Source organism: Actinomadura litoris (assembly GCF_009733595.1).
Taxonomy (GTDB): Bacteria; Actinomycetota; Actinomycetes; order Streptosporangiales; family Streptosporangiaceae; genus Spirillospora; species Spirillospora litoris.
The window spans coordinates 167695-278344 of record NZ_WOFH01000013.1 but is presented as its reverse complement, the minus strand read 5'-3'; the positions used below and the strand labels follow the sequence as shown (position 1 = coordinate 278344).

Below are 110650 nucleotides of genomic sequence, written 5' to 3'. Positions count from 1 at the left end.
TAGGTCCCGTCCTTGATCCGGGCGCGGAGCGTCTCCATGATCCGGACGTACTTGGGGGCGTACATGGAGTCATCCACCATCACAGCCTGCCAACCACTCGACAACACGAGAGCACCAGCAAACCATGTGGCCCCCTACGCTGTCACACCTCCACTAGGGCCCGAGCTGGCGGTATCCCGCACGAGGCCACGGCCAGGTCTCCGCCTGCCAAAGCGCTTCCTGAAGCTGCCCGGCGCTGACGGCCTCCAGCAGACGAGGCCCCCGCCGCAGCCACACCAGCGCCCACCACGAACCAGTGTGCTTCCCGTACCAGACCACGTGTGTTCCGTAGTCCCCTTCGGGACTTCGCACCGCCTGCCGCGCCTGGACAGGCTTGGGGCCGGCTGGAACCCAGACCCCATCTTCCGAGACGTTGAACTCCCAGGAGTAGCCCATCATGAGGCCCCGGGTGACGCCTCAGCAAACGGCACCGCCAGGACTTTCGCCAGTCGATCGGCCGCCGTCACAACGTCCTCGGCCGGACACAGCGGTTCCAGCTCCGGCGGCTCCCCATACGCCCCGGGCCAGACCCAGAACCACCACAGACCACCGTCTGCCCGGCGCCCCGTCCGCACCTCCTGCCACAGCGCAGGACCCCGCAGCTCACCGGGGCCATCCGGCGTCTCGGGGTAGTAGTCGGGTTCTGCAGCCGAGTTCCAGACGACCACGGCGCCATGCCCCATGATCACGCTCTGAAAGCCGCGTTCTTCCATCAGGTCGACCAGGGCGCGAGCCGCCCCACGCCAGGCCCCATCGCACTCGCGACACATCGAACCACCCACGCCCGTTCACCTCCTGGACGCGGGACCGGTAGCGGGGGGCATGCCGTTTCCCCAGCCAGGCCGACACGGGGGAAAGATCGGCTCAACCACGGCCGCCCACACTCCGCCACCGATCCCGCAGCTCTTTGGGTTACGCCACCTCGGCCTGATCGCCCTTGCGGCACACGGTGCAGGTCTCCCGCCAGCGGTCCGGCCCACGCCTGGAGCTACGCCGCACGGTCAGCACGTCAGCCATGGGCGATACCCAGACCCACCCGCGCCCCTCACATTTCACGCACTTGGTCGGTTCATTTTCTTCACTCGCTACCTCCAACCCGATCGGCGAGCTACCGCGATCCAACGTCGGAGGTCCAGCCACGGCCGCCGCACGAGCGGCACGAGGCCCGTCGGTTCCCTGCTGCTGTGTCATGTAGACCAAGGTCGGCCAAGTCGCGCACGACACCCATTCCCAGGCGGTATCCCGCGACGGGATATACGCTCAGCGATGACAGCTCACGGGGAGGGAGACCCGATGTCGGGACGGGCGTCAGACCCGATCGTCATCCCGGACTCACTGTGGCGACGCCCGCAGATGACCGACGCCCTGACCTCTCGCGACATCAGAACCGTCTTCCACTTGGTGCGCCAGTACACCGGCGCCAGCCAGACCCAAATCGCCATCGCATGCGGCATGTCCCAGGGCAAGGTCAGCGAGACCATGAAGCCAGGCGGCCGACAAGTCCTCACGCTGGAGGTCTTCGAGCGCATCGCCGACGGCCTCCAGATGCCCGACGCCGCCCGCATGACCCTTGGCCTGGCCCCGCGCACCTTCGCCGTATCGTCAGCGACGGTCATCACACCACGGGATACGCCCGCGGACTTGGCCCCGCTCCCGTTCCCGGATTCCCTGGACGTAGATCCTGACGTCCAGGGAGGGAACCCCTTGCACCGCAGAACCTTCGGCAAGGTCGCCGGAGCCAGCTTGTTCAGCACGATCCTCGGCGATCTGCCATCGGACGGCGCGCCCCTAGAAGGCGTCGAGGCGTTCGCCGCCGCCCTGGCGGGTTATCCCGGGATCGGTGACAGCGCTTCCCCAGCGACTCTCAGCATGGCCCGCCTGGACGCTGCCGTTGCCGCCGCCAAACGCAACTACCAGGCCACCAAGTACTCAGCCGTCACCAGATCTCTGCCCGCCCTCCTGGCAGATCTACGGCTCGCTTGCGCCACCTACGAGGGAGACGCCCGCCTCCAGGCCGAAGCGCTCTCGGCCGAAGCCCACCATGTCGCCGCGAGCATCCTGCTCAAACTCGATCACCAGGGACTCGCTTGGGTCGCCGCCGACCGCAGCATGCAGGCCGCGCGCAACAGCCAAGACCTCACGATCATCGGTTCCAGCGCCCGCATCATCACCCACGCCCTGATGAACGACGGCCACCACGGCGCCGCCACCAAGACCGCGAGCAGCTACGCCGAACGCATCGACCACGACACCGAACACCGCACCCCCGACTTCCTGTCCGTCTACGGCGCGCTACTCCTACGCGGAGCCGTCGCCGCAGGCCAACGCTCCGACCGCCACACCGCCGCCACCCTCCTGGACGAGGCCCAAGCCGCAGGCCACGAACTCGGCGGCGACCACAACCACCGCTGGACCGCGTTCGGCCCCACCAACGTCCAGCTTCACCGCGTCAACATCGCCCTCCAACTCGGCGACGCCGGAGCCGCGATCCAGGAAGCCCGCACCATCGACCTGAACCATGTCCCTTTGACCGAGCGCAAAGCAACGCTTCTCATCGACACCTCCCGCGCGCTCACCCAGTGGGGCAAGCACGAGAAGGCATACGACGTCCTCCGCTTCGCCCACCAGCTCGCCCCCGAGGAGATCTCGGCCCGCCCCGCCGTCCACCGCACACTGCGCGACCTCATGGCCACAGCCCCGCCGAGCATCAAGCGACAACTCCAGGAGTTCACGACAGAAATCGGGGTGCGCCTATGACCGAGCCCGCCGAAGGACACCGCCGCGTCCTCTACATCATCGTGTGCGCAGCAGGCCCCGCCGCCGACGTCGGCAAGCTTGTCACGCTCGCCCACCAACGAGACTGGGACGTCCAGATCATCGCCACCCCCAGCGCCCTGGACTTCATCGACGCCCTAGCCCTCGAAACCCAGACCGGCCGCCCCGTCCGCAGCCAGTACCGCAAACCCGACGAACCCCGCTCCCCCAGAGCCGACGCCATGATCGTCGCCCCCGCCACCTACAACACTCTCAACAAATGGGCCAACGGCATAGCCGACACCTACGCTCTAGGACTCCTCGCCGAAGCCCCCGGCCTAGGCATCCCCGTCGTAGCCCTTCCGTTCGTTAACACCGCCCTAGCAGCCCGAACCCCGCTGCAACGCAGCATCGGCGCACTCCAAGCGGAAGGCGTCCGCGTCCTCTTCGGCCCCGGCGAATTCGAGCCCCACGACCCCGGCACCGGCGGCAGCCGCTTCGACACCTACCCCTGGCCGCTCGCCCTCGAAGAGATCAACCTACTTACAGGGCAAGCCCACCATCCTCAGTGAGGACCTTTTCTACACTTGATCGTTTCAGCGACACGCCGGGGGTCGTGCACGACCGGAGGCTTGCTGAAAACGCGCTTCATGTACGGCCGCACAAGTGGTATCCAGCCAGCGGCTTTACCATGGGGTCCTCATCGCCCCTACGAGGGTTCGCAACGAACTGAACCGCAGGCTGTTGGCGGCCTCCATCGGTCCTCATCGCCCCTACGAGGGTTCGCAACGGCAGGTCCGCGCGAGTGGTGGCGGTGTGCGGGTCCTCATCGCCCCTACGAAAGTTCGCAACACTCGACAACCGGCAGGGCGCGATCTGACTGCTGCGGTCTCTTGCCGAATTGGGCTGTTTGGCATCAAGGGGCGGCGGCGCTCGCGCCGTTGGCGCGGCCCGCCGCCCGCGCGGCCGGGGCGTGCGGCGTTGGCGCCGGTCCCCGACCGCGCGCGCCGGGCCGCGCATCGGCGCGTGGCCGGGCCTGCTCGTCGGCTGACCGCCGGTCACGGGGGCGCGCCGCCGCTTGCAGTTGACGGGCGCGTGCCGCCGGCCAACTCGCGTTGCTCGCCCTACGGGTGCCTACGGCATTGGACGGCACCCCGCTCACGTAGGCGACGGTTGCTGTCTCCACATTGAGCGTGCGCGACTGGGGAACCCCGTGGTTCCCCAGACCCCTCCTGGAGCCGGAGCACTCATTCGCGCGCCAAGCTCTGTCACGGCTTCTCGCCGTTCGCGCGAATGAGCACTCCGGAGCGCCGTTCGCTCGTGCAGTCAGGCGCGTGGTTCGGAAGGTGGGGGTAGGACGAGCGGCTACGCCGCACTCCTAAGCGCTTAGGGGGCGTGCTTGCGTGACCCCTGTTCGGAGGTACCCCTACAGCACGTGGCCACCTTAAAAATAATACCTGCAGTAATAGCCAAGGTTATGAATGTCCGGGATCGTCGGCGTGTTGTCCGCGATTCTGGGCCCAGCTACTGAACACTGATGCCTGCCAGAGCATGAGAGAGCCCGTCACCCCCGTTTGGGGCCCAACCGATCCGGGGGGACGGGCTAATCGACACTCCTGAAGGGAGTACCAGTTGACAGTGAACTGTGTTCCATCCGGCAGGTCAACCACGCCACGCTCCTAGTGACCTGGCCATCCCTCTGATCCTGGTTCGGCGGGGCTATCCCCGGCGGGCATCCACCAACTACTGATCGATGTGACGGTTTGATCAGTAGGGCGGGCGCCGTGCCTCATGGAGAGCAGAAGGGATCAGGAGCTGGGAGCGTCGCTTGCGCCGGTGCCGAAGGTGGTAAGCCTCCTCGGCACCGGCCCTCCACTCTCGTAGGACTGTGCCCGTTGCGTGCCCGATTGGACGGCGATCAGCGGGGAGCGTCGGTCGCTCACGGGGAGATGGACGCGCCGCCGCAGGTCAGCGAAGCGGCAGGTCAGCGATCATGCTCATGATCGGCTTTGCAAGCCGGGTGTCAGGGGTTCGAATCCCCTAGGCTCCACCCACCAAGAAGCCCAGGTCAGAACAACAACTCCGACCCGGACTCCCACCCCTCCGCTCCCCGGTCGCTTCCGGGCTTTCTTCATTCTGGGTCGTCACCAATTCTCCGCCCTCCAAGCGAGACGGCCGCCTCCAGCCCGAAGCACTCTCGTCCGAGGCCCACCACGTCGCCGCGAGCATCCTGCGCCCACGACCACCAGGGACTCGCCTGGGCGCCGCATGCAGGCCGCGACAGCCAAGACGTCACGACCGTCGGATCCATCGCCCGCGTTATCAACATCTCGGCGACGCCGGAGCCGCGATCCACGACAGAGAACGGGGTGCACCAATGACCGAGTCCACCGAGGGTCGCCGCCGCGTCCTCTACATCATCGTGTGCGCGGCAGGCCCCGCCGCCGACGTCGGAAAACTCGTCACGCTCGCCCAACAAGGAGACTGGGACGTCCAGATCATCGCCACCCCCAGCGCGCTGGACTTCATCGACGCCCACGCCCTCGAAGGCCAGACCGGCCGCCCCGTCCAAAGCCGGTACCGCAAACCACACGAGCCCCGCTCCCCCAGAGCCGACGCCATGATCGTGGCCCCCGCCACCTACAACACCCTCAACAAATGGGCCAACGGCATAGCCGACACCTACGCCCTAGGACTCCTCGCCGAAGCCCCAGGACTGGGCATCCCCGTGGTGGCCCTCCCCTTCATCAACACCGCCCTAGCAGCCCGAACCCCGCTGCAACGCAGCATCGACACCCTCCAAGCGGAAGGCATCCGCATCCTCTTCGGCCCCGACGAAGTCGACCCCCACGACCCCGGCACCGGCGGCACCCGCTTCGACACCTACCCCTGGCCGCTCGCCCTCGAAGAGATCAACCGACTCACCGGACAAGCCCATCATCCTCGGTGAGAAATCTTCCCTGCACTTGCTCGTTTCAGCGACACGCCGAGAGCTCGTGCACGACCGGAGGCTTGCTGCAAACGCGCTCCATGTACGGCCGCACAGGCGGCATCCAGCCAGCGGCTTTACTATGGGGCCTCATCGCCTCTACAAGGGTTCGCAACTGTACGTCATGACAGCTCCAACCAATCAAGGGCCGCCTGGTCCTCATCGCCCCTGCGAGGGCTCGCAACAAGGTGAGGTCTACGAACTGTCCGATCCCCAGGTTGCACTCATAGCTCTTGCGAGAGTTCGCAGCGTGTAGCTCCGCTTGTTGGTGAGACATGTGATGAAGCGGCCTCTTGCCGAATTCAGCCGTTTCGGATCGAGAGGCGGCCGTGCATCGCTGCGTGGCCGAGCTCGCTCGCCGGCTAGCCGTCAGCTCGGGGTCGCGCCGCTGCCTTGGTCGTCATGTTCGGCCAGCTCGGCCCCCACGTACCGGTACACCCATCCAGAAGAGACATCGGCGTCAGGAGCACGTTCGTAGAGATGCCAAGGGCCGTCGCCTTGACGAGCTCGGAAGCACTCCGGTGGATGACCCTCCTCGTCCAGGCGAATTATCGGAGTCCTGCTATCGAAAGGGCCACCGTGAAGCCTGACGCCTGTCTCCCCGTTGATGACCTCCCCCTTCACCAAACGTGAGATCCATCGAAGGTGCGCGTCTTCCACAGCGGGCATACCGCCACACAACCAAGTCAGAGGGAAGGCCGCAAGCAGGAGTCCTGGGAGGGGGGTTGTTGATCAGAATCGCTCAGGGTGAGTGTGGTCGGTGGGCCGGGGGATGTGGGTTGCCAACCTTCGTCCAGTGCGGTGCGGATTGCTATCGAGACCGTCCGGGGAAGGACCACGCCGGACGGCTTCCCCAGCCAGTTGCTCGGATGCGCGCAGGGCAGCGAGACGACTAGCAGCGCGCCGGGTGACTCCGCGGCTTCTACGACAAAGGACAGCGGAGATCATCCCATCCCCTGGCAGTATGTGGGGCGGCCACGGACCTTCCAGCGAAACTCGGTCCCTTCGACGGCGATTCGTCGGGATCCCTTGCGAGCAAGGGTCACAGGGCCTCCGTCATGCCGAGCAGCCTACGCATGGCAGACATGCGTCCTTATGGTCGGGGCTCTTGAGGGAGCAGGTGCCTGGTTAGGGTTGCGCGGGTGCGACTTGATCTGATCACGATTGTCGTGGACGACTACGACCAGGCGATCGGGTTCTTCGTTGGGGCGCTAGGGTTCGACCTGGTCGAGGACTCGGCGGCGCTGACCGACGACGGGCGGCCGAAGCGGTGGGTCGTGGTGCGGCCGCCGGGCGGTGAGACCGGCGTCCTGCTGGCCCGTGCGGACGGCGAGCGGCAAGCGTGCGCCGTTGGTAACCAGGTCGCCGGGCGTGTTGGGTTCTTTCTCCGGGTGGATGAGTTCGACGCCGTCTACGAACGCATGGTGGCGGCCGGGGTTGAGTTCGTGACCCCGCCGCGTACGGAGCCCTATGGACGAGTCGCCGTTTTCCTCGATATCGCCGGTAACCGGTGGGATCTGCTTGGTTCGGCCACCCGGTGATGGGTTTCGTGGGCTCCCCCGGTGGTTGGGGGAACCGCGTTACTTGTTGTAGTTCTTTTGGTCAGGGTGAGCATCCGGGTCTCCTCGTCGCTGTAGAGCGCGGAGGCCCTGGCGAACCGTTCGTCGGAGACGCGTTCACCGACGGCCTCCACCAGCTCCAGTGCGACCCGTTCGGCGTCGGTGAAGTAGGGGCGTCCTGCCAGGTCGCGACGGCGGTGATGTGCTGCTCGGTCTCCCCCTCCTTGCGGAGGGCCTGGGTCAGCATGATCGCGTGGTAGGTGCTTCCGACGATGTGCGCGCCGCGCAGCATCATCAGGGTGAGGGTGCGCTGCGGGACCGGGCCCTTGCGGACGGTGTCGCGCAGCGTCGTCGGGCAGGCGTGATCTGGTGTCGTCCTCGATCGCCGGCATGCGGGGTCTTCTTTCCTGTGTCTCGACAGTCCGACAACACAGGCGTCCCGGATGTGAGGCGGTCACGTTTCGGGGTGCCGCCTTGTCGGAGTGGTGAGGACGCGACCGAGGGGGCACCATGACCGACCCGGGCCTGAACGTGATCATGAGTGAGCGGCGGCAGCTGCTCAACCTCGCCTACCGGCTGCTCGGCTCGCTCGCCGAGGCCGAGGACGCCGTGCAGGAGACCTATGCGCGCTGGTACACGCTGTCGCCCGAGCAACGGGAGGCCATCGAGGTGCCCGGCGCGTGGCTGACCAAGGTGGCCGGACGGATCTGCCTGAACCTGCTCGGGTCGGCGCGGGCGCGGCGGGAGAGGTACGTCGGCGACTGGATTCCCGAGCCGCTGCCCGAGGTCGCCGAGGGCGACCCGGCCGACCGCGTCACGCTGGACGAGTCGGTCAACATGGCGTTCCTGGTCGTGCTGGAGTCGATGACCCCGGCCGAACGCGTCGCCTTCATCCTGCACGACGTCTTCCGGTACCCGTTCGCGGAGGTCGCCGACATCGTCGGCCGCACCCCGGCGGCCTGCCGGAAACTTGCATCGTCGGCCCGGCGGCGCGTCCGGGAGGCGCGGACGCCGCCGCCCACGGCCGCCAGGCAGTCCGCCGTCGTCAGGGACTTCAAGCGGGCGTGGGAGGCCAAGGACATCGACGCCCTGATCGGTCTCCTCGACCCGGACGCCACGGCGACCGGCGACAGCGGCGGGCTCGCCACGCTGGTCGCCGGTCCGCACGAAGGCGCCGAGCGGCTCGCGGGCGGCATCATCGACCTCGCCGACAGGCTCGCGGACCTGAGGCTGCTGGAGCGGACCGTCAACGGCCAGCCCGGCCTGGTCGCGGAGAAGGACGGCGTCGTCGTGACCGTGTTCGCGTTCGAGATCGCGGACGACCGGATCAGGCGGATCTGGGCCGTGCGCAACCCCGAGAAGCTCCGGCGGTGGACGGAGGGTGACGTGCTACGTGCGGGGGAGGACGGACACGGCTCCTGAAGGTGATCCGGGTCCGGGCCGGGGGCCGGGACGATCAAAGGGGCGGTTCCTGGCGCCTCCTGCTGCCGTACGGCATGGTCTCAACGGGGGCCCGTGCCGTTCGGACCCCGTCAGCGGAGGACGTCAGGGCACCGCGGCCCTGAAGGCGCGCCGGTAGGCCGACGGCGAGGTCTTCATCGCGCGGCCGAAATGGTGCCGGAAGGTCATCGGGCTGTCGAAGCCCACCGCCGCGCCGATCTCCTCGATGGGCAGGACGCCGTCCTCCAGCAGCGGCAGCGCGGCCATGATCCGCTGGGTGACGACCCAGCGGAGCGGGCTCGTGCCGGTCTGCCGGCTGAAGTGGCGGATGAAGGTGCGGGGGGCCAGGCACGCCTCGCGCGCGAGCGCGGCCACGGTGATCGGCTCGGCGAGGTGCGCGAGCGCCCAGGCCATGGCGCGGCCGACGGCGTCGTCCGCCGCCGGGGCGGTCACGGCGGCCTCGACGAACTGGGCCTGCCCGCCCTCGCGGTGCGGCGGGACGACCAGCCGCCGCGCCACCGTGTTGGCGACGCGCGCGCCGTGGTCCTTGCGGACGAGGTGCAGGCAGATGTCGAGCCCCGCGGCACTGCCCGCCCCGGTGAGGACGTCGTCGCCGTCCACATAGAGGACGTCCGGTGTCACGCGGACCTTCGGGTAGCGGCGCTGGAGGAGGTCCGCGTACCGCCAGTGGGTGGTGGCCTCGCGTCCGTCCAGCAGGCCCGCGGCGGCGAGCGCGAACGCGCCCGAGCAGATCGACACGACGCGGGCGCCGCGCCGGTGCGCCTCCCGGAGCGCCTCGACGACCTCGGGCGCGGGGTCGGCGCGGACATCGGGCACCGCGACGACCATCACGGTGTCGGCGGAGGCGAACGCGCCGAGGTCGTGCTCGGTGGTCATCGTGAACCCGCCGAGCGCCCGCATCGGACCGCGCTCCAGCGAGCAGACCCGCAGGTCGTACCAGGGCATGTCCAGGTCGGGACGCGGCCGCTCGAAGACCTCGACGACCGAGCCGAGCTCGAACGGCGCCATGCCGTCGAACATCAGCACGGAGACGGTGTGGCGCTCTGCCAAGAGCCCGCGTCCTTTCGATGGGGTGGCGGGATATTGATGCTAATCGGCGATCGTGCCACTTCTGGCCGGACGCGGCGTCCCGCAGGATCGGAGCCGACACCGACGGAGAGGAAGAGATGAGCACGACTTCACCGGTCACCGCCGTTCCGGCCGCCGACGCCCCCGAGGCGGTCCGGCACTTCGCCGCCCGGCTGGCCGTCGAGACGGACGTCTCCGACGTCGCCGCGCACCTCGCGTCCGGCGCGAGCGGCGTCGTGGTCGTCGACACGCGGAGCGTCGAGAGCTGGGAGCAGGGGCACGTCGCCGGTGCCGTCCACCTGCCGGCGGCCGAGATCGCCGAGCGCGCCGGGGAGCTGCCGCCGGGGGCGACCGTCGTCGTCTACTGCTGGGGGCCCGCGTGCAACGGCGCCGTGAAGGCCGCGCTGGCCCTCGCCCGGCTCGGCCGCCGGGTCAAGGAGATGGCCGGCGGATTCGAGTACTGGGCGCGCGAGGGCCTCCCGGTCGAGGACGGCGGCGGAACGGTCACGCGCCGTTGCCCGGACCCGCTGACCGCGCCGCTGGACGGTGTCGCCTGCGACTGCTGAGCCGCCGCGGCCGGTCCCCGCCGCGCCCGCCCGCGGCGGGAGAACGGGACGGCAGCGGTCGAAGAGGGGCCTGAACTGAAGAGAGTCGTCCGGGACGGGGCATAAGGAGGTACCCGGACGACGTTAGACTTAATGAATCACTCTTCGACGCTCCCTGGCGTCAGGCTCGTCCTTGCAGCCCACCGATCACTCATCGTGGTGCCTCCCGAGACGTGCCCCCCTCTCGGAAGGTATTGCGTGACCACAGCTGCCGCTGCTCAGAACCCGTCTGCCGACCTGCCGACGCCCGCGACCACGGGCGACGGCGAGGCCGAGCGGGTTCCCTCCTTCGCCGAACTCGGCCTCCCGCCGGCGTTGGTGTCCGCCCTGACCCGTCAGGGCATCGAGGCCCCGTTCCCCATCCAGGCCGCCGCGATCCCCGACGTCATGGCCGGACGCGACGTCCTCGGCCGCGGCAAGACCGGCTCCGGCAAGACCCTCGCCTTCGGACTGCCGCTGCTCGCCCGCCTCGCCGGCCGCAAGGCCGCGCCCAAGCGCCCGCTGGCGCTGATCCTCGTCCCGACCCGCGAGCTGGCCCAGCAGGTGCAGACCAACCTGGAGCCGCTCGGCCGCGGCGTCGGGCTGCGCTTCAAGACCGTCATCGGCCAGACCTCGATGTTCAAGCAGATCGACGCGCTGCGCCGGGGCGTCGAGGTCCTGGTCGCCACGCCCGGCCGGCTGAAGGACCTGATGCGGCAGGGCGCGTGCGACCTGTCCGACATCGAGATCGCCGTGCTGGACGAGGCCGACCACATGGCCGACATGGGCTTCCTGCCCGACGTCACCGACATCCTCGACCAGGCGCGGCCCGGCGGGCAGCGGCTGCTGTTCTCCGCGACCCTCGACAAGGACGTCGACGTCCTCGTCCGGCGCTACCTCCAGGACCCGGTCACCCACGCCATCGGCCCGGTGGACGAGTCGGTCGACACCATGGAGCACCACCTCCTGCTGGTGGCGCCCAAGGAGAAGAGCGCCATCACCGCCGAGATCGCCAACCGCGAGGGCCGGACGATCCTGTTCGCCCGCACCAAGCACGGCGTCGACCGGCTCGCCAAGCAGCTCGTCCAGGTGGGCGTGCGCGCGGCGGGCCTGCACGGCGGCAAGAGCCAGGGGCTGCGCACCCGCACGCTCGCCGAGTTCCGCGAGGGCACGATCAGCGTGCTCGTCGCCACCGACGTGGCCGCCCGCGGCATCCACGTGGACGACGTGACGCTCGTCATGCACGTCGACCCGCCCGCCGACCACAAGGACTACATGCACCGCGCCGGACGCACCGCGCGGGCCGGGGAGCGCGGCACCGTCGTCACGCTCGTCCTGCCGCACCAGGTGCGCTCCACGTCCGCCATGACGCGCCGGGCCGGGATCAACGCGCCCCGCGTCAAGGTGAGCACCGGCGACGCCGAGCTCGTGAAGCTGACCGGTGCGCGCGAGCCGTCCGGCATCCCGATCGAGGGCCCGCTCATCCCCGACCGCCCGCGCCGCGAGGGCGGCCGCGGCCGGCAGGGCGGCGGCGGACGCCGCCGGGGCTACAACGGGCGCGCCCCGCGCTCGTTCGACCGCCAGGACTCCTCGTCCTCCGAGGGCGGCGGTCACGGCGAGCACCGGGGGTCCTTCGGCGGCGGCGAGCGCCGCGGCGGCGGGCCCCGCACGGGCGGTTCGTCGCACGGGAACCGGCGCGGAGGCTCCTACGGCGGAAACCGCCGCGACGGCGGAAACCGCCGCGAAGGTGGCGATCGGCGCACCGCGCGCTCCAACTGAGTCTGTATTCTTTTACTGGCCTTTGAGGCTTGCACAGAGGGTGTGCAGTGCGATCTCGGTCGGGGGCCTCGCCCCTGACCGAGATCGCGCATTTCCCGGCCCCGGGGCGCGAGTCTTTGCCCTCCGGCGACTTTGCGGCGGCCCGCCGCCGGACATGTGCCGGGTATGGGGGATCTCGCCTTCGCTGACCGGACGGACTTCGAGAACGCCGAGCGGGGCTTCGTCGCGTCCCTGACGCCCGGGGTGGTGCGGGACGCCGACGGCCGCGTCGTGTGGGACGACGAGGTGTACGCCTTCCTGGACGGCCCGTGCCCGAGCACTGCGAACCCGTCGCTGTGGCGGCAGTCGCAGCTGTGCGCCAAGCAGGGCCTCTACGAGGTGACCGGCGGCGTCTACCAGGTGCGCGGCCTGGACCTGTCGAACATGACGCTGGTCGAGGGCGACCGCGGGGTGATCGTCATCGACCCGCTGGTGTCGGTCGAGACCGCCGCGGCCGCGCTGGCGCTGTACCGCGAGCACCGCGGCGACCGGCCGGTCACCGGCCTGGTCTACACCCACTCCCACGTCGACCACTTCGGCGGCGCCGAGGGCGTCGTCGAGCCCGGCAACCCCGGCGGGGTGCCGATCCTCGCGCCGCGGGGCTTCCTGGAGCAGGCCGTCTCGGAGAACGTGTACGCGGGGACGGCGATGGCCAGGCGCGGCGTCTACCACACCGGCGTCCTGCTGGAGCGGAGCCCGGCCGGGATGATCGGCACCGGGCTCGGGCAGACCGCCTCCTCCGGACGGGTCTCGCTGATCCCGCCGAACAGGGAGATCGCCAGCACCGGGCAGGAGGAGGTGCTGGACGGCGTCCGAATCGTGTTCCAGTTGACGCCCGGCACCGAGGCGCCCGCCGAGATGAACTTCCACTTCCCGAAGCAGCGGGCGCTGTGCATGGCGGAGAACGCCACGCACAACCTGCACAACCTGCTGACGCTGCGCGGCGCGCTCGTCCGCGACGCCCGGGTGTGGTCGCGGTACCTGGACGAGGCGATCACGCTGTTCGCGGGCGACACAGACGTGGCGTTCGCGTCGCACCACTGGCCGACCTGGGGGCACGACGACATCGTCGCGTTCCTGTCGCAGCAGCGGGACCTGTACGCCTACCTGCACGACCAGACGCTGCGCCTGCTCAACCAGGGGTACACCGGCGTCGAGATCGCCGAGATGATGGACCTGCCGCCCGCGCTGGCGAACGCCTGGCACGCCCGCGGCTACTACGGCTCCGTCAGCCACAACGTCAAAGCGATCTACCAGCGGTACATGGGGTGGTTCGACGGCAACCCCGCGCACCTCTGGGAGCATCCGCCGGTCGAGAACTCCAAGCGGTACGTGGAGTGCATGGGCGGCGCGTCCAAGGTGATGGCGATGGCCCGGGAGTACGCGGGCCAGGGCGATCTGCGGTTCGCCGCGACGCTGTTCGACCACGTGGTCTTCGCCGACCCCGGCAACACCGACGCCAGGACCGGCCTCGCGGAGGTCTACCGGCGGCTCGGCGAGGGCGCCGAGTGCGGCACCTGGCGCAACTTCTTCCTGACCGGCGCGCTGGAGCTGCGCGAGGGGGTGCGATCGGTTCCGTTCGGCATCGCGGCGGGCATGGCCGCCGGGCTGAGCGTCGAGCAGGTCTTCGACTCGATGGCGATCAGGGTGAACGGGCCCAAGGCATGGGACGAGCGCCTGACCATCGACTGGGACTTCACCGACACCCGCGAGCGCCACCGGATGACGCTGGAGAACGGCGTCCTCATCCACCGGCGCGCGACCGGCGGGGCCGGCGCCGCCGACCTGACGCTCGGGCTCACCCGCCCGCAGCTGTTCGGGCTGATCACGGGGAGGAGCGCCGAGGGCATCACCAGCACCGGGGACGCGGGGGCGCTGCGGCGGCTGCTCGCCGTCCTGGACGGCGCCGAACCCGACTTCCCGATCGTCACCCCGTGACGCGGTGGGCTAGCCGGCCTCCTCGCGGAGCCTGTCCTGGAGGATCTGGAGGCCGCCGATCCCGTCCACCGACAGCGCGGCGAGCTCGTCCAGCGACATGACGGGGCCGGCGGTGCGCAGCGGCGGCTGCCAGCCGCCCTCCCCGTGGCTGCGCAGGATCTTCGCGGGCACCCCGCCGATGACCGCGTGGTCGGGGAACTCGCCCCGGACGACGGCGCCGCCCGCGACCGCGACGTTCCGGCCGAGCCGGGTGCCGGGCAGGATGATCGCGCCGGTGCCGATCCAGCAGCCGTCCCCGATCACGACCGGGTTGTTCTCGGGCCACTGCCGTCCGATCGGGGTTTCCAGGTCCCCGTAGGTGTGGTTCTGGTCGGTGATGTACACGTTGGGGCCGGTGAAGACGTCGTCGCCGATCTCGATCGACTGGTGCCCGACGATGTGGGTGCCGCGTCCGATCGAGCAGCTCCCGCCGATCCGCACGATCACGTCGGGGCCGAGGTCGAGGCCGGGGACGAACCCGGCGGAGATCGTCACATGCGTCCCGACCAGCGTGTGGTCGCCGATCGAGATCCACGGCTCGCCGTACACCGCCCCGACCGGGAAGCCGATGCACGCGCCCTCGCCCAGGTAGGCGAACCTGCGGCGCCCCGGCGTCTGCGGCGTGATCTCGCCGTGCCGCTGCACCCACCCCCACGCGTTGTGGACGGCCGTGTGCACGCCCTGGCGCGCCCGCCGCCGCACGCGGTCCGCCAGCGTCCGCCGCGGCGCGCGGGGATTCGGTGCCATGGCGCTCACCGTACCGGTTAGTAGAAACCGAGTCGCCGGGAACCGCACCGGATCAGCACCGGGACGCGCCGAGACCCGCGTCCCGGGCCCGGACGATCGCGCCCGCGCGATCGTTCACCTGGAGCTTGGTGAAGATCGCTCCGACATGGTTGCGGACGGTCTTGTCCGACACCACCAGCCGCGCGGCGATCTGCCGGTAGGTCGCCCCGCGCGCCAGCAGGTCGAGCACCTCCAGTTCGCGGGGCGTCAGCGACGGGAACGCCCGCCGGGCCGGCGCGGTCGCCGGCCCCTGGACCAGGGCGGCGAGCCGCGCGGCCATACCCGGGCTGAACACCGCGCCTCCGCGCGCCGCGACGCGCAGCGCGTGCAGCACCTCGTCGCGGCGCGCGCCCTTGAGGACGTAACCGAGGGCGCCGGCGCGGATCGCGGCCAGCAGGCTGTCGTCGTCCTCCGACATCGTGATCACCAGCACGTGCGTCCCGGGGTGGTCGGCGGTGATGCGCCGGGTCGCCTCGATCCCCGACGTGCCGGGCAGGCCGAGGTCCATCAGCACCAGGTCGGGCGCGAGCGCGGCCACCGCCGTGATCGCCTCCTCGCCCGTGGACGCCTGGCCGACCAGCGCGAACTCCGGTGCCAGGGTCACGGCGGCGGTCAACCCCTCGCGGAACAGCGGGTGGTCGTCGACCACCAGCACCCTGACCCGACCGGATCGTCCGTCCATCGGCTCACACCCCGCTCGTCATGCGTATCGTGCCTATCTAATCACCGTGTGTAGTGATCGGGGAGGGGAATGTTCGGGATCCGGCGGGAGAGGACCGAGATCGCCTGGGCGGCGGGCGTCCTCACCCTGTGCTTCCTGCTCCTGTGCGCGTGGGTGGTCGAGACGACCTGGATCGACGGGTGCATGCTCCGGGGACGGCTCGCCTCGGTCGGCCCGGACGGCCATCCCGCGGCGGCGCTCGTCGACTCGATCGCCCAGGTCATGGTGGGCCTGCTCGCCGCGCTCTGCGGGTTCCTGATCCTCGCCCGCCGCGTCGCCGGGAGCCTCGGCTGGGCGCTGCTGCTCGGCGGGGGCTCGGCGCCGGTCCTGGCCCTGCTGGACGACGGGTTCGTGAGCGTCAGGGACGGCATCGACGGCGTGGGCGCCGGGGCCGTCGTCCTGGTGTTCAGCGGGCTGTCGGCGACCTACCAGATCGTGCTGATCATGGTGCCGCTGTGGTTGCCGCTCGGACGGATCGGCTCCTGGCGGTGGCGGACGCTGTTCGCGGCCAACCTGCTCGCGCGGGCCTGCGCGATCGCGCTCGCGTGGTGGCCGCCCGGGGTCTCGGTCCTGCTGCCCGCCACCTGGTGCCTCGAAGTGCCCACGGTGGCGGCGTGCGTCGCGGTGCTGTCCGCCCGCGCCCGCGCGGCGCCCGAGCCCGCACGCCGCCGCATGGCGATCCTCGCGGCGATCTACCCGCCGACGGCGGTGACGATGATCTCGGCGGAGCTCCTGCGCGAGCTGAGCTTCGCCGTCGATCTCACGCTGCTGCCCTACACCGCCGGGCTGTCGGCCGTCTCCGGCATGATCTGGCTGGTCGCGCTGGGGGGCACGGTCATCCGCGACCGCATGTGGCACATCGACCGCACCGCCCGGCACATCGCCGTCATGTTCGTGCTGTCGGCGGGCCTGGTGCTGGCGGCGGCCGCCGGCGTCGCCGCGCTCGCGCGGACGGTCCCGCGCGCCGACCGCCCCGGCGCGGTGGCCATCGCCGTGCTCGCGCTGCTGGCCGGGGTGGTGCTGCCCCTGGCGATCCGGCGGATGGCGCGCGGCGTCGACCGCTTCTTCTACGGCCCCCGGGCGCTGCCCCACGAGGCGGTCCAGGCGCTGGCCGCCAGGCTGAGCCAGGCGCCCGATCCGCAGCGGGTGCCCTGGCACCTGTGCCGCAGCGCCGTCGAGGACCTCGGTCTGCCGGCCGCCGCGCTCACCGTCGTCACCGGCTCGGGTCCGCGCGAGCTCGCCCGGGTCGGCGAGCCCGGGATCGCCGCGCACTCCTTCGGCATGCGCCACCAGGGCGAGATCGTCGGCCACCTCACCGTCGCCCCGCGCGCCGGCGACCGGGGCCTGGACGAGCGGGACGCGACCCTGCTGCGGCTGCTCGCCGACCAGGGCGCCCCGGCCGTCGCCGGGCTCGGCCTCCAGGAGGACCTGGAGGCCGCCCGGCAGCGCCTGGTGCGGGCCCAGGCGGAGGAGCGCGACCGGCTGCGGCGGGACCTGCACGACGGCCTCGGACCGCTGCTGGCCGCCGCCTGCCTCCGGCTGGACAACGCGGGCGCCGCCCCGTCCGCGACGCTCGCCGAGGAGATCGAGGAGGCGGCGGCCATCATCAGCCAGGCCGTCGAGGAGGTCCGGCGGGTCGCGCGCGGGTTGAGCCCGATCGTGCTGGCCGAGCACGGGCTGACCGAGGCGCTCGCCCAACTCGTGGACCGGCTGTCGGCGCCGGGCCTGCGCATCGAGTTCGAGCGCGTCCCCGATCCGCTGCCGCCGCAGCCGCCGGGGGTCGAGAGCGCCGTCTACCGCATCGCCGCCGAGGCCCTGGCCAACATCGCCCGGCACGCCCGCGCCGTCCACGCGGCCGTCAGGCTCAGCGCCACCGACCGCGCGCTCGTCCTCACGATCACCGACGACGGCGTCGGGATCCCCGACTTCACCGGGTCCGGCGGCGTCGGCCTGGGGTCGATGCGGGAGCGCGCCCGGGAACTCGGCGGGACCCTCGACATCGTCACCCACCCCGCCACCGGGTCGCGCCTGCGCGTCGTCCTGCCTCTTGAGGACCGTGTGGGGCAGCCGACCCAGGGCTGACGCCCCGGTGGGCCACGCGGCCGGACGAGGCGTCCGGCCCATGTGCCCGGGACGGCGGGCGGCCGACGGTGCTCCCACGACCACGAGAAGGGGGCACGGTCATGGCCGACGGCCAAGGGGAGATCCTCGTGCGCGAGGTCGAGGACGGCGAGTGGAGGCGCGCGCTGGTGTGGCTGGCCGAGCAGTTCGTCCAGCAGGCGATCGGCTACGTGATCGCCCGGCTGGTGGAGTCCGGCCTGTCGTGACGCAGCGGAGGGCCCGGCCGGGTCGGCCGGGCCCTCCACGGGTCGCGTCAGCGCCGCGAGGACGCGCGCTCGTCGACGTCCGCGCCGGAGACGGTCATGGAGTCGGCCGAGGTGGCCTCCTCCGACGCGTCGTCCGATCCGCCGGTGACGCTGCGGCGGGTCACCACCGCGCCCGCCACGCCGACGGCGGCGACGGCTCCCACCAGCGCCACGACGGCGCCGCGCCGGGGCCGGTCACGGCCCGGCGGCTCGACACGGTGGGCCACGCCGCTCAGGAACGAGCTCACCCGCGGGGCGAGGCCCGTCTCCACGTACTGGGCCGCACGCCTGATCCGGGGCGCGCCCCAGCCGCGGGCGACGAGGACGCGTTCGGCGGCGACCGGTCTGATCCGGTCGGCCGTCACGGAGGCCCGCCGCAGGGCGATCTCCGCGCCGTGCCGGGCCGCCTCCTGCGTCCGGCCCAGCCGCGTGCGGACTTGCTCCCGCGGCTTCCGGCGGGTACTGATCATTAGGGACACGCTAACCTCCCTTTCTGCGAGGTCCTGTTCAGCACCCTTCCCATCGTCGGGAAGGTAAACCACGCGAGAGTGATTGATTGATTACCTCGCGTGAGTAATTCATGCGTGTCCGGGATCGACAGACCATCCAACTCTCACGAGGAGGCGGCCAGCGTGGCCAACGAGATCTTCGCGACGCTCGACACGACGCTCGGCAAGATCGTGATCCAGCTCTACCCGGAGCAGGCACCCGAGACCGTGGCGAACTTCACCGAACTGGCGGAGGGCACCCGCGTCTGGACCGACCCGCGCACGGGTCGCAAGACCGAGGACCCGCTCTACAACGGGACGATCTTCCACCGGGTCATCGACGGGTTCATGATCCAGGGCGGGGACCCGCTCGGCACCGGGACCGGCGGCCCCGGCTACGAGTTCAAGGACGAGTTCCACCCCGACCTGAAGTTCAACAAGCCCTACCTGCTGGCGATGGCGAACGCCGGGCCCGGCACCAACGGCTCGCAGTTCTTCATCACCACCAACGTCGCCGCGACCCAGCACCTCACCGGACGGCACACGATCTTCGGCAAGGTGATCGAGGGCACCGACGTCGTCGACCGCATCGGGCAGGTCCCGACCGGCGGCGGCAACCGCCCGAAGGACGACGTCGCCATCAAGACGGTGACGATCGAGCGGCGTTAATCGTCCTACAGGGTAGGACCCTGTCCCGGCCCCACGGAGCCCCCACATGAGCACAGAACCCAAACCCGAGACCTCGGTGCCGACCTGCTACCGGCATCCGGGGCGGGAGACCTACGTCCGCTGCACGCGGTGCGACCGCTACATCTGCCCCGAGTGCATGCGGGACGCGGCGGTCGGGCACCAGTGCGTGGAGTGCGTGGCGGACGGGAACCGCGGGGTGCGGCGAGCCCGGCCGGTGACGCCGCTGGGCGTCCCGGGGGCGGCGTCGGCGGTGCCGGTGGTCACGTACTCGCTGATCGGCCTGTGCGTGCTCGCCTACCTGGTCGAGCTGTCGTCCTGGCGGTTCATCGCCGACTACATGATGATCGGCCAGGCGACGCTGATCAACGGCGACACCATCGGGGTGTCCGAGGGCGAGTGGTACCGGCTGGTCACCTCGATGTTCCTGCACCAGCGCGGCGGGTCGTTCGGCATCGCCCACATCGTGTTCAACATGTGGGCGCTGTGGGCGATCGGCCCGGCGCTGGAGCAGGTGCTCGGACGCTGGCGCTACCTGGCCCTGTACATGCTGTCGGGGCTCGGCGGGTCGGTGCTGCTGTACCTGGTCGACCCGGGGAACTCGGCGGTCGGCGCGTCCGGCGCGATCTTCGGCCTGTTCGGGGCCTACTTCGTGATCGGCCGCCGGCTCGGCGGGCAGGTCGGGCCCATCGTGTTCCTGCTGGTCATCAACCTGGTGATCACGTTCTCGGTGCCCGACATCTCCTGGGAGGGGCACATCGGCGGCCTGGTCACCGGCGGCGCGCTGGCCGCGGCGATGGCCTACGCGCCCGCCGCGCGGCGGAGCCTGGTGCACATCGGGGCGCCGCTGGTCGTGCTGGCGCTGCTCACGGCGCTCGTGCTGGTCAAGACCGCGGAACTGAGCTCGGCCCTGTAGCCTTCCGGGGATCGCCGCCCCGGCCGTTTCCGGCCGTGGCGGTCGATACCGGGCCTTTCGGGCCGAGCTCGGCTCCGCGCCTGTGGAAAACCTGGGGATAGCCGGGGTGGGAGATCCCCAGTCTGTGGATAACTCTCGTGGATTCGCTCGACGTCAATGTGGGTAACGCGGACCGGCGGCCATGGGAGCGGGGCGGCACCGGCGCGGTCACCCTGGCGGGACGGCGCGGGCGGTCAGCGCCAGCGGGTCGAGAGCACCACGCCGAGGATGATGGCGGTGAAGCCGATCCCCAGGTTCCAGTTGTGCAGATCGGTCATGAACGGGACGTCGGTGTTCGTGCTCGCCGTCACGTAGAAGACCGCGATCCAGGCGAGGCCGACCAGCCAGAGGCCGACCATCGTGGGGACCAGCCAGCGGGGGCTGACCTCGGGCGCCTTGGACTTCTGCGGGGGCGTGTAAACAGCCTTCTTGCGCACTTTGGACTTGGCCACGGTGGGATCGATCTCCTCGGGCGTCCGGCGGCCGGAGCGCCGGACCGCGCATGGGTGTTTTGTCGGTTAGCGTAGTCGCTGGTGAGCAGCGTACGGCGTTCGGCTTGGGGAAGCATCATCCCAGCTATCACGCTTGTCGCGGGAACCCTGTTCGCGGCGAGCGCGAGCACGGCCCGCGGCACGAGCCTGCGCGACGAGGGCCGCACCCGCATCACCGACCTCATCTCCGCAGATCAGCGCCGTGCCCGCCGGGAGCGCGAGGAGTACCGCCGGCTGCGCCGCGAGGTGGACGCGATCTCCCGCGAGGCCGGCCGGCACGACGCGCGCGTGAAGCAGGCGCAGGGCGAGGCCGACCGGCTCGCCGCCCGCTCGGGGTTCACGGCGGTCACCGGGCCCGCCGTCCGCGTGTCGCTGGACGACGCCCCGCTGCCCAGATCGGGTGATCTGCCCCATGGTGCCCGTCCCGACGACCTCGTCGTCCACCAGAGCGACGTCCAGGCCGTCGTGAACGCGCTCTGGGCGGGCGGGGCGCGGGCGATGCAGATCATGGACCAGCGGGTGATCTCGACGAGCGCGGTGCGGTGCGTGGGCAATACGCTGATCCTCCAGGGAGTCGTGTACTCGCCGCCGTTCCGGATCACCGCCGTCGGGGACCCGGACCGGCTGCGGGCCGCGCTCGACGCCTCCCCCGTGATCGGGACGTACCGCAAGTACGTCCAGGCGTACGGGCTCGGGTACGCGGTCCACACCCTGGACCGCGCCGCCCTGCCCGCCTACACCGCGAACGTCACCATGAACCACGCCGCGGTGCCCGAGGACGACGGCGGTCCCTAGCGCGGGGGAGCGGGCGGAATCGTCGACGGAGGGGGGGACGCGCGGTGCGGATGGTCATCCGCGGCCTGGGCGAGCTGTGCATCACCGCCGGGCTGATCCTGATGCTGTTCGTGACCTACGAGCTGTGGGGGACGGGCCAGTACACCCGGGCCCAGCAGGACCGCCTCGGCCGCGAGCTGCTGGACACCTGGAAGGCGCCGAAGGTCACCACCGAGAAGGTGCGGCTCGGCAGGGGCCTCGCCATGATCCGCATCCCGCGGTTCGGCGACGGCTACCACTACGTGATCATCGAGGGCGTCGACCCCGCCGACCTGCGCAAGGGCCCCGGCCACTACCCCGGCAGCGCGATGCCGGGCGAGATCGGCAACTTCGTCGTCTCCGGCCACCGGACGACCTACTCCGCCCCCTTCAACCGGCTCGGCGAACTCCGCGCCGGCGACAAGATCCTCATCGACACCCGCGACCGGCAGTTCACCTACCGGGTCACCGGCCGCGAGATCGTCAAGCCGTCGGCCGTCGAGGTGACCGCGCCCGTCCCGGGCCACCCGAAGAAGCGGCCGACCGAAAAGCGGATCACGCTGACCACCTGCCACCCGAAGTACTCCGCCGCCGAGCGGATGATCATCTTCGGCACGATGGTCTCCGAGCTGCCCCGCGCCGCCTCGACCGGAAAGTAGAGGGTGTCATGTACGCCTGGATCTGGCGCCACCTGCCGGGGACCTGGCAGGCCAAGAGCGGAATCGCGGCCGCGGTCGCGATCGTTGTCGCCCTCGTGCTCTGGTACGTCGTGTTCCCGTGGATGGAGCCGAAGGTCCACTTCGACCACGGCGTCGTGCACGGTGAGCCGACCGGGTCGTCCGGCCCGGCGGTGCCAGGGGGGTGACGCCGTGCGGGTCCTCGTCGTCGACAACCACGACAGCTTCGTCTACAACATCGTCCAGTACCTGCGGGAACTCGGCGCCGACTGCGTCGTCAAGGACCGCGCGGACGTCACCGTGCGGGACGCCGCGTCCGCCGGCGGCGTGCTGCTGAGCCCCGGCCCCGGGCATCCGGCCGACGCGGAGGTGTGCCTCGACCTCGTCGCCGACGCCGAGCGCCGCGCGGTGCCGCTGCTCGGCGTCTGCCTCGGCCACCAGGTGATCGCCCACGTGCACGGCGCCACCGTGGCGCGGGCGCCGCAGGTCGTCCACGGGTACACGAGCCCGATCGAGCACGACGGCGCCGGGGTGTTCCGCGACCTGCCGGTCCCCTTCCCCGCGACCCGCTACCACTCGCTCGCCGTCGAGCCCGGGACGGTGCCCCGCGACGTCCTGGAGGTCACCGCCGCCACCCCGGACGGCGTCGTCATGGGCCTGCGGCACCGCGACCTGCCGGTCGAGGGCGTCCAGTTCCATCCCGAGTCGGTGCTGTCGGAGCACGGGCACCATCTGCTGGCCAACTGGCTCGGCATGTGCGCGTCCCCCGTGTGACCTGCGTGTTCGCCGTCCCGGGGCGATTCTGCCCGGCGCTGCGCCGCCGCGCGCGGAAAATTTCCGTTAAAAGTCGTAACGTCCAGGCAAGTACGTCCGAAGACCATATTGAGGGCTTCCGCCATTGCCCCCGAGTGGCGGAAGCCCTCTCTCATGCCCGGCCCCGGCCGCTTAGCGGCTACCGCGTCGGCGTGGCGCCGACGACGGGACGTCCACGACAAGGGCCCCGACCCCCCGGCAGGGGGTCGGGGCCCTTTCGTCGTTCCCGGGGTCAGCCTCCGTCGCCGTCAGGGAAGGTGGGGAAGGTCGGCCCGGACGGCCCGATCGTCGGCGTCGGCGACGGCTTCTGCGCCACGTAGATCGTGACGGTGTCGCCCGGCGCGACCGTCGCGTCCGGCCCCGGCGACTGGTCGTAGACGAAGCCCGGCGCCACCGGCTTGTCGGGCGGCGCGAAGCCCTTCTCCACCTTGCACTGGAGGCCGAGGCTCTCCAGCTTGGCGCAGGCCGCCCGCTGGCTGCTGTTGGTCAGCGTCGGCACCTTCAGGTTGTTCGGCCCGTTCGACACGAACACCCGGACGGTCGAGTTCTTCGGCGCCTTGCCGCCGCCGGACGGGTCGGTGCGGATCACGCTGAGCCGCGGGACCGTGTCGCTGTTCTCCACCCGCTTCTCGACGTCGAAGCCGCGCTCCTCCAGCATGTTCTTCGCCACCGAGTACGGCTTGCCGGTCACGTCGGGCACGTCGACCTCGGCGGGCGGGCGCTTGCCCTTGGAGATCGTCAGCGTCACCGTCGAGCCCTCGGCCACGTTGCTGCCGGGCTTGGGGTCGGCGGTGACGACGTTGCCCCTGCGGATGTCGTTGTTGTAGTCGGTCGTCGGATCGCCCAGCTTCAGGCCGAGCTTGGTCAGCTCCGCCTCCGCCTGCTTGCGCGGGACGTCCACGATGCTCTGCGGCACCGCGACCTTCTTCTCGTCGTCGCCCTTGCCGCCCGACATCAGGAACCCGATCGCGGCGGCGCCGCCGATGAACACCACGGCGAGCGCGATCCAGATCGCGGCCTTCTTCCCGCCGCCGCCCCGCTCGGGGCCGTTCTCGTCGTAGCGGACGGGCGGCAGGTCGTAGCCGTCGCCGACCGGCCGCTGCACCTGCGTGTGCTGCGGCGGGCCGCCGTGGTAGCCGCCCATCACCTGCGTGCCGCCCGGCTGCGCGCCCATCAGCATCGTGGACGCGGCGGTCGAGGACACCGGCTGCCCCTGGAGCACGCGCTGGATCTCCTGCCGGAACTCCGTCGCGTTCTGGTAGCGGTGCGCCGCGTCCTTCGCCATCGCCTTCAGCACGATCGCGTCGGCCCACTGCGGGATCTCCGGGTCCACCTGGGACGGCGGAACCGGCTCCTCCCGGACGTGCTGGTAGGCGATCGCGACCGGGGAGTCGCCGGTGAACGGGGGCTTGCCGGTGAGCAGTTCGTACAGGACGCAGCCGGTGGAGTAGATGTCGCTGCGGGCGTCGACCCGCTCGCCGCGCGCCTGCTCGGGCGACAGGTACTGCGCGGTGCCGATCACCTGGGCGGTCTGCGTCATCGTGGCCGCCGAGTCGGCCATCGCGCGCGCGATGCCGAAGTCCATGACCTTGACCTCGTGGGCCCGGGTCATCATCACGTTGGCCGGCTTGATGTCGCGGTGCACGATCCCGCCGCGGTGGCTGTAGTCCAGCGCCCGCAGGATCCCGTCGGTGATCTCCAGAGCCTTGTCGGGCAGCAGCGCGCGGTTCTCCCGCAGCAGGTCGCGCAGCGTGCTGCCGTCCACGTACTCCATGACGATGTAGGGGATGGAGGTGTCGCCGATCATGTCCTCGCCGGTGTCGTACACGGCGATGACCGAGGGGTGGTTCAGCGACGCGGCCGACTGGGCCTCGCGGCGGAACCGGGCCTGGAACGTGGGGTCACGGGCCAGGTCTGAGCGCAGGGTCTTGACCGCGACCACGCGATCGAGACGCAGATCTCGGGCACGGTAGACCTCGGCCATGCCGCCACGCCCGATCACCGTGTCGAGCTCGTAGCGGCCGCCGAGCAGCCGAGGTTGACTCATATGTGCACTTTCCCTCGTACGTCTACACCTTGTCCTCCGAACCTAGCTCCCCGCCCGGCGTGGGCGAGGGATCCGGGCTCGGAGTTGACGGAGTCGTGGTGCTGCCCGTCGGTGTCGGTGTCGGGTCTGGGGCGCTGGGAGTCGCCCGGGGCGGTTTCCTCGTTCGCTTGTGTTCGGGGGACGCACTGCCTGCCCCCGGCGTTGACGGACGGATCCTACGCGTACCGTGCCGCCTCGTGACAGTCGGTGCCGGGCCACCATCCTGATGCGCGGACGGTGTGCTGGGTGTCGCGACCGGGTCCTCCTGGGCCTCTCCGCCCGCCGGGCCCGTGGCCGGGTTCTGGGGCGCGTCCCGCTCCTCGCCCGACCCGGCGAAGGCGAGACCCTTCCAGAGCGAGCCGATGACCAGGCAGCCGACGAGCAGCAGCCCGGCCGCGACCGAGGCGTAGGTCAGGCGCCGTCGCCCGCCCCCGGCCCTTGCCTTCTGGCCTGGGTTATCTATCCCCTTGGTGAGGTTATCCGCCCCTGCCCCTGCGTCAAATTCCGACAAAACGGACGTCTGGCCGGTGTCGTCCGATCGTGCCGCGGTGGTCACCCCCACCGTCGGCGCCACCGAGGTGACCCCGGGCTTCTCCCCTGGACGCGCCGACCGCCCGGTGCTGAGCGACGCCCGGACCTCCAGGGCCCAGTCGGCCACGGCGTTCGCGTCCGCCGGACGGTCCCGCGGCGCCTTCGCCAGCAGCGCCGCGACCAGCGCCCGCGCCTTCGCCGGGACGTGCGCGGGCAGCTCGGGCGGCTCGTCCTTGACGTGCTTCAGCGCGATCTCGACCGGCGTCCGGCCGTCGAAGGGCGGCATGCCGGTCAGGCACTCGTAGGCCACCACGCCCAGCGAGTACAGGTCGGCGGCCGGGCTGATCGGCTGCCCCGACGCCTGCTCCGGCGAGATGTAGTGCGCCGTCCCCATCACCATGCCGGTCGCCGTCTGCGACGCCGCCTCAAGCCGCCGCGCGATCCCGAAGTCGGTGATCTTCAGGGTGCCGTCCGGCGAGATCATCAGGTTCGCCGGCTTGACGTCGCGGTGCACGATGCCCGCCTCGTGCGCCACCGTCAGCGCCCGTCCCGCCTGCACCAGCAGGTCGAGGACGGCCTCCAGCGGGAGCCCGCCGTCGCGCACGAGGATCTCGTCCAGCGGCTCGCCCGGCACCAGCTCCATCACCAGGTACATCCGGCCGTCCTGCTCGCCGAAGTCGAACACCCGTGCGATGCCGCGATGCCGCAGCCCGGCGGCGAACTCCGCCTCCGACTCGAACCGGCGCAGCGCCGTCGCGTCCGACACCAGCTCCAGCCGCAGCAGCTTCACCGCCACCTGCCGCCCGAGCGAGGCGTCCGAGGCCCGCCAGACCTCGCCCATCCCGCCGACGGCCAGCCGCTCCAGCAGCCGGTACCGGTGGTTCAGGACGAGGTCCGCGCTCACTTCTTCAGCACCTGGGCCATGATCGCCGCGGCGACCGGCCCGGCGTTGGTGGCGCCGTCGCCGGGGCCCTCGGTGATCACCGCGAAGGCGTAGCGCGGGTTGTCGAACGGGCCGAACCCGACGAACCACCGCGAGTTCGGGATCCCCTGGCCCTGCTCGGCGGTACCGGTCTTACCGGCGATGTTGGCGCTCTGCAGGTTCTTCGCGGTGCCCTCGGAGACCACCGCGCGCATCATGTCCTCAAGCTGGGAGGCCTGGTCGCCGGTCATGGCCTGCCCGAACAGCTTCGGGGAGGCGTTGTACAGCTCGCTCTGGTCCTTCGCCCGCGCCTTCTGCACCACGTACGGGTTCATGATCTTGCCCTTGTTCGCGATCGCCGCCGCGACCATCGCCATCTGCAGCGGCGTCGCGCGCACGTTCTCCTGGCCGATGCCCGAGCGCGCCGTCCCGTCCTTGCCGGTCGGGATCGTCTTGCCGCTCGCGTCCTGCACCGACACCGGCACCTCGCTCTTGGCGGCGGGGAAGTCGGGCTCCAGGTTCACTCGCTTCCCGAAGCCGAACTTCTCGGCCCCGTCGTGCAGCTGCTGGATGCCGAGGTCGAGCGCCATCTTCGCGAACGAGGTGTTGCACGACTCGGCGAACGCGCCCTTCAGCGGCGCCGACCCCGCGCAGCTCCCGCTGTCGTGGGAGTTCGGCAGCGGACGGCCCGACTCCGGCAGGATGAGCTGCCCGGTGTTCACCGTCGTCGAGCTGTTGACGTTCAGGTCCTGCATGCCGACCGCCGACGTCACGGCCTTGAACGAGGAGCCCGGCGGGAACGTCTGGCTGAGGGCGTTGTCGACCAGCGGCTTGATGACCCCGGTCGCGCCGTCGAGCTCGTTCAGCCGCTTGACGCCCTTGTCGCCCGTCTGGGGCGCGATCTCGTTCGGGTCGAACGACGGCCACGACGCCGCGACCTGCACCGCGCCCGTCCTGACGTCGATCACCACGGCGCCGCCCCGGCGGCCCTCCTGCGTCTGCCCCTTGAGCTTCTCGTAGGCCACCCGCTGCGCCCGCGGGTTGATCGTCAGTTCGAGGTTCGCGCCCTCGGCCTTCTTCCCGATGAAGGTGTCGAACCAGCGCTGCTGCGTGATCCGCTTGTCCTTGCCGCCGAGCAGCGAGTTGTAGGCCCGCTCCACCTGCGTGGCGTTGCCGTTGAAGTACCCCGTGACCGGCGCGAACACCGGGCCGTCCTTGTAGCTCCGCCCGTACTTCGGGTTGTCCTTGTGCGTCTCCGTCGAGGACACCAGCACCTCGCCGCCCGCCGAGATCGTTCCGCGCGGCGAGTTGAACAGGTCGGAGTACTGGCGGCTGTTGCGCGCGTCGGTGCGCAGGTTGTCCGCCTGACTCCCCTGGACGTAGTTCACCTGCGCCATCAACCCGAAGAACAGCAGCAACCCGAAGATCGCCACCCGCCGGATCGGCTTGTCCATGTTCATCTGGGCGAGATCACCTCGTGCTCACGATCTGGGTCATGCCCTCGTCCTGGATCGCCTGGGGGGCGGGCTTGCGCGCGTCGTGGCTCATCCGGACCAGGATCGCGATCAGGATCCAGTTGGCCATCAGCGACGAACCGCCCTGGGACAGGAACGGCGTCGTCAGACCCGTGAGCGGGATCAGCCGGGTGACACCGCCGACGATCACGAACACCTGGAGGCCGAGGACGAACGAGACGCCCCCGGCGAACAGTTTCAGGAACGGATCTCGCGCGGCGACGGCGGTCTTCATCCCTCTCTGCACGATCAGCGCGTACACCAGCAGCAGCACCATCAACCCCGTCAGGCCGAGCTCCTCGCCCAGCGAGTCGAAGATGAAGTCGCTGAAGGACAGCGGCGTCCGCCACGGCTCGCCCTGGCCGAGGCCGGTGCCGAGCACCCCGCCCTGGCCGAGCGCGAACAGGCCCTTCATGAGCTGCGCGCTGTCGGAGTACTCGCCGCCGAGCTCCGCGCACGCGCTGAAGCCCGGCGACACGCTGCCCTTGGCCTTGTACTTCTTGAAGATGTCGGTGTCGGGGTTGACCGGGACGACCTTGCCGCTCTCCAGCAGGCAGCCGCCGTCGAAGTAGGGCTTCGGGTTCTGCCAGATGTCGATGCGCTGGTTGACGTGGCCCATGAACGGCAGCAGCGTCGCGACGAACACGCCCACCGCCAGCAGACCCATGCCGATCATGACCCACGACAGCCGCTGCGTGGCGATGTAGAGCATCGACACGAACAGGCCGAAGAACAGCAGCGCGGTGCCGAGGTCCTTCTGCATGAACAGCACGCCCAGGCAGAAGAACCAGATCACCAGGATCGGGCCCAGGTCGCGGGCGCGCGGCAGGCTGAACGGGCCGATCTTCTTCCCGATCAGCGACATCGCCTGCCGCTTGTTGACCAGGTAGCCCGCGAAGAACACGACCAGCAGCAGCTTGGCGAACTCGCCCGGCTGCACCGAGAACGGGCCGAGGGCGATCCACACCCGCGCGCCGTTGATCTCCGCGCCGATGCCGGGGACGATCGGCAGCAGCAGCAGGATGATCGCGCCGAGGCCGATCAGGTAGGTGTAGCGCTGCGCGGTCTTCGGCGTGAACGACAGCGGCGCGTCGGGCTTGTCGGTGTCGCGCATGATCACGATGGCGGTGACGAACAGCCCGATCCCGACGAAGGTCCACATGAGCTGGCCGGGCGCGTCCGCCGCGTCCTTGAGCAGCTTCTTGCCCGCGGCGGCCGCGACCCTGTGGTCCTCGCTGGTGTCGAGGTCGAGGCGGTAGATCATCGCCAGCCCGATGCCGTTCAGCGCGACCGACAGCGGCAGCAGCAGCGGGTCGGCGTACGGCGCGAACTTGGCCTGGACGAAGTAGGCGCCGAACGCCAGCACCACCAGGCCGCCGCCGTAGAGGAACAGGCCCTTCGGGATGTAGCCGTCCCGGGCGAGCCCGACCTCCGCGAACGCCGACAGCGTCAGCACCATCGCGAAGATCAGCAGCGCGAACGAGGCCGCGTTGCGTCGCTGGTACGGCAGATGCGCGCGGATCTGCGCCCCGATCGAACTCATCTAGGGCCCTTGCCGCTCGGACAGCCCTGCACTCGCGGGCTGGGCGCCTTGCACTCGTCCACGTGGGAGCGCAGCTCGTTCACCTTCGCGTCGGCGGCCGCCTGGCCGACGAAGGCGAGGGTGCCCTTGTTGACGGCGTCGCGGTCAGGGTCCGGCAGGTCGTCGATCGCGATGTCGGTGGCCTTCGGCTTGTCCTGCGGGCAGTCGCGCTGCCCCTTGCCCTTCGCGACGGCGACCTTGCCGCCGTCCGCGGTGAGAACGTACTTGCACACGCTGTTCTTCAACTCGTTCAGAGCCGCCGGCCCTTTCACCGAGTAGGTGCCCTTCACCTGCTGCTGGAGGTTCTGCGGCAGGTCGGCGACGGGGATCGGCGGGTTCGGCTGGTCCTTGGCGGCGGCCTTGCGGGACAGGTCGATCAGCGGGAACTCGTCCGTCGACCCCCGGAACAGGACGACCTTGCCGCCCTCTTCCCCTATGTAGTAGCCGTTCCGGACGGTCTGCACCAGATAGACGCCGCCCGCCGCCACCGCCACGACCACCACGCCCGCGACGACCACCAGCCACGTCCACTTGCGCGCGCCGCCGCGCCTGGCACGCCCCGGCGCGTGCTGCGTCGCCGGCTGCTGCGGGGGGCCCGCCATCGGCTCGCCCATCGGCATCGGCGCGGGCGGGGGCATCTCGTCCACGGCCACGGGCGGCTGCGGCATCGTGTCGCGCAGCTGCGCCGCGCGTCCGGCGGGGGTGTCGGCCGGGCCCGCGCCGGGACCGCCGCCGGGCGGTGGCCCCGCGTTCGCCGCCGCCCCCACGGCGTGCCCGGGGCCGCCCGTCGGCGGCTGCCGGCCGAGGTCGACGACGTCCGCGACCACGCAGGTGATGTTGTCGGGGCCGCCGCCCCGGTTCGCCAGGTCGATGAGCTGCCGGACGGCCTGCTCCGGGTCCGCGACGTCGGTCAGCACCTGGAAGATCGTCTCCGCCGTGACGACGCCCGACAGGCCGTCCGAGCACAGCAGGTACCGGTCGCCGACCTTCGCCTCGCGCAGCGACAGGTCGGGATCGACCTCGCCGCGCCCGTCCAGCGCCCGCAGGAGCAGGGAGCGCTGGGGGTGCGAGGCCGCCTCGTCGGGGCTGATGCGTCCCTCGTCCACCAGGGACTGCACCAGCGTGTGGTCGTGCGTGATCTGGAACAGGCTGCCGTCCCGCAGCAGGTACGCGCGGGAGTCCCCGATGTGCACCAGCGCGACCTGGTTGCCCGCCCACAGCATCGCGGTCAGCGTCGTCCCCATGCCCTGGAGCGCGGGGTCGGACTCGACGATGCGGTGCAGGTTGTCGTTGGCCGTCTTGACCGTGTGCTCCAGCGCGGCCAGCAGCTCGGTCGCGGGGAGGTCCTTGTCCAGCCCGCGCAGCGCCTCGATCGCCGCCGCGCTCGCGATCTCGCCGCCGACGTGCCCGCCCATGCCGTCGGCCACCGCGAGCAGATGGGCGCCCGCGTACGCGGAGTCCTCGTTGCCCTCGCGCAGCATGCCGACGTCAGAGCGCGCGGCGTAGCGGATTCCCAGGGTCATTTGCGCAGCTCGATCACGGTCTTGCCGATCCGGACCGGGACGCCGGGCGGCACCGGCATCGGCCGGCTCACCTTCGTGCGTCCGAGATATGTGCCATTGGTCGAGCCGAGATCTTCCACGATCCACTGACCGTCCTGCGCATAAAGTCGGGCATGCCGGCTCGAAGCGTAGTCGTCGGTCACAACGAGCGTGGCGTCATTCGCCCGACCGATGGTGATGGGCACTCCCGTGAGATCGATGACGGTGCCCGCCCGCTCGCCCTGGACGACCACCAGTTTCGTCGGGGAGCCGTGCTGGGCGCCACTGCGCTGCGGCGCGCGCTGCGCCTTGGACTGTTTGGCCGCGGCCTTGGCCGGACGGGGCGGCTGCGCCGCCCGCGAGGCCGCCTTCGCGGCCGCCTTCGAACCGAACAGGTCGGCCCTGATCACGCCGACGGCCGCGATGACGAAGAGCCAGAGCACCGCGAGGAACGCCAGCTTGATCAGCGTGAGGGTGAATGGGGTCATCGGAGTCGGGGTTACTCCCTGTCGCGGCGGAAAACAAGCGTGGTGCGACCCATCGTGACGCGGGAGCCGTCGACCAGCGTCACCCGCCGGATCGGCTGCCCGTTCACGAACGAGCCGTTGGTCGACCCTAGATCCACGAGCACGATTTCGGGACCTTCTACGCGGATCTCGGCATGGTGCCGGGACACGCCGGGATCAACGAGGCGCAGGTCGCAGTCGGTGCCGCGGCCCAGCAGGGTGACCGGAGTGTTGATCTCATAAGTGCGCTGAGTGGTGTCGGAACCCTCCACCGCCGTCGTCACCAGCAGCCGCGGATGCCCCCCGAAGGCACCCCCCCTGCCCCCCTGAGGCACGTCGCTCACCGGCTGGCGGATCTCCCCGCCCTCGACGGTCGAGCCCCTGATGACACCGGACCTGATGCGGAACATGCCCGTGGCGAGGTCGCCGGCGTTCTCGAACCGCACCCGCACCGGGCCCACGAAGGAGTACCCCTGCTCCTTCGCGTACTCGCGCGCGAGGTTGGCCAGCTCCTGGCTCAGGCTGTCGGCGTACACCTGCAGCCGCTGCCCGTCCTGCTGAGAGATCTCGACGACGAAGTCGTTCGGAACCAGCGTGCGGCCCTGCGCCACGATCGCCGCCCGATCGTCCATCTCGCGCTGCACAGCGCTGGCCACCTCGACCGGCTGGAGCTCCGACTTGAAGGCACGGGCGAAGGCCCCTTCGACCATGCCCTCAAGCCGTCGCTCGAAGCGCTGAATGACGCCCACGGGCACCTCCCTTCCCCACTGGTAGACGATCGTATCGGTGCGAAGGTTCGCTCGACGTATCTGGATACCTAACCACTGCTCAGCGCGTGCTAGCCTTTTCGAGCGCCCGGAGACGGGCCGACACCCACGGGCGGGTGGCGGAACGGCAGACGCGCACGGTTCAGGTCCGTGTGTCCGAAAGGATGTGAGGGTTCAAATCCCTCCTCGCCCACTCGGGGGCACAGACGAAAGTCGTAGCCCCACAGTGACGAAACGACCCCGAAGCTGGCAAGCCTCGGGGTCTTTGTCGTTACGGAGGCCGGTCCGCTGCGATCGCGGGGACCGATGGGTCAGCCAGGTACGAGGGCGCCCCAGTCCTTGGGTCTTCAGGCTGCGGGCGGGGTGATGTGCCCGGCGGCGGGGGTGTCCGTCGGGGCCGGGGAGCGTGGCGAGCCAGGCGTTGATCTTGCGCTCGTTGGCGTGGGCCGGTTGGAAGGCCGGCAGCAGGCTCTGCGCGGCGAGGCCGTGTTCGATGCCTTCGTGGGCGTCGGCCTTGGCGTAACCGTTCATGCCTTCGACGGTGTTGCGGAGCCGTCCGTAGATCTTTTGCCATTCCGGACTGCCGTAGGCCCGCGGTTGCCAGTGCTTGGCGCCGTCCTCGATGGCGACCCTGGTGCTGGTCTGCTGGCAGACCCCACGGGGTTGGGATGGGGTCGACCAGGGGCAGATGGGGGTCGGCACCGAGGCTCGTGGATTTGAGGGCGCATGCGCACCGCCTTGGCCTGCTCGACGGTCAGGCGCTTCTTCTTGGGTAGTGGAGAGGGATCCGGGGCGACGACGATCGAAGATCCGCTCCGCACTGATCGGCGTTTCACGCTGCCGGAGGTGCTTCTCGTGGTCGATAACCTACCGCTGACCATGATGGGCACGGTGGCGCTCGGGCGCTGAGTGGCACAGGGCAGGGAGGGGGAAGGGCGGCGGTGCAGGCGAAGTCGGTCGCGTTCGACGTCTTCGGCGACTACGCGCGGGAGCCCGAGGCGGAACGGGTCCTGGCGACCGAGCCGAGCGCACGATACGACCTGTTCCGCGCAGCGGGCGCCGAACGGGCGGCGCGGTGCTGGAAGCTCGACGAGATCGGCGACGACTACCGTATGTTCGTCCTCCGCGGCCCCGACCTGCTCCCGGCCGATCGGCCCGCTCAACACACCCACCAGTGCTTCCTGGAGACCCTCTCGGCTCTGCGGGCACCCGAGACCCGCTGGTACCGGCAACTTGCAGACCGGTCGTAGCGCTCCCGGCGCCGGACAGGTATCACAGGGTGTGATGGACGAGCGTGGGGTCGGGCTTGATCTGCACCTTGACGTGCCGCGCGGCGCCGGGGCGGGACGGGCCATCGAGATCGCGCTGCGCGAGGCGGTCCGCTCCGGGAGGCTTCCGGCCGGTGCCCGGCTGCCGGGGAGCCGGAGCCTGGCGGCCGATCTCGGCGTGTCCCGGGGGACGGTCGTCCAGGTCTACGGCCAGCTGATCGCGGAAGGATGGCTGACGGGGGAGCCGGGCTCGGGCACGTGGGTGGCCGATATCCCGGTGGCGGACGCCGGACCGCGAACCGAGCCGCGGGTGTCGCGGCCGGATCCCGAGTTCGACCTCCAGCCGGGACGACCGGATCTCAGTTCGTTCCCGCGGACGATGTGGGCCTCGGCGGTGCGGCGGGCGGCGGCGTCGGCCGAGCCGGCGGCATGGGACTACGGGGAGCCTGCCGGGCTGCCGGTGCTGAGATCGACGATCGCCCGCTACGTCGCACGCACCCGTGGCGTGGCGGCCGACGCCGAATCAGTGGTGGTGACGGCGGGGTTCGCGAACGGGCTGGCGCTGGTGGGGCGGGCGCTGCGGAGCCTGGGCGTACGCTGCGTGGCCACGGAGGATCCCGGACTTCCGCAGCATCGGTGGCTGCTGCGCGCGGCCGGGATGGACGTCGTGCCGCTGAGCGTCGGCGCGGACGGTGCGGATCCCGCCGGGTTGACGGAGCATGTGGGGGCGGCGCTGCTCACGCCCGCGCACCAGTACCCCCGCGGGGTGGTGCTGGCACCGGCCGTCCGGGCGGGGTTCGTCGCGTGGGCGCGGCGGCGGGACGGCTTCCTGGTCGAGGACGACTACGACGGTGAGTTCCGCTACGACCGGCAGCCGGTCGGGGCGGTGCAGGCGCTGGCCCCCGACCGGGTCGTCTACGCGGGAAGCGCCAGCAAGTCGCTGTCCCCGGGGATGCGCCTCGGCTGGCTGGTCGTGCCGCCGACGCTGCGCGAGGCCGTGCTGGCGGCCGTGGCGGAGACCGGTACCGCGGTGCCCGCGTTCCACCAGCTCGCGTTCGCCGACCTGGTGGAACGCGGCGACTACGACCGGCACATACGGCGGGCCCGGCTGGTCTACCGGCGGCGGCGCACCGAACTGGCGGAGCGGCTCGCGGCACCGCTGGACGGAGTGGCCGCGGGCCTGCACGCCCTCATGCCGGTCGGGTCGGCCGAAGAGGAGGGACGGCTGGTGGACACCGGCCGCTATGCCGGACTCCACCTGCACGGCCTGCACACCGAGGGCTACTGGCATGAGCCGGCCGGCGAACGGCCGGCCGGGCTCATCCTCGGCTTCGCCACACCTCCTCCGCACACCTGGAAGCGTGCTCTGGAGGCGCTGGCCGAGCTGGTCGACGCTGTGACGGGCTAAAAAGGCCATATCAGAATGCGCATACGACGCGATTTATGGTGAGGGCCGACAGCCCGTGGGAACGGGTCGAGCCGCTGCTGCTGAGGGGGAGCGCGTAAGCGCAAGCGGCTGGACGACCGCCAGGTGCCCTGCGGGATCTTGTTCGTGCCGCACACCGGGAGCCGCTGGAAGTTCCTGCCGCAGGAACCGGGGTTCGCGGTCGGGAACGACGTGCAGGCCGAGTGGCACCAGGCCGGGGCGTGGGACGCCTTGCACCGGCTGCTGCTGGAGGGATTGCACGCCGCCGAGGGGCCGGCCTGGACCAGGCGATGATCGACAGCTCGCACGTCCGGGCGCTCAAGGGCGGCCCGGAACCGGGCCTGGCCGGGCTCCAACGGCCCACGAGATGGCGCCGGCGGTGTCGCTGACGACGTCACCCAACTCGTCCCACTGCTGGACCGGGTGCCGCGCATCCGTGCCGGGTTGGAGGGCTCTGCCGGAGACCGGGCTGCCTGCCGGACGAACGCGGCTAGGACCACGGCGAACACCGCCGCCTCGTCCGCGCCGAGGGCATCCGGCCGCGCAGCGCTACGTCGTCGAGCGGCGATCGCCCTGCCGCACCGGTTCGGCCGGTTGCGCATCCGCTGGGTATCCGCGACGACATCCACAGAGCCCTCATGACCCTCGCCGCAGCCATCATCGGCCGGCTACTGGAAGGTGATCGCCCCGGGGAAGTGGCCGGACGCGCACACGAACCGCATCCGGCCTGGCCCCGGGGTGCCGAGGTCGATCCGGGTGTCTCCGTTCTCCGGGAGGATCACGTCCTTCCCGCGTCCGGGGATGGTGAACGCCCGTGTGTGCCCCCGCGTACCGTGCGTGCGCAGCACCAGGACGGTCGGGACGCCCGCGCGCGCCGTGGCGAGCGCGGGCCGGTAGCCCTGGTCGAGAGCCCAGACGGTGACGACCTGCGTGCCGGACGCGTCGGTCCGCACGAACCGCGCCGAGTCGGCCGCCGAGGCCGTCCCGCCGCCGGAGGGGAGCCGGCCGCCGAGCCGCAGCCCCGACAGCAGCGTCCATCCGGCGGCCACGACGAGCACGAGTGCGGGCAGCGCCGCGAGCCGCCCGCGCAGCACCGCGAGGACGCGCCCGGCGGCCAGGCCGGCGAGGCCGAACAGCGGCGCAGTGCCGAGCACGAACGCGCCCATCACCACCGCGCCGCCGAGCGCGGAGCGCGACGTGACCGCGAGCAGCTCCGCCGACAGGGTCAGCCCGCACGGCACCAGCACGGTCGCCGCCCCCAGCGCCCAGGGCCGCCGCCGGCGCCTCGTCTGCGGCCGCATGGACGGCGCGCAGTGGCCCGGGAGCCCCGCGCGACCTTCCGCGGGGACGGGCTCCGCGGCGCTCCGGCGGCGCGGTAGGCGCCGGGCCGGGCCGAAGCCCAGCAGGTCGAGCGCGAACAGGGCGAGGACCAGCGCCGCCGCCGTCAGCAGCGCGCCCCGGACCCGCGGCCCCGGCTGCACCGCGCCGCCGGCCAGCCCGAGCAGCGCCCCGAGCACCGTGTGGGAGGCCAGCTTGGCCGTCAGGAACGACGCGACCGGCCGCGGCCCGCCGCCGTCCCGGATGGCGCCGGTGAGCAGGCCGAACTGCACGGCGGCGCAGGTGGTGCCCCCGGCCGTCAGCCCCATCCCGGCGCCGGCGAGGAAGAGCGCGGTGATGTCCATCGGCCACCTCTTGTCGGGCATAGACAACGAAATGCTGCTGGATTACTCGGCGAAGAACCCGAGGCGCCACGACGGGTGCGCCGGAACCCAGCCGAGGTGCTTGCGCGCGTAATGGTTGTCGGCTCCGCGCGCCCAGGGGGCCCGGGGCGCCGACGGTCCGTCCGGCGGCGGCGGTGCCGCGACGGCCTCGCAGAAGACGGGCACCCAGTCCCGGGCGGCGGCGGGCTCGTCGTCGACGACGTTGACCGTCGCGCCGGACGGCCAGGCGAGCGCCTGGACGGCGGCGGTGGCGGCGTCCCCGATGTGGACGAAACTACTGACATCGTCCGAAGTCGCGAGCGTGCCCGCATGCGCCTTGTCGGCGATGAGCCCGCCCGGCGTGTACCAGGTGCCGGGCCCGTAGAGGAGCCCGTATCGCAGCACCACCCACTCGGGCAGCTCGCTCACCGCCCTCTCCAGTGCCGCGACGCCCTCGATGGTCGTCCTGCGTGGAACCGGCGCGGTCAGGTCGAGCGGGGCGTCCTCATCGGCAGGATCCGGGCCGCCCTCGTACGCCCACGCGATGCTCTGCGCGACGATCCGCCGGACCTTCGCGGCGCGGGCCGCGTCGACCAGGTTGCGGGTGCCGATCGTCCGTATCCGGGCGTTGGCGTCGCTGCTGCCGCCGCTCAGGTCGGTGAGCTGGTGCATCACGACGTCGGGTGCGGCCGCGCCGACGATGCGGGCGAGTTCCCCGCGGTCATGGACGTCTCCGATCACGGCGGAGGCGCCCCTGGACCTAATCGCCGCCGCGCCGTCGTCGCCGCGGGTCAGGGCGGTGACCTGATGGCCTTGGTCGAGAAGGAGCGGGAGGATGTGCCGTCCGAGGACCCCGGTGGCGCCGGCCAGGAAGATGTGCACGGTCCTCAGGCCCTCGGGCCGGCGGCGGGACGCGGCGCACGGCGGTCGCGGCGCGCTTCGAGTTCGTCCTGGTCGACGATGGTGAGCATCGGCTCGCCGGGAACGCCGAGCATGACGACGACGAAACGCGTCCACGCGTCGTTGAGATTGTTGGCCGCCTGGTAGTGGATGACGTCGCCGCCCGGCTCCCAGAACGCCTCACCGGCGCGGATCACGCGCTCGGGTTCGCCCTCCAACTCGAAGACCATCTCCCCTTCGAGCATGTACCCGAAGACCGGCCCCGAGTGCCGGTGCGGCGGCGTCCCCGAATCGCCCGGCGGCAGTTCGATCGTCACGGTCATCGCCTCGGCGCCCGCCGGGATGAAGGGCGGAAGCTCGCACATCAAAGTCGTGAGTTTGGACATGGCGCCGAAACTAGGGTCCCGGCGACGCGGAGAAGTAGACCACTTGACGACCGTTTCCTTGGACCGGATGACCACCGGGCTCACGAGCACAAAGCTCCGTGGACGTGGCACGGGCCCCAGGTCCGGCGGGGGCAAGGTACGGACCGACTCACCTACACCGCGCTGTCCCCCTCGTCCTCCAGGAGCGGATGAGCACTGAAGCGGACGCCGCCACGCCCCGGAACATCTGGCAACGCCCTTTCGGCCTAGGCGCGTCTGCGGTGGGAAGCTATGCGTAGGCGCATGGCCGTGTAGTCGAAGGTGACCGCGTACGGCTTGTAGAAGTCGTGCGTGAAATTGGCGATCGCGTCGAAGCCGAACGCGGCGGAAAGGCCCGGGCCGGGCAGGCCGGGGAACACCTTCTCGGCGGCGAAGCCGAGGATGTCGCGCCCGACCGCGCGGCCGAGGCTGATGCGGTCAGGCCGGATCGGGTAGATGTCGATCCCGTTGACCGACCCGACCGGGTGCGCGCGGTCGACGGGGATGCCGAGGGATTCGGCGATCTCCACCGTCGTGTCCAGGCCGTGGCCGATGCCGCCGGTGTCCACGGTCACCACCCGGGGGCCGTCGTCGCGCAGGCTGCCCAGCGAGCAGGGAAAGTGGTCCCCGGCGAGCCACAGCGGCAGGCCGTCCGACCTGCGGGCGGGGCGGGGCCGTCGCAGGACGAGGGCACGGCGCGCGTAATCCATCGTGGCCAGGAAGTGGTAGAGGACGGTCGTGCCGAATGCGCCGGCCGCGGTGGAACCGTCCGGCAGCGTCGGCCTCTGGCCGCCCTGCGACCACTGGACCGGCAGGTTCCGGACCTCGATGTCGCCGATCCGGAAGGAGTCCAGCACGCCGAGGTAGATGGTCACCGGCTTGTTACCCGCCACGCCTGAGGTGGTGGCCACCGCCCGCAGCCCCAGGTCCTTCGCGGTCTCCGGTGCGAGGTCGAGCGTCGCGTAGGTGTCGACCATGAACGTCAGGGGCCGGGAACCGTTCACCGACGCCTCCACCACGGGCACGGGGTCGAGGAACCGGAACGGCACGCGCGTGCCGGCCGGTCCGGAGATCCGGTAGGGCGAGGCGCCGAGGTGGCCGTACTGCGTCGCGGACGCCTTGGTCGACGGCGTGCCGATCTCGTTGAGCAGCGGGATCGCACGGGCGTGCCGGTCCTGGCGGACGAAGCAGTCGGCGAGCCTGCGCAGGGAGCCGGTGTCGGCCGGGTTCAGGTCGATGGCGCTGGACAGGTGGCATTCGGCCATCCGGAAGCGGTTGGACAGCAGCGCGATGTAGCCGAGCTGCGCGTTCGCGTGGGCGTTGCGCGGATCGCCGCGCAGCAGCAGCCGGTAGGCGCGCTCGGCCTCGGCGAACCGGCCGTGCTTGAAGAGCCGGTCCGGGTCCTTGGCGGAGGTCGCCGCCGCTCGGGTCGACGGAATGTCCAGGAAGGGAACGGACGCGGCGGCGGCCGCGGTGAGACCGGCGCGGCGCAGGACCGCGCGGCGGTCAAGGTCGTGGGACGGCGTGTGGGGCAGGGACATGGCAGGCTCCTCAAAACTCGCAGCGCCTGGGGCGGCCCCATTCCAGCCGCGGCATCGTTGCCTCACCGTTAACAGGGTTGGCATTCCTTGCCGCCCAGAGCGGTCGGCGGCTGCGGTGGTCCGGTTCGCCGAACCCCCGTCCACGGTTCAGGTGGTCGCTCGGGACCGTGCCTCGGCGGCCCAGTGGGGTGCGTTCCAGCGGTCGGCGATGGTGGCGGCTTGGGTGAGGTGGGCGGCGGCCTCGTCGGCGCGACCGAGGAAGACGGCCAGTTCACCGAGGGTGTGGGCGACCGGGCGCAGTGCCAACGCCAGGCTCGCGGCGCCGGCCGGGGGGCCGTCGCGATGCGGAAGCAGTGTCGCGTAGATCTCCGCGGCGGCATCGCGGTCGACCAAGGCGATGCTCGCCATCGCGCGCGGCGTGGTGAAGAAGAAGTCGGGGCGGATCGGGCGCTGACGCGCGGATCTCGCGGGCTTCGCCGTCCAGGCCGCCGGCGTGCAGAGCGAGCCTCCGTGCCGCAGGTCGAGTCCTGGGTGGGAGGGCGGCTCGGCGCCCTCCCGCCCCGGGCGTCGCCGGGGGGCCGTGGGGGCGCTCGGTGTTCTGGGTACCTGTCGTCTATGGAAGAGACACCCATGGCGCCGAGCGGCGGCGTCCCGTCCGCGGAAGTCTTCGACGCCGTCGTCATCGGTAGCGGTATCAACGCCCTCGTCGCCGCCGCGCGGCTCGCGGGCGGCGGGTGGCGGGTCGCGGTGTGCGAGCGCGAAGACCGGCCCGGCGGCGCCGTCCACACCAGCCGGGAGGTCTTCCCGGGCTACACCGTGGAACTGCTGTCCAGCTGGCATCCCCTGTTCGTCGGAGGTCCCGCCTACGCCGCCCTCGCCGGCGAACTGGCCCGCCGCGGCGTCGTCTACCGCAACACCTCCCGGCCCACCGGCGTCGCATGCCGCGATGGGGCGGCCGTCCTCGCGACCGACCCCGACGCGCTCGCCGCCGCCCTGGCCTCCGTCGGTGACGCGGAGAACTGGTCGGCGATGATGACCGAGTTCGGCGGCAAGATCGACCTGGCGTTCGGCCTGCTCGGCACCGATTTCTGGCGTCCGGGGGCGCTCCGGCTCGGCTGGCGGGCGCTGCGGCGGCTGGGCCGGCGGGGCCTGGTCGCGTCCGGCGCGGAGGTCCTGGAACCGGCGCGGCCGTGGCTGGAGCGGACGTTCTCCTCGCCCGTCACCCGCGCGATGCTGGCCCCCTGGGCCCTGCACGGCGGCCTCGGCCCCGACGACGCCGCCTCGGCCTTCATCATCAAGGTCATCGCCGCGGCCGTCACCACCGGCGGCATGCCCGTCCCCGAGGGCGGCGGCGTCCGCCTCGTCGAGGCGCTGGCCGGAATCGTCACCGACGCCGGCGGTGAGCTCCTCACCGGTGCCGATGTCACCCGGATTCTCGTGGAGCAAGGCCGCGCCGCCGGTGTGCGGCTCGCGGACGGACGCGCACTGCGCGCCCGCCGCGCCGTCCTCGCCTCCGTCACCCCGCGTGCCCTCTACGAAGACCTCCTGGACGGTCGCGCTCCTGCGGATCGTGTCCAGGCGGCCCGGGCCTTCCGGCACGGCCGTGCCGCCATGCAGATCCATCTGGCCCTCGACGAGCCGCCCCGATGGAAGGACCCGGCTCTGGAGGACGTCGCCCTCGTGCACGTCCTGGACGACCTGGACTCCCTGTCGGCATCGGTGAACGCCGCCTGGCGCGGCCTGCTGCCCGAACGGCCGACGATCGCCGTCGGCCAGCCCGCCACCGTCGACCCCGGACGCGTCCCCGAGGGCAAGGGCCTGCTGTGGCTCCAACTCCAGGAACTGCCCCGGCGGGTCCGCGGCGACGCGGCCGGGATCATCGACCCCGGCGACGGCACCTGGACCCCGCGGCTCCGCGACGCCTACGCCGACAGAATCCTCGGCCTCCTGCGTCCCCACATCACCAACCTGGACTCCGCCCTCGCCGACCGTCTGGTGCTGGGGCCCGCCGAACTGGAGGAGATGAACGTCAACCTGGTCGGCGGCGACCCCTACGGCGGCGATTGCCGGATCGACCAGTACGTCCTCTGGCGGCCCCTGTCGTCGGGCACCGGCCACGCGACCGGCGTACCGGGCCTGTGGCACATCGGCGCCTCCACGCACCCCGGCCCCGGTCTCGGCGGCGGCTCGGGTTTCCTCGTCGCCGAAAGGCTCCTGCGCACCCGACGCGGTCGCGTGAAGCTTGATGCGGCTGGTCGGTGACCTCCGGGGCTGGCAAGCTTCGGGGTCATTGTCGTTACGGACTGTGCAGGCGGGATGAACGGGTTCGACTGGGACGGCTGGGCGGCGCGCGACGGTTGGGACGTCCCGCCGGAGACGGTGGGCGGCGGGCAGGACGCGGTCGACTCCCTGTGCGGGTGGTGGCGGCGGGCCGGGGGCGAGGACCCCGGTGTGCTGCGCGCGTGCGGGCGGGTGCTGGCGGCGATGCTGCGTGCGGGGGACGGCCTGGACGTCGTTCTGCGCGGTGCGGTTGTGGTGGACGGGCGGTTCGCGGGCTGCGCGTTCGGTGCGGTGGACTTCTCCGACGTGCGGTTCGTGGGGGATGTGGACTTCGCGGCGGCGCGGTTCGGCGGGCAGGCGGTGTTCCAGCGCGTCCTGTGCGAGGGCGACGCGGAGTTCGGCGGCGCCGCCTTCGCGGAGGCGGCGGTGTTCGGGCGGGCCCGGTTCCGGGGCGCGGCCGGGTTCGCGGGGGCGCGGTTCGGTGATCTGGCGTGGTTCGGGCGCGGCGAGGACGGGCTGTCGGAGGAGGATCCCGCCTGGGACGAGATCGAGGACGCGGTCACGCCCGCCTGGCAGGAGCCCAACGAGGACGATCCGCACTGGCCGCTGGCCGTGCTGGACTTCGACTACCAGGAGTGGATCGAGGGCGGCGACGGCGCCCGCTTCGCCGGTCCGGTCACCTTCCGGGGCGCCGGGTTCGGCGCGGACGCCTGGTTCGGCAAGGCTCGCTTCGGCGACTCCGCGGACTTCACCGGCGCGGTCTTCGGCGGTCCCGTCCACCTGCCGGCCCCCACCGTTGACCTGACCGGTGCCCGCGCCGACGAGGACGCCGAGCACGAGTGGCCCTTCGGTTGGCACCTCCATGACGGCGAATTGGCCGCCGGCCGGCGCGACCTGGCCGACCCCGCCGCGCGCCTGGCGGGTGTCGAACGGCTCGCCTCGCTCGGCGATGCCGAGCCCGGGGCCCGTGCGGCGGTGGCCCGCGCGCTGTGCGAGTACCTGCGCGTGCCGCTGCCCTTCGCCGTCACCGGGCCCCTGACGCCGCCGCGGGCCGCCGAGCTGCGGGCGCGCCGGGCCGCGCAGGAGGCGCTCGCCGCCCGCGCCCGCCCCGGCGGCTGGCCTGACCTGTCCCTGCACCTGTCCGGCGCGACGCTCGTCGACCTGGACCTCAGCGGTGTGTCGGTCGCCTACGGCGACTTCTGCGGCGCCCAGTTCCACGGCAGGGCCGACTTCTCGGATGCCGTCTTCGAGCGCGCCGACTTCTGCCTGCCCGGCTCGGCCGACGGCCGCGCGACGTTCCACGGCCCGGCCGACTTCACGGGCGCCCGCCTGGGCCGTCACGGTTCACCGATCGACGGTTGCTGAAATGCTCCCGCGTCAGAACCGGTCGATGACGACGACCCCGCTCGGGCCGTAGGACTCCATGGACTCCAGCACCTCGCTCACCTGATCGAGGCCCACCGTGCGGGACACGATCCGCCCGGGGTTCAGGCGACCGGCCTCGATCATGTTCAGCATCGTGCCGAAGCGCTGGCCCTGCATGCCGAAGGCGCCCAGCACCTCCAGCTCCTTGACCATCATGATGTCGATCGGCAGCGCGACCTCGCCCTTCTCCGCGCGTGTGGTGTGCCCGAGCTGGAGATGGCGGCCGCGCGTGCGCAGGGACATGACGGAGTTGCGGCAGGCGGCGGCGATGCCGACGGCGTCGATCGACACGTGCGCGCCGCCGCCGGTCAGCGTCCTCACCGCGTCGGCGGGCTCGTCCTGCGCCGCGTTGACGGTGTGCGTCGCGCCCAGGGCGCGCGCCGCGTCCAGCTTCTCGTCCGAGATGTCCACCGCGATCACGTTGGCGCCCGTCGCGCCGGCGATCTCCACCGCCGACAGCCCCATGCCGCCTCCGGCGCCGTACACCGCGACCCACTCGCCGCCGCGGACCCGCGCCTGGTCGACGATGCCGTGGAAGGCGGTCATGTAGCGACAGGCCAGGCTGGCGACATCGACGAAGCCGACGGACTCCGGCACCGCGACGAGGTTGACGTCGGCGAAGCGCACCATGACCAGTTCCGCGAAGGCGCCCCAGTAGGACACCCCGGGCACGAGCGACGCGACGTGGTCGCACACGTGCTGGTTGCCGCTCCGGCACATCTCGCACGAGCCCTCGCCCGGGTTCATCGGGAAGAGGACGCGGTCGCCGCTCGTCCAGCCCCTCACCTCGCTCCCGACCTCCTCGATCGTGCCCGCGAACTCGTGGCCGAGGACGAACGGGGCTTGGACCTGCGGTCCTCCCGTCCAGAAATCGCCAGCCCACAGGGCCCAGTCGGTCCGGCAGATCCCGTTCGCGGCGACGCGCACGATCGCGCCGTCCGGGGGGCAGTCGGGATCCGGTACCTCGCGGACGACGAGCGGCTTGTTGAGCTCTTCGATGACTGCGGCGCGCATGAACGCGACCTCCTGCCGATAGTGTCCACCTGTTGGAGCGGTGGACCGGACGCTATGTCCCTCGTTTTGGCGATGTCAACCGCATAAGGTGGTGGACATGGGCGATGAAGGCGGGCGGCGGCGGACCAAGGCCGACTTCCGGTTCGACGACGCGCGGTTGTGCTTCGGCTTCGCGGGCACCCTCGCCGATCGCGGCAAGGCGGCGCCTTTCGAGCGGTTGGCGCGGCCGGACGATCTGGGCCGGTGGTGCGTGGAGAGCGGCTGCACCGGCGCGCCGCCCGCCTGTACCGAGGCCGACCTGGTCCGGGCGAAGGAACTGCGGGAGGCGATCCAGCGGGTGGGCGAGGCCATGGCGGCCGGGGTCGCGCCCGGTTCCGGGGACGTCGCCGCCATCAACCGCGCGGCCGCCGAGCCGTCGTCGGTGCCGGAGCTCTCAGCCGACGCGGCCTCGGTCCGCTGGAGCGGCGACGGGGTGGGAGCGGTGCTCTCGACCGTGGCGCGGGATCTGATCGCGCTGTGCGGTTCGGAGTACCGCACACGTGTCCGGATATGCGGGAATCCGGATTGCGGTGTGCCGTTCGTCGACACCTCCCGTGCGGGTGCCCGTCGCTGGTGCTCGATGAAGACCTGCGGGGCGCTCGCGAAGAAGCGGGCCTACCGCGCCAGGCTGCGGGCGGACGGCACCGGCTGAGCCGGACGGTGGACGGCGGTCACCAGGGTCACCGGGCCGACGAGCCGCGCCTGCGCGGAGGCTGAAGCGGGACCACCGCGCGCAGATGGGTGCGGGCGGTGTCCATCATGTCGGCGAGCTGGGTGATCTGCTCGTCGGTCAGCAGGTCGATCAGGCCGCCGCGGACCATCTCCAGATGCCCGGGCGCGGTGCGCTCCAGGAGCCGCCGACCCTCCTCGGTGATGACGACCATGGCCCTGCGCTCGTCGTCGGCGCTGGTCTCGCGGCGGATCAGGCCGGCCTTCTCCAACTGGGCGACCTGGTAGCTCAGGCCGCTCCGCGAGGTGATCATCAGTTCGGCGAGCTCGGTGATGCACCGCTGCTCGGGGGCGCTCTCGTTGGTCCAGTGCAGGATCTCGTACTGGACCAGGGTGAGCCCGCCGTCCTCCCTGACCTGCCGTTCGACCAGGCGGTGGACCAGGGCGGAGGTCTCCAGGAAGCCGCTCCAGGCGCGCATCTCCCGCTCGTTCAGCCAGCGCGGTTCGCTCATGGGTCGAGTCTACCGAGGTTGCGTCGAATTCGATGCATCCGTACGATCGGTCAGGTGCGTCGAATTCGACGCAAGTCGACCGGAAGGTTCCGCTCATGAAGATCAGCATCATCGGCAAGGGCAACGTCGGTTCCGCGCTGGCCCGCCGCCTGACCGCGGTGGGGCACACGGTCACCACGGCCGGCTCGTCCACCGACACGGGTCAGGTCGCGGCGCAGGTCACCGAGGCGGAGGTCGCCGTCCTGGCGGTGCCCTTCCCCGCGGTCGCCCGGCTCGACGGCAAGGTCAAGGCGGCCCTGGACGGCAAGATCGTGATCGACGCCACCAACCCGCTGGCGGCCGACTTCATGTCGCTGACCGTCGGGCACACCACCTCCGCGGGGGAGCAGGTCGCCGCCGCGCTGCCCGGCGCCCGGGTGGTCAAGGCGTTCAACACCGTGTTCGCCGGCACGCTGGAGACCCCCGAACTCGGCGGCGGCACGCTCTTCCTGCCGGTCGCCGCGGACGACGAGGCCGCCAAGAAGACCGTGCTGGACCTCGGCGCGCAGCTCGGTTTCGACGCCGTGGACGCCGGTCCGCTGGCGAACGCCCGCTACCTGGAGCCGGCCGTGGAGGTGCTGATCCAGCTCGCCTACGGCGTCGGGCTGGGCGGCGACATCGGCTTCACGCTGGCGCGGGCGTGAGGGCGGCGGGTTCCGCTCGGCGGCCGTCGGCCCGTTCGAGCGGACCCCGCTCCGCCTCCACGGCGGTCACCCCCGCCGACCCGTCCTCCCCTTCGAAGGAGCGAGCCATGCCTCTCGCCCTGCTCGCGCTCGCGGTCAGTGCCTTCGGCATCGGAACCACCGAGTTCATCATCAACGGCCTGCTCCCCGAGTTGGCCGCCGACTTCGACGTCAGCGTCCCGGCCGCCGGGCTGCTGGTCTCCGGATACGCGGTCGGCGTGGTCATCGGCGCGCCCCTGCTCACGATGGCGGGGGCGCGCCTGCCCCGCAAGACCATGCTGCTCGCCCTGATGGTCCTCTTCCTGGCGGGCAACCTGCTGTCGGCGCTGGCCCCGGCCTACGGCGTGCTGATGGCCGGGCGGATCATCGCGGCCTTCGCCCACGGCGCCTTCTTCGGCGTCGGCGCCGTCGTCGCGGCCGACCTGGTGGAACCGGACAGGCGCGCCCGAGCGCTGTCCCTGATGTTCTCCGGGCTGAGCCTGTCGAACGTCCTCGGTGTGCCCGCCGGTACCGCGATCGGGCAGGCGTTCGGCTGGCGCGCCACCTTCTGGGCCGTCGTCGCGGTCGGCGTCGTCGCCCTGGCGGGGATCGCCGCGCTCGTCCCCTCCGGCCCGCGCCCTCAGGGGCACAACCTCGGGCGGGAGTTGGGCGTCTTCCGGCAGGGCGGCGTATGGCTGGCGCTGGCCATGACCGTGTTCGGGTTCGCGCCGGTGTTCACCGTGATCACCTTCATCGCGCCGATGATGACCGACGTGGGCGGCTTCTCCCCGGGCGCGGTGCCCGTGGTCATGGGCCTGCTCGGGATCGGCCTGGTCGTGGGCAACCTCCTCGGCGGCCGGCTGGCCGACCGGGCCGTGCTGCCCGCGCTCTACGCCTCCATCGGCGCGCTCACCGTGCTGTCGGCCCTGGTCGCCGCCACCGCGGGCGACCGGGCGGCGTTCGTCGCCGCGATCGTGCTGTTCGGGATCGCCGCCTTCGCGACGATCCCGCCGTTGCAGACCTGGGTGCTGGACAGCGCGTCGCAGGCCCCCGCCCTGGCCTCGGCGGCCAACATCGGCGCCTTCAACCTGGCCAACGCCCTCGGCTCCGTGATCGCGGGCCTCACCGTCGACGCGGGGCTCGGATACGCAGCGCCCGCCTGGGCGGGCGCTGCGCTGGGCGTGGCCGGTCTGGCCGTGACCGGGGTCGTGGGCCTGCGCGTCCGCCGGCAGGCCCTCGCGACCTAGCGACCGGACCGCCGCCGGGAGCGACGTGGTCGGGCGCGGGTCAGCCCAGGCCCAGCGCGGCGGGCGACGGGGTGTAGTCCTCGACGGTCATGGCGTCGTAGAGGCGCGCGCTCTTGGTGGTGAGGCGGATGAGGGCGCGGGCGGGCGCGGCGGGCAGGGCGGAGATCAGGCGGGAGCCGTGGGCCAACGCCCGCACGCCGAGTCGGGAGGTGGGGATCAGGGTCTTCGCCGTGCTCAGCGCGACCGCCCGGCTGTCGCGCACGTGGTCGATCATCGCGCGTTCGTAGGCGGGGAAGGCGCGATCGTGGTCGCCGCCCGCCCGGGCGAGCTCGCCGGCCAGGACGTACGCGCCCACGACGGCCAGGGTGGTGCCGCCGCCCACGACCGGGCCGGGGGAGTAGCCCGCGTCGCCGACGAGGGTCACCCTCCCCCGCGACCAGCTCTCCATGCGGAGCTGGGTGATCGAGTCGAAGTAGAACGCGGAGGTGCGGTCGAGCTCGTCCAGCCAGCCGTCCACGTCGGGGTGCATGCCGCCGAAGGCGCCGCGCAGCAGCTCCTTCTGCCGGGGCACGTCGCGGTGGTGGTCGAGCTCGCGGTCGCCGCGGAACATGAACAGGGCCCGCGCGCCGTCGAGGTGCCGCGCCCCGTACATGCCCGCGGTGCGGCCGACGCCGATGTGCATGAGGAGTTCGCCGTCGAGGCGCGGGGTGTTGGGCAGGGCCAGCACCCCGAAATGGGCCCCGACGAAGGTGCTGAGGCCCGCGTCGTCGCCGAAGACGAGGCGGCGCACGTTGGAGCGCAGCCCGTCCGCCCCGACGACCAGGTCGAACCGGCGCGGCGCGGCTCTTTCGAAGCGCACCTCGGCGTCGGGTGAGATCGCGGTGACCGAGTCGCCGAAGACGTACTCGACGTCGTCGCGCGCGGCGTCGTGGTAGATCTCGCTCAGTTCGTCCCGCATGACCTCCAGGTGCCGGTCGGAGGCGGCGCCGAAGATCTTGGAGAGGTCCGCCCGGATCGGCCGCCGGGTGCCCTCCTGGTGGACGGTCAGCCTGCTGGTGCCGGTGGCGCGCTCCTCCAAGCGCCGGAGCACGCCCATCTTCTCCGAGATGTCGACCGCGGGGCGGAACAGGTCGACGGCGTGCCCACCGGTCTTGCGCAGGGTCGGCGCGCGCTCGACGACGGTGACGGAGAAGCCGTGCCTGGCGAGCCAGTACGCCAGCACCGGACCGGCGACGCTGGCGCCGGAGATGAGAATCCGCATGGAGCACCCTCTCTACTTACTTAACGATAAGTAAGCATAGCAGCGTCACTTACCGACCGTTAAGTCAGATAGGCTGGCGGCATGCCTCGCCCCTCCGACACCAAGCAGCGGATCCAGGAGGCGGCCCGCGAGCTCTTCGGCCGGCAGGGCGTGCAGCGGACCAGCCTGCAGGAGATCGCCGACCGGCTGGGCATCACCAAGCCGGCGCTGTACTACCACTTCGCCTCGCGGGAGGAGCTGGTCCGCAGCATCGTGCAGCCGATCATCGACGAGGAGGAGGCGTTCCTGGCGAGCCAGGAGGCGCTGGACGAGGTCGATCCCGTCGCCCTGCTGGAGGGCTACTTCGACTTCCACTACCGCAACCGCGAGGGGATCGTGCTCATGCTCGGCGAGCTGACCACGCTCGCCGACCTCGGAGTGATCGACCTCGCGCTGAGCTGGCGCGAGCGGCTGGTCAGGCTGGTGCAGGGCCCCGATCCCACGCTGGAGCAGGCCGCCCGGGGCGTGATCGCCTTCGGCGGCATCCAGGACTGCACGATCCAGTTCGCCGACGTGCCGGAGGACGAGCTGCGCCGGGTGGCCGTCGACGGCGCCTGCGCGGTCCTGGGCATCGACCCGCGGCGCGGAGCGGCCCGCCGCTGAGGCGGAGGGTTCCGGGGCCTCGGGCGGTGACCGCGTCGGGGGTCTCGCTCCACGCCGCTGTGGGGCGGCGGTATTACGGGGCTTCGGTCGTGGTGGTGGGCGTACTGTGCGAGGCGGGGGATCCCTCGATCGGAGGTTCGGGTGATGACTCGGCGTTCACGGCTTTCCGCCTGCGGCGATGTCGGGCCGGCCGACTGGGTGGTCGCGGGCGTCGGGCCGTTCGGATCGGGCGTGGGCGGTCTGGTGCCGCACGGCTTCGAGGCGTACGCGCGGATCCTGCATCCGGCCTACGCGGCGGACGGGAGCCCGGTGACCTGGGCGCGGGTGGCCGCGTGGTCGGGCGGGGCGGTGCATCCGCGGGTGCAGTTCCAGGCGCTGGCCGGGCCGGTGCCCCGGGTGGACGTCGCGCGGCCCTGGGTGGAGGAGCCCGACCCGGGGACCCTCACCCCGGAGCTCTTGGCGGCCTTGTGCGACGTCCTGGCCGGACACACGGGGTCGGCCGATCGCTGCTGGTTCTGCGTCTCAGACGGCTATGAACCGGCTCCGGAGGGCGCGACCGCCACGTTCACCGCCGGTGCGGGTGCTGACCGGGAGCCCGAGGTGCTCCCGCCGGAGATCGGCGAGGGCCCCCGAGTGGAGTTGCCCGAACGGACATACCTCCTGCTCAAGGGCCCCCTTGACGCCGCCGGGGAACTCGCGGTGCCGCTGTTCTCGCAGTCGCCCAACCTGTTCTGGCCCGATGACCGGGCGTGGTACGTCACGACCGAGACGGACCTGGACTCCACCTACCTCGGCGGGACCGCCGCCCTCGTCGCCGAGATCGTGGCGGACGAGCGGCTGGAGGCCGTTCCGGTCGAGGTGACCGACCCCGTGTGGGCGGACAGCGACGAGATCAACCGCTGACCCGGATCAGCAGTGGATGGAGACCGTCGGGGTCCTCTTCCCGACGGTGGCGACCCGCGGGGTGTACCCGGGGGGCGCGTAGAGGGTGGCGACGGCCTCGCCGTGGTACCTGCCGGTCCTGCAGACGAGCGCGGCGTTGCCCTTGGCCGTGCGCTTCCCGGTGCTGCCGAACGCCTTGATCTTGGATCCGCGGTTGCTGAACAGGCCGACCTTCCCGCGGATCATCCGGAGCGGCTGGCTGCAGGTCACGCCCGTGCGGACGTTGATGGTGCCGTGCACGTGGCCGGACTTGTGCGGGATGCCGCCGTGGGCGCCGATGAAGCGGATCTCGCAGTGGATGACCCTGGCGCCGAGCGTCTTGGAGTTGGACGAGAAGTCGACCTGATACTTGGCCGGGGCCGCGGGGGCGGGGGGCGGCGCCGCCGCCTCCGCCGTCGCCGCGCCGCCGGCGACCCCCACGACGGCCGCGGCCCCCACCACGGCCAGCGTCCGCTTCGCGGCGCTCCAGCTCTGCTGTCCCATGTGCTGCCTCCTCATGCATTGGTCGAACGGAGTTTCGCAACGGGGTATTGCGATCTTGTGTTACGCGGGTATTGCTGTCAATGAAATTTTCCGGGTTGTGAACGGCCGTGATTGGCCATTTTTGTAAAAATAGGCCGGGTGCTTAAAAAGTGGACGTCGAACGTGCGGTCGGCTTCCGAAACATCGGCTGTGACGGACATGAGGCCGATGTCATCATCTGGCGGGATTCGGTGTGGCGATGATCTCGTGCCGTCGATGCAACACGCGCTATGCGGGCCTCCGGAGGCGGCCGCTTCGCGCCGGCTATTCGGTCTCCTGCTCCCGAAAGTGCGGCAACCCGTCCGAACCGCGAAGGACGTCCGGAGTCTCAGTGCGCGGCCACGAGCGCCGTCGCCGCCACCAGCAGCAGGCAGAGCGGCGTGTACAGGACGAGGTTGAGCCTGTAGAAGGCCGAGTCCCTCTCGGCGCCGATTCCGAAGGCCCAGGCGACACCGGCCAGGGCGCGCACTCCGGCTCCGGCGGCGACGGCGAGCGTTCCGGCCAGGGGCAGCCATCCCGGAAGGCCGGCGAGGATCACGTCGGCCTGGGCCAGGACGGTGGCCCCGGCACCCGACAGGGCGAGGACGAGCGGGGCCAGGACGCGCGGCGTGAAGGGGACGTCCGCGTTCAGCAGCCCCTGGGACAGGGTGGACACGTCGTGGGCGGGCCAGGTGCGTCCGGTCATCCAGTACACGTGCAGGAGCGCGTCGAGGAACAGGACGGTGGCCACCACGAGGGCCGCGATTTCGTAGGTTCGCATGCTAGGGAGAGGACGCCGGGGGCCCGAACCACTCCCGTGATCCGCGTCACGCTTCCGGGGTGAAGCGCCGGACGAAGCGGCGCAGGATCAGCGGCCCCAGCAGGCGCCGAACCGGCGGCCCCAGGACGCGCGCCCCTGGCACACGGAGTGCCGCCATATACGCGAAGCGGGTGCCGTCGCCCGCAGCGACGGCGCCCATGCCGAACACCAGGAAGCGGCTCTGCATCAGGCACCAGCCGGGACGGAGGACCATGTCGAACCGTCCCCGCAGGCCCGAACGGCCGCGCACGGCCGCGCGCATCCGTTCGCCATGGCGCTCGGTGACGCGCAGGGTACGGACGTCCGGCACCAGCCCGGGAAAGCCGCGCTCCGGGTCGCCGAGCACCGCCCACACGTCCTCGAAAGTGGAGGGCAGTACGGCCTCCTCCAGCAGGACGCCCGGGAACGACGCCGCCAGGGCGCGGAGCCGTCGCACCTCGTCCAGCTCGCCGACCGGCCAGGTCATCGCGCCGCCCCCTCGTCCCGCCAGTTCCGCCGGAAGCTCGCGCGGGCCCGGAACAGCCGCGACCGGACGGTCCCGGCCGGCACCCGCAGCATCCGCGCCGCCGTCTCCTCGTCCAGCCCCTCCAGGTCGCGCAGCACGAGGACGGCGCGGTGCTCGGGTGACAGCCGGTCCAGGACGTCGCGGACGTCCGCCGCGAGCGCCGGGTCACCGGGCGCGGGCACCTCGGCCAGGGGGGCGGGGACGGCGCGCGCCGACTGCTTGGCCACCCGCACCGCCTCGCGCACCGCGACGACCCGCACCCAGCCGAACAGCGCGGCGGGTTCGCGCAGGTCCTTCAGGTTGCGCATGACCACGATCAGCGCCTCCTGGGCGGCGTCGGGGGCGTCCTGCAGCGCGATCGGCCCGCAGAGCCGCCGCACATAGGGCGTGAGCACGTCGAGGACCTCGTGCAATGCCATCAGGTCGCCGCGCTGCGCACGCCTCACGACGTCAGGGTCGACCCCGCTCACCAGCCTCACCCTAGCCCGGCGCCGACCGCTTGCTATACGGACCACGGTCCGTTAATCTTCCAGAGTATATGGACCATAGTCCGTTTATGGAAGGGATCAGCTCATGAGCCGGTTGCTGCACATCTCCGCCTCGCCGCGCGGGGCGTCCTCGGAGTCGTTGGCGCTCGCCGCCGCGTTCCTGGACGCCTACCGGGAGACCCACCCCGGCGACACCGTCGACCACCACGACCTCTGGGACGGCACGCTCCCCGAGTTCGGCCCCGCCGGAGCCGGAGCCAAGATGGCGGTCTTCGGCGGCGCCGACCCCTCCGGCGCGCAGGAACGCGCGTGGGCCGCCGCCCGCGCCGTCTTCGAGCGCTTCGACTCCTACGACCGCTACCTGTTCAGCGTCCCCATGTGGAACTCGGGAGTGCCGTACATCCTCAAGCAGTACATCGACGTGGTCTCCCAGCCCGGCTGGGTGTTCGGCTTCGACGCCCAGGACGGCTACACCGGCCTCCTGCGCGGCAAGAAGGCGGCCGTCCTGTACACGAGCGCCGTCTACGGCGACGCTCGCGGACCGGCGTTCGGCGCCGACCACCAGCGCGGGTTCTTCGAGGACTGGCTGCGCTGGGCCGGGATCACGGACATCACCACCGTGCGCTTCGCTCCGAACCTCGCCACCGCCGACGCCGATACCGCGCGCCGTGAGGCCCACGCCCAGGCCCGCGATGAGGGCAAGCGGTTCTGAGGCGGAGGTCACGCCGGTTCGGCACGGAGGCGGTGTGCCAGCAGCATGCCGCCCACGGCGAGCAGCCCGGTCAGGACGAAGACGCCCAGCATCGAGGAGTCGCGGTCGTCCCCGAAGGCGATGGCCGCTCCGCCCAACCCGGCGATCAGGGCCGTGGCGAAGGTCTGGGCGAGTTGGAGCGCGCCGCTCGCCTCGCCCTGCCGCTCCGCCGGGACCTGGCGCAGCGTCTCGGTGGTGGAGGCGTTGAAGCCGATGCCCATCCCGAGCCCGCCGACCGCCCATCCCAGCAGGGCCGTCCACACCGGGACCGCGCCGGACATGACCGTCACCGCGATCAGCGCGACCCCGACGGCGAGGACGGCGAAGCCGGTCACGGTGGCGGCGGTGCGTCCGGCGCCCCGGGCGTCCCTCCTGGCCTGCAACGCCGAACCGGCGACCCAGGTGATCGCCCCGGCCGACAGCCCGAGGCCGGACGCGGTCGCGGTCATCCCGCGCGACTCCTGGAGGCCGAGCGGCAGGAACGCCTCGGTGCCGAAGTAGGCGCCGCACAGCAGGGCGCGGACGGCGACCCCGGCGCCGAGGCCGCGCCGGGCGCCCAGCGTCCCCGGCGGCGCCACCCACCGCAACGAGGGGACCGTGACGAGGACGCCGACGGCGGCCAGAACGATCAGGGCGACCGTGTCGGTCAGCAGCAGCGCCTGGAGCAGGACGCCGGTTCCGACGGTGAGCAGCACGGCGCCGCCCAGCGGACGCCTCCACCACGGCAGCGCGGCGGGGGGAGCCCCGGTGCCGCCGGACCGGCGCAGCCCGCGCAGCGGGGGAAGGCCGAGGGCGGCGGCGACGGCGATGATCGGCAGGATGAGCAGGAACACCCACCGCCACGTGGTCCGTTCGGCGAGGGCGCCGGTGGTGGCCGGGCCCACCAGCGACGGGATGGTCCAGGCCGAGGACAGCAGCGCGTACATCCGGGCGCGCAGGCGCTCGGGGTAGGCCAGCCCGATCACGGTGTAGGCCATGGCCATCACCGCGCCCACGCCGAGCCCCTGGAGGAACCGGCCGGCCAGGAACAATAGCCAGGTGGGCGCGGCTCCCGCCACCGCGCAGCCGGCCGCCAGCAGCAGCATGCCCCAGGCCATCGGACCCGCCGGGCCGCGCCGGTCGGCGGCCCGTCCGGCGACGACGGTGCCGATGACGTTGGCCAGCATGAGGGCCGACAGGCCCCACCCGTAGGCGCCCAGGCCGCCGAGGTCCGCGGCGATGCCGGGCAGCACGGTCGCCACGCCGAGCGACTCCAGGGCCACGAGTCCGACCGACAGCAGCACCCCCGCCGTCAGCGCCCGGTAGGGCCCGCCGAACACGCCGCCCGCGGCGCGGTCGGCCTCGGGTGGTGGGGCGGGCGCGCCCTCGCGGACGTCGCGATCGGGTGTTCCGGTCTCGTCGGCACCGGGCTTCATGGCGGCCTCCAGTTATATTTCGTTCCGGATCGGAACGTAACATATACAATGCCCACATGGGCAAGCCGACAAGCCGCTCCTCCGGGCCGTCCGCCTCTCCGGCCGGCGGGCGGCCCCGCGACACCCGCATCGACGACGCGGTCCGGGAGGCGGTCGTCGAGATCCTCAACGAGGTCGGCTACAGCGGCCTGACGATGGAGGGGGCGGCGGCGCGCGCCGGAACCACGAAGCCCGCCATCCGCCGCCGCTGGCGGTCCCGGCGGCACCTCGTGATCGACGCCCTGGCCACCACCATCGGCACCGCGCCCACGCCCGACACCGGCTGCACCCACTGCGACCTCATCGCGGGGATCGGCACGCTCAGCGCGGCCTTCACCACCACCCTCGGCCGCCGCGCGCTCCCCGCGCTCGTCGCCGACCTCGCGGGCGACCCCGCGCTCGAACGGCACTTCTTCGAGCTGTTCTTCCATCCGCGCCGGGCGACCACCGCCGCCGCGCTCCGCCGCGGCGTCGACCGGGGCGACCTGCGGCCCGACATCGACATCGACCTCCTCCTGGACATGCTCGCCTCGACGACCTACTACCGGGTGCTCTTCGGGCACCTGCCGGTCACGCCCGAACTCGCCGGGGACGTCGTGGGCGTGATCCTCTCCGGCGTCGCCACCGAGCGGTGGCGCGGCTGCCACCCGAGCTGAACGATGCGCGGCGCGCGCTTGCCGGGGACGGGGCCGCGGCATATGGTTGGTTGAGTAAAACCAACTAATGAGGGGCCGGGCGCGAGATGGACGATGCCCCCGGCCGGGAGGACCGGCCGGGTCAGCGGGAGGCCGCCGACCGTGTGGCGGCGGCGCTGGCCACGGTCGGCAACTGGATGTTCGCCCCGGCCACCCGGCGGCGGATCATGGCGTCCTCCGGGCTGGAGATGTCGCTGGGGGACTACACCCTGCTCGCCCAGGTCTCCCTGCACGGGCCGGTGCGGCTGTCGGTGCTGGCCGGGCTGATGGAGGTGGACAAGTCCACGCTCTCTCCCCCGGCCAAGCGGCTGGAGTCGCGCGGGTTCATCGAGCGGCACCCCGACCCGGCGGACGCCAGGGCGCAGCTGGTGAGCGTCACGCGGGAGGGCAGGCTCGCCATCCGCGAACTCTGGAAGGCGCGCGCGGACGCCGTCGCCGCGCTGCTGTCCGGCTGGGAGTCCTCCGACGTCGAGCACCTGGCGGAGGGCCTCGGCGCCTTCGCCGAGGCCATCAAGAAGAACTCCTAGCGGATCCCTGATCGTGCGCTGATCGTGCGCTGACCGCCGTCGCCACGATCCGCGTCCCCGCGCGGTGCCCTGCCTCCGACGGGCCGTCCGAGCGCGCCCTTTCCGAAGAGGTCACGTGCGTTCTGTTCGTGCTGCCCGAATTCGGGCCGGACGGCTGGGCGCCCCTCATCCCCTGAACGCCTGGACACGGGTTCCAGGCGACATCGCTAAGGAGAACAACATGTCATCGAAGGTCTTTGTGGCCGGAGCGACCGGGTTGCTCGGCGGACGGATCGTCGACGCCCTCCTCGACCGGGGCGCGTCCGTCAGGGCCCTGGTGCGGCCGGGCGAGGACGCCGCGAAGAAGGCGGCGATCGAGGCGCTCCAGGCCCGCGGGCTTGAGGTGGTCGCGGGCGACATCACCGATCCGCCGGCGCGGCTCGCCGAGGCGGTCGGCGACGCCGCGACGGTGATCTCGGCCGTCCAGGGCGGCCCCGACGTGATCGTGGACGGGCAGGCCAACCTCGTGCATGCCGCCGAGAAGGCCGGTGCCGCCCGCTTCATCCCGTCCGACTTCGCCGTCGATGTGACCAAGCTGGCGGACGGCGACAACTTCATGATCGATTGGCGCCGCGCGGCCGCCGCCCGCTTCCGCGGGGCCGACCTGGACGTGGTGTCGGTGCTGAATGGAGCGTTCTACGAGGTCATGGTCGGTTTCATGGGGATCGTGGACTGGGAGGGGGGCACCTTGTCGCACTGGGGTGACCCCGACCAGCCGCTCGACCTGACCTCGGTCTCCGACACGGCCGCCTACACCGCCGCCGTCGCGCTCGACCCGGGCGCCACGGGCACGCTCCGGTTCGCCGGTGAGGTCATTTCGTTCCGGCGGTTCCACGAGGCGGTCCAGCGCGGTTCCGGCCGGCGGCTGGAGCTGCGCGACCTGGGCACCGCCGACGAGCTGCGCGCCGAGATCGAGCGCCGGGCCGGGCTCACCGAGAACCCGTTCGACTATGTGGCGCTCCAGTACCAGTGGTGCATGGTGAGCGGGAAGGGCAAGTTCGACACCCTCGACAACGCCAGGTACCCGCAGATCACGCCCGTGTCGGTGGCCGACTTCGTGCGCGCCTCGTCCTGAACCGGGGCCGCCTGGTGAAGGGCGCCTCAGTCCGCGAGGCCGTCGCTGGGGAGCCGGGCCGCGCCCCCCGGTCGGCCCGCCCCCGTCCAGCTCGGGCGGGCGGCCGTCCCGCTCGGGGTGGTCGTTCGCGGTGTCCAGCACCGTCCTGCCCGCCAGGGCCTCGGCGGGGAGCCGGTCGAAGGCCAGGAGGGGGACGGCGGCCACGACCAGGTCGGCGGCCCGCGCCGCCTCCGCCGGGGTGGCGGCGCGGTCGCCCGCGCCCAGGTCGGCGACGAGGCCGGCGAGGGTCTCGGGGCCGCGCGGGTCGCTGAGGACGACCTCCAGCCCGGCCGCGAGGGCCAGGCGGCCCACGGCGGAACCGGTCATCCCGCCGCCGATGAGTCCGAGTGTCTGGGGCATGGTCCATGCCTGTTCATCGTGGATCGCTTGTCCGCCAGCGTGGGGCGGTGGCGGCCGTCCAACCAGGTCCGTGGCGTGCGCGGGATCGCGCGCCGCCCCCGGCCCTGCGCCGTGGCCGAGGACGGCCCGGAACTCCCCCGGGGCCTGCGCTACCTGCTGCGGTCGTTCGAGACGGCACCCGCCCTGGCGATCGGGCGGCACACCCGGATCGTCGGCTGGAACCGGCTCGCCGCGGCGGTGTCCGGCGGCTTCGCCGCGCTGCCGGAGGGCCGCCGCACGCTCACGCACCTCCTGTTCGCCGAGCCCCATCAGCGCGAACCGCACCGCGACGGCTGGGAGCGGACGGCGCGCGAGCAAGCGGCGCACCTGCGCGTCCTGCTCGGACGGTTCCGCGAAGACCCCGCCCTCACCGCGCACGTCGACGACATGCGCGAGCTGAGCCCCGACTTCGCCCGGCTCTGGGCGGAGCACCCGGTGGCCCAGGTCCGGTCCCGCTCGTACCGGCTGCACCACCCGGTCGTGGGCCGCCTCACCCTGCACGGCCGTCGGCCTGGACCTGTTCGCCGCCGAGCCGGGCTCGCCGTCCGAGAAGGCCCTGCGCGAACTCGCGAACCTGTAGTCCGACGGCACGGGCTCCCACCCCGGACCGGGATCAGCCCGTGAGCAACCGGCCGGAGTCGGTGCTCTCGGCCGCGGGCGGGGCGGACGCGGCCGAGCGCGGCAGGACGAGGCTGACCAGCAGCCCGACGACCATCCCCGCCGCCGTCAGCAGCACCACGATGAGTTCGCCGTGGGCGGTGGCCGTGCGCAGGGCCTCGCCGGTCCTGCCCCCGGTGCCGATGTCGGCGAGCGCGGTGAACACGGCCAGGCCGATGGCGTTGCCGATGTTCAGGGCGGTGGAGTTGACGCCGTTGGCGACGCCCTGCTCGTGGGCGGCGGTGCCGGTGGCGGCGGCGATCCACATCGCCGTCCAGACGACGCCCTGGCCGACGCCGGAGACGATGAGGCCGGGCACCAGCAGGCCGTATCCGGCGTCCGCGCCGAAGCCGGCCGCCATGCCCGCCGTCCCGGCGGCCCCGACCGTGAAGCCGGTCAGCAGGGTCGCGCGCAGGCCGATCCGGGTGGTCAGCCGCTCGCCGAGCTGCGTGCCGGTCGCGATCGCCAGCGAGGGGACCAGGAAGGCGAGCCCGGTCTCCAGGGCGCTGTAGCCGTGCACGCTCTGCATGAGCACGGTCAGGAAGTAGGGCAGCACACCGAAGGTCGCCATGTAGATGAACGTGACGCTCAGGCCGATGGTCAGGTTCCGGTTGCGGAACAGCCGGAACGGCATGAGCGGATCGGCGCTGCGCCGCTCGATGGCCGCGAACGCCGCCAGCAGCGCGGCGGCCAGCACGAACGCGCCGACCACCAGCGGGTTCGCCCAGCCCTCCTCCGGCCCCTCCACCAGCGCGAACACCAGCAGCGTCGCGCCCGTGGTGGCGGTCAGCGAGCCGGGCAGGTCGAAGCGCCGCCGCGGTCCGCCCGACGGGTCGCGCGGGATCACCGCCAGCGCGGCCAGCGCCACGAGGACGGCCAGCGGCACGTTGACGTAGAAGACGGCGGGCCAGCCGAAGTTCTCGGTGAGCACGCCGCCGAGCAGCGCCCCGATGGTCAGGCCGCTGGCGCCCGCGCCGCCCCAGACCGCGAGCGCCCGGTTGCGCTGCGGTCCCTCCTCGAACAACGTGTTGATCAGCGACAGCGTGGAGGGCAGCAGCAGCGCGCCGCCGATCCCCTGCACCGCGCGCGCCGCGATGATCGTGGCGGGGGACGGCGCCAGGCCGCCGGCCAGCGAGGAGACGGCGTACAGGGCCAGGGCGAGCACGAACATGCGGCGGCGGCCGAGCAGGTCGGCGGCGCGGCCGCCGAGCAGCAGGAACCCGCCGGCGAACACGACGTAGGCGCTCACCACCAGCTGCTGGGTCTGGCCGGGGAAGCCGAGGTCGGCGCCGATCTCGGGGAGGGCGACGAACACGATGTTGAGGTCGAGCGCGTAGATCAGTTGGGCGAGCGCCAGCAGTGCCAGGGTCCAGCCCAGCCTCGGCCGTCTCGTTGCAGCGGACATGCCAGGGACATCCTTCGAGGTCATCGAGCGACAGAACGATCGTACGAATACTTACGTACAATCGTACGGAGGTGCAAGGGGCAATTGTTCGACTGTCGCGCTACGGTGGGACCATGAGGTACCGCCACCCGGACCGTGACCAGATCCGCATCGACGGGGTGCTGACCGCGCTCGGCCATCCGGTGCGGCTGGCCGCCGTCCGCCTGCTGGACGGCGGCGACGAGCGCAACTGCGGCAGCGTGCTCACCGAGCTCGGCATCGCGGCCAAATCCACCATGACCCACCACTGGCGCGTGCTCCGCGACAGCGGGGTGATCATCCAGGAGCCGTCCGGCCGGGAGAACCTGCTGACGCTGCGCCGCGACGACCTGGACGCCCGCTACCCGGGACTGCTGGACGCCATCCTCGCCGGTGCCCGCACCGATGAGGCCGCCACCTGACCTAGAGGTCGAGCAGCAGGGCGCGGTGGTCGGACACCTCCGGCGCGGCCGCGATCTCGAACCGCTCCACCCCGGCGGGGTCGGAGACCAGCACGTAACCGGCGTGCCGGAGCGGCTTGGGGTAGCGCGAGGTCCTGGTGTCGGCGCCGCCGACGAGGTCCGTCAACCCGAGGTCGGCGAGGATCTGGAAGGTCTCGCTGTCCGGGAGCAGGTTGAAGTCGCCGCACACGACGGTCATGTCACCGTCCCCGCGCGCTCCCCTGACGAGGTCCGCGAGCCGTTCGGCCTGCGCGCGCCGGGCCGGGGTGTCGGCCTTGCCGCGCGGGTCGCGCAGCCCGTGGAGGTTGACGACGGTGACGAACCGCTCGGCCCGCCGGTCGCGCACGCGCACGGCCAGCGCGGCGCGCGGCCGCCCGTCGTTCGGCCACTCGTCGCGGTGCTCGGTGTAGTCGCCGTGCACGAACGCCGACCGCATGCCGACCACCGGCAGGGACGCGCCGACGAAGGTGGCCACCCCGAAGTCCTGCCGGTGCCGCCGCCCCTCGTGATCCTGAACCGGCCCCGCGTCGCTCACCGCGAACAGCCCCTGGTGGCGCGGCAGCCGGGCGCGGACATCGGCCAGGAGGTCCGCCCGCTGGGGCAGCGACCGGTCGGCGTCGTCGAAACGCGTCCACCCGCCCAGCGCGGGTGTGCGGGTGACCTCCTGGAGGCACAGGACGTCGGCGCCGCACGTGTCGAGCCAGGGCGCGAGCGCGTCGAACATCGCGCCGCCCCAGGCGTTGAGGGAGATGATCCGCACGTGGACCAAATCTAGATCCGCAACTCGGACCAGGCCAAACGCTTTCCCGTCCGCGCTCGACCTCAAGGCGGGTCGGGGGCGGTGCCCGGCGGAAGCGGCGCGGCGGCGGTGCCGCTGCTCTCACAGGGCGCAGAGCAGGCGGAGGGCCGACTCGGATGCCGAGTCGGGCTCGGCGGCGAAGACGGCCAGGCGCTGGTCGGGCTGTTCCTGGAGGCGGAACACCTCTTCCGCGAGTTTCATCTCACCCACCAGCGGATGCCAGAAGGTCACCTCGACCGAGTGGCAGTCGCGGACCGGATGGCGCGCCCACAGGGCGGCGAACTCCTCGTTCTTCACGGCCAGCTCGCCGACCAGCTCCGTCAGCGCCGGGTCGTCGGGCCACTGCCCGGCGGCCTTGCGCAGGTAGGCCACGGTGTCGCGGGCCTTGGCCGGCCAGTCGGCGTACAGGTCGCGTGTGTGCGGTTCCAGGAACACCAGCCGCGCCATGTTGGGGCGGTCGGAGGGGCGGTCCGGAGCGTCCAGGGGGAGGTGGGGGGCCAGCAACGCGTGGGCGGGACGGTTCCAGGCCAGGATGTCGGCGGCCCTGCCCAGGATGAGCGCGGGGTTGAGGTCCATCGAGCGCAGCACGGCGAGCGTGGCGGGACGCACGCGCTCGGGCCGCGAGCGCCGGGCGCCCTTGCGCGGCGGCCTGGCCAGGCCGCGCAGGTGGGCCCGCTCCTCCTCGTCCAGCCGGAGGGCGCGCCCGATCGCGTCGAGCACCGCGTCCGAGGCGTTGGCGCTCTGCCCCTGCTCCAGCCGGGTGTAGTAGGCGACGCTCACCCCGGCGAGCTGGGCGAGCTCCTCCCGCCGCAACCCCGGGACGCGGCGCCGCGACCCGTAGGGGTCCAAGCCGACGTCCTCGGGGGTGAGCCGGTCGCGGCGCACGCGAAGGAACCGCCCCAATTCCGTACTCGCAGCCATACAGGCATCATGCCCGTCGCGTGCGCGGCGAGCCTGACCCTGCCAGGCGTAGGAAAACGGGGTGACTGGGTAAGCGCCGGGCCCGCCGGCACGCTCGCAAGCCATGACCACGCGCATCGACGCCCCGGCCGCCCGCATGGGCCCGCGCCAGAAGGCGGTGCTGGCGCTCCTGCTCGGCACCCAGTTCATGCTGGCCGCCGACTTCTCGATCTTCAACGTCGCCCTGCCCGCCGTGGGCCGGGGCGTGGGCCTCGGCCTCGACACGTTGCAGTGGGTGGCCACCGCCTACGCCCTGCCCGCCGCCGGGTTCACGCTGCTGTTCGGGCGGGTCGCCGACCTCGCGGGCCGCCGCCGGATGCTGGTGATCGGGCTCGGCCTGCTGACCGCCGCCTCCGTCTTCGGCGGGACGGCCCACACGCCCGCCGCGCTGCTGTCGGCCCGCGCCGTCCAGGGGCTGTCCACCGCGATCGCCGCGCCCGCCGCGCTGTCGCTGATCACCACCGCGTTCCCCGAGGGGCCGCTGCGTGCGCGGGCGCTCGGGCTCAACGGCGCGGTCACGGCGGCCGGGTTCACCTGCGGCGCCCTGCTCGGCGGGCTGCTGACCGGGTTCTGGAGCTGGCGCTGGGCGTTCCTGGTCAACGTCCCGGTGGCGCTGGTCATCCTCGTCGCGGTCCTCCGGCTGGTGCCGGAGGGACGCGGCCGCACGTCACGGCTCGACCTGCCCGGCGCGATCACCGTCACGCTCGGGCTGCTGGCGCTGGTGTGGGGCGTCACGACCGGGGGCCTCGCGCGCTGGGCGCTGGTACCCGCCGCCGTCCTGCTGGCCGCGTTCTGGATCGTGGAACTGCGCAGCCCCGATCCGCTCGCGCCCGTGCACATCCTGCGGCGGCGGACGGTCGGCCTGGGCGTCCTCGGCGGCCTGACCACGGTCAGCATGGCCACCGGCGCGACCTTCCTGATGACCGTCCACCTCCAGGACACGCTCGGCCTCGACGCCGCGTCCACCGGCCTCGCCTTCGGCGCCGCCGGGCTCCTCGCGCTGGCCGGAGGCGCGGTCGCGCCCCGCCTCATCGGCCCGATGGACGCCTCCGGCGTCCTGGCGCTGGGGCTGGCCCTCCAGGGGCTGTCCGCCGCCGGGCTGCTCGCCGCCGGAAACGCCTGGTGGGTCGTGGCGGCGCTGGCGGCCTGCTACTTCGGCAACATGGTGGCCGTCGTGGCGTATGTCGTCACCGTCACATCCGGCCTACCCGACCACGAGCAAGGACTGGCCACCGGGTTGAGCGCGATGGCGCAGCAGGTCGGCATGACGATCGGCATCCCGCTGCTCAGCAGCATCGCCACCACACCGGAGGGCGTCCACCCGGCCATCGCCGTGAACGCGGCGGTGACTCTGGTCGCGGCCATCCTGATCCGGCTGCTGAGCCGGGTGCGGCCTCAGTCGTCGATGTCGACGCCGTAGCCGCGCGCCACCTCGTCCAGGCCGTGGTCGTAGCCCTGGCCCATCGCGCGCAGGCGCCAGGACGGGCCGCGCCGGTAGACCTCGGCCAGCAGCATCGTGCGCTCGGTGGTTCCGGCGTCGAGGGTGGCGCGTGCCAGCGGGGCCTCGCTGCTGCCGGGCGCGACCGTGATCTCCACGGCGCCGACCGTGCCGAACGTCGCGGTGCCGTCGATGGCGGCCGCGATGACGACCCGCTCGACGGCCGGGGGGAGGTGCGCGGTGTCGATGGTGATCGACTGCTCGGCGGGGCCGTCCGCGGAGAGCGTGATGGGCCCGCCGGGGGCCTCGGGCGCGCCGTAGAAGACGAAGTCCTCGTCCCGGGCGACCTGCCCGTCGCCGTCCAGGGCGAAGGCGACGAGGTCGATGTCGCAGGTCACCTGGTGCGCCCACGCCGCGCCGACGGTCCAGGTCCGCGCGGTGGCCGGCAGGTCGGTGGCGCCGCCGCGCGGCAGGACGAGGATCGCGGCCTCCTCGGGTGTCGCCGCCGTCGTCTCAGGGTCCCGCAGCCAGCCTTCGTCATGGACGGGCAGCCCGAGGTCGTGGATCCGGGGCGTGCGCCGGTCGCGGTCCGCGCCCGGGAGCATGACGACGTCGGTGACGCTGCTGGAGAGGTTGACGGCGGCCGAGCCTCCGAGTTCGGTGACCCGGTTCCGTATCGACGCGGCCCGCGGATGCGAGCCGCCCAGGACCAGGACGCGCCGCCCGGTCAGGGCCTTGGCGGGACGCGCGGAAGGCGCGGCTCGTTTCGGGGCGGCGGCTGGAGGCGGTGACCCGAGTTCGTGCGGGACGCCGGGCCGGACGTCCCGCAGCAGCCGCATGAACGTGGACTCGTCGATGACCGGGACGCCCTCGGCGGCGGCGCGCCGACCTTTGGCGCTGGAGGTCCTCGGGTCATTGGTGACCAGCGCGCTCGTATGGCGGCTGACCATCGACATCATGTTCAGCCCCGCCGCCGCGGCCTTGGCCGCCAACTCGGCGCGGGGCGTCCGGGTGTCGCCGGTGATCGCCACCTTCATGCCCTGGACGAGCGGCCCGCCGGCGGTGAGGCGCCCGGGGTTGCGGTAGTCACAGGGGACCTTGGGCAGCCGGGCCGGATACCCGCCGCCGGACAGGCCCCGGCGCGGCGGGCAGGACACCAGCGGCAGGCTGAGCCCGAGCCGGGCGGCGGCGGTCAGCGAGCCGCGCAGCACCCCGGCGAGCACGCGGGTGTCGTCGGCCGCGTCGTGCGCCCTGCGCTGGACGATGCCGTAGTGAGCGGCCAGTGTCCCCAGTCGCATATTCGGTGTGGGAGGGGACAGCCGGCGGTTCAGGGCAAGCGTGCACAATCGTTTCTCGACCGGCAGCCGCAGCCCGGCGCGGACGAACTCCTGCGCCAGGAAGTCGTAGTCGAAGCGCGCGTTGTGGGCGACCATCACGCGGCCCGAGAGAAGGGCGGCGATCCGGGCCGCGATCTGCTCGAAGCGGGGCGAGCCCGCCAGCCGTTCCGGGGTCAGCCCGTGGATGTGGACCGGCCCTGGATCGCAGCCGGGATTCAGCAGGGACGAGAACTCCCCGGTCACCTCCCCGTCGGAGTCGACCGTCAGCAGGGCGACGGCCAGCACGCGGTGCTCGGCGGGCCGGAACCCGGAGGTCTCCACGTCGACCAAGGCCCAGTCGGAGGGATAACCCAGCATGGCGGCGCGCGTTCCATCCGTCCTATTCGGCGTATGTGAGCACCACATCGTAATTGTGTGGTTCGCGACGCGCCCAGCCCATTGAGTTGCCTCATCCGGCCATTGTCCTCCCGCAGGAGGATCAGTTCGCCCTTCTTCTAGTGTTTTGTACGGGCATGCCCGAGATAGGTGACCAGAGGCTTGCCCTCGGGTTCGAGGATGAAGCTCGTCATTTCCTTCACCGCCCGGTCGTCGATCTTTCCGCTGCGGCGCGCGACGGTGGCTTTGACCAGGTCGAGGACGTTCGTGGGCTTGAAGGAGCAGACGTCCTCGTTCTTCAGCCCATGGGCGGCCAGCGCGGAGGCGACCTCGGCGGGGGTGCGCAGGCGCGCGGCGGTGTAGCGGCCGCGCGGCATGATCCGGGTCTGCGGCAGCGCCTGGAAGGCCCCGAGGTAGATCAGCCGGGAGAGCGGCGTCCGGTTGACGGTGTCGTAGAACAGCACGCCGCCCGGCCGCAGCAGCCTGGCCGCGTGCGCGACGACCCGGTCGAGGTCGTCGGTGATCTCGAAGGTGTCGGCGTAGAAGAGGACGTCGAAGGACGCGTCGGCCAGCCCCGGATCCTCGGCGCGGGCGGTCATGTATTGCACGGACCCGGTGTCGGCCTCCTGGGCCATCGCGGTCGCCTCACGGGACGGGTCCAGCGCGACGACGCCCAGGCCGAGGCGGGCGAGCCCCTGGGCGAGGAGACCGCGTCCGCTGCCGATGACCAGCGCGGTGCGTCCGGAGCAGGGGATGTCGAGGCGGTTCAGGACGGAGGTCACGTACTCCATCCGCACGTCCTGGAAGGTGAGGGCCCGGATGTGGCGGCCGTCGATGGCTCCGGCCGCGCGCGAGTCGAGTTCGATGGCGGGTCCCATGGACACTCCTCCGAGTCAGTTTCCTTAGGACACTCATCTTAGTCTCCCCAGGGAACCCGACGTAGGCTGGGGGGGTGACAAGGACCCCGCTCGCCGACGTCGCCTGCTCGATCGCGCGCGCCACCGACCTGTTCGCGGACGCGTGGACGGCGCTCATCATGCGGGACGTCGTGCTCGGCGTGACCCGCTTCGACGACCTCGCCCGCGACCTCGGCATCTCGCGCAAGATCCTGGCCGCCCGGCTGTCGCGCCTGGTGGAGGAGGGCGTGCTGGTCCGCGAGCGCTACCAGGACCATCCGCCGCGCGAGCACTACCTGGCGACCGAGAAGGGCGAGGAGCTGTATCCCGTCCTGCTCGCGCTGATGCGCTGGGGCGACCGCTGGTACGGGGAGTCGGGGCCGCCCGTGCGCGTCCACCATCTGGAATGCGGACACGACACCCAGGCCATCACCGCCTGCGCCCACTGCGGCAGCGAACTCACCGTCGACAACACCACCCAGCTGCCGGGCCCCGGCGGGCGCATCGGCCCCGGCACCCAGGTGATCGGCCCGCTGCTCGCCGCGCGCCGGACCTCGTCCTGACGATCACCCGCGCCCGGCGAGGGCGGCGGCCGCCGCGCGTGGAGCCGGTCAGCCGAGGACGGCGAACCGGGCCTCCGCTTCCGCGGACGGCAGCTCCCGCAGCGTGACCTGTGCCTTCAGGGCCTCGTGCAGGACCGGGTACATATTGGTGGGCGACCACTGGGCGTTGACGGAGCGTTCTTCCAGGAAAAGGGTCGGGACGCCGTTGATGACCGGGACGTCGGAGAACGCGGCCGAACCGGGGAAGAACATCGCCGGGACCGGGACGCCGTCCTTCGCCCCCGGATACTGGAAGCCGAAGCGCTGGTGGTCGACCAGGTTCTGGGCGGCCCGGCGCTCGTCCTCGGTCAGGCCGTCGTTCGCGGCGTAGCGCACGGCGGCGGGATCGGTGGGTTCCGCCGCGAGATAGCCGGGACCGGCGTGCCTGAGCAGGGCGTCCTGCGCCAGCGCGAAGAAGTGGTACATCACGTTCCGCACGCCGGTCAGGCCGAGGAGGAACGCACGGCGGTTGCGCGGGTCGGCCAGCAGGATCTCCTGGCCGTCCAGAAGGGCGAGCACCTCCCGGACGTAGTAGAGCGTCTCGTACCGCCCCTCCAATTCGGCCACCAGGGCGACGACATCGGAATCGGCGCGCAGGCGCTTTCTGGCCTCTTCGTCGCGGCTGAGCGTCGTCATCGCCGCGAGCAGGACGAACGGCAGCGTGTGGTGGGCCCGGACGAGGTCGGGCGAACGCTCGAAGACCTCGTCCTCGGCCGCCTTCTCCGCCGTGAGCTCGCGGGCCCGCAGCAGTTCGCGCCTCATGACGGGGAGGACGACCTCGGCCGCCGCGGGCGCCGAACCGCCGCGCTCGACCATCACCCCGCACAGGAAGGCGGCCATCCCGGCGCGGAAGACGTCCCCGCTCTCCGCCGGCCCCGCGAGGTCCGCGATCGCGGCATCGGGGCCGGTCACCCGCTGGAAGAACTCCTGGATCTCCGGACGGGCGAACAGCTCCGTCCCGGCCCGGCACTCCCGCAGGTCGCTGGCCTGGGAGACAAAACCCGCAATTGACATCCGATCACTATAGAGCGGGCGGAGAGTTCGCCGGACGGCGAAGAATAATCTCTTCTCGCCGGCGGATTCAGGCGGGATGCGCGGCCTCTTGCCGGCTCGCGTCCCCGCCGTGCGCCGATCCGGCGATGTCGAGCGCGGAGGCCGCCGCGTCATCGAGCACGAGGATTATCCACTCCGCCAGGGAGGAATTCGCCCGGCCCGCCGCGCGCGACCATGCCGCTTCTTTGTCCGGCGGGATGTCGATGTCCACCCTGACGGACGACTGGTCCGCGTTCACGCGGCCGAGTTCCCCGAGCCTGCGCAGTTCGGCCCGCAGGCGGTTGCGCGACCAGCGGTGCCGTTCGGCACGGTCCAGCCAGAGCTCCTGCTGCTCGACGGGCAGCCGGGCCACCTCGGCATGGTGCTGCATGCTGAGCTTGTCCCGGCGCCGCGCCATCGGGAATCGCCGCGCTATCCAGGCGTAGTTCCGCAGCGTCTGGTAATCGAGCCGGGTCTCCTCGACGGCCCGCCGGTACCGGTCGGCGTAGTAGGACGTTCCGTAGGCGAGCCAGTCTCCGAGCCACCAGTTCGAGGAATCGGAGATGAGGGCGATCTGGCCGCCGATGCGCTGCCAGGTCTCGAAGGGGAGTTCCGGTGGCAGCTCAAGGCCGGTGCGCCGCGGTTTGGCCGCCCGGTCGAGCATCAGAGAGCCGTTGGCGGGCGTCATGCCGGCGTGGGCACGCGGCGCCTGGGCCCGCGCCGCCTGGGCCCGCGCCGCCGCGGGAGCGGCTTTCCGCATCACACCGTTCGCCGGTTCCGATACCGTCACCTCGGCCCTCCGTCCCCCGTGATGTGGCAGGCGATCTGAATCCAAGCGTTCACCAGTGACGCGGCATGCGGTTCAAGAAGGCGTGGTGACCGCCTCGACGTGCAATACATGCAAAGCGAAATGCCTTTTCGTCGCACACTCCCCGTTCCGGTCGCCATAAGTGATTCCATGGCGGGCCTGTGTATAGGGATAACCCACCATGATCAGCATTGTCAAGGGCTCGCAGGGGATTCTCGGCATCGCTGCTCGTGGATCGCGATCGACTTTCGCCCGGCACTTCGTGATCTTTAGTGGTGCGGCGACGATAGGGCGGATCGTTGTTTTAACCGGACCGCCCCCGAAAAGCGTTGTCCGAAAAGCCCGATCGGGTGGCCGCCCGGAGGCCGTCCTTCACCGTCGTGTCTCGCCGGCGGGACGAATGGCGGTACTCCGCCCGGCGCCACCGGTGTCATGAACGGGCCCAGGCGACCCAGCCCTGGGCGACCCCGTCCGCGTAGGACGACCTCGTGTCCACGATCCGGAAGCCCGGCGGGGCATCGGGCCAGGTGGCGGCGGGGGCGGTCGACGCGCGCCAGCGGAGGACCACGAGGTCGGCCTGGCCGGGCGGAGGTGTGGAGGCCGCGTTGAAGTCGATCACCTTCGTCCACCACACCTGGTAGAGGAGCGGCACGCGCAGCCCCCAGGTCACGCCCTGGTCGATGGCCACGGCGCGGTACGTCCCCGCGTCGCCGAGCCGCCCGATGCCGGCGACGTCCGCGGCGTCCCGGGCGGGCGGCCGGGCGATCCTGTAGCTGGACGTGGTCAGGACGGCCAGGTTCAGCGCGGCGAGCAGCACGACCGCCAGCGGAGCACCGGCTCGGTGGACGCGGCTCGACCAGCCCCGCGATCGGCCCAGCCACTTCCGCGAGAGCATCCCCGCTCCTCGGACGAGGAAGAGCACGGCACCGAACAGTCCGAGCGCGACCACGGTGGCGCGCCACAGATGGAACCGTTCCCAGTCACCGGTCAGCAGGTTCATCTCCAGGAAGTCGAAGGCTATGTACTTGCTGGTGTGCAACCGGTCGCCGGCATAGTCCAGGACCGTCCAGCCCAGGGCGAGGGCGAGCCCGAGAGCGATGACCGCCCCCTGGACGAGTTCCGTGCGACGTGCCCGTACCAGAGCCGCCAGTCCGGTGAGGAAGAGAACGGGGAGCAGGCAGGCCAGGTAGCGGCCGGTGACGAAGTTGCCCGCCCGCTGCTCGTCGGGGAGGGCCGCCGAGGTGGCGACGGCGACGCCGGCGACCGCCGCCAGAACGGCCAGCGCGGACCACCGCAGCGGAAACGGCGTGCCGCGCCGTACGGCGACCGCGATCAGAGCCGTGAGGCCGAGACCGGCGATCCCGGCCGTCGCGACGATCTGGTACCAGAGCTGCCCGGCGGTGAGGGCGAGCGTCCAGCGGTGCCCCTCGGCGTGGGTGAGCCGCCAGACCAGGTTGTCTTCGAGGTTGTTGTCCCCGAGCGGGTACATCTGCGGCATGAGCCAGTCGTTGAGGCGGGCGGCCCCGTAGACACCCGCCGCCAGGACGGCGGCGGCAGCGGCGGACGACCGCCGGCCCGCTCGCCCGCGGAACAGCATGACCAGGACCGTGCACGCCTGCACCACCAGGAGCACGGTGCCGCGCGAGTGAACCGCGCAGGCATAGGCGGCGACCAGGCTCGCTCCCGCCGCGTACACCATTCTCTCGTCGCGTATCCAGCGGTAAAGCAGCAGGATCCAGCCGAGAAAGACGACCGGTAGAACGGCATCCGTCAGTACATAGAGGCCGTAGAACGAGGCGCCGGGGAGCAGGGCGGTTACGTGTGCGGCCGCGTATGACCAGCGTTTTGTCAGTCGCAGGTCCAGCGCGGCGCGAAAGGCGAGCGGCAGGAGGGCCGCACCGACCAGCGCGTTGACGACCATGCAGAGCCGGTAGACCGTCTCCGGATCGTGGCTGAGCCAGTACGCCGGAGCCAGCAGCAGCGGGTAACCGCCGTGATATACCGTGCTGTATGACAGATCGGCGTTCGGGCCGCCCGAGAGTATCCGCGCGGCGATCAGATAGCCGGTCTCGTCGGGATTGGCGGTCGGAGACGTCTGCTCGGCCGCGAGCCAGAGCCGCAGACCGGCCTGCGCCGACCAGCCGAGAACGAGCATCAAGACCATGCGGCCCCGGGGGCCGAGTGCACCGATCCGCCGGCTCCCTCGTAACGGGCGAGCCATTGATTCCCCGGAACCGGGAGCTGGCCTGAGCGCACCTCGCCGTTTCCGGGGAGTGGTGACTCGGTCGGTATTCATCGACGAACAGTTTGCCACCTGTTAGATCCCGGCTCGCCCGGTAAGACCGGAAATAGGGGTGGACAGGGCCCCTGAGCTGGGAAGGCGGAGTTTTGTCGTGATCCGCATCCCGGCTATGCGGGTCGCCCTCTCCGGCGGCGATAAGTGGATCGGGTGCGATCCAACCCCAGTACTCACCTGGTTTCGGTTGGGCCGTATATCCGCCTGACCGGCTCGCTTCCGGCGCTGGTCAGGGCCGATGGGCCCTGTGCCGCTCCGGGTGAGCGGCCCGATGCGAATGCGTTGCTATTCCCCCCGCCATGCCGCCCATACGCGGCCGAACGGGCGACGTCCGTGCCGTCCGCGGAGCACCTCGGGAACCGGCCCCGCTTCACCGCGACATAACGGTGAGAAGCGAAACGTGGGGCTTTCGACCGGTGGACGGAAAAGTTCCCGGCCCTCGATGTCAGTGTCAGGGCTGAGCCGAAGCGTCCATTTGATCTGCGGAGATGAATCGGTTAAGAGGCACGGTTTCGAGCGGCTACTGCGCCGGGTGCCCGACCCGTCACTTTTCGCGACTTGCCAGCCAGGGAAACGGTCGTCAGGATTTGGCCTCGTCAGCCACGAGGACTTCTTGAAAGGAGGGTGGTCGGGATGAAGATTCTTCAAGGGGCAGGCAATGCGCTGGTCGGCCTATTGGTGCCCCAGATCAACGCGAACGCCAGTGCCAGGCGGAGCTGCGTCTGGTACTCGGACTGCTGGCAGTGCGGTCACAAGCCGTGCGCCTACGTCTGCAACAGCAACGGCTGTAGCGCGTTCTGCAACAAAACCTGCTAATTGCTGACTCGCCACCGCGGCCCCAGGGCCGCGGCTGGATGACGAAGCTCCGGGCCTTCCGCGTCGACCGGGCATTCCCCGGCCGGCGCGGAAGGTCGGCCGGCGGTTTCGCACAGCCCATTGAGATAGGAGGACGGTAGCCATGACGTCCGTGCTGATGGGGACGACCCTCGTGCTGGGCACCCTCGTGATACTCAATCTGGTGATCAGCGTAGGTGTCATCCAGCGCCTCCGAGTTCACACCGAGCTCCTCGCCCATCTCCGGGGCGAGTCGCCGACCCTCCGCCCAGGCCAGTCGATCGGCCCGTTCGAGACCGTCTCGACCAGGGGCGATGTCATCTCCGACGAGATGATCAAGTCGGAGTCCGTCATCGGGTTCTTCTCGCCGGGCTGCGGGCCCTGCAAGGAGAGGCTGCCGGACTTCCTGGAGTTCTCGCACGAGATGAGAGGCGTGCAGCAGCACAGCATCGCCGTGGTCGTCGGGGCCGAGGACGAGGCCGCCGACCTCCTCTCCACCATCGGCGATGGCAGCACGGTCGTCCTCGAAGAAGGCGGCGGCCCCTTCACGAACGCGTGCCAGGTGAAAGCCTTTCCGACGTTCCTGATGGTCGACCGCGACGCGGAAGGCGCGCTCCAGGTGCGGGCGAGCGGAATCGACCTCACCGAGATCCGCGAGCTCAGCGGGGCCCGCGAGCGCATCTCCAGCCCAAGGTGAACGACCTTGCCGGGCACGGACGGGGAGAAGAACGCCTTGGAGCGGGGTAGGCGGCCAGGCCGGACGCTCGCCACGTCCCTTACCGCGGTCCGTGCCGTCATCGCCCTGGCGGCACGGGCCGCGCCCTGGCAGACGGCCGGTTGCGTCCTCGCGTCGCTGGTGAGCGGGATCATCCCGGTCGCGACGGCCTGGCTGACCAAGCTCCTGCTCGATCGCCTGGTCGGGCACGCGCCGATGTCGTCGATCGTGGCCCTGGCGGCGTCGCTCGGCGCCGTCGGGGCCGCGACCCTGGTGCTGCCCCGGCTCATCCGGTTCCTCACCGCCGAGGTGGAGCGCGAGGCCGGCCTGCTGGCGCGGGAGCGCCTCTACACGGCGGTCGGCGACCTGCCGGGCCTCAGCAGGTTCGAGGACCCCGACTTCCTCGACAGGCTCCGGCTGGCGCAGAACGCCTGCGGAACCGGCCCGGGACAGGTGTTGAACGGCCTGCTCGGCGGCATGCGGAGCCTGGTCACCGTCGTCGGGTTCGCGGGCGCGCTCGTGTCCCTCACCCCGCTGCTCGCGCCGCTGCTGCTGCTCAGCGGGATCCTGACCCTCGTCATGGAGCTGTCGCTCGCACGCAGGCGGACGGCGATGATGCTGCGCATCGGGCCCATGGAACGCCGGGAGATCTTCTACAGCGACCTGCTCTCGACGGTGGAGGCGGCGAAGGAGATCAGGCTCTTCAACATCGGGGGGCTCCTGAGGGAGCGGATGCTGCGCGAGCGCCGGCATGCCAATTCCGCCAGACGGGCGGTGGATCTCAGGGAGCTGACCGGGCACGGCGCCCTCGGGCTGGTCGCGGCGGCGCTGGCGGCCGCCGGGACCCTCTGGGCCGCCTACCAGGTGCACGAGGGCCTCATGACCGTCGGCGGGGTCGTCGTCTTCGTCACGGCGATCGGCAACACCCAGTCGACGCTGGGAAGCCTCGCCGAGCAGGTGGCGCATTCCCAGGAGGCCGTGCTCCTCTTCGAGCACTACCGGACGATCACCGCGACCGGCTCCGATCTCCCGGTCGCCGACGACCCGAGGCCCGCCGCCGGCCTTTCCGGCGGCATCGAGTTCCAGGACGTGTGGTTCCGCTACTCCGACGACCACCCCTGGGTCCTGAAGGGCGTGGACCTCCGCATCCCGGCCGGAAGCTCGATGGCGCTGGTGGGTCTCAACGGCGCCGGGAAGTCGACGCTCGTGAAGCTGCTGTGCCGCTTCTACGATCCCGGAAAGGGCCGGATCCTCTGGGACGGCGTGGACATCAGAGACATCGACCTGGAAAGCCTGCGGAAGAGGATCAGCACCGTCTTCCAGGATTACATGCAGTACGACATGACCGTCGCCGAGAACATCGGCCTCGGCGACATCAGCGCCATGGACGACCCGCGGCGCGTGCGGAAGGCGGCGGAACGGGCGGGCGTCGACCGGGCGGTCGAGGAACTGCCGCACGGTTATCAGACTTTGCTCTCCCGCCTTTTCTTCATGGAGTCCGAGAAGGAGAGCGCGGAGCACGGCGTGATCCTGTCGGGCGGGCAGTGGCAGCGGTTGGCCCTGGCCCGCGCCGTCTTCCGGGACGGCCCCGACCTGGTGATCCTCGACGAACCCTCATCGGGGCTGGACGCCGAGGCGGAGCACGAGATCCACCGTTCCCTGCGCCGGTACCGCCGGGGCCGGACCAGCCTGCTGATCTCCCACCGGCTCGGTGCCGTCCGGGACGCGGACACGATCGTCGTCCTGGCCGGAGGCAAGGCCATCGAAGAGGGCTCGCACGAGGAACTGATCGCGGCCGACGGCGAATACGCGCGGCTGTTCAACCTGCAAGCCACCTCCTACCGGGGCGACGCATGACGGAACCGCGCGTGATCAAGCGCCGGAGAACCCGTGCGGCACGCGTCTCCGTGGGAACGGCGCCGGGGCTGGTGCTCGGAATCGGAGCCCTGCTCGCCGGGGCGGACCCGATCACGGCCCTCGGGGTCTTCGCGGTCGCCTGCGGCGGCGCCGCGGCGGCCTCCGCGCTCCTGGCGCGGCGGTTCGTGCAGGTGACGGTGCGGGGCCCGAGCATGCTGCCGACCTACGAGGACGGCGACCGGCTGCTGGTGAGGCGGACGCACGCCGTCAGGTCCGGCGATGTCGTGGTGATCGACCAGCCGAGGTTCGAGGTGAGCCGGAAAGGGCCGGGGGACCACGTCCCCGAATGGAAGAACGGCCACGGCTGGATGATCAAACGGGCGGTCGCCGTTCCGGGCGAACGGATACCGCGCGCAGAGATCCCGGAACTGGAGGCGCTCCCTGGCGACCGCGTGCCCGAGGGCATGCTCGTCGTCCTCGGCGACAACAGGGAGGAGAGCTTCGACTCGCGGCACCTCGGCTTCGTGTCGCTGGAGAAGGTCCTGGGGGTACCTATGGGACGACGGAAGTGAGAGGCATGGACTACATCCAGATCTTCTGCCAGGCGGTCATAGCCGTCGTCTTCGCTTTCTCGGCGTGGTCGAAGCTGCGCGGTGGAAAGGAGATCGCCGCCTTCTCCGATTCGCTGCGTCCGCACCTGGGAACCGCCTCGTCGCGCACCCGCATGGCGGCGGCGGTGTGCGTCGCCGTCTCGGAAGCCCTGGCGGCGGTGCTGACCGTCATCCCGGTGACCGCCCTGGCGGGGCTGCTGCTCGCGACCGCGCTGATGCTGCTGTTCACCGCCTTCGTGACCAGGGCCGTGCTGACGGGGACGAAGGCGACCTGCCGCTGCTTCGGCGCGTCCGAGAAGCGCATCGGCTGGCCCCATGTCGCCAGGAACACCACGTTGACGGTCATCGCGGCGAGCGGCTCGCTCGCGGCGGGAAGCCCCGGCGGCGACATCGCGCTCGCGGGCTGGATCGTCTCCACGGTCATGGGCATAACGATCGCCGTCATCTTGGTGACCCTCGACGACATCGTGCAGCTTTTCGCGATGGACCTGTGATTCCGCGCGGCTTCAGCCGTCCAGCGCGCGCCGCGCGACCTCGGGCGGTGCCGCCGCGATGACCTCCTCAAGGGCGCCGAGGGACGTCTCCAGGTCCGTGATCGACCGCGTGATCCTGTCGTGCTCCCGACGGAGGTCGGCGAGCAGGTCCGGGCAGGTGGGGACCAACCGGGCGTCGTCCTCGCGCAGGCAGGGGAGGATCGTGCCGATCGTGGCGGTGTTCAGGCCGGCGGCCAGCAGGCTGCGGATACGGCGGACGGTGTCGACGTCGGAGTCGCGGTACTCGCGGTAACCGCTGGGACGCCGCTGAGGATGGAGCAGGTCCTGCTCCTCGTAGTAGCGCAGCAGGCGCTCGTGAACGCCGGTCCGCCGCGACAGTTCGCCGATGCGCATGGCCTCTCCCCGGATACGGTTTGACTCTCACATCCATGTGAGAGTCTAGCGTTCCCCGCCATGAGAGAAAGTGTCACCATCCCCGCCGCCCTCTGCGCGAGCGTGTTCGTGGTCGGAACGTCGGAGTACCTGATCTCCGGCCTCCTCCCCCAGGTCGGAGCCGACCTGGACGTGTCGGTGGGCACGGCCGGTCAGGCCGTCACCGTCTACGCCCTCGGCGTCGTGTTCGGCGGGCCCCTCGTGGCCGCGCTGACCGCCAGGACGCCCCGCAAGGGGCTCGCGCTCGGTCTGATGCTGCTGTTCGCGGCGGGCAGCGCGATCAGCGCCGTCGCCCCGTCCTTCGAACTGCTGCTGGTCGGACGCCTGGTCTCCTCGCTCAGCCACGCCGCCTTCCTGGCGCTGGCCGTGGTGACGGCCACCAGCGTGGTCCCGCCGGAGAAGACCGGGAGGGCGATCTCCACGGTCGCCTCCGGCTTCACCGTGGCGACCCTGCTCGGCGTGCCGCTCGGCGCGCTGCTGGGGGAGAGCGCCGGATGGCGCGCCCCGTTCGCGGTCCTGACCGCGTTGTCGCTGGTCGCCGTCGTGCTGCTGGCGGCCGTCCTGCCCCGGCGACCGGCACCGACCGCGCGGCTGCGGGACGAGGTCCGGGTGGTGACCCGCCTCCCGGTGCTGCTGGCCATCGCCACCACGGCGGTCGGCTTCTCCGGTGTCGCCACGGTGTTCACCTACATCGCCCCGCTGCTGACGCGCGTGTCGGGCTTCTCCTCGGCGGCGGTGTCCGGGCTGCTGCTCGCCTACGGGGCGGGCAGTTTCCTGGGCAACATCCTCGCCGGCCGCTTCGCCGACAGGTCCGTGAGCGCGACCCTGCGAGGGGTGTTCGGCGGGCTGGCCGGGGTGCTCGTCCTCATCCCGTTCGCCGCCCTCTGGCGTCCCTCCGCGGTGGCGGCGGTCCTGGTACTCGGCCTGCTCGGCACCGCCACCATCGCCCCGCTCCAGGCACTGATCCTGCGCCACGCGGGCGATGCCCCGACGCTGGCCGCCGCCGCCAACGTCGGCGCCTTCAACCTCGGCGCGGCGGCGGGCTCGGCGATCGGCGGCGTCATCGTCGCGGCGGGCGCGCTGCGCTGGACGGGCCTGGCCGGCGCCCTGCTGAGCCTGGCGGGCCTGGCCCTGACCTACCTCGTTCTCCCCCACACCCCCACGCCCACGCGAAAGACCGAAGACCACGTCCCGGCCACCACCTGATACCCGATCAGGACGGGAGGGGTGGGCCGGGGAGGAGGTGGACGGTCATGATCAGGTGGCAGGGGGCCGCGCCGGTGCCCCGGTAGGCGTGGGGGGCGTCGCCGTTGAAGGTGGCCGTCTCACCCGTGTTGACGGGGTACTCGGTGCCGTCCAGGACGAGGGTCATGCTGCCGGAGGTGACGCTGATGGTCTCGACGACTCCGGGGCGGTGGGGGTGGCTGGGGTAGTCCTCGCCGGGGGCCAGGCGCCAGCGCCAGATCTCGACGGGGCTCGCGGTGGACGTCGTCAGCATCAGGCGCGCCTCGCCGCCCTTCGCGCCCGTCCACAGGGGGGCGATGGTGTCGGAGGCGGCGATGCGGACGCGGCCCTCGGGCGGCCCCTGCATGAGGTCGGACACCGAGACGCCGAGGGTGTCGGCGAGCCGGACGAGGGTCGCGAGGTTGGGGTTGCCCTGGGCCCTCTCCAGGGCGACGAGGGCGCCCTTGCTGACCTGGGCGCGCCGTCCGAGCTCCTCCAGGGACAGGCCCGCGCGCCGCCGGGCCGCCCGGACGTTGGCCGCGACGGTCCGCAGGGCCGCGGTCGGCTCGGTCACGTGATCACCCCGTCTGGTCATTCCGGCATACAGCCTAGTCGTTCCATTGCACCCTGTGACGGAGGGCTGGTCCTGCTGACCGGATGGATACAGGTGCTCCTTGGGGGACCATGCCCGGCGTTCATGCGATTACGTGCATTTCCGGCGGGCATTCGGCTTCACAAACGCCTGTCCGGAGCAGGAACGGGACTTTTCGGTACCGGTGCTAACCGCCGATTCAGGCGGGTCGCTAACGCGATGGACGGGAAATACGTAGGATAATTCGCGACTGGTCCAGACCTCTTCGAGGAGTCGATGATGCCCTCTTCTGGCAGCCCAGGTGCGAACCAGCCGCCCCGCCTTCCGGAGAGCGCGCAGGCGCGGTTCCGGATCGACATCCCCTCGCCGGCGCGGACGTGGAACTACTGGCTCGGAGGCAAGGACAACTACGAGGTCGACCGGGTCGTCGGCGACTCCACGGCCAAGGTGAACCCCGAGCTCACCACGCTGGCGCGGGAGTCGCGGAAGTTCCTGATCCGGGTGGTGCGGTACCTCGCGGCGCAGGAGGGCGTGCGCAACTTCCTGGACATCGGCGCCGGGCTGCCCACCGAGTCCAACACCCACCAGATCGCCCAGAGGACGGCTCCCGAGTCGCGCGTCGTATACGTCGACAACGACCCGATGGTGCTTTCGCATGCGCGTGCGCTCATGCGGGGGACGACGCCCGAGGGTGTCACCGACTACCTCGACGCCGATTACCACGAGCCTCGGCAGATCCTCGAAGAGGCGGCCAACGTCCTGAACTTCACGCAGCCGGTCGCGGTGATGTTCATGGGGGTGCTCGGATTCTGCCAGGACTACGAGACCGCCAAGCGGATCGTCGCCGAAACCGTGGAGGGTGTTCCGCCGGGCAGCTTCCTGGTGTTGTGGGACTGCACCGACACCTCCGAGGACGCCGTGCGCAGCACCGAGAACTACGCGAAATCCGGCGCGCTGCCCTACATTCTGCGCAGCGTCGAGCAGATCGGCGCCTTCTTCGGGAGCCTGGAGAAGGTCGAGCCGGGGCTCGTCTCCATCACGCGGTGGCGGCCCGATCCGGACCAGGGCGAGGGCCCCGAGCATGTCCACGGCTACGGGGCGGTCGCGCGGACGTCCTGATCGAGGGCGGCGATCTTCTTCTCCAGGAGCGTCCGCTCGCGGTCGTTGCCGCAGAGTCCGACGGCCCGTACCAGTTCGGCGCGCGCCTCTCCGGTGCGTCCGAGCCGGGTGAGCAGCTCACCGCGGACGCTCGGCAGCAGGTGCGAGGACGGGAGCGCGTCGGACAGGCCGTCCACGATCGGGAGCGCCGCCGCCGGGCCCCGCGCCATCGACACCGCCACCGCGCGGTTGAGCTCGACCACCGGGGACGGCGCGAGGCGGCCGAGCGCCTCGTAGATCAGGACGATGCGCTCCCAGTCCGTCGCGCCGACCGAGGGGGCGAGGGCGTGGCATTCGGCGATGGCCGCCTGGAGGCCGAAGGCGCCGAGGCCGCGTCCGGCCCGCCGCGCGCGGTCGAGGGCGGCCCGTCCCCGGACGATCGCGGGGCGGTCCCAGCGACGCCGGTCCTGGTGCTCCAGCAGCACCGGCTCGCCGCCCGGGCCGATGCGGGCGGGGAAGCGCGCGGCGGTCAGTTCCAGCAGCGCCAGCAGGCCGTTGACCTCGGGTTCGTCCGGCACCAGCCGGGCCAGCACGCGGGCGAGGCGCTGCGCCTCGCTCGCGAGGTCGAGCCGGATCAGCGCCCCGCCCGAGCTGGCCGAGGAGCCCTCGGTGAAGATCAGGTAGATCACGCTGAGGACGGAGCCCAGCCGTTCGGCGCGTTCGGCGGCGGGCGGCACCTCGAACGGGACGCGCGCCGCGCCGAGCGTCTTCTTCGCCCGGGTGATCCTGGCCTGCACGGTCGCGGTCGGGACGAGGAACGCCTGCGCGATCTCGTCGCTGGTCAGCCCGCCGACGACGCGCAGCGTGAGCGCCACCCGCGCCTCCCGCGACAGGACGGGATGGCAGGAGGTGAACATCAGCGCGAGCACGTCGTCGTCGATCCGGTCCGGATCCCAGAGGATGTCGCCGTCCGGGGCGTCGCCGCCCTCGTCCAGGTCATGGGCGAGGGCGGCGTACCGGTCGTCCAGGGCGGAGCGCCGCCGGTACAGGTCGATCGCGCGGCGGCGGCCGACCGTGAGCAGCCATCCCGCGCGGTTGCGGGGGACGCCGTCGCGCGGCCAGGTCACCAGCGCCTCGGCCAGCGCCTCCTGGGCGAGGTCCTCGGCCAGCCCGAAGTCGCCGGTGTAGCGCGCGAGCGCCCCGACGATGCGGGCCGACTCGATCCGCCAGACGGCGGCGACGGCCTCACGCCCGGTCGGATCGGCCATCGCCGCTCACAGACCCGCCGCTCACAGACCCGCCGCTCACAGACCCCTCGCTCACAGCTGGCCGGTGGACTCGCGCCACGCCCGCTCCTTCTTGATCCACTCGTTGTCCTGCGGGAACTCGTCGATCGTGGTGACCCGGCGGATCTCGGTCTTGAGCCCGGCACCGGTGAGCGGCGAGCGCCTGGCCCACTCGACGGCCTCCTCCTTGGACGCCACGTTGAGGATGTAGAACCCGCCGAACAGCTCCTTCGTCTCGCCGTACGGGCCGTCGGTGACCACGGGCGGCTCGGAGGAGTAGTCCACCACGACGCCCTCGGACGCGTCGCCCAGCCCCTCCGCGGCGACCAGCACGCCCGCGCGGATCATCTCCTGGTTGAACCGGCCGACGGTCTCGATCATCTGCTCGATGTCGACGTCGGCGTAGGCGGCGTAGGCGTCGTCGGTGGCGCGCATGATCAGCATGTACTTCATGGTTCCGTCTCCCAGGTCGTCGGGCCCCTGCGGACCCTGTCCCCCCTAGGTCGAACGGGGAACGTCGCCGATCGACACCTCGGCCCGACTTCTTCCGAACATCTTCGGCGCCGCCGGGGCGCAACGCGAACGCGGCGGGCGGGGTTCATGGGGCGTCGCGCCGGTCAGGGCGCGCACCGATGAGAGGAACCTCCTGTGGACCTGCGACTCAACGGCCGTGTGGCGATCGTCACCGGCGCCTCGAAGGGGATCGGCCTCGCCGTCGTCCGGACGTTGCTGGACGAGGGCGCGCGCGTCGTCGCCGTATCCCGCAAGTCGGGTGCCGACCTGGACGCGCTCGCCGGGCCGAACCTGGTGCACGTGCCCGCCGACCTCATGGACCCGGCCGCGCCCGCGGCGGTCGTGGAGCGGGCCGTCGAGGTGTTCGGCGGGCTGGACGTGCTGGTCAACAACGCGGGAGGACCGCCGCCCGGGGCCGTGCTGCCGCGGTTCGGCTTCCTCCCGCTGACCGACGACGACTGGCGCGCGATGTATGAGTTCAACCTCTTCGCCGTCGTCCGGACGGTGCGCGCCGCGCTGCCGCACCTGCTGAAGAGCGACGCGGCGTCGATCGTGAACGTCTCGTCGGGCAACGCGCGCCATCCGGCGCCGATGAACTTCGACTACAACTCCGCCAAGGCCGCGCTGAACAACCTGGCCAAGGGGCTGTCGGAGGAGTTCGCCCCGCAGGGCGTCCGGGTGAACACGGTGTCGCCCGGTCCGGTGCGGACGGCGTGGTGGACGGAGGAGGGCGGCGCCGCCGACGTCCTCGCGGGCGCCACCGGCGCCGACCGCGACGCGGTGATGGACAGCGTCGCGCCCGAGATGATGAGCCTGAGCACGGGCCGCCTCGCGCTCCCGCAGGAGGTCGCGGACGTGGTCGCGCTGCTGGCCTCCCCGCGCTCGGCGAGCACGACCGGTGCCGACTTCGCGGTCGACTCCGGGTTCCTCAAGGAGCTGTAACCCCCCGCATGCCCGTGCCGGGGCCTCCCGGCACGGGCATCGCTATAAGCAATACTTCTGCACTTGATCAGATCTATCTCTTGGACTTCTGGCCCCGCCTGTCACGAGGATGGAGGTGTCAGGGAAAGCGAACCGTCCGGGGGGACCCCATGACCACGCACGACACGCTCGCCGCCAAGATCCGGGGACCGGTCCTCGAACCCGGCGACGAGGGATACGACGACGAGCGGACCGGTTTCCAGCTCGCAGGCCCGCACCGTCCGGACGTGGTGGTCGGCGCCCTGGACGCGGCGGACGTGCGCGCCGCCGTCGAGTACGCGGCAGGCCAGGGGCTGCCGGTCGCCGTGCAGAACACCGGGCACGGCCTGCCCCGGGGCATGGACGGCGGGCTGCTCGTCAGCACCCGCCGGATGACCGGCCTCCGCGTCGACCCGGAGGCCCGCACGGCGCGGATCGAGGCGGGTGTGCGGTGGAGCGACGTCGTCCCCGAAGCGGCGGCCCACGGGCTGGCACCGCTGAGCGGATCCGCGCCGGGGGTCGGCGCGGTCTCCTACGTGCTCGGCGGCGGGATCGGGCTGATGTCGCGCGCGTTCGGCAACGCCGCCGACCACGTCCGTTCGCTGGAGGTCGTCACGGCCGACGCGCGACTCAGGCATGTGACCCCGGACGGCGACCCCGACCTGTTCTGGGCGCTGCTCGGCGGCCGCGCGAACTTCGGCGTCGTGACGAGCCTGGAGATCGGACTGGTGCCGGTAGAGCGGCTGTATGGAGGCGGGCTCTATTTCGACACCGAACTGATCCCGGCCGTCCTGGAAACGTGGCGGACGTGGACGACCGCCGTCCCCGACGCGATGACCTCGTCGATCGCGCTGATGCCCGTCCCCGACGCCCCGGTGTTCCCCGAGCCGCTGCGCGGACGGCGCGTCGCGCACGTGCGGATCGCCTACGTGGGCGACGCCGCCGAGGGCGAACGCCTCATCGCCCCGCTGCGCGCCGTCGGCCCCCGGCTCATCGACGCCGTCGCGGACATGCCCTACACCGAATCAGGGACCATCCACAATGAGCCGCCGATCCCGATGGCGTACCGGGCGACGAACCTCACGGTGGACGAGATCGGCGCCGACACCACCCGCACCCTGCTCGACCTGGCCGGTGACCGCGCCATCGTGGAGGTCCGGCAGCTCGGCGGAGCCCTGGCGGCCGCCCCGCCCCACCCGACCGCCGTGGGCAACCGCGACGCCGCCTACCTGATCGGCGTGCTGACCAAGCTCGACGGCGACCCGCTCCACGAGAGAGCGGAGAAGGAGCTGGGCAGGGCGTCGTCCGGGCGCCTGCTCAACTTCCTCTTCGGCGCCGCCGCCACCCCCGAACGGGTGCGGGAGGCGTTCGACCCGTCCGCCTACCGGCGGCTGCGCGAGCTGAAGGCCGCCTACGACCCGTCCAACCTGTTCCGCCTGAACCACAACATCCCGCCCGCGAGCTGACCGCGCGCCGGCCCGGCGCTCCGTGCTTTGTGTCCCGTGCCCCGCGTCCCGTGCTCCGGATGTCACATGTCGGCGATGAGCTTGTCGACGCGTTCGTCCACGGAGCGGAACGGGTCCTTGCACAGCACGGTGCGCTGGGTCTGGTCGTTCAGCTTCAGGTGGACCCAGTCGACGGTGAAGTCGCGCCGCTTCTCCTGCGCCCTGCGGATGAACTCGCCGCGCAGCCGCGCCCGGGTGGTCTGCGGCGGCACCGACTTGGCCTCGAAGATGTCCAGGTCCCGCGTCACGCGCTCGACCGAGCCCCGCTTCTCCAGCAGGTAGTACAGGCCCCGGTCGCGGCGCACGTCGTGGTAGGTCAGGTCGAGCTGCGCCACGCGCGGCGAGGACATCGGCAGGTCGTACTTGCTGCGGTACCGCTCGATGAGCTGGTACTTGGTCACCCAGTCGATCTCCCGGGCGACCAGGTCGAGATCGCCGGTCTCCACCGCGCGCAGGGTCCGCTCCCACAGCTCCAGGACGCGCAGCGCCACGGCGTCGCCGCCGCGCCGGTCGATGAAGTCCTTGGCCTTGCCGAAGTACTCCTTCTGGATCTCCAGCGAACTCGCCTCGCGGCCGTTGGCCAACCGGACCTTGCGGCGCCCGGTCGTGTCGTGGCTGACCTCGCGGATCGCCCGGATCGGGTTCTCCAGCGTCAGGTCGCGCAGCACCACGCCCGCCTCGATCATCCGCAGCACCAGGTCGGTCGCCCCGACCTTGAGCAGCATCGTCGTCTCGCTCATGTTCGAGTCGCCGACGATCACGTGCAGCCGACGGAACCGCTCGGCGTCGCCGTGCGGCTCGTCGCGGGTGTTGATGATCGGACGCGACCGGGTCGTCGCCGACGACACGCCCTCCCAGATGTGCTCGGCCCGCTGCGACACGCAGTACACCGCCCCGCGCGGGGTCTGGAGCACCTTGCCGGCGCCGCAGATGATCTGCCGCGTCACGAGATAGGGGATCAGTGCGTCCGCGAGCCGGCCGAACTCGCCCTGCCGGCCGACGCAGTAGTTCTCGTGGCAGCCGTAGGAGTTGCCGGCCGAGTCGGTGTTGTTCTTGAACAGGTAGATGTCGCCGACGATGCCCTCCTCGCGGAGCCGCCGCTCGGCGTCGACCTGTAGTTCCTCCAGGATCCGCTCGCCCGCCTTGTCGTGCGTCACCAGGTCGACGACGCTGTCGCACTCGGGCGTGGAGTACTCGGGGTGGCTGCCCACGTCCAGATAGAGCCGCGCGCCGTTGCGCATGAACACGTTGCTGCTGCGGCCCCACGACACCACCCGCCGGAACAGGTAGCGGGCCACCTCGTCGGGTGACAACCGCCGCTGGCCACGGAAGGTGCAGGTGACGCCGTACTCGTTCTCAAGCCCGAAGATGCGCCTGTCCACACTCGTGAGCGTATGCGGCCGGACGCCCGGTTGGCAGTCCCCGCAAGCCTCTGTTCGACCGCCGTCCGGCCAGGGCTGCACACCCTGGCCGGTCGCGGCGGGCTCGGGGCGTCAGGGCTCCAGGAGGAAGACGGGGATCTCGCGGTCGGTCTTGTCCTGGTACTCGGCGTAGGGCGGGTACGCGGCGACCGCGCGCTTCCACCACTCGGCCTTCTCGTCGCCGGTGATCTCGCGGGCCGTCATGTCCTGGCGCTCCGACCCGTCCTGGAGTTCCACATGCGGGTCGGACGTGATGTTGTGGTACCAGAGCGGATGGGTCGGGGAGCCGCCCTGCGAGGCCACGGCCGCGTACCGGCCCTCGTGCTCCACGCGCATCAGGGGGGTCTTGCGGAGCTTGCCGCTCTTGGCGCCGCGGGTCGTGAGGATGATGACGGGGAGGCCCGTGTCGGCGAGCGTGGTCCCCTCCGTACCGCCCGAGCGCTCGTAGAGTTCGACCTGTTCGCGCACCCACTGCGTCGGGCTCGGCTCGTACTCGCCTTCAAGAGGCATCGCGTTCACTCCAAGGATGCGGGCGGAATATCGTGCGTGGTTCAGCGAAGGAACCGTGTCGCTTCAACCTCATCAGGCGGGCCGATGTTCCGCCCGGCTTCCGCGACCTCCGCGCCCTGAGCGCGTCGCGTGGTCAGGGCCCCGGTTCGGACGGGCCGGACGTCCGGAACCGGGGTCTCGCGGTCAGGCTCCCTGTTCGTGTCTCGGGAGGAACGAGGCCGGGACGAGCGCCAGGAGCATGATCGCCACGGCGAACCAGTACGTGTCGCGGAACGCGCCCGCGAGCGGGCCCGCGACGGCGGCGTGGGCCTCCGGGGTCAGGCGGTGCAGGGCCTGGAGCGTGCCATCGCCGCCGTCCGGGACCAGGCCGCTCATGAACGCCGACAGGATGACGGACGCGATCGCCATGCCGACCGCCGCCGACGTCGCGTTGACCAGGTTGACCGTCGTGCTCGCCGCCGGGGCCCGCTCGTGCGACATGCCCCGCGTCGCCGTCGTCATCGTCGGCATCATCGTCGCGCCGCCGCCCGCGCCCATCAGCACCATCGCCGCGCACAGCCCCCAGTACGGGGCGTCCGCGTCGAGTTGGATGGTGAACAGCGCGAAACCGGTGACCGCCGTCGCGATCGCCACCGGGACGAGCCGTCCCGCCGGGATCCGGTCCACGAGCCGTCCCGCGACCTGCACCGCGACGCCCGAGCCGAGCGCGAACGGGATGCCGAGCAGGCCCGCGACCGTCGTGCTCTCACCCCGCACGACCTGGAGGTAGAGCGGGAGGAGCAGCATCGTCCCGAAGTAGCCGGACGCGAACAGCGCCAGCGTGCCGGCGGCCGCCGCGTAGGTGCGGTCGCGGAACGGGGCGAGGTCGATCAGCGGGTGCCGCGCCGTGCGGGCCCGCATCACGAACATGCAGGTCAGCACCACCCCCGCGAGGAGCGGCAGCAGGACTCCGGGCGATCCGAACTCGCCGCGGTCGCCGCCCGCCGTCACCCCGTACAGCAGTGCCGCGAGGCCCGGCGAGAGCATCAGCATGCCGGGCACGTCCAGCGGACGCGGCGTCTCCGGGACGTCGCGGGGGAACGTCCGCAGGCCGAGCAGCACGACCGCCACCGCGACCGGCAGGTTGACGAAGAACATCCACCGCCACGAGACCTCGTCGATCAGCCATCCGCCGATCACCGGGCCGGCCAGCGGGCCGACGAGGATCGCCAGGCCGAGCGTGCCCATCAGCTTCCCGAGCCGGTCGGGGCCCGCCGCGCGCAGCAGGATCGTCATGCCGACCGGCATCACCATGCCGCCGCTGACGCCCTGCACGATCCGGAACGCGATCAGCGACTCGATGTTCCACGCGAGCCCGGCGAGCACCGACCCGGCCGCGAACGCCGCGATCGCGCCGAGGTAGAGGCGGCGCGCGCCGAACCGCCCGACCGCCCAGGCCGTGCCGGGGATGACCGCGCCGAGCGCGAGCGAGTACGCGGTCGCGACCCACTGGACGGTCGCCAGCGGCGCGTCGAAGTCCTGCGACAGCCGGTTGATCGCGACGTTGACCACGGTGGTGTCCAGCGTGATCATGACCGCGCCGAGCACCAGCACGAGCACGATCGCCATGGCCCCGGACTCCGGCCGCGTCCGGGGCCTCGGCTGGGTGATCATGACTCGTACGGGCGGACCGACCTGGCCGCGCGCAGCGCCTGCCCCCACCAGTCGAGCTGGTCCAGCAGGCCCTTCGCGGCGTGGGCGGCGCCCTCGGCGTCGCTCGGACGGCCGTCGTCGCCGAACCAGTTCCACGGGTGGTGGAAGCTCACGGTGTCGCGGATCGTGACCGCGTGCAGTTCCGCGAAGACCCCGCGCAGGTGCTCGACCGAGCGCAGGCCGCCCGCGAGGCCGCCGTAGGAGACGAACGCGACCGGCTTGGCACGCCACTCGTAGAAGTGCGTGTCGATCAGGTTCTTCAGCGTGCCGGGGAAACTGTGGTTGTACTCGCAGGTCACGACCACGTAGGCGTCGGCCTCGGCCAGCTTCGCCGACACCTCGCCGAACCTCCCGGGCGCGGCGGCGCCGAACGCCGAGGGGGGTGGCGTGTCCGCCACGTCCAGCACCTCAAGGGTCATGTCGTCGCGCTCGGCGGCCACCCCGGCGAACCAGGTGCCGACCGTCGGCGCGAAACGCCCCTCCCGGGTGCTGGCGATGATGATCGCGACTCGCAGCGGATTCTCGGTCATGTTCCCACTCCTCGAAACGGGGCCAACGGGATCGAAGCTACGAAGATCGACCGCTGCCGGAATCCGTCATCCGACTGGGCCGCCCTACCGGCCCCACTCTGAAACCTCATCAATGCTTGAGGTCAAGCGCCGGCCGCGGGCCTCGGGGCGGGGGCGGGCGCGGGAGTTCGACCCTGGGCGGTCGCGACCCTCCGGCATCATCCGTTGCGCGCTGCACCGGAGGCATTGGACAAAACGCCAGGATGGCCGTTATCGGGCGCATTACCGCGCCGGGCGGAAACGGTCGCAGGTGTATGTTCGTGGTGTGCGGGTGGAGACGAATGCCGAGTTCCTGCGCCAGGGGCGCAGGGTCGCGCTTCGCCGTATCACGAAGCACGACCGGGAGGAGTTCCTCGGGCTGGTCGAGTCGAGCCGTGCCCTGCACCGCCGCTGGATCGTCCTGCCCACCACGCCGGACGAGTTCGACGACTACGTCTCACGTTTCGACCGGCACTCGGCCGACGGATTCGTCATCTGCCTCGCGAAACGCCGCAGCATGGTCGGGTTCGCCAACCTCAACGAGATCGTCAGGGGCGCCTACCAGCGCGGCCTGATCGGGTACGGCGCCTTCGCCCCGAGCGCCGGTTCGGGGTACATGACCGAGGGCGTCGACCTGCTGCTCGACTACGCCTTCACCGATCTCGGCCTGCACCGCCTGGAGGCCGACATCCAACCCGGGAACATCCCGTCACTGAAACTGGTCAGGAGATTGCGGTTCCGGAAGGAAGGGTATTCTCCGGCTTTCATCTGCATCCGGGGTAAATGGATGGACCACGAGCGGTGGGCGATCACCCGGGAGATGATGGACACGCGGCCCGGCTGAACACCGCGCTATTCGGGCAGCCAGCGGTGCTGGTCGTCCGGCGGGGGCGGCGGCTGGAGCAGGGCGAGAAGCCGGCGGAGTTTCGGGTCGTGGTTCCGGCGGTGCCAGACGACCGACCAGGGGAACAGCGGGACGGGATCGACGATGGGGAGCCGCCGGACCCCGTCCTCCGACGGCAGCGTCATCCCCTCCTCGCCCACGGTGACGGCCCGCCGTTCCCGGTCCATCAGCTGCCGGTAGCTGAGAATGCCGATCGCGGGCTCGGAGAAGCGGAGCGGGATGCCGAACTCGGACGTGAAGCGCGTCAGATACGCCCCCCATTCGGTCGCGCCCGCCGGGTCGGGCATCACCAGTCCGGCGGACGCGAGTTCGGCCATCGCGAGCGTGCGCCGGGAGGCCAGCGGGTGGTCCTCGGAGACGAACGCGTGGAGCGGGACGAGTGAGAACAGGCGGCGGTTCAACTCGTCCGGCCAGGGGCGGCCGAGGTCGTTCGCGTAGCCGAAGGCGGCGTCGATCTCGCGGCGGAGAAGGGCGGGGACGGCGGCGGCCAGACCCTGCCGCATGCTCGGCTCCACGGTGAGGTCCGGAAAGGGCGCGATGGCCTCGCGAATGACCTCCATCGGCGTGAAACGCTCGTGATAGACGTCGATGCGCAAGGGGACGGAAACGCCCCGGACGGAATCCACCGCCGCGTCGAAGGAGGCCAGCGTCTCACGGGCCAGGGGCAGCAGCCGGTATCCGGCGGAGGTCAGCTCGACGGAGCGGGTCGTGCGGTCGAACAGCGGCGCGCCGAGCGCGGCCTCAAGGCGGCGGACGCGCTTGGAGAGCGCCTGCTGGGTCAGGAAGAGCCGCGCGGCCGCCCGTCCGAAGTGCAGTTCCTCGGCGGCGGCCACGAACGCGCGCATGCCCGGCAGGTCGGCCTCCACACCTCCCAGATTAACAACCCGGGGTTGTGGAAGCGCCGGAAAGTGTTGTTGGACATACCTCCTGACATGCGGATTCCCTGGGGGCATGTCCGTTCACACGACCGATTTCGTTCCGACCGATCTCCTCCCCGCCGCCTTCGACCGGAGCGCCCTCGGCCCGACCGCCAAGGCCGACGAGATGTCCGCGCTCGGCGGCGAGCACGTCTTCCAGCGGCTGCTGCGGCAGCGCATCATCGTCCTCGGCCAGGAGGTGGACGACGCGATCGCGAACCGGATCTGCGGCGAGATGCTGCTGCTGGCCGCCGAGGACCGCGCGCGCGACATCCACCTCTACATCAACTCGCCCGGCGGTTCCGTGACCGCCGGAATGGCGATCTACGACGTGATGCAGTTCGTTCCGAACGACGTGGCGACGCTGTCGCTGGGGTTCACCGCGTCGATGGGTCAGTTCCTGCTGTGCGCGGGCGCGCCGGGCAAGCGGTACGCGCTGCCGCACGCGCGGATCCTGATGCACCAGCCGTCCGGCGGGATCGGCGGCACCGCGTCCGACATCAAGATCCAGGCCGAGAACATGCTGTTCACGAAGAACGTGTTCCAGAAGCGGGTCGCCTTCCACACCGGGCAGCCGGTCGAGCGCATCGCGGCCGACTCCGACCGCGACCGCTGGTTCACGGCCGAGGAGGCGCGCGAGTACGGCTTCGTGGACCACGTCGTCCGGCACGCCGACGAGGTCGCGGTCTAACCGGCTAGCGCGGGCTTGTGTCCCCCGGGGTGCCCGGAACCGGGGTTCGGGGCGGAACCGGGGTTCGGGGCGGAACCGGGGTTCGGGGCGGAACCGGAACCGGAGCCGGGGCCGGGGCCGCCGTACTCCTGGCCGCCTCCGTTCCCGCCGTTGTTCCCACCGCCGTTCCCCCGGCCGTGACCGTGCCCCTTGCCCTTCCCGTTCCCGTTCCCGTTCCCGTTCCCGTTTCCGGTGCCGTTCCCGTTTCCGTTCCCGTGGCCTTCGCCGTTGCCGGCCCCTTTGTCGGTGTTGTTCTCCGGCCCTTGGCCGTGGCCCTCGCCCGGGTTCTCCTGTGTCGTCTTCTCGGGCCCGCCCTGCTTCTCGGGATGGCCCTTGCCGTCCTGCTCGGACCTGCCCTTGGCCTTGCCGTTGTGCTGCTCGGCCTTCTTGGACGGCGTGGGCGCCGGGGCCTTCGGCCCGAGGGACCCGCTCGGCGTCGGCGGGCGGTCCGTCTCCTCGATGGGCACCTTCGGGGAGCGGTGCGTGGGGGCGGGGGTCGGGTCCTGCCCGGGGAGGTGCCCGGTCCCGGCGGCGACGGCGACCCCGCCGGTCGCGACCAGGATCGCGGCGCCCACGAAGATCTTGAGCAGTACGATCCGGGGCAGCATGGCCAGCCGGCGCAGGTGGGCGCCGGCGACGCGCACCGTCCTGGCCCACCAGGACGGGTGGGGCGCGCAGGCCGCGGCGAACGCCGCGACGGCCGCGTCCTCGCCCGCGAGTTCGTCCGGACGTGCGGGGGCCCCCGCGGCGGCCAGGACCTCCCGCAGGCGGGCGACGTCGTCCTTCGGCGGGGACTCGGCGGCGGGCGGGCGACCGGCGGCGGTGCGCGCGGCGGTGTCGAGCAGGTGCTCGGCGGTGCTCGGATCGAGCCCACCGGACCTGTGGTGGTCGTTCATCTCACCCCTTCAGCGCCGGGACCGCCGGTTATGTCACCACGGTGTGCGGGGAGGGCGTCCTGCGGCGGTTCCGCTGCCTCCTGCCGCGCCGTCGTCGGGTCGGCGGACTCCGGTGGGGCTGTTTCCTGTGGGGCCGTCTCAGGCGGTCCTGTTTCCGGCGGGGAGCTGTCGGCCGGGGAGACATCGGGTGCCGCGGAGGCCAGCCGCTCGGCGAGCCGTCGCAACCCACGATACGAGGCGGTGCGGACCGCGCCGGCCCGTTTGCCGAGGACCCGGCCCGCGGACTTGGCGTCCAGGCCCATCACCACGCGCAGCAGCACCGCCTCGGCCTGGTCGCGGGGCAGCTCGGTGATGAGGCGCAGCGCGTCGCCGGTCGCGATGCCGTCCAGGGCGATCGACTCGGTGTCGCCCTCCGCCGCGAGCGCGACCAGCTCCTCGACGGGCAGCTCGGTCGCCGGACGGCGGGACCGGCGGCGCAGATGGTCCAGGGCGCGGTGCCGGGTGATCGTCGCGGTCCAGCCGCGGAAGCCGTCGAGGTCGCCGCGGAAGCTCGGCAGGTCGCGGGAGATCTGGAGCCACGCCTCGGACGTCACGTCCTCGGCGTCGCCGCCGACCAGCGCGCCCGCGAAGCGCAGCAGCCGGGGTTGGACGTCGCGATAGAGGAGGCGGAAGGACGCCTCGTCGCCCTTCTGCGCGGCCCGCAGCGCACGCCCGAGTTCGTCCTCCTTCACCGCATGTTCCGCCCGTACCTCCGCCTTCGTCACCCAGGTCATTGTGCAGGGATTTCCAGGGCGGTGTGACACAAAAGGCGCGTGTGGCGCTGAAGTTGTGAACGTGCCGGCGCGGAGCGCAAGGGACGTTCCCCTCGCCCCGCGAAGTAATGGAACAAAATGATCAGCGACGCCTCGACGCGACGTCCCGTATTGGACGAACCATCCTCCGGTGACGGCCGTCCGGAATCCGGCGCCGCGCTCGTCGCCCCGGTGTTCGCGGATCCGAGCGGACGGCGGCGGCGCCTCGCCCGGCGGGCCGGGATGGTGACCGGGGCCCTGCTCGTGCTGTTCCTCGGCGCGCTCGGGGCCGGTGTCGCGACGGGCGCTGACGTGCCGCTGACCAGGTGGGACGCCCCGTCCCACCGCCCCTCGGCGGATGCGAACACGGCACCGAAACGACCCGCCAAAGCGCGGCACAGGACCGGGGACCGGGCGCGGAAGCCGGGCCGCGTGCCCGTGGCCGTGCCTCCCCGCGTCGCGGGTCCGGCGCCGTCCACGCCCGTCCCGACACGGCCGAAACCGGCGGCCTCGACCCCGGCGCCGGTCCCGTCCGTGACCGCGACCGTGGACCACCCCGGAAGCACGCCCACGCCCACGCTCCCGCCCGGTCGGGGCCACACGAGGAAGCCGCGCTGAGGGCCGGGCGCCCGTGGCCGCCGAGGGAGCCGCGGGGACACTGGGTGCTGCTCCTGCTCGGCGGGCTGGCGCTGACCGTCCTCCTGCTGCTGGACGGGTTCGCGCACGGCGCGGTCGGCGAGGCGCCGCACGAGGAGCGGCCGGGCCGGGCCCCGGCCGCGGTCACCGGCGGCGGCCCGGTGCTCAGCCTCGCGGACGGAACGCCGCGCAGCCTCCGCATGCCGTCCAAGACGATCGCGCTGACCTTCGACGACGGGCCCGACCCCCGCTGGACGCCCCGCGTCCTGGAGGTGCTGCGGCGGCGCGGCGCGCGGGCCACGTTCTTCACCATCGGCGCCCACGTCGCGGAGCACCCCGGGCTGACCCGCCGCATCCTGCGCGAGGGCCACGAGATCGGCTCGCACACCTACACGCACCTGGACATGGCTTCCGCGCCCGCCTGGCGGAACGGGCTGGAACTGGACCTCACCCAGCGGGCACTGGCGGGCGCGGCGGGCGTCCACACGAGACTGATGCGCATGCCGTACTCGTCCGTCCCGGACGGGCTGAGCGACGCCGAATGGCGCGCGGCGCGGCGGGCGGGCGAGGACGGGTACGTCGTCGTGCTGACCGACCGCGACACCGAGGACTGGGCGCGTCCCGGCACCGCGAAGATCGTCGAGTCGGCGCTGGCGGCGGAGCGGCGCGGCGAGGGCGCGGTCGTGATGCTGCACGACTCGGGCGGCGACCGGACCGAGACGGTCGCGGCCCTGGAACAGATCATCGACCGGCTCGCCCCCCGCGGCTACCGGTTCACGACGCTGACCGGCGCGCTGGCGATGCCGTCCGCCGAGGTCCCGGTGCCCGCTCGGGAGAAGGCCGTCGGCTGGACGCTCGTCACCGCGCAGCGCGCCGCGTCCAACCTGACGGGGACGCTGGCCCTGCTGTTCGGGGCGACCGGCGTCCTGTACGCGGCGCGGCTCGCGATGCTGCTGGTCTTCGCGCACGTCCACACCCGCCGGACGCGCGGCCGGTCGCGCCGCCGTCCGCGGTCCGCCGGCGCGCCCGCTCCGGCCGGCCTGCCGCCCGATCCGTTTCCGCCTGTTTCAGTGATCGTCCCCGCATACAACGAGGAGGCCGGGATCGCGGCGACGGTCAGGTCGCTGGTCGACACCGACTATCCCGGGACGGTCGAGGTGATCGTGGTGGACGACGGGTCGTCCGACCGCACGTCCGAGATCGTCACATCCCTGGCGCTGCCGCAGGTCAGGCTGATCCGGAAGGCCAACGGCGGCAAGCCGAGCGCGCTCAACGCGGGCGTCGCGGCGGCGGCGACGCAGACGCTCGTCCTGGTGGACGGCGACACGGTGTTCCAGCGCGACACCCTCCGGCACCTCGTCGCGCCGCTGGCCGACCCGGGCGTCGGCGCGGTCAGCGGCAACACCAAGGTCGCCAACCGGGGCGGGATCATCGGCCGCTGGCAGCACATCGAGTACGTGATCGGCTTCAACCTCGACCGCCGGATGTTCGACGTCCTGCGCTGCATGCCGACCGTGCCGGGCGCGATCGGCGCGTTCCGCGCGTCGGTGCTCGCGCGGGTGGGCGGCGTCCCGGGCGACACGCTCGCCGAGGACACCGACCTCACCATGGCCATCTGCCGCACCGGCCTCCGCGTCGTCTACGAGGAGAAGGCGCTCGCCTGGACGGAGGCGCCGTCCTCGCTGCGGCAGCTCTGGCGGCAGCGCTACCGGTGGTGCTACGGCACCATGCAGGCGATGTGGAAGCACCGCCGCTCGGTCGTCGAACGCGGCGGATCGGGACGGTTCGGCCGCCGCTGCCTCCCCTACCTGCTCGTGTTCCAGGTGCTCACACCGCTGTTCGCGCCCGCCGTCGACCTGTTCGTGCTGTACGGGCTGGCCTTCCTCGACCCGTCCGCGCCCCTGCTGATGTGGACGGCCTTCGCCGCCGCCCAGACCGCCGCCGGCGCCTACGCGCTCTGGCTGGACGGCGAGCGGCTGCGCCCGCTGTGGGTCCTGCCGCTCCAGCAGGTCGTCTACCGGCAGCTCATGTACCTCGTCGTCGTGCAGTCGGTGGTGACCGCCGTGCTGGGGGCGGGGCTCCGCTGGCACACCATCCGGCGCACGGGCACGTTCGCCGACGTTCCGGACGTCCCGGCGGCGCGCTGAGGCCCGGGGAACAATCCCGGTGAGCCGTCGGTTACACAGAACAAGCCGGTGTGCCTGGTGTCCCCGGGCCTCACCTATCGCCTTCACGGAATACCGTTCGGCTGGAGCCGTGTTGTGCCTTTCGCCGAGAGGCGACCCACACACCGGCCTACGTACGACGGAGCCCCGCCGGGCCACCCTGGCGGGGCTCACGTCGTCTGCCAGACTTTTCGGCATGAGTCTCGCGTCCCACCTGGAAGAACTCGGCCGTCCGCTGGTCGAGGAGCAACTCGGGCACCCGACCGTCGCCGGGATCGCCCGGGGGGATCTCCCCGAGGCGGTGTTCCGGTCGTGGCTGGAACAGGACTACCTCTTCCTGCACGACTACGTCCGGGTGTTCTCCCGGCTCGCCTGGCAGGCGCCCGACGAGCACCTCGGCGACCTCGTCGATCTCGCGCACGCGACATTCCATGACGAACTGGACCTGCACCGCTCGCTGTCCGCCGGGTTCGGCGCCGACCTGGACGGCGCGAAGAAGGGCCCCGCGTGCGCCGCCTACACCGCGTTCCTCCTGGACGGCGCCGCCTCCTACGCCGAGGGCCTCGCCGCGCTCTACCCCTGCATGTGGGGCTACTCGACGCTCGGGGCCCGGCTCGCCGAGGATCCGCCGGCCGAGCCGCGCTACCGGCGCTGGGTCGACACCTACGCCGACCCCGGCTTCGCCGAGCTGACCCGGCGCGTCGCGCAGATGATCGACGAGTCCGGCGCCGACCCCGCCCGCGCCGAGTCCCTGTTCCTGGAGGGCATGCGCCACGAGATCGCCTTCTGGGACGTCCCTATCTGATGGCGGGCACGGGCGCCTCGGGGTAGTCGACGTACCCCTCGGCGCCCCCGCCGTAGACGGTCGCCGGGTCGAAGGGGGCCAGCGGCGCGCCGGTCGCGAACCGGGACGGCAGGTCGGGGTTGGACAGGAACAGCCGTCCGAACGAGAAGACGTCCGCGAGGCCCGCCGCGAGCGCCTCCTCGCCCGCGCCCTGCCCGGTCGCCTCCGGGCCGTTGTAGTTGCCGATCAGCGTGCCCGACCAGCGCGGACGCAGATCGGCGAGCGCCTGGTAGGCGCCGCGCTCGATGACGTGCAGGTAGGCCAGGCCGAGCGGGTCGAGCGCGTCGACGAGCGCCCGGTAGGTGCCGCGCGGGTCCCGCTCGGCGATCTCGTTCTCCGGGTTGTCGGGCGAGATCCGCAGCCCGACCCGTTCCGGCCCGACCTCGGCGGTGACGGCCTCCACCACGTCCAGCGCGAAGCGGATCCGGCCCTCGCGCGAGCCGCCGAACCGGTCGGTGCGCAGGTTGGTGTTCTCCGCGAGGAACTGCTGGATGAGGTAGCCGTTCGCGCCGTGGATCTCCACCCCGTCGAACCCCGCCCTGATCGCGTTGCGCGCCTCGGCGGCGAACGCGGCGATCACCCCCTCGGCCTCCGCCGTCGTCAGCGCGCGCGGCGTGACATGGTCGACGTCGCCCCGGGCGGTGAAGACCTGCTGCGACTCGATCCGCACGGCGGACGGGGCGACCGGCGCGGCGCCGTCCGGGAGCGTGATCGGATGCGTCAGCCGTCCGACGTGCCAGAGCTGAGCGAAGATCGTCCCGCCTGCCGCGTGCACCGCGTCGGTGACCTCCCGCCAGCCCGCGACCTGCGCGTCCGTGACCAGGCCCGGGACGCCGGGGCCGGACTTGCCGAGCGGGTCCGCCCAGATCCCCTCGCTGACGATCAGCCCGGCGCCCGCGCGCTGCACGTAGTACCGGGCGGTCAGCGGATTCGGGACGCCGGTGACGTCGTCCGCCCGTCCTCGGGTCATCGGCGCCATCGCGATGCGGTTGCGGAGCGTCAGGTGCGGGCCTTCGTAGGGGAGCAACAGCGGACTGGTCATCGTGCGCCTCCGTTTGCATGTGCCTACATGTAATGTATGTGCATGCAGATATTTGCACCGCATGTACAGTGCTGTCAACGGAAAGCCGAGGTGGCGTGATGAGCGCAGCGGATGTCGAGATAGAGGACCGGGTCTGGAACGAGGTGGTCACCCTGTTCGGCAGGGTCGAGCACCGGCTGGCCAAGGCGCTGCAACGCGGGCACGGCATCGGACTGTCGGAGTTCCGCGCGCTGTGCCGGCTGGCGCACTCGGGCGAGGGCGAACTGCGGATGCAGGAGCTCGCCGACCTGATCGGCCTCAACCAGAGCTCGGTCAGCCGCCTCGTCGCCCGGCTGGAGTCGGCCGGTCTGACCAGGCGCGACATGTGTCCGAAGGACCGGCGCGGCGTCTACACCATCATCACCGAGGAGGGCCGCGCCCTCCAGGAGCGGGCCGCCCCGACCTACCGCCAGGAGCTGGCGGACGCCCTTGACGACGCCGCGGCCGACCCCTGTCTGGGGTCGCTGGTCACGGGCCTGCGCGGGATGTTCGCCGTCCACTAGGTCCGCGCGAACCTGGGTGAGGCGGCGTGCGCGAGCCCACGCCGACCTCGTGCCGTAGTCCCCCGGCGGCGTGCCGAAGGCCGTCGCGGTGCCGAGCGCGCCGGCGAGGGCCTGCGACGACCGTCCGCGTGTGATGCGCGGCGCCTCGTCGGTGACCAGGCACGACGGCGTCCCTCAAACGTCGCGTGCGCCCTGCCGACGGCTGCCGCGACGACGAGGCGCGGGTCCGTGCGGCGCGGCGACCTCGACCACCCGCGAGCACAGGCCCCGCCGATGCCGCCGGATGTTATGATCTTGTCGTTCAGCGAGCCTCCTAGCCGTAGCCGGCGGGGAGGCTTTTTCGCGTTCCGGGGCCCCTCGTACGCGTCGCTCCGAGCGGGTTCGCGGTGCCCCCCCATGCGAAGGATTCTCATGTCCGATCTGTCTGTTCGGCCGGCCGGGGCCGACGACCGTCCCGTCCTGGAGCGCCTGTGGCTGATGTTCCAGCACGACATGTCGCAGTTCCGCGAGGTGCTGCCCTTCCCGGACGGGACGTTCCGGAGCGAGCGGCTCCGGTCCGCGCTGGAGGACGCCGACTGGGCCGCCTACCTGCTGGCGAGCGGAGATCGGCCGGTCGGGTTCGCCCTCGTCCGGGGGCTCACCGGCCAGGGGCGGGTGCTGAACTCGTTCTTCGTGGTGCGGGGAGCGCGCCGGAGCGGGTTCGGGCTGCGCGGGGTCCAGGAGGTGGTGGCCCGGCATCCGGGCCCTTGGGAGATCGCCTTCCAGGACGACAACCTGACCGCCGTCCGGTTCTGGCGCCGCGTCGCGGCCGCGATCGCCCCCGGCGCCTGGACGGAGGAGCGCAGGGCGGTGCCGTCCCGTCCCGACCTGCCGCCCGACGTATGGATCTCGTTCAAGGCGTGATGACGCCAAATCCTTTTGGCCGGTCGTGGAGGCCGCGCGCACAATGACGGCGGATGACGTTCCTCGTCGGAAGGCTTGCCGGTGGAGGTGTTCCTGGAGACGAACCGCCTGCTGCTGCGGCGGTTCACCGAGGCGGACGCGGACCACCTGGTCCGGCTGGACGGCGATCCCGAGGTGATGCGCTTCCTCACCGGCGGGCCGACCCCGCGCGAGGAGATCGAGAACGACGTCCTGCCCGGGATCCTGCGCGACTACGCCCGGGGACCGACCGGACGCTGGGCCGCGCACGAGCGATCGACGGGCGAGTTCGTGGGCTGGCTCGCCCTCCAGCCTCCGGACGGCGGCGACGCCGCCGACGTGGAGCTCGGCTACCGGCTCAAGTCCTCGGTCTGGGGCCGGGGATACGCCACCGAGGGGGCGCGGGCGCTGATCGGCAAGGGGTTCGCCGACCTCGGCGTGCGCCGGGTGTGGGCCCAGACGATGGCGGTCAACCTCGCGTCCCGCCGCGTGATGGAGAAGGCGGGCCTCCGGTACGTCCGGACGTTCTATCCACAGTTCGACGACCCCCTTCCCGGCACCGAGCACGGTGAGGTCGAATACGAGCTGGAGCGACCCGCACACCGGGGCTGACCGCGAAGGGAGGCCGCGCTCAGGTGGGCGAGCCGCCGGACGAACCGTCCTGCGCCGGGATCGGAACGGACACGGCCGCCTGCTTGCGGGCGATCGCCCTGGCGACGGCGGGGCCCGCCCAGCCCCCCGCCGTGACGGCGGCGACGCGTCCGTCCAGGTCGGGGACTGCGGAGAACAGGATGCGGGCGAGGTCGCACGCGTGCGCGATCTCCAGCAGCATCGCCGTCCGGGGGTCGGGGGCGATGCCGTCCAGCGGCGCGCTCGCGAGGGCCGCGTCCAGGCGCGCGACGATCTCCCGCCGGGGCAGGGGGTTCAGCTCGGGGTGGCTGCTGGAGCGCAGGACGCCGAGGATCCACTGCTCCTCCTCGGCGAGGATGCCCTGTCCGATCAGGCCGTTGCGCAGCCTGAGCAGCAGCGCCGCGCCGCTCAGCACGGCCACCCACCGGTCGGTCGCGACACCGGGCGACCGGGCGATGCGCGCGAGCGCCTCGTCCAGCTCGGGGTCCCGCGCGAGCGACCTGCCGGTGACGGCGCCGGGCGTGACGTCCGCGGCGCCCGGGGGGCGCGGCCGGACGTGTCCGCCCTCCAGGTAGGCGCGCCCGGAGAGGACGAGTTCGGCGAGGATCGCGCCGGACAACGCGAGGTCGAGCTTCGCGGCGCCGATGACGGGCCGTCCGCCGGCCGGATGAATGGCCAGCAGGAGAAGCTCGTCGGCGATCCTCATCGTGCGCTTGCTCCCTTCGGCCTCACCCGTTATGAGACGGCGCGAGTTCCTACCAGGTTGCCAGGAACACCCGGAAAACGTTAGCGCGGGGCCCCCACCAGCGACCGCGCGCTTTGCGAGGTTCGCCCCCCGAGTTTCACCGTCCGAGGTCAAACACCCGCCGGGCACGCAACGCCAGCCCGATCAGGCACGCACTGCCTGGCCCCCGGAACTGACACCCGACCGGCCCCGCATCGCCGCCGCGACCGGCCCGGGGCCCACGAGGCAAGACACACCGAGGGCGGTGGAGGGGTCCGAACACAGGGGCGCCCCGATACCCGGGTGGGGTTCGGGGCGCCGGGGGAGGGCGGCGGGGCGCGGGTGGTGCGGCTCGCCGCCCTCCGGGATCAGTGGGTCGCCGGGACTTCCTTGCGAGGTGTGGTGAGGGACGTCGCCGCCGTGTCGGGGGTCGTGTCCGCCAGGGCCTTGAAGCCGCGGAGGCGGAGGCTGTTGCTGACCACGAACACCGAGGAGAACGCCATCGCGCCGCCCGCGATCATGGGGTTGAGCAGGCCGGACGCCGCCAGCGGCAGGGCCGCCACGTTGTAGGCGAAGGCCCAGAACAGGTTCCCCTTGATCGTGCGGAGCGTGCGGCGGGACAGCCGGATCGCGTCGGCGGCGGCGCGCAGGTCGCCGCGGACGAGGGTCAGGTCGGACGCCTCGATCGCGACGTCCGTGCCGGTGCCCATCGCGAGGCCGAGGTCGGCCTGGGCGAGCGCGGCGGCGTCGTTGACGCCGTCGCCGACCATCGCGACCGTCCGCCCTTCGGACTGGAGGCGCTTGACGACGTCGACCTTGTCCTGCGGGAGGACGTCGGCGATGACCTCCTCGATGCCGACGGTGTCCGCGACCGTCCGGGCGACGGTGGCGTTGTCGCCGGTCAGCAGGACGGGACGCAGCCCGAGCGAGCGCAGCCGCTCGATGGCCTCGGCCGAGGTCGGCTTGACCTGGTCGGCGACCGTGACGACCGCGCGGGCCTCGCCGTCCCAGCCGACCGCCACGGCGGTGTGGCCGAGGGCCTGCGCCGACTCCATCGCCGCCGCCAGGGACGGCGGCAGCTCCTGCGACCACTCGGCGAGCAGTTGCGGGCGGCCGACGAGCACGCCGTGCCCGTCCACGATCCCCTGGACGCCGAGCCCCTCGACGTTCGCGAAGTCCTCGACGGTGCCGAGCGTGCCGGCGCGGTCCCGGGCGCCCTTCGCGATGGCCTGCGCGATCGGGTGCTCGGACGCCTCCTCCAGCGCGCCCGCCAGCCGCAGGACGTCGGTCTCCTCCACACCGTCGGCGGTGACGACCTCGACCAGCGCCATCTTGCCGGTGGTGACGGTTCCGGTCTTGTCGAGCACGACCGTGTCGATCGCGCGGGTCGACTCCAGCACCTCGGGCCCCTTGATCAGGATGCCGAGCTGCGCGCCGCGTCCGGTCCCGACCATGAGGGCGGTCGGGGTGGCGAGGCCGAGCGCGCACGGGCACGCGATGATCAGCACGGCGACGGCGGCGGTGAAGGCGCCGGCGAGGCCGTTGCCGGTACCGAGCCAGAAGCCGAGGGTGGCGATGGCGAGCGCGATGACGACCGGGACGAAGATCCCCGAGATCCGGTCGGCGAGCCGCTGGACCTGCGCCTTCCCGGTCTGCGCGTCCTCCACCAGCCGCGCCATCTGGGCGAGCTGGGTGTCGGATCCGACGCGGGTCGCCCGCACCAGCAGGCGCCCGCCGGCGTTCACGGTCGCGCCCGCGACCGTGTCGCCCGGCCCGACCTCCACCGGGACGGACTCGCCGGTCAGCAGCGAGGCGTCCACCGCGGACGAGCCCTCCTCGACCGTCCCGTCGGTGGCGATCTTCTCGCCGGGACGGACGACGAACACATCGCCCACCGCGAGCTGCTCGACCGGGATCCGCTCCTCACGCGAACCGTCGCGGACGACCGACACCTCCTTGGCGCCGAGTTCCAGCAGCGCCCTCAGCGCGGCGCCCGCGCGGCGCTTGGAGCGGGCCTCGAAGTAGCGGCCGGCCAGGATGAACGCGATGACGCCGGACGCGGCCTCCAGGTAGATGTTCATCGACCCGTCCGACCGGGTCATGGAGAACTCGAAGCCGTGCCGCATGCCGGGCTCGCCCGCCATCCCGAAGAACAGCGCCCACACCGACCAGCCGTACGCGGCGAGCGTGCCGACGGACACGAGCGTGTCCATGGTCGCGGCGCCGTGCCGCAGGTTGGTGAACGCCGCCTTGTGGAACGGCCAGCCGGCGTAGGCGACGACGGGCGAGGCCAGCGTCAGCGAGAGCCACTGCCAGTTGTCGAACTGGAGCGCCGGGACCATCGCCATCGCGATGACCGGCACCGACAGCGCGATCGCCGTGAGCAGCCGCTCCCGGAGCACGCGCAGCCCGTCGTCGCGCGGCTCCTCCTCGCCGGGGCCCTCGGCGGGCCTCGGCGGCGGGGGCAGCTCGGCGGTGTAGCCGGCCTTCTCGACCGAGGCGATCAGCTCCTGCGGAGACACCCCCTCGGGGAACTCCACCCGGGCCTTCTCGGTGGCGTAGTTGACCGAGGCGGTCACGCCCTCGATCCTGTTGAGGCGCTTCTCGATGCGGGCGGCGCACGACGCGCACGTCATGCCGCCGATCGCCAGCTCGATCCGCCCGGACTCCGCGTCGGTCGTCATCGCTCCTCCTTCTCCTTCCCCGTCGGACGTCAGTGCGAGTGGCTGTGGCCCTCTTCGGGCGCCTGCTGCACAGGCCCCCCGGACGTGGCGGCCTGCACGGTGAACTCCGCCGTGCGGACCTTGCCCTCATGCTGGAAGTCCAGGTAGAGGCGGTAGGCCCCCGCGCTCGGCGCCTCGGCGTAGAACGTGATGTCGGGGCCCGGCTTGGTCTTGCCGTCACCCGGGTCCCCGTCCGGGTGGACGTGGAGGTAGGCGAGGTCGCCCTGGCGCAGCGCGACCAGGTGCCCGTACGCCTCCAGGTACTCCTCCAGGTTCGTGACGGGTTCACCGTTCCTGCGGACGGAGAGCGTCAGCTTGCTGCTCTTGCCCGGAACCAGTTGCCCGGCGAGCGTGACCTCGTAACCGTCCACGACCTGGGAGACCGGCTCCTGCCTCGGCAGCGGCGTGTACTCGGACCGGCCGTCGGCGAAGATGTCGGTGCCGAGCGTGAGCTGCTCCTTCGCGCCCTCCGGCTGGACGTCGGTGAAGAACCGGTACGTCCCCGCCTTCGGCAGCACGATGGCGATCGCCCAGACCCCGCCGCCGACCTCGGTCGGGTGCAGGTGCTGGAAGCCCGACAGGTCGCGGCGCGCGATGATCAGGTGCAGCCGCTTGCCGTGCAGCGGCTTGAACCCGGTGACCGGCCTGCCGTCGGGCCCGTTGATCGTGAATCGGAAGTCGGTCAGCTCCCCCGGGTTGAACGTCGTCCGCCTCGGGACGAGCGTGTAGCCGCCCTGTGAGATCTGGAGGCCGCCCGGTACCGGGGTACCGGTATCGCCGCCGTGGCCGCCGTGCCCGCCCTGCCCCGTGTCCGCGGTGGCTCCCACCGGGCCGGCGATCTTGCCGATCCCGGTGGTGCCGCCGAAGACGACCGCCAGGCCCAGTGCGTACACGCCCAGCTTGGTCGCTGTGTTCATCGTTTCGCTCCGTTGTCCCCGTTGCCCGCGCTCAGCGCCTGAGTTCGTAACCGGCCTCCTCGACGGCGCCCTCGATCAGGGCGTCGTCCAGGGGGCCTTCGCTGGTGACGGTCACCTTGCCGGTCTTCAGGTCCACGTCGACGCCGGTGACGCCGGTGAGCCGCTCGACCTCCTCGGTGACCGAGCTGACGCAGTGGCCGCAGGTCATTCCGGCGACGGTGTAGGTGGCGGTGCTCATCTCGCGTCCTCTCTTTTTACCCCTGGGGGGTATCTCGTGGGCCTCATGCTGCCATAACCGGACACCCGGCACAACCCGTACCCCCTAGGGGTTATTTCGAGATCCGGGTCACACCCTCCGCGAGCCCCTCCGGCGGGTCGTGACCCGGAAGTTATCCACACCCTGTCCGCCGGATCTGCCACCGCCCCCTGAGCCGGTTTGTCGATATTCGTAGAGGTATGACGCCCGGAATCGCCTCGCGCGCGGGGCGATCCGGAGTTGTGCACAGGGTTTTCCACAGGCTTCCACAGCCCTGTGGACGAATTCTTCGCCGATACTGGGGTCATGCCTGAGTTGCCTGAGGTGGAGGCGCTGGCCGGCTTCCTCCGGGAGCGGGCGGTCGGACACGCCGTCGCCCGTGTCGATGTTCTCGCCATCTCCGCGCTGAAGACCTACGACCCGCCGGTGACCGCGCTGGGCGGCCTGACCATAACGGGAGTCTCCCGGCACGGTAAGTTCCTCGACCTCGACGTGGACGGCGTGCACCTGGTGATCCACCTGGCCCGCGCGGGCTGGCTGCGCTGGCGGGACGAGATCCCGGCGCGTCCCGTCCGGCCGGGCGGGAAGAACCCGCTGGCCCTGCGCGTGCACCTCGACGACGGCTCCGGCTTCGACCTCACCGAGGCGGGCACCAAGAAGGGCCTCGCCGTGTACGCCGTGCGCGACCCGTCCGACGTGCCGGGGGTCGCCTCGCTCGGGCCCGACCCGCTGGACGGCGCGTTCACCGCCGAGGCGCTGGCCGCGATCCTCGCGGGCAAGCGCACCCAGATCAAGGGCCTGCTGCGCGACCAGAAGGTGATCGCCGGGATCGGCAACGCCTACTCCGACGAGGTCCTGCACGTCGCGCGGATGTCGCCGTTCAAGATGGCGTCCTCGCTGACCGAGGACGACGTCGCGACCCTGCACGAGGCGATCGTCACGACCCTGCGGGACGCCGTCGAGCGCTCGCGCGGCCTCGAAGCCCAGGACCTCAAGGGCGAGAAGAAGACCGGGCTGCGCGTCCACGGCCGCACCGGTCAGAAATGCCCGGTGTGCGGCGACACGATCCGCGAGGTCTCGTTCGCCGACTCCTCGCTCCAGTACTGCCCGACCTGCCAGACCGGCGGCAAGCCCCTGGCGGACAGGAGGATGTCCCGCCTGCTCAAGTGACCCGCCGGGCCTGGCCGGCCGGGGTCAGCGCACCTTCGGGACGTCGCCGAACAGGGCGCCGACGCTCGTCCAGCGGTGGAGCTGGCAGCCGTCCTTGCGGGTGAACCTGGTGTCGATCTTCTGCCCACGCCAGGTGCCCTTGACCGTGGCGATCTCCGGACCGCCGTAGATCTGGGTGCACATCTGGTCCTCGGGCACGGGCTTGAACGGCTGTTTCGCCTTGGCGAGCTCGGCGCACGCGGCGCCGGCCTTCGGGTGGTCGCCGCCGGGCGGCGCGCAGTTGAGGGTCCAGGTCTTGGCGGGGGCCTCGGCCGAGGCCCTGACCTGGATCGTGAGGTGGTCCGCCGGAGCGGTCGAGGGCTGGACGGAGGTCGCGCCCGAGGGCCGGTCGGCGGGTTTGCCGGAGGACTGTTCGTCGCCGCAGGCCGCCAGTGAGAGGATCATGGCGAGGCCGGGCGTCGTCACTAGGAGCGTCCGATACCGCATAGGTGATTCGACGCGACGGGGCCTCGCGCGGTTCCATGGGGGTGTGATGATTTTCGGGGACGACGTGCCGGCGGTCGACGCCGCTGACGTTCCGCAGGACGGCTACCTGCTGGACGTGCGGGAACAGGACGAGTGGGACGCGGGCCACGCGCCCGCCGCCGTCCACATCCCCATGGGCCAGCTCAGCGATCGGGCCGCGGAGATCCCCCGCGACCAGGAGGTCTTCGTGGTGTGCCGGTCCGGGGGGCGGTCGGCGCAGGTCACGGTCGCGCTCAACCAGGCGGGGTGGCTGGCGAGGAACGTGGACGGCGGCATGAAGCGCTGGGCCGAGGCGGGGCGTCCGATGGAGAACGGCGGCGACGGGCCGCCCTACGTGGCCTGACCGCGCCTGACCGCGCCTGACCGCTGTCCGCCCTCGAAGGATGACTTTGGGCGCTGTACGATCGGTTTGACCGAATATCCGCGGGAGCTCGGGCCAGGCCGGGCTGAGAGGGCGACGACGAGGTGTCGCCGACCGCATGAACCTGTCCGGGTAATGCCGGCGTAGGGAGTGTGCCCCCATGACGTCCGCCCTTGACGCGCGTTCCGGGGACGACCGTCCCCGCGGCGCGGCCCCTCGCGACGAGGTCCCCTACACGCTCGACGAACCCGCGCCGAAGGTCCTCGGCTTCTGGGACCAGAGCGCCTTCTGGGCCAACCTCGGGGTCAGCCTCTTCGCGTTCTCCGGCGCCTACACCGTGCTCGCGCCGGACGCGGACGGGAGGCCGACGCTGTCGATCGTCGCGGGCATCGTCGCGATGGCGGTCGGCACGGTCCTCGGCGGGCTGATGCTCGGCCTCGCCGCCGCGCCGGGCGCGCGGACCGGCCAACCGGCGATGGTGCTGCTGCGCGGGCTTTTCGGCGCGCGGCTCTCCTACGTTCCGACCGTCCTCAACATCGCCCAGCTTGTCGGCTGGGGGACGTTCGAGCTGATCGTCATCGCGGACGCGGCGCGCGCGCTCTGGGACGGCGTCCCGCGCTGGTCCTACGTCATCGCCGCAGGAGCCATCACCACCGTCCTGACCATCTGGCCGCTCGGGTCGGTGCGGATGCTGCGCCGGTATGTGACCGCGGCCGTGATGATCGCCCTCGTCTACTTCTACATCCAGCTCGTCCGCGAGCCGCTGCCCGACCTCACGGAAGGCTCCTGGGGCGGGTTCTGGATCGGCGCGGACGCGGCGCTGGCCGTGTCCATCTCCTGGGTCCCGGTCGCGGCCGACTACACGCGGCACGCCCGGAGCGCGCGCGGGGCGTTCGGCGCCGCGTCCGTGGGCTACTCGGTCACGCAGATCATCGCCTACGTCCTCGGACTGCTGGCGTTGGCGCTGGTCGCGGGCGATTCGACCAAGGTCTTCGACCCGTTCCTGAACGTGTCGCTCGGCGTGCTGTTCTTCGCGGTGTTCGTGCTGCGCGAGGCCGACCAGTCGTTCGCGAACGTGTACTCGACGGCCGTGTCGATCCAGAACCTCGTGCCGCGCGCCGACCGGCGGGTGCTGTCGGTCGCGCTCGGCGCCGGGATCACCGTGCTCGCGCTGGTGCTGGACATCGGGGACTATTCGAGCTTCCTCTCGCTGATCGGCTCGGTGTTCGTCCCGCTGCTCGGCGTGCTCGCCGCCGACTTCTTCCTCGGCCGTGGCAGGTCCTGGGACCTCTCGCGGACCGCGCCGTCGCGCTGGGGCATGATCGCGGCCTGGGTCGCCGGGGTCGTCGCCTACCAGTTGGTCAACCCGGGCACCGTGAGTCACTGGGCCGGGTTCTGGACGGACGTCCGCGACGCCCTGAACTTCACGCCGCAGACGTGGATGAGCGCCTCCCTGCTGTCGTTCCTGGTCGCCGCGGCCGCCGCACTACTGGTCGGTAAGGTGGCGCGGACCGGACGTTGACGGGCACGCCACGCCAGTCCACCGTCGGCGGATTTCGACGCAGGTAGCCCCCTGAAGTGGCGTTGTTCCGTCCGATCCTGGCTGGCTGTGGGAACTTTTCGGCACTGGTTGACAGGCGCGGGACCCGGGTGCGGTGGCACGATGACAGGCGTGCATCACCACGTCCACGATCCGATCGCGCGAGCCGTCATCGAGAGCGCCGCCGACGCGATCGTGGCCGTCGACCAGCGGCACCGCGTCACGGTGTGGAATCCGGCGGCGGAGCGGATGTTCGGCTGGAGCGCGAAGGAGATGGTCGGACGGGTCCCGCCGATCGTCCCGGACGAGTTGAAGGCCGAGCACAACGCCGTCCAGGAGCGGCTGCTCACGCGGCGGCCGGGGGAGGGCGAGAACGGGCAGATCTCGATCGCGACCCGGCGCTTCCACCAGGACGGGCGGCTCATCGATGTCCGCATCGACACGAGCCTGCTGAAGGACCCCACCGGCGCGCCGCTCGGCTGGGTGGGGGTGTACCACCCCGTCGAGGACGACGAGATCGTCCAGCACCACATGGCGGAGCGGGCGCGGCTCGTCCGGCGGCTGAACGACATCGTCGCCGACCTCAACGCCGAACTCGACCTCGCGGTCGTGCTCGACCGGATCACCACCGCGCTCATCGAGCTGACCGGCGCCGACGCGGGCGGCTTCGTGCGCATCGAGGGCGACCGGCTGCGGCTGGTCAGCATGACCGGGCTGCCCGAGCACATGCGCGGCACGACCGCCGACCTGCGCTCCAGCCTGGTCGGCGAGCTGCTGCGCTCGGGCAAGACGGTGAAGCTCGCGACCGGCGAGCGGCGGCTCGGCGACCTGATCTGGTCCGAGCTGCCCGGTCTGCACACGATCGCGCTCGGCCTGTCCTACCTCCAGAACAAGCCGTATGGAGCGCTGTACGCGCTGTTCTCCGGCCGCAAGGTCGGCCATATGGAGCTCGAACTGCTGGAACTGCTCGCAGGGCATGCCGGCGTGGCGGTCGGCAACGCCGTCGCGTATGCGGAAGTGGTGCGGCAGCGCGCGCACGAGCGCGCCGTCATCGACTCCAGCGCGGACGGCATCGCCGTGCTCGACCACGACCTCGTCGTCCGGCAGTGGAACCCCGCCGCGCACACGCTGACGGGCATCCCGCCGGAGGACGCGCTCGGCCGCCCGCTGCCGTTCGACATGCCCGCGCTGGGCGAGATGCTGACGTTCCGGCTGGAGTCGGGCATCTGGCTGAACGTCCTGGCCGCCGAGATCGAGGAGACCGGCGAGCTGGTCCTGGACTTCCGGGACGTCTCGGAGGCCAAGGCGCTCGAAGAGGCCAAGGACCTGTTCCTCGCCACGACCAGCCACGAGCTGCGCACCCCGATCACGGTCGTGCAGGGCTTCGCGTCCACGCTGGTCAACCGGTGGGACAAGCTCACCGACGCCGACCGCCGCGCCGCCGTCGCCACGATCGCCGAGCGCGCCCAGTCGCTCGGCCGGCTCGTCGAGCACCTGCTGCTCGGCTCCCGCGCCGGCGCGGACGAGCTGCCCGTGACGATCGAGACGTTCGACCTGCGCCGCGTCCTGGAAGGGGTGGTGGCGGGCTTCCGGTCGCTGTCGCCGCTGCACCAGGTCGAGCTGGAGATCGCGGCGGACCTGCCGTTCGCGCGGGGCGACGCGATGGCGACCGACATCGTCCTCGGGCAGCTGCTGGAGAACGCCTTCAAATACTCCCCCGATGGCGGAACGGTCCGCGTGCGGGCGCGCCCCGAGGGCTCCGACCTGGTGGTCACCGTGGTGGACGAGGGCGTCGGCATCGCGCCGGGCGACCACGAGCGGATCTTCGAGCGCTTCGTCCAGGGGGAGGCGGGGGACCGGCGCCGGTTCGGCGGCATCGGGCTCGGCCTCTACATCGTGAAACGGCTGACCGAGGCGCAGGGCGGAACGATCTCCGCCCACGCCGCCCAGGCAAACCGTGATGCATTTCACACGATGTCCCGCAAAGTGGGCACAAGTGTGACGACCATCTCAACCAGGGGTGAACCAGAGGTCCGACCGGGTGCCGTGACCACCTCTGATCCGGCATCCGGGACCAAGGGGACATGCATGCGTCTCGTCCTGCGGAGGGCGGGATGATGGTTACTTACCGTGACGACAGGAGGTCCGGTGCGAGTCGGTGAGAACGCTGTGACCGGCGCATTCCGCGTTCCTGACAGGTGGCAGGCTGGCCTCTTGCGGGAAAGTTCGGTGACGACAGGGTGTGATGGACGAAACGCGCGCGTGAGGAGTAATCCGCCGTTGGCTGGATAGATCCATTGTTGGTCGCCGTTGGTGACGAGATTCCGTTCCGACGCCGCAGACGGGGGTGATCACCGTGACCGGACGACCGGTGACTCGTTGTGCAGGTGGTGAAGTCTCTCGCCCGGGTTTCCGGTCCGGAACATCAGGGCATTTCGGTCATACCAAACAGGCGGCGGCGAATCTCGTCCGAGCAAGCGAATCCACGGGGAGGTGAGGGCGTCGAGCGTCGTACTGCTACCACACGCACCGTCCAGCGTCGCGGTCGCGCGCAAGCGCCTCAGCTCGGAGCTGGTCGCCTCGGGGGTCTACGAGTCCATCGTGGACGACGCCAGTGTGATCGTGAGCGAGCTCATCAGCAACGCACTGCGGCACGCACGTCCGCTCCCGTCCGGGCAGGTCAAGGTCTGCTGGCTACGCCGCGGTGACCTGCTCGAACTTGAGGTGAGCGACGGCGGCGCCATGACCGAACCGCGCCGCGGCCCCGGCACGCTCTCCTCACTCGGAGGCCGCGGCCTCGGCATCGTCGAGGCGCTCTCCGAAGGCTGGGGCGTCCGCCACGAAGAGGGCGCGACCACCGTCTGGGCCGTCCTGCGCGCCCCCCGCACCACCGGCGGCAACGGCTCCACCGCTCCGAGGGGCGCGCACGCCGGCGTGCCCGACCAGACCGACCTCCCGGACACCGGCGAGGAACCGGACAGCCACCTTTTCACCCGAACCAGGTATGGAGCGGCCTCAAGTAGGGCATACCCCGGCTAGAGAGACCAACGCCTCACCTTGTATGGTCCTCTTCAAGCTCGGGCGCTGTCGTGCCCCCGTCGACACCGCCCGAGCTGTTTTTATTGTGTTGCCCTTGGCGTCGGTCGCTGGCGCTCCCTCCTTCGGCGGGCAACACGGCGATCGCTGGCATCGCTCCGAACTCGCCTTGGCGGCTCGCTGTGTCTAATGCAGTGCCCTTGGCGTCGGGCCTTGGCGGCCCTCCTTCAACGGGCACTGCGGCGATCGCTGGCATCGCTTCGAACTCGCCTGGCGGCTCGCTTCGCGATCAGGTTCTCGCAAGCTCGAACCTGCCTTCGGACGCGATCGCAACGTCCCGGTCGCTGCGGGCTGGGCTTACTACTTCAACCCCCCCCGCCTTCGCACGTTGTCGCGCTGGAACCGGCGGTTTCAGGTGGTCAGTGGCGTGATATCCCTCGTGCGGGCGAGGCGGGCATTCCGTCTGGGGTGGCGATACTGGGTGGATGACGGGTCGGTTCCGTAGGTTTGGTCTTCCGCTGCGTTCCGGTGCGGGCGCTGGGCGGGTGGATGTGCTGATCGCCGCGGCGGTCGCGGTGCCGGTGTTCGTGCCGTTCGCCTCGGCGCCGGAGGTGACGCCGCTCGGGGTGGTGCTCAACCTCGGGACGGTCGTGCCCCTGGTGTGGCGGCGGCGGGCTCCCTTCGCGGTCGCGGTGGTCGTGGCCTGCTTCGCCATGGGGGTCTCGCTGCACGCCCAACCGGGCCAGAACCTGCAATACGGCGGGCTGGTGGCCATCTACACGCTCGCCGACCTGGGGCGGCACCGCTGGCAGCGCTGGGGCTTCATCGGCGCGCTCGTGGCGACGATCCCGCCCGGCGCGCTGCTGGTCAAGGACAACGACGCGGCCGAGTTCATGTTCACGCTGCTCCTGCCCGTGACGGCGTTCCTGCTGGGGACGCTCGCACGGACCGCACGGGAACGGTCGGACGCGCTGGTGGAGCGGTCCGCGCAGCTCGAACGCGAGCGGGAGGCCGAGGCGGCGCGGGCGGCGGCGGAGGAGCGCTCGCGCATCGCCCGCGACATGCACGACGTGCTCGCGCACGCCGTCAGCATCATGGTGGTGCAGGCCGAGGCCGGTCCGGTGGTGGTCCGCTCCGATCCCGACCAGGCCGAACGGGTCTTCGACGCCATCGCCGACGCGGGCCGGGACGCGATGGCCCAACTGCGCCGGATGCTGGGCGTCCTCAAGGAGGAGCAGGACCACG

General features: G+C 71.7%; 110 protein-coding genes, 1 tRNA gene, 1 pseudogene and 1 riboswitch (1 of these 113 cut by a window edge). Of the genes and pseudogenes, 57 read left to right on the top strand and 55 right to left on the bottom strand.

The features are described 5' to 3' along the window. Positions 1-434: 434 nt before the first annotated feature. Entirely contained in the window at positions 435-821 is a 387-nt protein-coding gene (locus GNZ18_RS32315) for a hypothetical protein (protein WP_156220407.1), read from the bottom strand. A 571-nt stretch (positions 822-1392) separates the two neighbouring features. On the opposite strand from GNZ18_RS32315, the gene GNZ18_RS32310 reads away from it, so the two are divergent. The 3 genes from GNZ18_RS32310 to GNZ18_RS32300 all read left to right on the top strand — a co-directional run bounded on the left by GNZ18_RS32310 (position 1393) and on the right by GNZ18_RS32300 (position 5743). Beyond that, positions 1393-2796 carry a helix-turn-helix domain-containing protein gene (locus GNZ18_RS32310; protein WP_246250802.1) on the top strand — a complete coding sequence of 468 codons (1404 nt, stop codon included), beginning with the start codon at positions 1393-1395 and terminating at the stop codon, positions 2794-2796. Beyond that, the gene (locus tag GNZ18_RS32305; RefSeq protein WP_156220406.1) at positions 2793-3365 is read left to right on the top strand and encodes a flavoprotein; all 573 of its coding nucleotides are present in this window, start codon (positions 2793-2795) and stop codon (positions 3363-3365) included. Before GNZ18_RS32310 ends, GNZ18_RS32305 begins: the two co-directional genes overlap by 4 nt. 1805 nt (positions 3366-5170) lie before the next feature. Next, the gene (locus GNZ18_RS32300) at positions 5171-5743 is read left to right on the top strand and encodes a flavoprotein (protein WP_156220405.1); all 573 of its coding nucleotides are present in this window, start codon (positions 5171-5173) and stop codon (positions 5741-5743) included. Positions 5744-6151: 408 nt separating this feature from the next. On the opposite strand, the gene GNZ18_RS44250 is transcribed toward GNZ18_RS32300, so the two are convergent. Continuing rightward, positions 6152-6451, bottom strand: coding sequence for a DUF8847 domain-containing protein (locus GNZ18_RS44250; RefSeq protein WP_512698847.1), 300 nt, complete (start codon positions 6449-6451; stop codon positions 6152-6154). A gap of 473 nt (positions 6452-6924) precedes the next feature. Between GNZ18_RS44250 and GNZ18_RS32295 the strand changes: the two genes are divergently transcribed. After that, the gene (locus GNZ18_RS32295) at positions 6925-7323 is read left to right on the top strand and encodes a VOC family protein (protein WP_312874873.1); all 399 of its coding nucleotides are present in this window, start codon (positions 6925-6927) and stop codon (positions 7321-7323) included. A gap of 61 nt (positions 7324-7384) precedes the next feature. On the opposite strand, the gene GNZ18_RS44125 is transcribed toward GNZ18_RS32295, so the two are convergent. Then, positions 7385-7687: a carboxymuconolactone decarboxylase family protein gene (locus GNZ18_RS44125; RefSeq protein WP_376766291.1), complete on the bottom strand. Its 303-nt coding sequence runs from the start codon at positions 7685-7687 to the stop codon at positions 7385-7387. 164 nt (positions 7688-7851) lie between these two features. Between GNZ18_RS44125 and sigJ the strand changes: the two genes are divergently transcribed. After that, the gene (gene sigJ / locus GNZ18_RS32285; protein ID WP_156220403.1) at positions 7852-8763 is read left to right on the top strand and encodes an RNA polymerase sigma factor SigJ; all 912 of its coding nucleotides are present in this window, start codon (positions 7852-7854) and stop codon (positions 8761-8763) included. Between the two features lie 123 nt (positions 8764-8886). Here sigJ and GNZ18_RS32280 read toward each other — a convergent pair whose 3' ends face one another. After that, positions 8887-9852 (bottom strand): helix-turn-helix domain-containing protein, encoded by a 966-nt coding sequence (locus GNZ18_RS32280; protein ID WP_281378193.1) that lies wholly within the window; start codon positions 9850-9852, stop codon positions 8887-8889. A gap of 116 nt (positions 9853-9968) precedes the next feature. On the opposite strand from GNZ18_RS32280, the gene GNZ18_RS32275 reads away from it, so the two are divergent. From GNZ18_RS32275 to GNZ18_RS32265, 3 genes are all read left to right on the top strand, one after another. Further along, positions 9969-10436, top strand: coding sequence for a rhodanese-like domain-containing protein (locus GNZ18_RS32275; RefSeq protein ID WP_156220402.1), 468 nt, complete (start codon positions 9969-9971; stop codon positions 10434-10436). Positions 10437-10673: 237 nt separating this feature from the next. Beyond that, positions 10674-12233, top strand: coding sequence for a DEAD/DEAH box helicase (locus tag GNZ18_RS32270; protein ID WP_374225409.1), 1560 nt, complete (start codon positions 10674-10676; stop codon positions 12231-12233). A gap of 165 nt (positions 12234-12398) precedes the next feature. Beyond that, positions 12399-14210, top strand: a complete 1812-nt coding sequence (locus GNZ18_RS32265; protein ID WP_156220401.1) for an alkyl/aryl-sulfatase — start codon at positions 12399-12401, stop codon at positions 14208-14210. Between the two features lie 9 nt (positions 14211-14219). Here GNZ18_RS32265 and GNZ18_RS32260 read toward each other — a convergent pair whose 3' ends face one another. Both GNZ18_RS32260 and GNZ18_RS32255 read right to left on the bottom strand, forming a co-directional pair. Next, positions 14220-14996: an acyltransferase gene (locus tag GNZ18_RS32260; RefSeq protein WP_156220400.1), complete on the bottom strand. Its 777-nt coding sequence runs from the start codon at positions 14994-14996 to the stop codon at positions 14220-14222. A gap of 52 nt (positions 14997-15048) precedes the next feature. Further along, entirely contained in the window at positions 15049-15717 is a 669-nt protein-coding gene (locus GNZ18_RS32255; RefSeq protein ID WP_156220399.1) for a response regulator, read from the bottom strand. A gap of 69 nt (positions 15718-15786) precedes the next feature. Between GNZ18_RS32255 and GNZ18_RS32250 the strand changes: the two genes are divergently transcribed. Next, positions 15787-17838, top strand: coding sequence for a sensor histidine kinase (locus tag GNZ18_RS32250; protein WP_156220398.1), 2052 nt, complete (start codon positions 15787-15789; stop codon positions 17836-17838). Between the two features lie 101 nt (positions 17839-17939). Then, a complete protein-coding gene (locus GNZ18_RS32245) occupies positions 17940-18083 on the top strand; it encodes a hypothetical protein (RefSeq protein ID WP_156220397.1) in 144 nt (47 codons plus the stop codon). Positions 18084-18130: 47 nt separating this feature from the next. Here the strand turns inward: GNZ18_RS32245 and GNZ18_RS32240 are convergent, their stop codons facing one another. Next, positions 18131-18592 (bottom strand): hypothetical protein, encoded by a 462-nt coding sequence (locus GNZ18_RS32240; protein ID WP_156220396.1) that lies wholly within the window; start codon positions 18590-18592, stop codon positions 18131-18133. Positions 18593-18754: 162 nt separating this feature from the next. Here GNZ18_RS32240 and GNZ18_RS32235 point away from each other — a divergent pair, with 162 nt between their 5' ends. Then, positions 18755-19279, top strand: coding sequence for a peptidylprolyl isomerase (locus tag GNZ18_RS32235; protein ID WP_214615737.1), 525 nt, complete (start codon positions 18755-18757; stop codon positions 19277-19279). 46 nt (positions 19280-19325) lie between these two features. Beyond that, a complete protein-coding gene (locus GNZ18_RS32230) occupies positions 19326-20213 on the top strand; it encodes a rhomboid family intramembrane serine protease (RefSeq protein WP_156220395.1) in 888 nt (295 codons plus the stop codon). Between the two features lie 233 nt (positions 20214-20446). Here GNZ18_RS32230 and GNZ18_RS32225 read toward each other — a convergent pair whose 3' ends face one another. Further along, positions 20447-20704 (bottom strand): cell division protein CrgA, encoded by a 258-nt coding sequence (locus GNZ18_RS32225; RefSeq protein WP_214615738.1) that lies wholly within the window; start codon positions 20702-20704, stop codon positions 20447-20449. An 81-nt stretch (positions 20705-20785) separates the two neighbouring features. Between GNZ18_RS32225 and GNZ18_RS32220 the strand changes: the two genes are divergently transcribed. From GNZ18_RS32220 to GNZ18_RS32205, 4 genes are read left to right on the top strand one after another with little or no spacing between them, the layout of a single operon-like run. Continuing rightward, positions 20786-21538 carry a DUF881 domain-containing protein gene (locus GNZ18_RS32220; RefSeq protein WP_214615739.1) on the top strand — a complete coding sequence of 251 codons (753 nt, stop codon included), beginning with the start codon at positions 20786-20788 and terminating at the stop codon, positions 21536-21538. A gap of 50 nt (positions 21539-21588) precedes the next feature. After that, a complete protein-coding gene (locus GNZ18_RS32215; RefSeq protein ID WP_156220448.1) occupies positions 21589-22215 on the top strand; it encodes a class E sortase in 627 nt (208 codons plus the stop codon). A gap of 8 nt (positions 22216-22223) precedes the next feature. Continuing rightward, a complete protein-coding gene (locus tag GNZ18_RS32210; protein WP_156220393.1) occupies positions 22224-22421 on the top strand; it encodes a hypothetical protein in 198 nt (65 codons plus the stop codon). A 4-nt stretch (positions 22422-22425) separates the two neighbouring features. Further along, positions 22426-23007: an anthranilate synthase component II gene (locus GNZ18_RS32205; protein WP_173390939.1), complete on the top strand. Its 582-nt coding sequence runs from the start codon at positions 22426-22428 to the stop codon at positions 23005-23007. Positions 23008-23278: 271 nt separating this feature from the next. Here the strand turns inward: GNZ18_RS32205 and pknB are convergent, their stop codons facing one another. The 7 genes from pknB to GNZ18_RS32170 are packed head-to-tail and all read right to left on the bottom strand — an operon-like array spanning position 23279 to position 32477. After that, positions 23279-25093 (bottom strand): Stk1 family PASTA domain-containing Ser/Thr kinase, encoded by a 1815-nt coding sequence (gene pknB / locus GNZ18_RS32200; RefSeq protein WP_156220391.1) that lies wholly within the window; start codon positions 25091-25093, stop codon positions 23279-23281. A gap of 22 nt (positions 25094-25115) precedes the next feature. Continuing rightward, entirely contained in the window at positions 25116-26567 is a 1452-nt protein-coding gene (locus GNZ18_RS32195) for a serine/threonine-protein kinase (RefSeq protein WP_312874872.1), read from the bottom strand. Beyond that, positions 26564-28045: a peptidoglycan D,D-transpeptidase FtsI family protein gene (locus GNZ18_RS32190; protein WP_156220390.1), complete on the bottom strand. Its 1482-nt coding sequence runs from the start codon at positions 28043-28045 to the stop codon at positions 26564-26566. Before GNZ18_RS32190 ends, GNZ18_RS32195 begins: the two co-directional genes overlap by 4 nt. Positions 28046-28055: 10 nt before the next feature. Further along, on the bottom strand, positions 28056-29642 hold the full coding sequence (locus GNZ18_RS32185; protein WP_156220389.1) for an FtsW/RodA/SpoVE family cell cycle protein: 1587 nt from the start codon (positions 29640-29642) through the stop codon (positions 28056-28058). Further along, complete coding sequence (locus GNZ18_RS32180) at positions 29639-31204, bottom strand: Stp1/IreP family PP2C-type Ser/Thr phosphatase (protein ID WP_156220388.1); 1566 nt, start codon at positions 31202-31204, stop codon at positions 29639-29641. Before GNZ18_RS32180 ends, GNZ18_RS32185 begins: the two co-directional genes overlap by 4 nt. Beyond that, positions 31201-31710, bottom strand: coding sequence for an FHA domain-containing protein FhaB/FipA (locus GNZ18_RS32175; protein ID WP_156220387.1), 510 nt, complete (start codon positions 31708-31710; stop codon positions 31201-31203). The genes GNZ18_RS32180 and GNZ18_RS32175 overlap by 4 nt, the downstream gene beginning before the upstream one ends. Before the next feature lie 11 nt (positions 31711-31721). Beyond that, positions 31722-32477 (bottom strand): FHA domain-containing protein, encoded by a 756-nt coding sequence (locus GNZ18_RS32170; RefSeq protein WP_067451055.1) that lies wholly within the window; start codon positions 32475-32477, stop codon positions 31722-31724. 128 nt (positions 32478-32605) lie between these two features. On the opposite strand from GNZ18_RS32170, the gene GNZ18_RS32165 reads away from it, so the two are divergent. Next, a tRNA-Leu gene (locus GNZ18_RS32165) sits at positions 32606-32688 on the top strand. On the opposite strand, the gene GNZ18_RS32160 is transcribed toward GNZ18_RS32165, so the two are convergent. Beyond that, on the bottom strand, positions 32670-33197 hold the full coding sequence (locus GNZ18_RS32160; protein ID WP_156220386.1) for a hypothetical protein: 528 nt from the start codon (positions 33195-33197) through the stop codon (positions 32670-32672). The genes GNZ18_RS32165 and GNZ18_RS32160 overlap by 19 nt on opposite strands. A gap of 24 nt (positions 33198-33221) precedes the next feature. Between GNZ18_RS32160 and GNZ18_RS32155 the strand changes: the two genes are divergently transcribed. The 4 genes from GNZ18_RS32155 to GNZ18_RS40970 all read left to right on the top strand — a co-directional run bounded on the left by GNZ18_RS32155 (position 33222) and on the right by GNZ18_RS40970 (position 35483). Next, a complete protein-coding gene (locus GNZ18_RS32155; protein WP_156220385.1) occupies positions 33222-33404 on the top strand; it encodes a hypothetical protein in 183 nt (60 codons plus the stop codon). 32 nt (positions 33405-33436) lie between these two features. Continuing rightward, a complete protein-coding gene (locus GNZ18_RS32150; protein WP_156220384.1) occupies positions 33437-33745 on the top strand; it encodes a hypothetical protein in 309 nt (102 codons plus the stop codon). 34 nt (positions 33746-33779) lie between these two features. Further along, positions 33780-35171 carry a MocR-like pyridoxine biosynthesis transcription factor PdxR gene (pdxR, locus tag GNZ18_RS32145; protein WP_156220383.1) on the top strand — a complete coding sequence of 464 codons (1392 nt, stop codon included), beginning with the start codon at positions 33780-33782 and terminating at the stop codon, positions 35169-35171. A 144-nt stretch (positions 35172-35315) separates the two neighbouring features. Beyond that, positions 35316-35483: a hypothetical protein gene (locus GNZ18_RS40970; protein ID WP_173390949.1), complete on the top strand. Its 168-nt coding sequence runs from the start codon at positions 35316-35318 to the stop codon at positions 35481-35483. Between the two features lie 374 nt (positions 35484-35857). Here GNZ18_RS40970 and GNZ18_RS32135 read toward each other — a convergent pair whose 3' ends face one another. The 5 genes from GNZ18_RS32135 to GNZ18_RS32115 form a co-directional block, all read right to left on the bottom strand. Beyond that, entirely contained in the window at positions 35858-36871 is a 1014-nt protein-coding gene (locus tag GNZ18_RS32135) for an urease accessory protein UreH domain-containing protein (RefSeq protein WP_156220382.1), read from the bottom strand. 42 nt (positions 36872-36913) lie between these two features. Beyond that, entirely contained in the window at positions 36914-37771 is an 858-nt protein-coding gene (locus GNZ18_RS32130; protein WP_312874871.1) for an NAD-dependent epimerase/dehydratase family protein, read from the bottom strand. 5 nt (positions 37772-37776) lie between these two features. Then, entirely contained in the window at positions 37777-38175 is a 399-nt protein-coding gene (locus GNZ18_RS32125; RefSeq protein WP_156220381.1) for a cupin domain-containing protein, read from the bottom strand. Between the two features lie 245 nt (positions 38176-38420). Next, positions 38421-39734, bottom strand: a complete 1314-nt coding sequence (locus tag GNZ18_RS32120; protein ID WP_156220380.1) for an aspartyl protease family protein — start codon at positions 39732-39734, stop codon at positions 38421-38423. Between the two features lie 147 nt (positions 39735-39881). Next, the gene (locus tag GNZ18_RS32115; RefSeq protein ID WP_216651508.1) at positions 39882-40142 is read right to left on the bottom strand and encodes a hypothetical protein; all 261 of its coding nucleotides are present in this window, start codon (positions 40140-40142) and stop codon (positions 39882-39884) included. Positions 40143-40349: 207 nt separating this feature from the next. Here GNZ18_RS32115 and GNZ18_RS32110 point away from each other — a divergent pair, with 207 nt between their 5' ends. Both GNZ18_RS32110 and GNZ18_RS41530 read left to right on the top strand, forming a co-directional pair. Next, on the top strand, positions 40350-41996 hold the full coding sequence (locus GNZ18_RS32110; protein ID WP_216651507.1) for a phytoene desaturase family protein: 1647 nt from the start codon (positions 40350-40352) through the stop codon (positions 41994-41996). A gap of 54 nt (positions 41997-42050) precedes the next feature. Then, the gene (locus GNZ18_RS41530; protein WP_216651506.1) at positions 42051-43379 is read left to right on the top strand and encodes a pentapeptide repeat-containing protein; all 1329 of its coding nucleotides are present in this window, start codon (positions 42051-42053) and stop codon (positions 43377-43379) included. A 12-nt stretch (positions 43380-43391) separates the two neighbouring features. On the opposite strand, the gene GNZ18_RS32100 is transcribed toward GNZ18_RS41530, so the two are convergent. Next, positions 43392-44453 carry an alcohol dehydrogenase catalytic domain-containing protein gene (locus tag GNZ18_RS32100; RefSeq protein ID WP_156220379.1) on the bottom strand — a complete coding sequence of 354 codons (1062 nt, stop codon included), beginning with the start codon at positions 44451-44453 and terminating at the stop codon, positions 43392-43394. A gap of 97 nt (positions 44454-44550) precedes the next feature. Between GNZ18_RS32100 and GNZ18_RS32095 the strand changes: the two genes are divergently transcribed. Beyond that, entirely contained in the window at positions 44551-45144 is a 594-nt protein-coding gene (locus tag GNZ18_RS32095) for a CGNR zinc finger domain-containing protein (RefSeq protein WP_156220378.1), read from the top strand. A 28-nt stretch (positions 45145-45172) separates the two neighbouring features. On the opposite strand, the gene GNZ18_RS32090 is transcribed toward GNZ18_RS32095, so the two are convergent. Continuing rightward, complete coding sequence (locus tag GNZ18_RS32090; protein ID WP_156220377.1) at positions 45173-45673, bottom strand: MarR family winged helix-turn-helix transcriptional regulator; 501 nt, start codon at positions 45671-45673, stop codon at positions 45173-45175. A 95-nt stretch (positions 45674-45768) separates the two neighbouring features. On the opposite strand from GNZ18_RS32090, the gene GNZ18_RS32085 reads away from it, so the two are divergent. Together GNZ18_RS32085 and GNZ18_RS32080 are read left to right on the top strand one after the other, a co-directional pair. Then, positions 45769-46356 carry an NADPH-dependent F420 reductase gene (locus GNZ18_RS32085; protein ID WP_156220376.1) on the top strand — a complete coding sequence of 196 codons (588 nt, stop codon included), beginning with the start codon at positions 45769-45771 and terminating at the stop codon, positions 46354-46356. Positions 46357-46463: 107 nt separating this feature from the next. Continuing rightward, a complete protein-coding gene (locus GNZ18_RS32080) occupies positions 46464-47621 on the top strand; it encodes an MFS transporter (protein ID WP_156220375.1) in 1158 nt (385 codons plus the stop codon). A 40-nt stretch (positions 47622-47661) separates the two neighbouring features. Here GNZ18_RS32080 and GNZ18_RS32075 read toward each other — a convergent pair whose 3' ends face one another. Continuing rightward, positions 47662-48882 carry an FAD-dependent monooxygenase gene (locus GNZ18_RS32075; protein WP_156220374.1) on the bottom strand — a complete coding sequence of 407 codons (1221 nt, stop codon included), beginning with the start codon at positions 48880-48882 and terminating at the stop codon, positions 47662-47664. A gap of 81 nt (positions 48883-48963) precedes the next feature. Between GNZ18_RS32075 and GNZ18_RS32070 the strand changes: the two genes are divergently transcribed. Both GNZ18_RS32070 and GNZ18_RS32065 read left to right on the top strand, forming a co-directional pair. Next, positions 48964-49524 carry a TetR/AcrR family transcriptional regulator gene (locus GNZ18_RS32070; RefSeq protein ID WP_156220373.1) on the top strand — a complete coding sequence of 187 codons (561 nt, stop codon included), beginning with the start codon at positions 48964-48966 and terminating at the stop codon, positions 49522-49524. Positions 49525-49668: 144 nt separating this feature from the next. Continuing rightward, entirely contained in the window at positions 49669-50427 is a 759-nt protein-coding gene (locus GNZ18_RS32065) for a hypothetical protein (protein ID WP_156220372.1), read from the top strand. Between the two features lie 6 nt (positions 50428-50433). Here the strand turns inward: GNZ18_RS32065 and GNZ18_RS32060 are convergent, their stop codons facing one another. The 4 genes from GNZ18_RS32060 to GNZ18_RS32045 form a co-directional block, all read right to left on the bottom strand. Further along, entirely contained in the window at positions 50434-50949 is a 516-nt protein-coding gene (locus GNZ18_RS32060; RefSeq protein WP_156220371.1) for a hypothetical protein, read from the bottom strand. Between the two features lie 367 nt (positions 50950-51316). After that, entirely contained in the window at positions 51317-51748 is a 432-nt protein-coding gene (locus tag GNZ18_RS32055; protein ID WP_156220370.1) for a DUF3995 domain-containing protein, read from the bottom strand. Positions 51749-51794: 46 nt separating this feature from the next. Next, complete coding sequence (locus tag GNZ18_RS32050; protein ID WP_156220369.1) at positions 51795-52253, bottom strand: hypothetical protein; 459 nt, start codon at positions 52251-52253, stop codon at positions 51795-51797. Next, on the bottom strand, positions 52250-52762 hold the full coding sequence (locus tag GNZ18_RS32045) for an RNA polymerase sigma factor (RefSeq protein ID WP_214615764.1): 513 nt from the start codon (positions 52760-52762) through the stop codon (positions 52250-52252). Before GNZ18_RS32045 ends, GNZ18_RS32050 begins: the two co-directional genes overlap by 4 nt. 103 nt (positions 52763-52865) lie before the next feature. Here GNZ18_RS32045 and GNZ18_RS32040 point away from each other — a divergent pair, with 103 nt between their 5' ends. Further along, positions 52866-53492: an FMN-dependent NADH-azoreductase gene (locus GNZ18_RS32040; protein WP_156220368.1), complete on the top strand. Its 627-nt coding sequence runs from the start codon at positions 52866-52868 to the stop codon at positions 53490-53492. Between the two features lie 8 nt (positions 53493-53500). Here the strand turns inward: GNZ18_RS32040 and GNZ18_RS32035 are convergent, their stop codons facing one another. Next, the gene (locus GNZ18_RS32035) at positions 53501-54946 is read right to left on the bottom strand and encodes an MFS transporter (RefSeq protein ID WP_156220367.1); all 1446 of its coding nucleotides are present in this window, start codon (positions 54944-54946) and stop codon (positions 53501-53503) included. Positions 54947-55002: 56 nt separating this feature from the next. Here GNZ18_RS32035 and GNZ18_RS32030 point away from each other — a divergent pair, with 56 nt between their 5' ends. From GNZ18_RS32030 to GNZ18_RS32020, 3 genes are all read left to right on the top strand, one after another. Beyond that, positions 55003-55641 carry a TetR-like C-terminal domain-containing protein gene (locus GNZ18_RS32030; RefSeq protein WP_156220366.1) on the top strand — a complete coding sequence of 213 codons (639 nt, stop codon included), beginning with the start codon at positions 55003-55005 and terminating at the stop codon, positions 55639-55641. A gap of 86 nt (positions 55642-55727) precedes the next feature. Next, entirely contained in the window at positions 55728-56207 is a 480-nt protein-coding gene (locus GNZ18_RS32025; protein WP_156220365.1) for a MarR family winged helix-turn-helix transcriptional regulator, read from the top strand. A gap of 220 nt (positions 56208-56427) precedes the next feature. Next, positions 56428-57321 (top strand): NmrA family NAD(P)-binding protein, encoded by an 894-nt coding sequence (locus GNZ18_RS32020; RefSeq protein WP_156220364.1) that lies wholly within the window; start codon positions 56428-56430, stop codon positions 57319-57321. A 183-nt stretch (positions 57322-57504) separates the two neighbouring features. Here GNZ18_RS32020 and GNZ18_RS42700 read toward each other — a convergent pair. Continuing rightward, positions 57505-57687 (bottom strand): annotated as a pseudogene (locus tag GNZ18_RS42700) (NAD(P)-binding domain-containing protein); the annotation flags it as partial. A 51-nt stretch (positions 57688-57738) separates the two neighbouring features. Here GNZ18_RS42700 and GNZ18_RS42695 point away from each other — a divergent pair. Beyond that, a complete protein-coding gene (locus GNZ18_RS42695) occupies positions 57739-58383 on the top strand; it encodes an MmyB family transcriptional regulator (RefSeq protein WP_312874875.1) in 645 nt (214 codons plus the stop codon). Here the strand turns inward: GNZ18_RS42695 and GNZ18_RS32010 are convergent. Then, positions 58373-59821 carry an MFS transporter gene (locus tag GNZ18_RS32010; protein WP_214615771.1) on the bottom strand — a complete coding sequence of 483 codons (1449 nt, stop codon included), beginning with the start codon at positions 59819-59821 and terminating at the stop codon, positions 58373-58375. The two genes, GNZ18_RS42695 and GNZ18_RS32010, sit on opposite strands and share 11 nt — an antisense overlap. Before the next feature lie 113 nt (positions 59822-59934). Between GNZ18_RS32010 and GNZ18_RS32005 the strand changes: the two genes are divergently transcribed. Beyond that, positions 59935-60261 (top strand): ArsR/SmtB family transcription factor, encoded by a 327-nt coding sequence (locus GNZ18_RS32005; RefSeq protein ID WP_156220362.1) that lies wholly within the window; start codon positions 59935-59937, stop codon positions 60259-60261. Position 60262: 1 nt separating this feature from the next. Here the strand turns inward: GNZ18_RS32005 and GNZ18_RS32000 are convergent, their stop codons facing one another. Both GNZ18_RS32000 and GNZ18_RS31995 read right to left on the bottom strand, forming a co-directional pair. Beyond that, positions 60263-61060, bottom strand: coding sequence for an endonuclease/exonuclease/phosphatase family protein (locus GNZ18_RS32000; RefSeq protein ID WP_312874870.1), 798 nt, complete (start codon positions 61058-61060; stop codon positions 60263-60265). 120 nt (positions 61061-61180) lie between these two features. Beyond that, complete coding sequence (locus GNZ18_RS31995; protein WP_156220361.1) at positions 61181-62020, bottom strand: helix-turn-helix transcriptional regulator; 840 nt, start codon at positions 62018-62020, stop codon at positions 61181-61183. Between the two features lie 103 nt (positions 62021-62123). Between GNZ18_RS31995 and GNZ18_RS31990 the strand changes: the two genes are divergently transcribed. After that, a complete protein-coding gene (locus GNZ18_RS31990) occupies positions 62124-63479 on the top strand; it encodes an MFS transporter (RefSeq protein ID WP_216651505.1) in 1356 nt (451 codons plus the stop codon). Here GNZ18_RS31990 and GNZ18_RS31985 read toward each other — a convergent pair. Together GNZ18_RS31985 and GNZ18_RS31980 are read right to left on the bottom strand one after the other, a co-directional pair. Then, positions 63455-65191, bottom strand: a complete 1737-nt coding sequence (locus GNZ18_RS31985) for a DEDDh family exonuclease (protein WP_156220360.1) — start codon at positions 65189-65191, stop codon at positions 63455-63457. The two genes, GNZ18_RS31990 and GNZ18_RS31985, sit on opposite strands and share 25 nt — an antisense overlap. 137 nt (positions 65192-65328) lie before the next feature. Next, positions 65329-66087: a methyltransferase domain-containing protein gene (locus GNZ18_RS31980; RefSeq protein WP_156220359.1), complete on the bottom strand. Its 759-nt coding sequence runs from the start codon at positions 66085-66087 to the stop codon at positions 65329-65331. A 74-nt stretch (positions 66088-66161) separates the two neighbouring features. Between GNZ18_RS31980 and GNZ18_RS31975 the strand changes: the two genes are divergently transcribed. After that, positions 66162-66668 carry a winged helix-turn-helix transcriptional regulator gene (locus GNZ18_RS31975; RefSeq protein ID WP_214615776.1) on the top strand — a complete coding sequence of 169 codons (507 nt, stop codon included), beginning with the start codon at positions 66162-66164 and terminating at the stop codon, positions 66666-66668. 48 nt (positions 66669-66716) lie between these two features. On the opposite strand, the gene GNZ18_RS31970 is transcribed toward GNZ18_RS31975, so the two are convergent. The 3 genes from GNZ18_RS31970 to GNZ18_RS31960 all read right to left on the bottom strand — a co-directional run bounded on the left by GNZ18_RS31970 (position 66717) and on the right by GNZ18_RS31960 (position 70702). Further along, entirely contained in the window at positions 66717-67721 is a 1005-nt protein-coding gene (locus tag GNZ18_RS31970) for a hypothetical protein (protein ID WP_156220358.1), read from the bottom strand. A 67-nt stretch (positions 67722-67788) separates the two neighbouring features. Then, positions 67789-68499: an LmbU family transcriptional regulator gene (locus GNZ18_RS31965; RefSeq protein WP_246250799.1), complete on the bottom strand. Its 711-nt coding sequence runs from the start codon at positions 68497-68499 to the stop codon at positions 67789-67791. 478 nt (positions 68500-68977) lie between these two features. After that, the gene (locus GNZ18_RS31960) at positions 68978-70702 is read right to left on the bottom strand and encodes a glycosyltransferase family protein (protein ID WP_156220357.1); all 1725 of its coding nucleotides are present in this window, start codon (positions 70700-70702) and stop codon (positions 68978-68980) included. A gap of 1099 nt (positions 70703-71801) precedes the next feature. On the opposite strand from GNZ18_RS31960, the gene GNZ18_RS31955 reads away from it, so the two are divergent. From GNZ18_RS31955 to GNZ18_RS31940, 4 genes are all read left to right on the top strand, one after another. Further along, complete coding sequence (locus GNZ18_RS31955) at positions 71802-72374, top strand: TlpA family protein disulfide reductase (protein ID WP_156220356.1); 573 nt, start codon at positions 71802-71804, stop codon at positions 72372-72374. A 6-nt stretch (positions 72375-72380) separates the two neighbouring features. Continuing rightward, the gene (locus GNZ18_RS31950; RefSeq protein WP_156220355.1) at positions 72381-74249 is read left to right on the top strand and encodes an ABC transporter ATP-binding protein; all 1869 of its coding nucleotides are present in this window, start codon (positions 72381-72383) and stop codon (positions 74247-74249) included. A gap of 71 nt (positions 74250-74320) precedes the next feature. Beyond that, positions 74321-74821 carry a S26 family signal peptidase gene (locus GNZ18_RS43355; RefSeq protein ID WP_173390947.1) on the top strand — a complete coding sequence of 167 codons (501 nt, stop codon included), beginning with the start codon at positions 74321-74323 and terminating at the stop codon, positions 74819-74821. A 5-nt stretch (positions 74822-74826) separates the two neighbouring features. After that, entirely contained in the window at positions 74827-75354 is a 528-nt protein-coding gene (locus tag GNZ18_RS31940; protein ID WP_173390946.1) for a MauE/DoxX family redox-associated membrane protein, read from the top strand. A 12-nt stretch (positions 75355-75366) separates the two neighbouring features. Here GNZ18_RS31940 and GNZ18_RS31935 read toward each other — a convergent pair whose 3' ends face one another. Then, a complete protein-coding gene (locus GNZ18_RS31935) occupies positions 75367-75747 on the bottom strand; it encodes a MerR family transcriptional regulator (RefSeq protein WP_156220352.1) in 381 nt (126 codons plus the stop codon). 60 nt (positions 75748-75807) lie between these two features. Here GNZ18_RS31935 and GNZ18_RS31930 point away from each other — a divergent pair, with 60 nt between their 5' ends. After that, entirely contained in the window at positions 75808-76992 is a 1185-nt protein-coding gene (locus GNZ18_RS31930) for an MFS transporter (protein ID WP_156220351.1), read from the top strand. Positions 76993-76999: 7 nt separating this feature from the next. On the opposite strand, the gene GNZ18_RS31925 is transcribed toward GNZ18_RS31930, so the two are convergent. After that, a complete protein-coding gene (locus GNZ18_RS31925; protein ID WP_312874869.1) occupies positions 77000-77584 on the bottom strand; it encodes a helix-turn-helix domain-containing protein in 585 nt (194 codons plus the stop codon). 297 nt (positions 77585-77881) lie between these two features. On the opposite strand from GNZ18_RS31925, the gene GNZ18_RS31920 reads away from it, so the two are divergent. After that, positions 77882-78721 (top strand): SAM-dependent methyltransferase, encoded by an 840-nt coding sequence (locus tag GNZ18_RS31920; RefSeq protein ID WP_156220439.1) that lies wholly within the window; start codon positions 77882-77884, stop codon positions 78719-78721. Here GNZ18_RS31920 and GNZ18_RS31915 read toward each other — a convergent pair. Next, positions 78694-79968: an RNA polymerase sigma factor gene (locus GNZ18_RS31915; protein WP_156220349.1), complete on the bottom strand. Its 1275-nt coding sequence runs from the start codon at positions 79966-79968 to the stop codon at positions 78694-78696. The genes GNZ18_RS31920 and GNZ18_RS31915 overlap by 28 nt on opposite strands. Positions 79969-80019: 51 nt before the next feature. Next, a complete protein-coding gene (locus tag GNZ18_RS31910) occupies positions 80020-80439 on the bottom strand; it encodes a YciI family protein (RefSeq protein ID WP_156220348.1) in 420 nt (139 codons plus the stop codon). Positions 80440-80634: 195 nt separating this feature from the next. Here GNZ18_RS31910 and GNZ18_RS31905 point away from each other — a divergent pair, with 195 nt between their 5' ends. Beyond that, complete coding sequence (locus GNZ18_RS31905; RefSeq protein ID WP_312874868.1) at positions 80635-81441, top strand: SDR family NAD(P)-dependent oxidoreductase; 807 nt, start codon at positions 80635-80637, stop codon at positions 81439-81441. Between the two features lie 149 nt (positions 81442-81590). Beyond that, entirely contained in the window at positions 81591-82925 is a 1335-nt protein-coding gene (locus tag GNZ18_RS31900; RefSeq protein WP_156220347.1) for an FAD-binding oxidoreductase, read from the top strand. Between the two features lie 62 nt (positions 82926-82987). On the opposite strand, the gene pafA is transcribed toward GNZ18_RS31900, so the two are convergent. The 4 genes from pafA to GNZ18_RS31880 all read right to left on the bottom strand — a co-directional run bounded on the left by pafA (position 82988) and on the right by GNZ18_RS31880 (position 87117). Beyond that, positions 82988-84346, bottom strand: coding sequence for a Pup--protein ligase (gene pafA, locus GNZ18_RS31895; RefSeq protein WP_214615784.1), 1359 nt, complete (start codon positions 84344-84346; stop codon positions 82988-82990). A 111-nt stretch (positions 84347-84457) separates the two neighbouring features. After that, on the bottom strand, positions 84458-84895 hold the full coding sequence (locus GNZ18_RS31890; RefSeq protein WP_156220346.1) for a nitroreductase family deazaflavin-dependent oxidoreductase: 438 nt from the start codon (positions 84893-84895) through the stop codon (positions 84458-84460). A 183-nt stretch (positions 84896-85078) separates the two neighbouring features. Further along, entirely contained in the window at positions 85079-86503 is a 1425-nt protein-coding gene (locus GNZ18_RS31885) for a DHA2 family efflux MFS transporter permease subunit (protein WP_246250796.1), read from the bottom strand. A 41-nt stretch (positions 86504-86544) separates the two neighbouring features. After that, complete coding sequence (locus GNZ18_RS31880) at positions 86545-87117, bottom strand: NADPH-dependent FMN reductase (protein WP_156220344.1); 573 nt, start codon at positions 87115-87117, stop codon at positions 86545-86547. Between the two features lie 304 nt (positions 87118-87421). Here GNZ18_RS31880 and GNZ18_RS31875 point away from each other — a divergent pair, with 304 nt between their 5' ends. Continuing rightward, positions 87422-87979, top strand: a complete 558-nt coding sequence (locus GNZ18_RS31875; RefSeq protein WP_308165832.1) for a GNAT family N-acetyltransferase — start codon at positions 87422-87424, stop codon at positions 87977-87979. Between the two features lie 8 nt (positions 87980-87987). On the opposite strand, the gene GNZ18_RS31870 is transcribed toward GNZ18_RS31875, so the two are convergent. Next, a complete protein-coding gene (locus tag GNZ18_RS31870) occupies positions 87988-88905 on the bottom strand; it encodes a LysR family transcriptional regulator (RefSeq protein ID WP_216651504.1) in 918 nt (305 codons plus the stop codon). A 178-nt stretch (positions 88906-89083) separates the two neighbouring features. Here GNZ18_RS31870 and GNZ18_RS31865 point away from each other — a divergent pair, with 178 nt between their 5' ends. After that, positions 89084-89647 carry an ATP-dependent Clp protease proteolytic subunit gene (locus tag GNZ18_RS31865; RefSeq protein WP_156220437.1) on the top strand — a complete coding sequence of 188 codons (564 nt, stop codon included), beginning with the start codon at positions 89084-89086 and terminating at the stop codon, positions 89645-89647. Here GNZ18_RS31865 and GNZ18_RS31860 read toward each other — a convergent pair. Both GNZ18_RS31860 and GNZ18_RS31855 read right to left on the bottom strand, forming a co-directional pair. Further along, the gene (locus GNZ18_RS31860) at positions 89644-90582 is read right to left on the bottom strand and encodes a hypothetical protein (RefSeq protein ID WP_156220341.1); all 939 of its coding nucleotides are present in this window, start codon (positions 90580-90582) and stop codon (positions 89644-89646) included. The two genes, GNZ18_RS31865 and GNZ18_RS31860, sit on opposite strands and share 4 nt — an antisense overlap. Next, on the bottom strand, positions 90579-91346 hold the full coding sequence (locus GNZ18_RS31855; RefSeq protein WP_308165833.1) for an RNA polymerase sigma factor: 768 nt from the start codon (positions 91344-91346) through the stop codon (positions 90579-90581). Before GNZ18_RS31855 ends, GNZ18_RS31860 begins: the two co-directional genes overlap by 4 nt. Positions 91347-92035: 689 nt before the next feature. Here GNZ18_RS31855 and GNZ18_RS31850 point away from each other — a divergent pair. Together GNZ18_RS31850 and GNZ18_RS31845 are read left to right on the top strand one after the other, a co-directional pair. Next, the gene (locus GNZ18_RS31850) at positions 92036-94156 is read left to right on the top strand and encodes a bifunctional polysaccharide deacetylase/glycosyltransferase family 2 protein (protein ID WP_312874867.1); all 2121 of its coding nucleotides are present in this window, start codon (positions 92036-92038) and stop codon (positions 94154-94156) included. Positions 94157-94370: 214 nt separating this feature from the next. Further along, positions 94371-94979 carry a TenA family protein gene (locus tag GNZ18_RS31845; protein ID WP_156220339.1) on the top strand — a complete coding sequence of 203 codons (609 nt, stop codon included), beginning with the start codon at positions 94371-94373 and terminating at the stop codon, positions 94977-94979. Here the strand turns inward: GNZ18_RS31845 and GNZ18_RS31840 are convergent. Continuing rightward, complete coding sequence (locus GNZ18_RS31840) at positions 94972-96060, bottom strand: alkene reductase (protein WP_156220338.1); 1089 nt, start codon at positions 96058-96060, stop codon at positions 94972-94974. The genes GNZ18_RS31845 and GNZ18_RS31840 overlap by 8 nt on opposite strands. Positions 96061-96158: 98 nt before the next feature. Here GNZ18_RS31840 and GNZ18_RS31835 point away from each other — a divergent pair, with 98 nt between their 5' ends. From GNZ18_RS31835 to GNZ18_RS31825, 3 genes are all read left to right on the top strand, one after another. Then, a complete protein-coding gene (locus GNZ18_RS31835) occupies positions 96159-96602 on the top strand; it encodes a MarR family winged helix-turn-helix transcriptional regulator (protein ID WP_156220337.1) in 444 nt (147 codons plus the stop codon). Positions 96603-97013: 411 nt separating this feature from the next. Next, a complete protein-coding gene (locus GNZ18_RS31830) occupies positions 97014-97505 on the top strand; it encodes a GNAT family N-acetyltransferase (protein ID WP_156220336.1) in 492 nt (163 codons plus the stop codon). A gap of 81 nt (positions 97506-97586) precedes the next feature. After that, a complete protein-coding gene (locus tag GNZ18_RS31825) occupies positions 97587-98135 on the top strand; it encodes a GNAT family N-acetyltransferase (protein ID WP_312874866.1) in 549 nt (182 codons plus the stop codon). Between the two features lie 19 nt (positions 98136-98154). Here GNZ18_RS31825 and GNZ18_RS31820 read toward each other — a convergent pair whose 3' ends face one another. The 4 genes from GNZ18_RS31820 to GNZ18_RS31805 form a co-directional block, all read right to left on the bottom strand. Then, entirely contained in the window at positions 98155-98859 is a 705-nt protein-coding gene (locus GNZ18_RS31820) for a GOLPH3/VPS74 family protein (protein WP_156220334.1), read from the bottom strand. 386 nt (positions 98860-99245) lie between these two features. Then, positions 99246-101561 (bottom strand): heavy metal translocating P-type ATPase, encoded by a 2316-nt coding sequence (locus GNZ18_RS31815; RefSeq protein WP_156220333.1) that lies wholly within the window; start codon positions 101559-101561, stop codon positions 99246-99248. Between the two features lie 29 nt (positions 101562-101590). After that, the gene (locus GNZ18_RS31810; RefSeq protein WP_216651502.1) at positions 101591-102517 is read right to left on the bottom strand and encodes a DUF8832 domain-containing protein; all 927 of its coding nucleotides are present in this window, start codon (positions 102515-102517) and stop codon (positions 101591-101593) included. 31 nt (positions 102518-102548) lie between these two features. Beyond that, on the bottom strand, positions 102549-102755 hold the full coding sequence (locus GNZ18_RS31805) for a heavy-metal-associated domain-containing protein (RefSeq protein ID WP_156220332.1): 207 nt from the start codon (positions 102753-102755) through the stop codon (positions 102549-102551). Positions 102756-103079: 324 nt separating this feature from the next. On the opposite strand from GNZ18_RS31805, the gene GNZ18_RS31800 reads away from it, so the two are divergent. Then, a complete protein-coding gene (locus tag GNZ18_RS31800; protein ID WP_156220331.1) occupies positions 103080-103943 on the top strand; it encodes an Fpg/Nei family DNA glycosylase in 864 nt (287 codons plus the stop codon). 24 nt (positions 103944-103967) lie between these two features. Here GNZ18_RS31800 and GNZ18_RS31795 read toward each other — a convergent pair whose 3' ends face one another. Then, positions 103968-104408 (bottom strand): SSI family serine proteinase inhibitor, encoded by a 441-nt coding sequence (locus GNZ18_RS31795; protein WP_312874865.1) that lies wholly within the window; start codon positions 104406-104408, stop codon positions 103968-103970. Between the two features lie 70 nt (positions 104409-104478). On the opposite strand from GNZ18_RS31795, the gene GNZ18_RS31790 reads away from it, so the two are divergent. From GNZ18_RS31790 to GNZ18_RS31770, 5 genes are all read left to right on the top strand, one after another. After that, on the top strand, positions 104479-104811 hold the full coding sequence (locus tag GNZ18_RS31790; RefSeq protein WP_214616606.1) for a rhodanese-like domain-containing protein: 333 nt from the start codon (positions 104479-104481) through the stop codon (positions 104809-104811). Positions 104812-104881: 70 nt separating this feature from the next. Then, a riboswitch (TPP riboswitch) is annotated at positions 104882-104996 on the top strand. Next, on the top strand, positions 104990-106351 hold the full coding sequence (locus GNZ18_RS31785) for a purine-cytosine permease family protein (protein WP_156220329.1): 1362 nt from the start codon (positions 104990-104992) through the stop codon (positions 106349-106351). It overlaps the preceding riboswitch by 7 nt. Positions 106352-106492: 141 nt before the next feature. After that, entirely contained in the window at positions 106493-108487 is a 1995-nt protein-coding gene (locus GNZ18_RS31780) for a sensor histidine kinase (RefSeq protein WP_156220328.1), read from the top strand. 375 nt (positions 108488-108862) lie between these two features. Next, on the top strand, positions 108863-109408 hold the full coding sequence (locus GNZ18_RS31775) for an ATP-binding protein (RefSeq protein ID WP_308165836.1): 546 nt from the start codon (positions 108863-108865) through the stop codon (positions 109406-109408). A 542-nt stretch (positions 109409-109950) separates the two neighbouring features. Continuing rightward, positions 109951-110650, top strand: partial view of a sensor histidine kinase gene (locus tag GNZ18_RS31770; protein WP_156220327.1) — the 5' portion only. The gene runs 419 nt beyond the window's last position; 700 of the gene's 1119 nt are visible here — the first part of the coding sequence; its start codon is at positions 109951-109953; its stop codon lies beyond the right edge, outside the window.

Excerpts from the sequence above, each read along its gene's own strand:
- GNZ18_RS32310 (WP_246250802.1), top strand. The coding sequence starts at position 1,393 with ATGACCGACGCCCTGACCTCTCGCGACATCAGAACCGTCTTCCACTTG.
- GNZ18_RS32305 (WP_156220406.1), top strand. The coding sequence starts at position 2,793 with ATGACCGAGCCCGCCGAAGGACACCGCCGCGTCCTCTACATCATCGTG.
- GNZ18_RS32300 (WP_156220405.1), top strand. The coding sequence starts at position 5,171 with ATGACCGAGTCCACCGAGGGTCGCCGCCGCGTCCTCTACATCATCGTG.
- GNZ18_RS44250 (WP_512698847.1), bottom strand. The coding sequence starts at position 6,451 with ATGCCCGCTGTGGAAGACGCGCACCTTCGATGGATCTCACGTTTGGTG.
- sigJ (WP_156220403.1), top strand. The coding sequence starts at position 7,852 with ATGACCGACCCGGGCCTGAACGTGATCATGAGTGAGCGGCGGCAGCTG.
- GNZ18_RS32275 (WP_156220402.1), top strand. The coding sequence starts at position 9,969 with ATGAGCACGACTTCACCGGTCACCGCCGTTCCGGCCGCCGACGCCCCC.
- GNZ18_RS32265 (WP_156220401.1), top strand. The coding sequence starts at position 12,399 with ATGGGGGATCTCGCCTTCGCTGACCGGACGGACTTCGAGAACGCCGAG.
- GNZ18_RS32260 (WP_156220400.1), bottom strand. The coding sequence starts at position 14,996 with ATGGCACCGAATCCCCGCGCGCCGCGGCGGACGCTGGCGGACCGCGTG.
- GNZ18_RS32255 (WP_156220399.1), bottom strand. The coding sequence starts at position 15,717 with ATGGACGGACGATCCGGTCGGGTCAGGGTGCTGGTGGTCGACGACCAC.
- GNZ18_RS32250 (WP_156220398.1), top strand. The coding sequence starts at position 15,787 with ATGTTCGGGATCCGGCGGGAGAGGACCGAGATCGCCTGGGCGGCGGGC.
- GNZ18_RS32245 (WP_156220397.1), top strand. The coding sequence starts at position 17,940 with ATGGCCGACGGCCAAGGGGAGATCCTCGTGCGCGAGGTCGAGGACGGC.
- GNZ18_RS32240 (WP_156220396.1), bottom strand. The coding sequence starts at position 18,592 with ATGATCAGTACCCGCCGGAAGCCGCGGGAGCAAGTCCGCACGCGGCTG.
- GNZ18_RS32230 (WP_156220395.1), top strand. The coding sequence starts at position 19,326 with ATGAGCACAGAACCCAAACCCGAGACCTCGGTGCCGACCTGCTACCGG.
- GNZ18_RS32215 (WP_156220448.1), top strand. The coding sequence starts at position 21,589 with ATGGTCATCCGCGGCCTGGGCGAGCTGTGCATCACCGCCGGGCTGATC.
- GNZ18_RS32210 (WP_156220393.1), top strand. The coding sequence starts at position 22,224 with ATGTACGCCTGGATCTGGCGCCACCTGCCGGGGACCTGGCAGGCCAAG.
- pknB (WP_156220391.1), bottom strand. The coding sequence starts at position 25,093 with ATGAGTCAACCTCGGCTGCTCGGCGGCCGCTACGAGCTCGACACGGTG.
- GNZ18_RS32190 (WP_156220390.1), bottom strand. The coding sequence starts at position 28,045 with ATGAACATGGACAAGCCGATCCGGCGGGTGGCGATCTTCGGGTTGCTG.
- GNZ18_RS32185 (WP_156220389.1), bottom strand. The coding sequence starts at position 29,642 with ATGAGTTCGATCGGGGCGCAGATCCGCGCGCATCTGCCGTACCAGCGA.
- GNZ18_RS32180 (WP_156220388.1), bottom strand. The coding sequence starts at position 31,204 with ATGACCCTGGGAATCCGCTACGCCGCGCGCTCTGACGTCGGCATGCTG.
- GNZ18_RS32175 (WP_156220387.1), bottom strand. The coding sequence starts at position 31,710 with ATGACCCCATTCACCCTCACGCTGATCAAGCTGGCGTTCCTCGCGGTG.
- GNZ18_RS32155 (WP_156220385.1), top strand. The coding sequence starts at position 33,222 with ATGCGCACCGCCTTGGCCTGCTCGACGGTCAGGCGCTTCTTCTTGGGT.
- pdxR (WP_156220383.1), top strand. The coding sequence starts at position 33,780 with ATGGACGAGCGTGGGGTCGGGCTTGATCTGCACCTTGACGTGCCGCGC.
- GNZ18_RS32135 (WP_156220382.1), bottom strand. The coding sequence starts at position 36,871 with ATGGACATCACCGCGCTCTTCCTCGCCGGCGCCGGGATGGGGCTGACG.
- GNZ18_RS32125 (WP_156220381.1), bottom strand. The coding sequence starts at position 38,175 with ATGTCCAAACTCACGACTTTGATGTGCGAGCTTCCGCCCTTCATCCCG.
- GNZ18_RS32120 (WP_156220380.1), bottom strand. The coding sequence starts at position 39,734 with ATGTCCCTGCCCCACACGCCGTCCCACGACCTTGACCGCCGCGCGGTC.
- GNZ18_RS32115 (WP_216651508.1), bottom strand. The coding sequence starts at position 40,142 with ATGGCGAGCATCGCCTTGGTCGACCGCGATGCCGCCGCGGAGATCTAC.
- GNZ18_RS32110 (WP_216651507.1), top strand. The coding sequence starts at position 40,350 with ATGGAAGAGACACCCATGGCGCCGAGCGGCGGCGTCCCGTCCGCGGAA.
- GNZ18_RS41530 (WP_216651506.1), top strand. The coding sequence starts at position 42,051 with ATGAACGGGTTCGACTGGGACGGCTGGGCGGCGCGCGACGGTTGGGAC.
- GNZ18_RS32100 (WP_156220379.1), bottom strand. The coding sequence starts at position 44,453 with ATGCGCGCCGCAGTCATCGAAGAGCTCAACAAGCCGCTCGTCGTCCGC.
- GNZ18_RS32095 (WP_156220378.1), top strand. The coding sequence starts at position 44,551 with ATGGGCGATGAAGGCGGGCGGCGGCGGACCAAGGCCGACTTCCGGTTC.
- GNZ18_RS32090 (WP_156220377.1), bottom strand. The coding sequence starts at position 45,673 with ATGAGCGAACCGCGCTGGCTGAACGAGCGGGAGATGCGCGCCTGGAGC.
- GNZ18_RS32085 (WP_156220376.1), top strand. The coding sequence starts at position 45,769 with ATGAAGATCAGCATCATCGGCAAGGGCAACGTCGGTTCCGCGCTGGCC.
- GNZ18_RS32080 (WP_156220375.1), top strand. The coding sequence starts at position 46,464 with ATGCCTCTCGCCCTGCTCGCGCTCGCGGTCAGTGCCTTCGGCATCGGA.
- GNZ18_RS32075 (WP_156220374.1), bottom strand. The coding sequence starts at position 48,882 with ATGCGGATTCTCATCTCCGGCGCCAGCGTCGCCGGTCCGGTGCTGGCG.
- GNZ18_RS32070 (WP_156220373.1), top strand. The coding sequence starts at position 48,964 with ATGCCTCGCCCCTCCGACACCAAGCAGCGGATCCAGGAGGCGGCCCGC.
- GNZ18_RS32065 (WP_156220372.1), top strand. The coding sequence starts at position 49,669 with ATGACTCGGCGTTCACGGCTTTCCGCCTGCGGCGATGTCGGGCCGGCC.
- GNZ18_RS32060 (WP_156220371.1), bottom strand. The coding sequence starts at position 50,949 with ATGGGACAGCAGAGCTGGAGCGCCGCGAAGCGGACGCTGGCCGTGGTG.
- GNZ18_RS32055 (WP_156220370.1), bottom strand. The coding sequence starts at position 51,748 with ATGCGAACCTACGAAATCGCGGCCCTCGTGGTGGCCACCGTCCTGTTC.
- GNZ18_RS32050 (WP_156220369.1), bottom strand. The coding sequence starts at position 52,253 with ATGACCTGGCCGGTCGGCGAGCTGGACGAGGTGCGACGGCTCCGCGCC.
- GNZ18_RS32040 (WP_156220368.1), top strand. The coding sequence starts at position 52,866 with ATGAGCCGGTTGCTGCACATCTCCGCCTCGCCGCGCGGGGCGTCCTCG.
- GNZ18_RS32035 (WP_156220367.1), bottom strand. The coding sequence starts at position 54,946 with ATGAAGCCCGGTGCCGACGAGACCGGAACACCCGATCGCGACGTCCGC.
- GNZ18_RS32030 (WP_156220366.1), top strand. The coding sequence starts at position 55,003 with ATGGGCAAGCCGACAAGCCGCTCCTCCGGGCCGTCCGCCTCTCCGGCC.
- GNZ18_RS32025 (WP_156220365.1), top strand. The coding sequence starts at position 55,728 with ATGGACGATGCCCCCGGCCGGGAGGACCGGCCGGGTCAGCGGGAGGCC.
- GNZ18_RS32020 (WP_156220364.1), top strand. The coding sequence starts at position 56,428 with ATGTCATCGAAGGTCTTTGTGGCCGGAGCGACCGGGTTGCTCGGCGGA.
- GNZ18_RS32010 (WP_214615771.1), bottom strand. The coding sequence starts at position 59,821 with ATGTCCGCTGCAACGAGACGGCCGAGGCTGGGCTGGACCCTGGCACTG.
- GNZ18_RS32005 (WP_156220362.1), top strand. The coding sequence starts at position 59,935 with ATGAGGTACCGCCACCCGGACCGTGACCAGATCCGCATCGACGGGGTG.
- GNZ18_RS31995 (WP_156220361.1), bottom strand. The coding sequence starts at position 62,020 with ATGGCTGCGAGTACGGAATTGGGGCGGTTCCTTCGCGTGCGCCGCGAC.
- GNZ18_RS31990 (WP_216651505.1), top strand. The coding sequence starts at position 62,124 with ATGACCACGCGCATCGACGCCCCGGCCGCCCGCATGGGCCCGCGCCAG.
- GNZ18_RS31985 (WP_156220360.1), bottom strand. The coding sequence starts at position 65,191 with ATGCTGGGTTATCCCTCCGACTGGGCCTTGGTCGACGTGGAGACCTCC.
- GNZ18_RS31980 (WP_156220359.1), bottom strand. The coding sequence starts at position 66,087 with ATGGGACCCGCCATCGAACTCGACTCGCGCGCGGCCGGAGCCATCGAC.
- GNZ18_RS31970 (WP_156220358.1), bottom strand. The coding sequence starts at position 67,721 with ATGTCAATTGCGGGTTTTGTCTCCCAGGCCAGCGACCTGCGGGAGTGC.
- GNZ18_RS31965 (WP_246250799.1), bottom strand. The coding sequence starts at position 68,499 with ATGCGGAAAGCCGCTCCCGCGGCGGCGCGGGCCCAGGCGGCGCGGGCC.
- GNZ18_RS31960 (WP_156220357.1), bottom strand. The coding sequence starts at position 70,702 with ATGCTCGTTCTCGGCTGGTCGGCGCAGGCCGGTCTGCGGCTCTGGCTC.
- GNZ18_RS31955 (WP_156220356.1), top strand. The coding sequence starts at position 71,802 with ATGACGTCCGTGCTGATGGGGACGACCCTCGTGCTGGGCACCCTCGTG.
- GNZ18_RS31940 (WP_173390946.1), top strand. The coding sequence starts at position 74,827 with ATGGACTACATCCAGATCTTCTGCCAGGCGGTCATAGCCGTCGTCTTC.
- GNZ18_RS31935 (WP_156220352.1), bottom strand. The coding sequence starts at position 75,747 with ATGCGCATCGGCGAACTGTCGCGGCGGACCGGCGTTCACGAGCGCCTG.
- GNZ18_RS31930 (WP_156220351.1), top strand. The coding sequence starts at position 75,808 with ATGAGAGAAAGTGTCACCATCCCCGCCGCCCTCTGCGCGAGCGTGTTC.
- GNZ18_RS31920 (WP_156220439.1), top strand. The coding sequence starts at position 77,882 with ATGCCCTCTTCTGGCAGCCCAGGTGCGAACCAGCCGCCCCGCCTTCCG.
- GNZ18_RS31915 (WP_156220349.1), bottom strand. The coding sequence starts at position 79,968 with ATGGCCGATCCGACCGGGCGTGAGGCCGTCGCCGCCGTCTGGCGGATC.
- GNZ18_RS31910 (WP_156220348.1), bottom strand. The coding sequence starts at position 80,439 with ATGAAGTACATGCTGATCATGCGCGCCACCGACGACGCCTACGCCGCC.
- GNZ18_RS31900 (WP_156220347.1), top strand. The coding sequence starts at position 81,591 with ATGACCACGCACGACACGCTCGCCGCCAAGATCCGGGGACCGGTCCTC.
- GNZ18_RS31890 (WP_156220346.1), bottom strand. The coding sequence starts at position 84,895 with ATGCCTCTTGAAGGCGAGTACGAGCCGAGCCCGACGCAGTGGGTGCGC.
- GNZ18_RS31885 (WP_246250796.1), bottom strand. The coding sequence starts at position 86,503 with ATGGCGATCGTGCTCGTGCTGGTGCTCGGCGCGGTCATGATCACGCTG.
- GNZ18_RS31880 (WP_156220344.1), bottom strand. The coding sequence starts at position 87,117 with ATGACCGAGAATCCGCTGCGAGTCGCGATCATCATCGCCAGCACCCGG.
- GNZ18_RS31865 (WP_156220437.1), top strand. The coding sequence starts at position 89,084 with ATGTCCGCGCTCGGCGGCGAGCACGTCTTCCAGCGGCTGCTGCGGCAG.
- GNZ18_RS31860 (WP_156220341.1), bottom strand. The coding sequence starts at position 90,582 with ATGAACGACCACCACAGGTCCGGTGGGCTCGATCCGAGCACCGCCGAG.
- GNZ18_RS31845 (WP_156220339.1), top strand. The coding sequence starts at position 94,371 with ATGAGTCTCGCGTCCCACCTGGAAGAACTCGGCCGTCCGCTGGTCGAG.
- GNZ18_RS31840 (WP_156220338.1), bottom strand. The coding sequence starts at position 96,060 with ATGACCAGTCCGCTGTTGCTCCCCTACGAAGGCCCGCACCTGACGCTC.
- GNZ18_RS31835 (WP_156220337.1), top strand. The coding sequence starts at position 96,159 with ATGAGCGCAGCGGATGTCGAGATAGAGGACCGGGTCTGGAACGAGGTG.
- GNZ18_RS31830 (WP_156220336.1), top strand. The coding sequence starts at position 97,014 with ATGTCCGATCTGTCTGTTCGGCCGGCCGGGGCCGACGACCGTCCCGTC.
- GNZ18_RS31820 (WP_156220334.1), bottom strand. The coding sequence starts at position 98,859 with ATGAGGATCGCCGACGAGCTTCTCCTGCTGGCCATTCATCCGGCCGGC.
- GNZ18_RS31815 (WP_156220333.1), bottom strand. The coding sequence starts at position 101,561 with ATGACGACCGACGCGGAGTCCGGGCGGATCGAGCTGGCGATCGGCGGC.
- GNZ18_RS31810 (WP_216651502.1), bottom strand. The coding sequence starts at position 102,517 with ATGAACACAGCGACCAAGCTGGGCGTGTACGCACTGGGCCTGGCGGTC.
- GNZ18_RS31805 (WP_156220332.1), bottom strand. The coding sequence starts at position 102,755 with ATGAGCACCGCCACCTACACCGTCGCCGGAATGACCTGCGGCCACTGC.
- GNZ18_RS31800 (WP_156220331.1), top strand. The coding sequence starts at position 103,080 with ATGCCTGAGTTGCCTGAGGTGGAGGCGCTGGCCGGCTTCCTCCGGGAG.
- GNZ18_RS31785 (WP_156220329.1), top strand. The coding sequence starts at position 104,990 with ATGACGTCCGCCCTTGACGCGCGTTCCGGGGACGACCGTCCCCGCGGC.
- GNZ18_RS31780 (WP_156220328.1), top strand. The coding sequence starts at position 106,493 with ATGACAGGCGTGCATCACCACGTCCACGATCCGATCGCGCGAGCCGTC.